This is a genomic window from Achromobacter sp. FW305-C-28, from assembly GCF_058783235.1.
Map to the genome: position 1 here is coordinate 1 of NZ_JBYSYL010000014.1, position 114,469 is coordinate 114,469.

Genomic DNA, 114,469 nt, shown 5'->3' on the forward strand with positions numbered 1-114,469 from the left:
AGCTTCGTAAGGCCGCCCGCGCGGCCGGCACGAAGCGGGCACCGTCCCACCCCGCCCACCCCACTCTGACCGTGGCTATCATGCCAAGCACACCGCCCGCCCCAGAATCCGTCACTAATCCGCAATGTGAGCGCTTGGCGGTGTCGGTGTGCGGTGGGCGGGGCGTTAGATGCGCCCGACGGAATCGGAAGGGAGCCGAAGGCGGACGACGATGAGGACGGGGGAGTCCGGAGCGAAGGCTCCGGACCGCAATCGTAGCCCCGCCCACCGCACACCGACACCGCCAAGCGCAACTTAAGAACCCAAACCGCCCGCAAAAAAAATCACCCCCGAGCCCGCAACCAATCCTCCAAATCTCCCGCCGGCAACGGCGGCGAAAACAAGAACCCTTGTCCTGCTGCACACCCTTGCTCGATCAAAAACCGCCGCTGCTCCTCGTTCTCGATCCCCTCGGCAACAACCGGCAAGCTCAGACTCTCCCCGATCCGAATCACAGCGCTCGTCAGCGCCCGAGCCGCATCATCGCTCTCCAGCCCCTGAACAAAACTGCGATCCAGCTTCAGCTCATCGACGATCAGGCGCCTCAAATGCCCCAGGCTTGAATAGCCGGTCCCGAAATCGTCCATCGACAGGCGCACGCCCAGGCGGTGGAGTTCGGCGATCGTGCGCAGCGTCCCGGCCGTGGCGTCCAGGACCACGCCTTCCGTGATTTCCAGCATCAGGTCCTGGGCGGCCAGGCCGAACTCGGCCAGGGTCGCCGCGATCATGCGGGGCAGGTTCAGGTTGTGGAAGTTGGTGGCCGACAGGTTCACCGATACCGAAGGGACGCGCAGGCCGTTGTGGCGCCAGATCGAGAGTTGCGAGCAGGCTTCGCGAACCGCCCAGTCGCCCAGGTCGCCGATCAGGCCGCATTCTTCGGCCAGGGGCACGAAACGCGCGGGGGAAATGTCGCCCAGGGTCGGGTGGCGCCAGCGGGCCAGCGCCTCGACCCCGTACAAGCTGCCGTTCTTCAGGCCGACCTGAGGCTGGTAGTGCAGGCGCAGCGCGCGGCCTTCCAGGGCGTCGCGCAGGGCGGCTTCCAGGGCCAGGCGCTCCTGGGCCTGGCGGTTCATTTCGGCGCTGAAAAAGGAAATGCGGTTGCGGCCCGCGGTCTTGGCCTGGTACATCGCCATGTCCGCGTGGCGCAGCAGCGTATCCATGTCGCGGCCGTTTTCCGGGAACACGCTGATGCCGATGCTCACCGACGGGTTCAGCGTGATGCCGCCCACCACGAAAGGTTGCGCCAGGGCCACCAGGATGTGTTCCGCGGCGGCGGTCAGGCGGCCGTGCTCGAAATCGGGCATCAGCATCACGAACTCGTCGCCCGACAGGCGGCCGACGATGTCGGTGGCGCGGGCCAGGCGGCGCAGGCGCTGGGCGATGTCGCGCAGCAGCGCGTCGCCGATGGGGTGGCCCAGCGTGTCGTTGACCTGCTTGAAGCGGTCCAGGTCCAGGAACAGCACCGCCACGCGCTTGCGCTCGGGTTCGGCGCGGGCGATGGCCTGTTCGGCCTGGGCCAGCAGCAGGTTACGGTTGGGCAGGCCCGTCAGCTCGTCGTAGAACGCCAGCTGGCGGATGCGGGCGCGGGCTTCTTCGCGTTCCAGCGCCAGCGCGCACAGGTAGACGCAGACGTCGACCAGGCGGTGGTGGAAATCGTCGGGCAGGCGGCGTTCGCGGAAATAGAAGCCGAACGTGCCGATCACGCGGCCGTCGCTGGACTTGATCGGCGAGGACCAGCAGGCCTTGATGTCTTCCGGCAGCGGCAGGTGGCGGTAGTCGTCCCACAGCGGATCGGTGGCGATGTCCGGCACGATCACCGGGCGGCCCAGGAAGGCGGCGGTGCCGCAGGCGCCGGACTGCGGGCCGATGGCCTCGCCGTCCAGCGCGTCGGCGTAGGCCGATGGCAGGCTGGGTGCGGCCAGGGGACGCAGCTTGCCGGCCTCGTCCACGCGCAGCACCGTGGCCGCCACTTCGGGCGCCAGGCGCTCGACCTCGCGGCACACCATGTTCATCACTTCCACCACCGAGGCCTCGTTCACCATGGCTTGCAGCACCCGGCGCTGCAGCACCTCGTGCACCTTGGTGGGGGTGATGTCGGTCAGCACATCGACGATGTTGACCAGCGAACCGCGTTCATCGAACACGGAATTGGCCATCACCGAGACCCACAGCGGCTTGCCACCGCGGTCGTAGACCAGTACGTCCTTGTGGTAACCCTCGCGGCAGGCGATGCGGCGGTCGAGTTCTTCGCGGGTGCCGCCGTCGGGGCGGCCGCCGGCCAGCAATTCGCCCAGTTCCTGGTTCAGCGCGTCGCCGCGGGCAAAGCCCAGCATGCGCTGGAAACCGTCGTTGACGTAGACGATGCGGCCGTCGCGGCCCGAGACGGCCACGGCGTTGCCGGTTTCGTTGATGCCCAGCAGCAGCAGGCGGATTTCTTCCTGGCGTTCGGCGTCGGCGATGGATTTGCGGGAAATGACCGAGATGCGGCGCACCTCGCCCGAGTCGTCGCGCATCGGCAGGTAGGTGGCTTCGATCCAGAGGGACCCGCCGTCCTGCCTGCGGTAGCGGCAGGTGCCGGAAAAGAAGTCGCCGCGGCGCAGCCGGGCCCAGATGTTTTCGGCGCTGGCGATGCCCTTGCCTTCGTCCATGCTGTCGCACAGCAGGTCGTGGCGCAGGCCGGTGATATCGCCGCGGGCGTAGCCCACGGTGGCCAGGAAGTTTTCGTTTGCGTTCAGGAGCGAACCGGCCGCGTCGAAATCGAACAGCAGCAGTGCCCGGTCCATCGACGCCAGGTAGTTGTCCACCTGCCACGCGGCGCCCTGCGGGGCCGCGCTTGAACCACCTGGATGAGAATCAAGCATAAGGGGCTCCATACCGGAAGACTGCGATTCCGGGGTCATTTCAGGGCCGGGGGAATCCAAGCGCGACGCGATCGCGTCCGTCCTGCTTGGCCAGGTACAGCGCCTGGTCCGCCCGGCTGAGCGTTTCTGAAAAAGTTTCTCCGAGCTGGTGATACGCCATGCCGATGCTGACGGTCAGGCGCAGCACGTCGGCGCCGACCTCGATCGCCAGTCCGCGCACCGCACCCACCAGGCGGTCCATCACGCCTTGCGCCGTTTCCGGCGGCGTCGCGGGCAACAGCACCAGGAATTCCTCGCCGCCCCAGCGGCCGCACAGGTCGTATTCACGCAGGCTGTCGCGCATGGCGCCGGCGAGTTCGACCAGGGCGCGGTCGCCGATTTCGTGGCCGTAGCGGTCGTTGACCGACTTGAAGTGGTCCACGTCGAGCATGGCGACGACGAAGGCCTGGCCGCCGCGGGCGGCGCGCTGGACTTCCTGCTTGATCATTTCCATCAGGGCGCGCCGGTTCAGCAGGCCCGTCAGAGGGTCGCGGCTGGAGGTCTCTTCCAGCGCCGCGTTCAGGTCGCGCATCATGCTCTGGTAGTGGTCGGAGATGCGGGCGATGCGGGCAAGGCGGCGCAACTGCCGGTCGAACTGTTCGCACAGGCCCATTTCGCGCTGGTGCGCCATGGTCTGGTAGGCGTCGGACAGGTGGGTGACGCGTTCGATCCGCGCCATCTGCTCGGCCGTGTGCCGCCACAAGTCCTGCAATGCCTCGCGCAGGGGATGCCCGGCGTAGGCCGGATCCGCCAGCAGGCGGCCGATGCGTTCGTCCAGCTCGGCGTTGCCGGGCTTCATTGGCGGCCGACGACCGAGAACGGGAAGGTGCAGTCTTCCTTGAATTCCTCGGCCAGTTCGCCCACGCGCTCGTTGCGCATGTCGTAGAACCAGGTGACGCTGACGCTGCGGCCCTTGCCGTGGGCGGCTTCGAGCAGGTCGAAGATGTCCATGACCGACTTGATGCTGCTGGTGTTCAGGTACAGCAGTTCAAGCTCCAGGTTCAGCGGCGCGGCGCCGCCCTGCAGGTAGGCTTCGACCCATTCGATCACGGGACCGAACAGCTCGAAGGAATTCTCGGGGTAGGAATCGCCGCGCATCGCCAGCACGCCGGCAGCAAAGTCGGCGGTGATGGCGGGCGTGGACTGGGTCCCGGGAATATTCAGGTCTTTCATCAATCACTCCGAAAAGGGTCTATGGCGCGCGGGTGGCGGTCAGATCACGACGCTCAGGCTGAAGAACGCCTTGCCCTCGCCCGCGGCGGGCGTCAGGCTGGCTTCCAGCGGTGCGCCTGCCCGGCGCGCGATGTCGATCAGCCCCAGGCCGGCGCCCGAGGCGACGCCAGGGGTGCGTGGCTTGTGCAACTGGGCCTTGTATTCGGCTTTCAGGGCCGCCTTGTCCAGCGCGGCCAGTCGCTGGATACGGTCCACCAGGTGGCGGCCGTCTTCGGCCTTGACCAGGTTGCCGGCCGACACCACGTAGCGGCTCTCGTCGCGGCGGCCGATCACCACGGTGGCAGCGGCGTCGGCGTCGCCGTTCTGCGCGGCGTACTGGCGGATGTTCTGGATCATCTCGATGTAGACCGAGAACACGTCCATGGCTTCCGCCGGCCGGGCATGCTCGGCGTTCAGGTAGTTCTTCAGCGCATTGCCGATTTCCTCGATCAGGCTACGGGAGATCGGCCCGTTGAAGCACAGCAGGGTGCGGTTCTGGTCGAACCGCTCGCCCAATGCGTAGAGATCGGAGGCATTCATGGGAGTTACCGCCCTGATAACGATTATTCGAAACGGAAAGACAGCAAGGTAATGTCGTCGCGCTGCGGCCGGCCGCCTTGATACCGGGCCAAGGCTTCGGTAAATGCGGCCGCCTGGTCGGTTAACGGCTGCTGCGCGTGTCTCTTGAGCATTTCGGCGAAACGCGTGTTGCCGAAACCGAAACCGTGCTCGCCGCCCGCCTGGTCCAGGAAGCCGTCGGTGGCCAGGTAATAGGTCCAGCCGGGCTCCATGCGCAGCTCGATATTCTGGTAAACCCCCGTGCGCTTGTCGCCCAGCGCGCGCTTGCCTCCGGGCACTTCACGCAGGGTCTGGCCGTCGCTGGCGTACAGGCTGATCTTGGCGCCGGCATACCGCAAGCTGCCGGATTCGCGGTCAATATATACCAGGCCTGCGTCGGTATTGGTGGCCAGGGCGCGCGGCAGTTGCGCATCAGCAAGCATCGCCCGGATGGCGCTGTCGGTACGCGCCAGGATGCCGGCCGGGTCGGCCGGACCGGCCTCGGTGATGGCCAGGTCGATGGCGGCGCGGGCCAGCATGGTCATCAGCGCGCCCGGCACGCCGTGGCCGGCGCAGTCCATGATGCCCAGCAGGCAATTGTTGCCATCGGAACGGAACACATAGAAATCGCCGCCGACCACGTCGCGCGGCTTCCACAGCACGAAGTGGTGCGCGCCCAGCGACTGGGTCAGCTGGCGGTCGGGCAGGATGGCGCGCTGGATCAGGCTGGCGTAGTCGATGGAATCGCCGATCTTCTTGTGGGCGGCGGCCATGGCGCGATTGGCGTCTTCCAGCTCGGAGGTGCGCTCGCGCACCTTGGTTTCGAGTTCGGCGGTGTGCTGGCGCACCTTGTCGGCCATCACGCCGAAGGCGCGGCTCAGGTCGCCGATCTCGTCCTGCCCGCCCGGCGGCAGGCGCACGTCGTAGCTGCCGTTGGCGATGGCGCGGGCGGACTGTTGCAGGCGGCGCAGCGGCCGCAGCATCAGGCGTTCGATGGCGTAACCGAAACATAGAAGCAGCGCGGCGAACAGCAGCACCAGACCGATGGCCGCGGGCCACAGCCAGTCGGTGTCCAGCACTCGGGCGGCGCCCAGGTCCACCACGGTCAGCACATGCCAGCGCAATTCGGGCATGTAGGCCACCGACACCAGCTGGCGCACCCCGTCGATGGCCACCCACGCCGACTGCACCGACTGCGGGTCGGCCTGGGCGGCGTGCAGCGCCGCGCGCAGCTCGTCGCGGCCGTGACCGGCGTCGACCAGGTTGAACACCATGCCATGGCCATCCTTGCCGCCGGCCCCGCCCGCGCCCGAGTTATAGGCGATCAGGCTGGGGTCCATGTGCGCCTGGATGGCGCCGTCTTCGTCGACGATGATGGGGGTCACGCCCGGCTGGCCGCTGTTGACGAAGTCGCGCAGGAAGCCGCCCACGTCCAGGCCGGCGCCGGTCAGGCCGATGACCTTGTCGCCGTCACGCACCTGCACGTTGATCCAGACCCGCGTGGTCTTGAGCTTCAGGTCGGGATTGACGTTGATGTTGTAACGGTTGGGCGACTTGAGCGTGCTGTAGAACCAGCCGTCGTCGGCAGCGTCGCGGCTGAGCGTGTAGCGCGGCGCCTCGGACAGGGGCTGGTCATCGTTGAAGTAATAGTGGCCGGTAGCGGCGCTGGCGATGAAATAGGCGCGGCCCAGGAGGTCGCGCCGGTAGCCGTCGGCCTCGCGAAAGAACAGCTCGCGTGCGGCCGGATCGCTTTCGTTGCGCAGCCAGCGGCGCGTGACTTCGCTGTCGGCCAGGCGCTGCGATAGCGCCAGTTCGCGGGACACCGGCGCCAGGATGCGCTGGCGGTTCAACTGCGTGAAATTGTCGGAGAACGCGCGGCCGAAGTGGTCGCGGACCCCGTCCAGCACTTGCCAGCCTATCAGCGCGGCGGGCGCCAAAGCGACCAGGCACGCCAGCAACAGCGCCATCAATGATTTTTTGCGCAAACCCCATTTCGCCATGCGAAGTCTTCCTGACAGTCCGGGCCTGTTGAGACGGTAGGCCCTGGTTGAGACGTGACGCATCCACGCGGGATCGCACGGCGCGCTAAGTGTAGAGAACAGCGGGATGAATTGAAACAGGCGTAAACGCGCGAATTTGCCAAAGGTCAGCCTGTTTTGCGCAGGTCGTGCCGATCGACGGGCTTATTGCGTTTTATATCGAAATAAAAGCCGCCGCCCGCACCGGGGCTGCGGCTTTCGCGCTACACGCCCAGGTAGCGTTCCCACAGGCCGCGGTCGGCGTCCAGTGCGGCGGAGTCGCCGTTCCAGACCACCTTGCCGCGTTCCAGGATGACGTGGCGGTCGGCCAGGCTGAGCAGGCGTTCGACGTATTTGTCGATCACCAGGATCGTCTGGCCGGCCTGCCGCAGGCGCGCCAGGCAGTGCCAGATTTCCTCGCGAATCTTGGGCGCCAGGCCTTCGGTGGCCTCGTCCAGGATCAACAGGCGCGGGTTGGTGACCAGCGCGCGGCCGATGGCCAGCATCTGCTGTTCGCCGCCCGACAGCTGGTTGCCCATGTTGCGGGCGCGCTCGCCCAGCCGCGGAAACAGTTCGAACACGCGTTCGGGCGTCCAGGGCTCGCCGATGGACGGGTTGCGCGCGGCCACGAAGGCCGTCAGGTGCTCGCGCACGGTCAGGTTGGGAAAGCACTGGCGCCCTTCCGGCACGATCGCCATGCCGGTGCGCGCGATGCGGTCGGGGCTCCAGCCGCTGATGTCCTGGCCGGCGAAGCTGATCTTGCCGCCGCGCAGCGGCAGCTGCCCGAACAGCGTGCGCAGCAGCGTGGTCTTGCCCATGCCGTTGCGGCCCAGCAAAGTCACCACCTGGCCGGCGCCGATCTGCAGGTCCACGCCGAACAGCACCTGGCTGGCGCCGTAGCCGCTCTGGGCCGATTCAATGCTGAGCATCAGACTGTCTCCTGGCGCGCGGGCGCCGTCTCGTCATCGCCCAGGTACGCCTGTCGCACGTCCGGATTGGCGCGGATTTCGTCGGGCGTGCCGGTGGCGATCACGCGGCCATAGACCAGCACCGAAATGCGGTCGGCCAGCCGGAACACGGCCTGCATGTCGTGTTCGACCAGCAGCATCGCGGCGCGGCCGCGCAGGGCTTCGATCAGTTCGGTCAGGCGCAGGGTCTCGTCGGGCCCCATGCCGGCCATCGGTTCGTCCAGCAGCAGCACGCTGGGCCGGGCGGCCAGGGCCAGCGCGAATTCCACCTTGCGCTGTTCGCCATGCGGCAGCGTGCCGGCGGCGCGGCCCAGCAGGGCCGGGTCGATGGCGCATTCGCGCGCCAGTTCGCGGGCCTGTTCGACCAGGGCGGCCTCGGCGGCGCGCGGCCGCCAGAAACGGAAGCTGCTGCCGGCGTGGGCCTGCACGGCCAGCACCAGGTTGTCCAGCACGCTGGACTGCTTGAAGATGTTGGTGATCTGGTACGAACGCGACAGGCCCGCCGCCACGCGCTGGTGCGCGTTCAGGGCGGTGACGTCGCGCCCGCCCACGGCCAGCGTGCCAGAGTCTGCCGCCAGGGTGCCCGACAGCAGGTGGATCAGCGTGGACTTGCCGGCGCCGTTGGGCCCGATCAGGGCATGGATTTCGCCGGGGTTCAGCGAGATCGAGACATTGTCGGTGGCCACCAGCGCGCCGAAGCGGCGCACCAGGTTGCTCGCCTGCAGCGCCGGGGTGTTGGGCTGAGATGGGGATAGGGGTTGGCTCATGATCCCGCCTTGCCGGTTGATGCCGCCTTGCCGCCGCCGAACAGCGGGCCGAACAGGCCCACCAGGCCGCGCGGCGCGCCGAACACCACGCACAGCAGCAGCACGCCCAGCGGCAGGTGCCAGTATTCGGTCCATTGGCGCAGCACTTCTTCGAGCACCAGCATCACCACCGCGCCGGCCACGCCGCCGTAGCGCAGGCCGATGCCGCCCACCAGCACCATGATCAGCAGGTTGGCCGACTGGGTCCAGTGCATCAGGCTGGGCGAGATGAACAGGTTGTGATTGGCCAGCAGCGCCCCCGCCAGCCCGGCCGCCGCGCCGCTCAGCGTAAACGCCGTGAGCTTGATGCGGTAGACGGGGTAACCCAGCGATTCCATGCGCGATTCGTTTTCACGGATGCCTTGCAGCGCCGTGCCGAAGCGCGAGGCCACCACCCGGCCGAACAGCCACATCGCCACCGCGAACAGCACCAGCACCAGGTAATAGAACGACACGTCGTTGGCCAGGTCGATGCCGGGCAGCGTGGAATAGCCCGGCAGGTTCAGGCCGTCTTCACCGCCATACTGGCGCAGCGAGATGAAGATGTAGAACAGCATCTGGGCGAACGCCAGCGTGATCATGATGAAGTACACACCGCGGGTGCGCAGCGAGATCGCGCCCGTGATGCAGGCCAGCAGACCCGCCAGCCCCATCGCCACCGGCCAGGACACCAGCGCCGACGTGACGCCCGACATCGCCAGGATGCCCACCGCGTAGGCGCCCGCGCCGAAGAAGGCCGCGTGGCCCAGCGCCACCATGCCACCATAGCCCAGGATCAGGTTCAGGCTGGTCGCGGCCAGCGCGTAGATCAGCACGCGGCGCACGAAGGAAATATAGAAGTCCAGGCCCAGCGCCGGCGCCACCAGCGGAAACGCCGCCAGCAGGGCCAGCAGGGCCAGGGTCCAGAGAGTCGAAGAAATCCGCATGCTCAGCCTCGCGCCGGAAACAGGCCGGAAGGCCGGAACACCAGCACCGCCGCCATCAGCACGTAGATGGCGATCGCGGCCAGCGTGGGGCCGACGCTGGAAGCCACGGCAGGCGAAAACACCTGGCGCAGCAGCATCGGCAGGAAGGCCCGCCCGGCGGTATCCACCATGCCCACCAGCAGCGCGCCGACAAAGGCGCCGCGGATCGAGCCGATGCCGCCGATGACGATGCACACCAGCACCAGGATCAGGATTTCCTCACCCATGCCGACCTGCACCGAGGTGATCGGGCCCAGCAGCGCGCCGGCCACGGCCGCCAGCATGGCACCCAGCACGAACACGCCCAGGAACAACAGCGGCACGCGCACGCCCATCAGCGTGGCCATCTGGCGGTTCGAGGCGCCGGCCCGCACCAGCACGCCGGCGCGGGTGCGCGTGACGAACCAGTACAAGCCCACGGCCGAGGCCACGCCGAAGACGATGATCATCAGGCGGTAGGCGGGATAGAGCAGGTCGGGCAGGAGCCGCACCGGGCCGGACAGCACGGCCGGCATGTTGAGCATGACGGGGGCCGGGCCCCAGATCATCTTGACCAGGTCGTTGGCAATGAGAATGATGGCGTAGGTGCCCAGCACCTGGGCCAGGTGGTCGCGCAGCGCCAGGCGGCGGATCAGCGTGAGTTCCAGCGCCACCCCGACCAGGCCGGTGGCCACTGCTGCAACCAGCACCGCGGCCGTGAACGACCCCGTGCGTTGCATGGTTTCGGCGGCGACATAGGCGCCTGCCATATAGAGCGAGCCGTGCGCCAGATTCATGATGTCCATGATGCCGAACACCAGGGTCAGCCCGGCCGCAATCAGAAACAACATCAACCCAAACTGCAGACCGTTCAGCAATTGCTCGACGATGAGCGTGAACGTCATGAAAAAATCCCCTGCTGTGTGCCCACCCCGAAGTGCTGCTCCCCCTGACAGGGACATCGCTACGGACCAGCAAAGCCGGATGCGTGCGACCCAGCTGGGTCAGGCATCGGACCGGCAATGCCGGCCCCCTGCGACGCAACGGGGCCGGGCTTTATCGTGTGGCCGTACGCTTCAGAGCTTGCAGTCGCCGACGTAGACGTCTTGATACTTGTCGAAGACCTTGCCCACCAGCTTGTTGGTGATGCGGCCGCTGGCGTCCTTGTCGACGACGCGCAGGTAGTAGGCCTGGATCGGGTAGTGGTTCTTGCCGTAGGTGTAGCTGCCGCGCACCGAGGGGTAGTCGGCCTTTTCCAGCGCCTTGACGATGGCATCGCGGTCGGCGGCCTTGCCGCCGGCCTGCTTGACGGCGGCGTCCATGGCCATGATGACGTCATAGGCCTGGGCGGCGTACACCGACGGGTAGCGGCCGTTGTATTCCTTGCGGAAGGCCTCGACGAAGGCCTTGTTCTGCGGCACGTCCAGGTCATGCGCCCACTGCGCGGTGTTGTACATGCCCAGCATGGGTTCGCCCACGGCCTGGATCACGTCTTCGTCGGCCGAGAAGCCCGGGCCAATCAGCTTGACGCTCTGCGACAGGCCGGCCGAGACGAACTGCTTGACGAAGTTGATGCCCATGCCGCCCGGCAGGAAGATATAGACGGCGTCCGGCTTGGCGGCGCGGATCTGGGCGATTTCGGCGGCGTAGTCGATCTGGCCCAGCTTGGTGTAGACCTCGTCGCCCGGGGCGGTCTTGTAGCCGCGCTTGAAGCCGGTCAGCGCATCCTTGCCCGCCGGATAGTCCGGGGCCATGATGAACATCTTCTTGAAGCCGCGGTCGGCGGCTACCTTGCCGGCGGCTTCATGGAAGGCGTCGTTCTGGTACGACGAGCCGAACCAGTAGTTGTTGCACTGGGCGCCGGCGAACTGGCTGGGGCCCGGGTTGTTCGACAGATACGGCACCTTGGCGGCAAACAGCGCGGGGCCGACGGCCAGCGCCACGTTCGAGCCGATCGGGCCGGTGAAGAAATCGACCTTGTCGCGCTGGATGTAGCGCGTGACCAGCTGGCGGGCCTGGTCGGGGTTGCCGCCCATGTCGGTCTGCAGGAATTCGGCGGGCTGGCCGCCCAGCTTGCTGCCAAGCTGCTTGATGGCCAGGTTGAAGCCGTCGCGGGCTTCGGCGCCCAGCGCCGAGAACGGGCCGGAAATATCATTTGCGATGCCGACCTTGACCGGGTCGGCGCAAGCCAGTGCCGGAACCAGCGCGGCGGCGGCAACGAGGGAAGTGATCAAACGCATGGTGGTGTGCTCCGTGCGCGAGCCGCGCAGAGGGTGTTGTTTTTGGAATTGCGATTCGAAGGACTTCTATGCCCGGCCCGCCGGCCTGGTTAGGCGGCCGTCAGACCGGCGCCCGCAGCAGCCGATCCCGTGATGCGGCATGGGGAGAACTGGCGTGGTTCATAGTTTAGGTTTAAAGTATTCGCCAAAACAAGTCTAGGGTTTTCACCAGCCCCGCGCGGACATTACCCGACATCCGGCGGATACTCAAGAAATCCGCCCGTCGAAAACCGCCCTTCACCCTGTATTCCCGGTAACCTTCCCGACCATGACAGACGCTCCCGACCTGGAATCCCGCGCCGCGCCCGACGACCACCATGCGCTGCGCCTGTGGCTGCGCATGCTGACCTGCGCCAATCTCATCGAAGGCGAGATCCGCAGCCGGCTGCGCAACGAGTTCGACACCACCCTGCCCCGCTTCGACCTGATGGCGCAATTGCAGCGCGCGCCCAAGGGCATGAAGATGGGCGAGCTGTCGCGCCACATGATGGTGACCAACGGCAATATCACCGGCATCACCGACCAGCTCGAAAAAGAAGGCCTGGTGGTGCGCACCAAGGTCGAATCCGACCGCCGCAGCTCGCTCATCAAACTGACGCCGCAGGGCAAGAAGAGCTTCGCCAAGATGGCGCGGGCGCACGAGTCCTGGGTGAAATCCATGTTCGGCGAACTGCCCGAGGCCAGCCGCAATGCGCTGTTCCAGGCGCTGGGCGAACTGAAGCTGCAGGTGGTGGCCACGCGTTCGGCCGCGGCCAAGGACTAGGCAACGGCCACGGGCGGCAGGCGCCATCCGGACAGCCGTTTTCGCCGGCTCGAAATCCCCACGCCTGCGCCGGAAAACGGCATCGGTTTGGCGCATAATTGCCGCCATGATTCCGGTATCTCTTCCTGGCGGTAATTTCTACGTGTTGATGGTGGTCTCGCTGGCCTGCCTGTCCACGCTGCTCACCTGGCTGGCCGTGCTGGCCACCAGCCGCGGCGCCAGGCTGTGGCTGGGCGAACACCGGCGCGGCGGCGCGATCCTGATGGCGCTATTGGCCGTCATCGGCGGCATCTTCCCCTGCCAGCAACTGAGCCAATGGCTGGCCGCCCAGCGCGAAGCCCGCCAGGACGCCAGCCTGAACATGACGCTGCCCCAGTCCACCCGGCTGGCCGGCGTGGACATGCCCGCCGGCACGGTGCTGCGCGTCACCGCCCCCGGCGACCCGGCGTCGTTCGACCGCGCCACCTTTCCCGAGGGCCACCTGGCCTCGGTGCAAGGGGTCAGCGCGACCCGCCTGTTCCATTACGCAGCCACGGCCCGCCAGCCCGAAACCCTGTCGGTCGAGATCGCCCGCGACCAGGCCCAGGATGGCTGGCTCTGTGCCCACGGCCACCGCCTGGAATTCGTCATGCTGGGCGGCCAGCCCAGGTTTGCCAGCTGCCACCTGGCCATCGGCAACACCCTGAACCAGCAGCCGGTGCCCGCGGGCGCCTGGATCAAGGTCGACGAGGCTGCCCGCGGCAATGCCCCGGATCCGGCCAGCCCGGCCCCCCGCTGGCGGCTAAGCGCCGAAGGCAGCGACCCCCTGACCGTGGCCGGCATGCCGCTCTTGAAGGTGGACATGACGCTGGACGCCCAGCGCCGCCTGCTGGCATTCGAAGGCCTGCTGGCGCGCGAAAGCGCGCTGGGCGGCATCACCTACCCCACCGGCACCCGCATGCTGACCGCCGGCCCGCGCGTGCCCGGCGTGCAGGCCGGCGACCTGCTGTTTTCGCCGTCGCGCGGCCGCTCGGCGCGGCAGGCCGACGGCCGTGAAATCGCCGCCGGCATGTCGGTGCTGCAGGCGCCGGACGGCACGGTGCGCAGCATCCTGTCCAACCGCGATGCCGGCGTGCTGGACGTGGCGGCCATGCGGACCGCTCCCTGACAGCCGGCTTTCAGCCGCCCGCCTTGGCCTGTCGCAAAGCAGTGGGATAATACGAAGCTTTCCCCCGCGCGCCGCCTGGCCCAGGCGGCGATTCCGTCCTTCTCATTCATGAGACGAAGTCATGGCCGTTAACCTGCAGATCCCCTCCGAGTCCGAAATTTTCCCTGTTGCCGGCGTTGAAATCGGCGTCACCGAGGCCGGCATCCGCAAAGCCAACCGACGCGACCTGACGGTCTTCCGCCTGGCCGAAGGCACCAGCGTCGCCGGCGTGTTCACCCGCAACCGCTTCTGCGCCGCGCCCGTGCAGGTCTGCCAGGCCCACCTGGCCGCCGGCGGCCCGATCAGCGCGCTGGTCATCAACACCGGCAATGCCAACGCCGGCACCGGCGCCGAAGGCCTGAAGAAGGCCCAGGACACCTGCGTCGAACTCGGCCGCCTGCTGGGCGTGCCCGCCGCGCAGGTGCTGCCCTTCTCGACCGGCGTGATTCTCGAGCCGCTGCCCCTGGATCGCCTGTTCGCCGGCCTGCCCGGCGCCATCGCCGACCTGGGCGCCGACCACTGGTCCAGCGCCGCGCACGGCATCATGACCACCGACACCCTGCCCAAGATCTCGTCGCGCCGCGTTCAGATCGGCGGCAAGACCGTCACCTTCACCGGCATCAGCAAGGGCGCCGGCATGATCCGCCCCAACATGGCGACCATGCTCAGCTTCCTGGCCACCGACGCCGGCATCGCCCAGCCACTCTTGCGCAAGCTGGCCGTCGAAATCGCCGACGCCTCGTTCAACCGCATCACGGTTGACGGCGACACCTCCACCAACGACTCGTTCATCATTGCCGCCACCGGCAAGTCGGGCGTGGAAATCAACGCCGAAACCGACGCCGACTACGTTGCTGTGCGCGAGGCCCTGTCGGCCGCCGCCCTGGAACTGGCGCAGAAGATCGTGCGCGACGCCGAAGGCGCCACCAAGTTCATGACGGTACGCGTCGAAGAAGCCGGCAGCACCGAAGAAGCCCTGAAGGTCGCCTATGCCGTGGCGCACTCGCCGCTGGTCAAGACCGCCTTCTTCGCGTCGGACCCCAACCTGGGCCGCATCCTGGCCGCCGTGGGCTACGCCGGCATCGACGACATGGACGTGTCGCGCATCCGCTTGTGGCTGGACGACGTGCTGGTGGCCACGGGTGGCGGCCGCAACCCCGACTACCAGGAAGCCGATGGCCAACGCGTCATGAAGCAGGCCGAGATCACGGTCCGCATCGCGCTGGGCCGCGGCCAGGTCAGCGACACCGTCTACACCTGCGACTTCTCGCACGAGTACGTGACGATCAACGCCGACTACCGTTCCTGATCGCTTTACCCTCGCCCGCCGCCCGGCTGACCCCGGTGCGGCAGGCGACAGCAGTGAACTCCAGTGGCTGTGCCTTACCCATCGCCTGTCACTGCCCCCCGGCGGCCCGCGGCATCACTGCGGCCCCGGCCGGTGACAACCGTTGAGCGGCGCGTGTTCCAGGACGCCTTGCGGCGGAACGCGCCCCCTCATCCGACGATGCCCGCGAATGCGCTGCGGGCCCGACGCCAGGGCCCGCCCGTTCGCTCTCCCAGGACTACACCGTGACCGCAAACGAATTCACCACCCTCATCCAGCGCGCCGAACGCGTGCTGGCCCAGCTTGAAGCCTGGCTGCCCCCGGCCCCGCCCGAAATCAACTGGAGCGCGCATGCGTTCCGCTGGCGCAAGCGCGGCTCGCGCGGCTGGCTGGACGCCGTGCGCCACGTGGCCACCATCGACCTGCAGGACCTGCAGCACATCGAGCGCCAGAAGGGCATCATTGACCGCAACACCCAGCAGTTCATCGACAAGAAGCCGGCCAACAACGTGCTGATGACCGGCGCGCGCGGTACCGGCAAGAGCTCGCTGGTCAAGGCCATGCTGGCCGCCTACGGCGACCGCGGCCTGCGGCTGATCGAGGTCGACAAGTCCGACCTGGGCGACCTGGCCGACATCGTCGAACTGGTGGCCTCGCGCCCCGAACGCTTCATCGTGTTCTGCGACGACCTGTCGTTCGAGGAAGGCGAAGCGGGCTACAAGGCGCTGAAGTCGGTGTTGGACGGATCGGTGTCCGCCTCGGGCGACAACGTGCTGATCTACGCCACGTCCAACCGGCGCCACCTGATGCCGGAATACATGAGCGAGAACCTGCAGGCCAAGCACCAGCCCGACGGCGAGATCCACCCCGGCGAAACCGTGGAAGAAAAGATTTCGCTGTCCGAGCGCTTCGGCCTGTGGCTGTCGTTCTACCCCTTCAAGCAGGACGACTACCTGGACATCGTCTACCACTGGCTGCGCGAGCTGGGCTGCCCCGAGGCGCAGATCGAGCCGTCGCGCACCGAGGCGCTGCAATGGACGATCGAACGAGGATCGCGTTCGGGCCGCGTCGCCTACCAATTCGCGCGCGACTGGGCTGCCCGCCATGTCTGACAAGATCATCGACGTCGCCGCCGGCCTCATCCTGCGTCCGGACGGCATGCTGCTGTTGGGGCAGCGCCCCGAAGGCAAACCCTGGTCGGGCTGGTGGGAACTGCCGGGCGGCAAGCTGGAACCCGGCGAAACCGTGCTGCAGGCCCTCGCGCGCGAACTCCAGGAAGAAATCGGCATCCGCGTGACGCAATCGCGTCCGTGGGTGACTTACGTGCACGTCTACCCCCACACCACGGTGCGCCTGGCGTTCTGCCACGTCACGGCGTGGGAAGGCGAACCGCGCAGCCTGGAAAACCAGCGCCTGGAATGGGTCGACCCGGCCAACGCCGCGTCGGTGGGCGATCTTTTGCCCGCCACGCTGCCGCCCCTGCGCTGGCTGCAACTGCCCACGGCTTACGGCATCAGTTCCATCGGCTCGCGGGCGGGGCTGACGGGCTTTCTGGGTCGGCTGGATGCGGCGCTGGCGCGCGGCGTCAAGCTGGTGCAGCTGCGTGAGCCGCAATGGCCGGACGGCGCGGCATCAGCCTCGCTGCACGACGCATTGCAGCAAATCGTCAAGCGTTGCCGCGCCGCGGGCGCGCGGGTGCTGGTCAACAGCGCCCACCCGGCCGCGTGGTGGCGCGAGGCCGACGGCGTGCACCTGCGCAGCGCGGATGCCGCCCGCCTGACGGCCCGCCCCGAGCTGCCGGCCGGCGCGCTGGTCGGCGTGTCCGCCCACGACAACGCGCAGGTGGTGCTTGCGCGTGAACTGGGCGCCGACTTTGCCGTGCTGGGTCCGGTGCTGGACACCCCCAGCCACCCCGGCGCACCGACGCTGGGCTGGGAAGGCTTTGTCGAAGGCAACCGCGACGCCGGCATTCCGGTGTTCGCGCTGGGCGGGCAATCCACCCAGACCGTGTCGCAAGCCTTGCGCCATGGCGCGCATGGCATCGCCGGGATTCGCGGGCTGATCTGACGGCCCCAGGCCGGCGCCGCGGCGCGCCGGCCGATTCCTGCCAGGCAGCGCGCCCGCCCGCAAAGCCCCCATGGCATGGCCCGCCCGGGTATGAATCCAGGCGGCGGCGCATCCCGTTAGGGAAACTCCCCCCTTGCTGCCCCGGATGCGAAAGCAATATCTTCACCTCTGATGTGACCATGCAGTCACATCTCTTTTGCCTCACCGCTTTTGCTGCACCGTTTCTTTGTCGTCGTTCCCACAACAAGGAAGTCCAGCATGCCCCTGCCCCCCTTTCCTGATGGCCGCCCCTACCCGGGCCTGGCGTCGTCCGGCCGCGCCGGCCTGGACCGCCGCGACTTCCTCCTGCGCGGCGCCGCGGGCCTGGCCGGCGCGGCCGGGCTGGCGGCCGGCGGCTGGCCCCTGCGGGCGCTGGCGCAGCAGGCTGCGCCGCTGACCTTCGCCTTCTGGCCCTGGGGCAGCGAAATCGTGCAGCAAGGCGCGGCGCGCTTCACCCAGGAAAGCGGCGTGCCGGTGAACCTGTCGCCCATTCCCGGCGACTACGCCGCGGTGCTGGAAACCCAGCTGGCCGCCAAGGCGCCGCTGGACATGTTCTACGCGCAGCGTGGCCAGGCGTCGCGCTGGTATGCGGCCGGGTGGATCCGCCCCATCGACGACATGCCGGGCCTGGCCGATATCCAGAAGCAGATGTTTCCCGGCATCGTCGACGATGCCCGCGCCACCGACGGCCGCTATCTGGGCCTGACCTATTACAACGGCGGCCCTTACGCCCTGTTCCGCAATGAAAAGATGCTGGGCGAGGCAGGCTTTGGCGGCACCGCCAATGCTGCCGACTACCCGCAGGACTGGGCCACCGTCGAAAAGCAGGCGCGCGAGATCAAGAAAAAGGGCCTGGCCCAGCACCCCATGCTGATGCCCTGGTACAACGCCTGGACCGGCCTGCCGTGGGCGCTGATCGCCCAGTGCTTTGCCGAAGGCGAACGTTTTGTCGACGGCGAACTGCACGCCACCTTCGGCCCCGACACGCCGCTGGTGAAGGTGCTGTCCGACTGGAAGCGCTGGTGGGACGACGAGCTGGTGCAACGCGCCGTGCTGACCTGGTCAGGCACCGAGACGTCCAGCTCGTGGATGAAAGGCCAGCACGCCTTCCACCTCAACATCGACTACTACAGCTTCAACTACAACGATCCGGCCAAGAGCCAGATCGCCGAGTATTCCAGCTACAACCCGGTGGTGCCCGGCGCCACCCACGACACGGTGCTGGTGGGCCACGCCTTGCTGTGCATGTCGACCCGCAAGCGCAGCGACGCCGAGCAGGCCGCGCTGTGGGAACTGGTGAAGTACTTCGGCTACCGCGACCGCGCGGGCCAGCTGACCACGCACAAGAACTGGATCGCCAAGGCCAACCTGGAAGTGCCGTTTCCCGAGCTGTACCGCGATGCAGACAGCCGCGCCGCCATCATGAAATGGATGTACCCGGCCTACAAGGAACAGGTCTACCAGTGGCTGTTCGAAGGCCGCGAGAAGGCCGTGGCCGCCAACATCCTGAAGGCGCCCTGGTACCAGGAATGGGACACCGGCATGCACGAGATGATCGCGCAGGACATGTTGATCAAAGGCACCCGCACGCCCGTGCAGGTCGCCACCGAGCTGCGGGCCCGCTGGGACGGCCTGTACAAGAAGTACGCCAAGATCTTGAAGCGGAGCTGACATGGCCAGCGTTTCCCTGCAAGGCATACAGAAGTCGTACACGCGCTTCACGGCGGTGCGCTCGCTGGACCTGGACATCCGCGATGGTGAATTCGTGGTGCTGCTGGGGCCGTCGGGCTGCGGCAAGACCACCACGCTGAACATGATCGCCGGGCTGGACACGCCCACCGGCGGCCAGATCCGCATCGACGACCGGCGGGTGGACCAGGTGCCGCCGCATCGGCGCAACGTGGCCATGGTGTTCCAGAGCATTGCGCTGTATCCGCACATGACCGTGCGCGAGAACATCGGCTTTCCGCTGCGCATGCAGAAGATGCCGGCGGCCGAGGTGCGCAGCCGGGTCGACCGCGCGGCCGCGCTGCTGCGGGTCGAATCGATGCTGGACCGCAAGCCCTACCAATTGTCGGGCGGCCAGCGCCAGCGCGTGGCGATCGGCCGCGCCGTGGTGCGCGACCCCGACCTGTTCCTGTTCGACGAGCCGCTGTCCAGCCTGGACGCCAAGCTGCGCACCGACATGCGGGTCGAACTCAAGCGCCTGCACCGCAGCCTGAACGCGACCTTCATCTACGTCACCCACGACCAGGTCGAGGCCATGACGCTGGCCGACCGCATCGCGGTGATGTCGGGCGGCAACCTGTTGCAGTTCGCCGACCCCGACACCATCTACCGCCGCCCGGCCAGCATGGAAGTGGCGGACTTCATCGGCAACCCCGGCATGAACTTCCTGCGCGGCACGCTGCAGGCGCAGGACGGTGTGCCGGCCCTGCGCACCGCCGGCGGCGTCTATGCGCTGCCGCCCGCGCTGGCCGCCGCCGCACGCGCATTGCCCGCCGGCAGCCAGGCGGCCCTGGGCATCCGCCCCGAAGCCATGGCGCCCGCGCCGCTGGCCGGCAACGGCCTGCTGCTGCAAGGCCAGGTCTGGGCGGTGGAACCGGTGGGCCCGGATCAGTTCGTGGACGTGGCCACGGCCGGCGAAGACGGCCCGCGGCTGCGCGCCCGCCTGCCGCCGGAGCGCCGTTACGAGGTCGGCGCCCCCATTGCGCTGGCCCTGCCCGAAGCCCGCCTGTACCTGTTCGACGCCGCCGGCCTGCGCGTGCACGGCGGCGAGGAGCCGCGCACATGAGCGCCGCCAGCCTGCCACAGACGTCCGCGCCGCGCACCGCCCCCGGCGGCAAAGAGATGTCGGACCTGAGCTTTGCGCTGACGGTCATCATCGCCGTGTATGCGCTGAACACGCTCATCATCGGCGTGCCGCTGGGCTATTCGTTCTGGCTCAGCCTGCACGACACCAATGCCATCCTGCGCACAGAGGAATTCGTCGGCGCCGATCTCTACGGCGAAGTGCTGACCGACCCCGCCGTCACCGACGCCATCTGGCGCAGCCTGGGCTTCGTGGCGATGTGCGTGGTGGGGTCGTTCGTGGCGGCGCTGGGCATCGCGCTGGTACTGAACGAAGAAATGCCGTTGCGCGGCCTGGTACGCGGACTGGCATTGCTGCCCTGGGCCATGTCGCAGGTGGTGACGGCCACGGTGTTTTCCTTCCTGCTCAATCCCAGCTTCGGCGCGCTGACGGGCCTGTTGACGCCGCTGGGGCTGGCCGGCCCGGGCACGGTCTGGCTGGGCAGCGACTGGGCGCTGTTCTGGGTGGCGCTGGCCTTCGTGTGGCACATCGCGCCGCTGGGCAGCTTCTTCTACCTGGCCGCCTTGCAGACCATTCCGCGCGACCTGTACCGCGCCGCGCGGGTGGACGGCGCCGGCCCCCTGGCGCGCTTTCGCCACATCACGCTGCCGCACCTGAAGCACACCACGCTGATCGTGCTGGTGGTGATGACGGTGGAAGCCGTCCGGCAGTTCGACCTGCTGTTCTCGCTGACGCGCGGCGGGCCGGGCACGTCCACGCAGATCCTGCCGCTCTTGATCTTCCGCTACAACTTCGAATTCTCGAAGTACGGCCTGGCGTCGGCCGCCGCCTTCCTGCTGACGGTGCTGTCGCTGCTGCTGGCCACGGCGTACTTCATGTTGATCCGCAAGAAGCGTCCGCAAGGAGCCAGCCATGCGTAGTGAAACCGCAAGAGCGGCCGGCGAAGGCTGGCGCCCCTGGCTGGTCGGGGCCGGCGTGGCGGCCGTGGCGTTCTGGTGCCTGTTCCCGTTGTACTGGACGCTGAAGGCCTCGTTCATGGACGAGGCCGCCATCATCATGGGCGTGGCGCACAACAGCGGCGGCTACACCATCGAGAACTACCTGCGGGTGCTGGGCCTGTCCAGTTCGGACTCGATCTTCGGCGGCCAGACCCGCGCCATCATGGCCGGCTTCATCAACAGCGCGCTGGTGGCGCTGCCCGCCGCGGCGGCCGGCACGGCCATCGCCACACTGGCGGGCTATGTGCTCGGACGCTTCGAATTTCCGTTCAAGGGCCCCCTGCTATACGTGCTGCTGGCCTCGCGCACGCTGCCGCCCATCGCGCTGCTGATTCCGTACTACGTGTTCTTCGCCGCCATCGGCCTGGCCGGCAGCCTGTTCGGGCTGTGGATCGTCTACCTGACCGCCGTCATACCGCTGCTGTCGTGGGTGCTGATGGGCTACTTCGCGTCGCTGCCGGTGGAAATCGAACGCGCCGCGCGGATGGACGGCTGCACCCGCTGGCAGATGCTGCGCCACGTGACCCTGCCGATGGCGCTGCCCGGCATTGCCGCGGCCTTCATCATCGCCTTCCTGGTGGGCTGGAACGACCTGCTGTTCGCCATCGTGCTGACGGGCGGCACGGCGGCGCAGACGCTGTCGGCGGCGCTGCTGGGGCTGTCGCCGCTGATGCCGGGCTTTCGGGCCGACCTGGGCCTGTTCGCCGCGGCCAGCATGCTGGCCGCCCTGCCGCCGCTGGCGCTGGCCATGCTGTTCCAGCGCTTCATCACCAACCTGAACATCGTCGACCCGGTGACGAGCAACACGGACTGACGCCATGCCCGCGACCAGGAGCCCCGCATGACCATCGGCGTTGCCGCCTGCGGCCCCCATGCCGGCGCGGCCGTGCGCGCCGCCGCCCTGGCCGCCGAACTGCTGGGCCACGGCGCCATCGGCGGCTTCGCGGTGTTCGCCGTGCTGGACGACGACGGCCGGGTGCAGCACGCCACCGTCCAGCGCGGCGGCGTGACGGCGCTGGACCTGCCGCCGGCCTGGCTGCGCGCGCGCCACGCGGCCCTGATCGAAAGCGGCCCCGACCGCCCGGAGCCGCTGGTGCAATTCCTGCCGGGCGCCGACGGCGTGGGGCTGGTGACAGGGCACCGCCTGCCCAACCGGCCCGGCGCGGACGGCGCGCCGCTGAACCAGGCGGTGCTGCGGCGCCTGGCCGCCGGGCAGGCGCCGGACACCGCCGTGGCCGAGGTGTTGCGGGCGCACCCTGAAATCGACGCCGGCCTGATCGCCCTGTCCGCCGATGGCCGCCTGGCCTGGGGCAACACCGACCGGGTGGCACGCCGCCCCGACCAGGGTCAGGCCGCCCGCGACAACGGCGCCTGCCGGCTGGCGCTGCTGCACAACTCGATCTTTCCCTGCCCGCCGCTGGCCCAGGCCATGGCCGACCTGGCCTGGCACGCGCTGACGGGCGAGGCCTGCGCCTGGCGGGCCCTGAGCCTGCGGGCGCCGGTGGCGATCCTGCCGGGGCCGCGCGACCGGGTGCACGTCGACGCCCGCCTGCGCGTCACCGCCATCGAGCAGGCCGACCCGTCGTTTCCCACCGCCCGCAGACGTGCCAATGCCGTCTACCTGGGCAGCGAAGTCTGGCAAGATGGCAGGCATATCGGCCATACCGTCAGCGAGCTCGTCGTCGACATGGCCGACGGCCGGGTGTTCGGTCTGCCGGACCCCGCCCGCTCCCTCATCCTCATGAAGGAATCGGCCCATGTCCCGACGTGAAAACACCGAGCGCCAGATCCTGCAAGCCCTGGAAGACCAGATCAAGGAAACCGGCATGCAGGGCGTGGGCATCAACGCCATCGCCAAGCGCGCCGGGGTCAGCAAGGAACTCATCTACCGCTATTTCGACGGCATGCCCGGCCTGATGCTGGCCTGGATGCAGGAACAGGACTTCTGGACCCGCAACCCCGACCTGCTGGCCGCCGACGAATCCAGCCAGCGCAGCCCTGGCGACCTGGTGCTGTCCATGCTGCGCGCCCAGATCGACGCGCTGGCCGGCAACGAGTCGCTGCGTGAAGTGCGCCGCTGGGAACTGATCGAACGCAACGACGTGTCCGCCCCGCTGGCCGAGCGCCGTGAGCGCGCCGCGCGCGGCTTCATCGACCGCGTCGACGGCCTGACCGCCGATATGGACGCCCCCGCCGTCGTCAGCGTGATGCTGGCCGGCGTGCTGTACCTGATGCTGCGCGCCAAGACCGAAAGCCACTTCCTGGGCGTGCCGCTGCGCACCCCGGAAGGCTGGGACCGCATCAACGGCGCCCTGGAACACCTGGTCAAGCACGGCTTTCCCGAACCGCTCAATACCGAATCCCTCGCCACCCTGGAGGCGCGCCGCAAGAAAGCCCGGCCGCCCGCCGATACCGACACCTGACCCCCCTTTATGCCAGCGCATCCCCACCCGCAGGACTACGACCTCATCATCAGCGGCGGCCTGATCGCCGACGGCCTGGGCGGCCCGGCCCGCCGCGCCGACCTGGCCATCTCGGGCCAGCGCATCGCCGCCATCGGCGACGGCGCCGGCTGGACCGCCCCGCGCCGCCTGGACGCCACCGGCAAGGTGGTGGCGCCGGGCTTCATCGACTGCCACACCCACGATGACCGCGCCCTGCTCGGGTCACCGCTGATGCGCCCCAAGGTCAGCCAGGGCGTCACCACCGTGGTGACGGGAAACTGCGGCATCAGCCTGGCGCCGGTGCGCGCACCGGGCGACATCGTGCCCCCGCCGCTGAACCTGCTGGCCCAGCACACCGGCGAGCTGTATGCCCGCATGCAGGACTACGCCGCCGCGCTGGACGCCAACCCCGCCGCCGTCAACAGCCTGGCGCTGGTAGGCCATTCCAGCCTGCGCGTGTCGGCCATGGACCGGCTGGACCGGCCCGCCGACAAAAAGGAAATCGCCGCCATGCGCCATGCGCTGGACCAGGCCATGGCCGCGGGCGCGGCGGGCCTGTCCACCGGCCTGTACTACCCCACCGCCATGCACGCCAGCACCGAAGAGGTAATCGGCGTGGCCGCGCCGCTGGCCGCCTGGCAGGGCCTGTACACCACCCACCTGCGCGACGAGGCCGACCACGTCTGCGAGTCCATGGAAGAGGCCTTTCTGATCGGCCGCGCGGCCGACGTGCCGGCCATCCTGTCGCACCACAAAGTCACCGGCAAGCACAACCACGGCCGCACCGCCGAGACGCTGGCGCTGTACGACCGCGTGCGCGCCGACCAGCCGGTGGGCATGGATGTGTATCCCTATGCGGCCTCGTCCACCATCCTGGAGCCGCGCCGGGTGCCGGCCGGCGAAAAGATCATCGTCACCTGGTCGCAGGCGCGGCCCGAGATCCAGGGCGTGGACCTGCGCGAGCTGGCCGCCCGCGAAGGCAAGGACCCGCAGCGCCTGGCCGAAGAACTGTCGCCGGGCGGCGCCATCTATTTCTCGATGGACGAAGACGACGTCAAGCGCGTCATTGGCCACGACAACGTGATGATCGGGTCCGACGGCCTGCCGCATGACCAGCGGCCACACCCGCGGCTGTGGGGCGCGTTTTCGCGGGTGCTGGGCCGCTATGTGCGCGAAATGCGGGTGCTGGGCATGGAACAGGCCATACGCCGCATGACTAGCCTGACCGCCGCGCAGTTCGGCCTGCGCGATCGCGGCGTGCTGCGCGCCGGCTGCTACGCCGACGTGGTGGTGTTCGACCCGGCCGCCGTGGTCGACCTGGCCACCTTCGCCGACCCCTTGCAGCCGTCCGCCGGCATCCGGGCGGTGCTGGTCAACGGCCAGCTGGTCGAAGAACACGGCGCCCCCACCGACGCCCGGCCGGGCCGCCTGTTGCGCGGCGACGATCGCGCGGCGCCGGGCTTCGACACACCCGCCTGGGCCGGCCCCGGCACGCCTGCCTCTTCGGACCAGCCTGCGGCCTGATCCCTTTTGAATCGCGCGGCCTCGCCGCGCGGCATCCCTGCCATCCGGCGCCGTCCCGCGGGCGGCGCCCTTTCCTCGGAGCATCATGCACACTATCGTCATCGGCGCGGGCGTGGTCGGCATGGCCACCGCCTACACCCTGCATCGCGAAGGCCACCAGGTCAGCGTGGTGGACGCCGGCCCCGGCCCGGGCCTGGGCACCAGCCGGGCCAACGGCGCCCAGCTCAGCTACAGCTTCGTGGCGCCGCTGGCCGACCCCGCCGTGTTGCCCAAGTTGCCCGCCTGGCTGCTGGGCCGCGACACGCCGCTGCGCTGGCGTCCGCGGCTGGACCCGGCACAATGGCGCTGGTGCCTGGACTTCCTGCGCGCCTGCACCCGCGCCCAAAGCCGCGCCACCACGCGCGAGCTGCTGGCGCTGGGCCTGTACAGCCGCTTGTGCGTGCATGAGCTGGTCGGCCAGGAACGGCCGGCGTTCGATTTCAGTTCGGCCGGCAAGCTGCTGGTCTACCAGGACGCCGCCAGCTACGGCCGCGCGCTGGCGCAGATGGACTACCAGGCGTCGCTGGGCTGCGAGCAGCGTGCGCTGGACCGCCAGGCCTGCCTGGACCTGGAACCCGCGCTGGCCGACATCGGCGCCAGCATCGCCGGCGCCATCTATACGCCCACCGAAGATGCCGGCGACTGCCTGCGGCTGTGCGATGAACTGGCCCGCATCCTGCGCGCCGCGCCCGGCCCGGCGCGCTTTCACTTCAATACCCCGGTGTCGGCCCTGCGCACCGAGAACGGCCGTATCGTCGCGCTGTCCACGCCCGACGGCGACCTGCAGGCCGATCACTACGTGCTGGCCGGCGGCACCGGCGCGCAGGCGCTGGCGCGGCGCATCGGGCTGGACCTGCGCATCTACCCGCTCAAGGGCTACAGCCTGACCTACGACCTGACGCCCGACAGCGTTGCGCCCGTCTCCAGCATCAGCGATATCGGGCGCAAGGTGGTGTATGCGCGGCTGGGCCAGCGCCTGCGCGTGGCCGGCATGGTCGACATCGGCGCGCAAGACGCGCATATCGACCCGCGGCGCGTGCAGAGCCTGCGCGACGACGTGGCACGGTTCTTCCCGCGCCTGAATCCCGCGGGTGCGCCCCAGGCCTGGGCGGGCCTGCGCCCCGCGCGGCCCGACGGCAAGCCGCTCGTCGGCGCGACCCCGTGGCGCAATCTATGGCTGAACGCAGGCCATGGCGGCCTGGGCTTCACGCTGGCCGCGGGCAGTGCGCGCATGCTGGCGGACTTGATGCGGGGCCGCCGTCCGGCGGTCGATCCGGCGGCGTTCGCGTTGGCGGCATGACGCCGCGGGGCCGATTGCCGGCCCCGCCCGACCTCAATCGGCCTTGATCCCCCGGCTCTGGATCAGCTTGCCCCACTTGTCGCGTTCCTTCACTTCGAAGGCCGCGAGATCCGCGCCGAACAGGTTGCCAGGCGTGGCGCCGCCTTGCGCCAGCGACTGTTTCAAGGCGGGCGATTGCAGCGCCTCTTTCATCGCCGCGATCAGCTTGTCCACCACCGGCGCAGGCGTGCCGCGCGGCGCATACAAGCCGGACCACGCGGTAACCTCGAAGCCCGGCAGCCCGGCCTCGGCCATGGTGGGCAGATCAGGCGCGGCGGGGCTGCGTTCGGCCGACGTGACCGCAATGCCGCGCAGCCGGTCGCCCGCCTTCAGCGCGGCCATCGAACTGGGCAGGTTGTCCATCAGGATATCGACCTGGCCGCCGATCACCGCAGGGATCGCGGCCGACGAGCCCTTGAACGGCACGTGCAGCATCTGCAGGCCCGCCATCGACTCGAAATACGCGCCGGTCAGGTGCACCGACGAGCCGATGCCCGGCGACGCATACGAATACTTGCCCGGGTCCTTCTTCACCGCCTTCATCACGTCGTCCAGCGTGCGCCAGGGCGAGCCCGCCGCCACCGCCATCACATTGGGCGTGGATGCGATCATGCCCAGCGGCACCAGGTCGGTGGCGGGGTTGAAACCGATGTTGCTGTACAGGAATTGATTGACGCTCTGGGTGCCCACCGACCCCAGCACGATGGTGTAGCCGTCCGGCTGCGCGCGCGTTGCCGCGGCCACGCCCAGGTTGCCGGCGGCACCCGGCTTGTTCTCGACCACGATGGACTGCCCCAGCGCCGGCCGCATGTGCTCGGCGATGGTGCGGGCGAAGATGTCGGTGGTGCCGCCCGGCGGGAAAGGCACGATCAGGGTGATGGGCCGCTCGGGCCAAGCCGCGGCCGCGGGTGCGCAGACTGCCATGGCGACGGCCGCCACCGCCATGCCAGCGAAGGCCAGGCGAGCGGACGCGCCACCCGCACTCGCACGAAAAAACCTGCCCATCCTCTTCCCCTTCACAAGAAGTGTTCGATTGATCAAACGGAATCCGGCGTCACGGTACTTCGCGATGCGGACGGGCCGGCCAGGCGTGGCACGAAGCGCGTCTCGGGCGGCAAGCCCAGCGTGACCATCTGGTCACTTTTGACGCATTAGGAACCCGCGGCCCGGCCTTGTCAATCGGGGGAAGGAGAGGTTACGCGTTATCCCTAAGGCTGGGCTGCGGGGGGAGTTGCGGACGCAGGCGCCGGGCTGGCCGCCGCAGCGGGCGCCGCGGCGTCAGCGGCCGTCGCGCCCGACGACGCGGGTGTTGTGGCGGTGCCGGACACCGCCCCCAGCCCGTCCCACCCGCCGCCCAGCGCCACGATCAGGTTCACGCTGGCCACCAGGCGATTGCCGTACAGGCTCAGCGCGCTGCGTTCGTTGCTGAGCGCGGTGGCATCCACCACCGCTACGCTCAGGTAGTCGACCAGGCCGGCCTTGTACTGGTTCTGGATCAGGCGCAGCGATTCGCGCGCCGATTCCAGCGCACGGCGCTGCACGGTCTGCTCGCTTTCCATCACGCGCAGCTGGATCAGGTAGTCCTCGACCTCGCGCAGCCCGACCAACGCGGCCTGACGGTAGGCCGCCGCCTGCGCGTCATACGAGGCCCGCGCCTGTTCGACCTGGGCTTCGCGCGCGCCGCCGTCGAAAATGGTCAGCGCCAGCGCCGGACCCAACGACCAGAAACGCGCCGGCGCCGTCAGCAGTTCGGCGAACTCGCCGTTGCGGAAGCCGCCATTGGCCGACAGCGTCAGGCTGGGAAACCAGGCCGCCTGCGCCACGCCAATCTGCGCATTGGCCGCGGCCGCACGGCGCTCGGCGGCGGCCACGTCGGGCCGGCGTTCGAGCAGTTCGGACGGCAGGCCCACCGGGATCTGCGGCAGCTGCACGTTGAAGGTCGCGGGCGGCAGCGTGAAATGCGACGGCGCCTGGCCCATCAGCACGGCAATGGCGTGCTCGTATTGGCCACGCTGCCAGTCCAGGTCAATGGACTGCGCGCGGGTGCTTTCCACCTGCGTGCGGGCCACGGCCACGTCCGACTGCCCCACCACGCCGACGTTGTAGCGGTTCTGCGTCAGCTGCAGCGATTTCTCGTAGGCCGCCACCGTGGCATCGAGCAGGCGCTTTTGTTCATCCAGCACGCGCAGTTGCAGGTAGGCCTGCACCAGCGCGGCCTGCGCGCTCAGGCGCGTGGCGGCCAGATCCGCCAGGCTGGCCGCGGCGCTGGCCTCGGACGACTCGACGCTGCGGCGCACACGGCCCCACACGTCCAGCTCCCAGCTGACATTGCCGGTCAGCGAATACTGGTTCGACACATTGCTGCCGCCGTTGCCCCCCGACGACGACGAAGACGAACCGCTGCCCCCGCCGCTGCCCGAGCGCGTCAGGCCCGCGCCCGCGCCCACCGTCGGGAAGAAGCCCGCGCGCGCACCGCGCACCAGGCCCAGCGCCTGCCGGTAATTGGCCTCGGCCTGCGCGATGGTCTGGTTCGACGCGTTCAGGCGCGTCACCAGGTCGTTCAGCGTGGCATCGTCGTACACCTGCCACCACTGGCCGCGATCGGCATCGTCGCGCGGCTGGGCACGCTTCCAGCCCGGCACCTCGACCTGCCCTTCCTTGTAGGCCACGCCCACGTCCAGCGCCGGGCGCTGGTAATCAGGACCGACGGCGCAGGCGCTCAGCAGGGCGCACAGCGCCAGTACGGCGCCCGCGCGCGGCAGGGTTGCGTAGGAAGAAGGCTTGGCGTTGCGGATCATATTTGTTCTATGGAGGCGTCGCCGCCCGTTCGCCGGGTGCGCCCGCGCGCGGCCCAGAGACGGAAACGGTCTAGGTAAAGATAAACCACGGGGGTGGTGTACAGCGTCAGGATCTGGCTCAGCACCAGCCCGCCCACGATGGTAATGCCCAGCGGCTGGCGCATCTCGACGCCGGCGCCGGTGGCCACCACCAGCGGCAGCGCGCCGAAGATCGCCGCCATGGTGGTCATCATGATCGGGCGGAAACGCGTCAGGCAGGCCTGGAAGATGGCTTCACGCGGCGCCATGCCCTGGTTGCGCTCGGCATCCAGCGCAAAGTCCACCATCATGATGGCGTTCTTCTTGACGATGCCGATCAACAGAAACACCCCGATCAGCGCAATCAAGGTGAAGTCGGTGCGCACCAGCAGCAGCGCCAGCAGCGCGCCCAGGCCCGCCGACGGCAGCGTCGACAGAATCGTCAGCGGATGCACGAAGCTTTCGTACAGAATGCCCAGCACGATGTACATGGTGACCAGCGCGGCCAGGATCAGCCACGGCTGCTGTGCCAGCGTCTGCTGCAACGCCGCCGCCGTCCCCTGGAAGCCGGCCTGGATCTGATCCGACGGCAGGCCGATGCGCGCCACGGCCGCATCGATGGCCGCCGTGGCCTGCCCCAGCGACACGCCGGGCGCCAGGCTGAACGACACCGTGTCGGCCACGAACAGCCCCTGGTGCTGCACGCTCAGCGGCGCATTGGCGTTCTCGAAGCGGGCAAACGCCGCCATCGGCACGCGCGCGCCTGTAGACGTGATCACTTCCACCTGCTTGAGCGATTCGATGTCCTGCGCAAATTTCGCGTCCACCCCCAGCACCACGTGGTACTGGTTCAGCGGCCCGTACATCACCGACACCTGGCGCTGGCTGAACGAATTGTTCAGCACCGTCGAAATCGTCGACATGCTCACGCCCAGCCGCGTGGCGGCCTCGCGGTCGATCACCAGGTTGATCTCGCGGCCCTTGTCCTCGACGTCGGTATCCACGTCGGTGATCTCGGGAATCTTCGACATCGCCAGCTGTACCTTGGGCATCCAGGTGCGCAGCAGTTGCAGGTCGCCCGACATCAGCGTGTAGTCGTACGAGCCCTGGCTCTGCCGCCCGCCGATGCGGATGTCCTGCTGCGACACCAGGAACATGCGCGCCCCGGGCATGTTCTGCAGCCGGGCGCGCAGGCGGTTGATGACCTGGTCGGCCGATACCTGGCGTTCGCCCAGCGGCTTGAGCTGGATCTGCATGAAGCTGCTGTTGCTACCGCCGCGGCCGCCGGCATAGCCGGTCATGCTTTGCACGGCCGGGTCCGCCAGCACGATCTTGCGCAGCGCATCCAGCTTCGGGATCGTGGCCTGGAACGACGTGCCCTGGTCCACCCGGAAAAAGCCCAGCAGCTGGCCGGTGTCCTGCTGCGGGAAAAATCCCTTGGGCACGACGGTGTACAGGTAGACATTCAGGCCCACCGCCGCGGCCAGTATCACCATCATCAAGCGGCTGTGCGCCAGCGCCCAGGCCAGGCTGCGGCGGTAGCCGTCCTGCATCCAGGCAAAGCCGCCTTCGGCCCAGCGCGCCAGCCGGCCGGGCGGTTCGGGTTCCTTGGGTTCGGGTTTGAGCAGGCGGGCGCACATCATGGGCGTCAAGGTCAGCGACACCACCAGCGACACCATGATGGACGCCGACAGCGTCACGGCGAACTCGCGGAACAACCGCCCCACCACCCCGCCCATCAGCAGGATGGGAATGAACACCGCCACCAGCGACAGGCTCATCGACAGCACGGTAAAGCCGACCTCGCGCGAACCGCGCAGCGCCGCCCGCATGGGCGACATGCCGTTCTCGACGTGCCGCATGATGTTTTCGAGCACCACGATGGCATCGTCCACCACGAAGCCGGTGGCGACAATCAGCGCCATCAGCGAAATGGTGTTCAGTGTGAAGCCGCACAGATACATGATGCAGAAGGTGCCGATCAGCGACACCGGCACCGCGATGCTGGGAATGATGGCCGCCCGCCAGCGCCGCAGGAACAGCAGCACCACCAGCACCACCAGGCCCACCGCGATGACCAGCGTCAGTTCGGCCTCGTGCAGCGACGCACGGATGCTGGGCGTGCGGTCCTGCGCCACGGTCAGCTGCACGTCGGCCGGCATCAGCGCCAGCAGCACCGGCAATTGCGCGCGCACCGCGTCCACGGTCTCGATGATGTTGGCGTCGGCCTGGCGCCGCACGATCATCAGGATGGCGTTGCGCTGGTTGTAGAAACCGGTCTGGTACAGGTCTTCGACCGAATCCTCGACCTTGGCCACGTCCGACACGCGCACCGGCGCGCCGTCGCGCCAGGCCACGATCAGCGGCCGGTATTGCTCGGCGCGGCTGAGCTGGTCGTTGACCATGATCTGCCAGTGATAGCGGTCGTTTTCCAGCACGCCCTTGGGCCGGTTGGCGTTGGCATTGGCCAGCGCCGTGCGCACCTCGTCCAGCGACACGCCGCGGTTGGCCAGCGCCCCCGGCAGCACCGTTACGCGCACCGCCGGCAGCGAACTGCCGCCCACCGTCACTTCGCCCACGCCGTCCACCTGTGACAGCTTCTGCGCCACGATGGTGGATGCCAGGTCGTACATCTTGCCCTGGCTGAGCGTGTCGGACGTCAGCGCCAGGGTCATGATGGGTGCGTCCGACGGGTTGGACTTGTGATACGTGGGGTTGCTGCGCAGGCTGGTCGGCAGCAGCGAACGGGCCGCGTTGATGGCCGCCTGCACGTCGCGCGCCGCACCGTTGATGTCGCGCGACAGATCGAACTGCAGCGTCACGCGGGTCGACCCCTGCGAACTGCTGGACGTCATTTCGGTCACGCCGGCGATGCTACCCAGCGAACGTTCCAGCGGCGTGGCCACGCTGGACGCCATGGTCTCGGGGCTGGCGCCCGGCAGGCTGGCCGACACCGAGATGGTGGGAATATCCACCTGCGGCAGCGGCGCCACCGGCAACAAGAAAAACGACAGCATGCCCGCCAGCACGACCGCCAGCGACAGCAGCGTGGTCGCTACCGGCCGGACGATGAAGGGGGCCGACAGGATCATCGCGCGTCCCCGGGGCGGGCCTCGCGCATGCCGCGCCAGCGCCGCGACATGCGGTCGAACATCAGGTAGATCACCGGCGTGGTGAACAGCGTCAGCACCTGGCTGAGCAGCAGGCCGCCCACCATCACCAGGCCCAGCGGCTGGCGCAGCTCGGCGCCGGTGCCCGACGACAGCATCAGCGGCAGCGCACCGAACAGCGCGGCCAGCGTGGTCATCAGAATGGGCCGGAACCGCAGCAGCGCCGCCTCATGGATCGCCGCGCGCGCCGACAGGCCGCGCTTGCGCTCGGCGTCCAGCGCGAAGTCGATCATCATGATCGCGTTCTTTTTGACGATGCCGATCAGCAGAATGATGCCGATGATGCCGATCATGTCCAGCTCGGTGCCGCTGATCAGCAGCGCCAGCAACGCCCCCACGCCGGCCGACGGCAGCGTCGACAGGATGGTGATGGGGTGGATGTAGCTTTCGTACAGCACGCCCAGCACGATGTACATGGTGACGATCGCCGCCAGGATCAGCCACAGCGTGCTGGTCAGCGAATTCTGGAACGCCAGCGCGGCGCCCTGGAAGCGCGTCTCGACGCTGGCCGGCATGCCGATCTCGGCCTCGGCCGCCGTGATGGCCTCGACCGCCGCCGACAGCGATGCCCCGCGCGCCAGGTTGAACGACACCGTCACCATCGGAAACTGATCCAGCCGGTTCACGGCCAGCACCGTCTTGCCCTCGGTGATGCGCGCAATCGACGACAGCGGCACCTGCGCCCCGGTCGATGTCGGCACGTGGATCTGCCCCAGCGAGGCCGGGTTCATCTGGAATTGCGGCTGCACTTCCAGCACCACGCGGTACTGGTTGGACTGGGTGAAGATAGTGGAGATCAGGCGCTGGCCAAATGCGTCGTACAGCGCCTCGTCCACCACCGCCGCCGTGATGCCCAGGCGCGAGGCCGCATCGCGGTCGATCTCGACCCAGGTCTGCAGGCCGTCGTCCTGAAGGTCGTCGGTAACGTCCTTCAAACCCGGCACCTGGCGCAGGCGGTCGATCAGCTTGGGGGTCCATTCGCTCAGCACCGCCAGGTCGGGGTTGGACACCGTCATCTGGTACTGCGTGCGGCTGACCCGGTCTTCGATCGTCAGGTCCTGCACCGGCTGCATGTACACCGTCAGGCCGTCCTGCTTGGCAAACGACTGCTGCAACCGCGCCATCACGGTGGCCAGGTCGCCATTGCGCTCGGCCTGCGGCTTGAGCGCGATCTGCATGCGGCCCGCGCTGAGCGTGGCGTTGCTGCCGTCCACCCCGATGAACGAGGACACCGCCTGCACGTCCGGATCCTCCAGCGCCAGACGGGCGGCGGCCTGCTGGCGGTCGGCCATGGCGGTGAACGAAATGGATTGCGGCGCCTGGGTGATGGCCTGGATCAGGCCGGTGTCCTGCTGCGGGAAAAAGCCCTTGGGCACCAGGATATACAGCAGCACCGTCAGCGCGAAGGTCGCCAGGGCCACCAGCAGGGTCAGCGGCTGGTGGCGCAGCACCTTCTGCAGCATGCGGTCGTAGGCGGCGATGATGCGGTCGATGAACGCGCCGGTGGCCTGGTGGAAACGGCCGTGCTTCTGCTCGGACTCGGCGCGCAGCAGGCGTGCGCACATCATCGGCGTCAACGTCAGCGAGACCACCAGCGAAATCAGGATCGACACTGCCAGCGTGATGGCGAACTCGCGGAACAGCCGTCCCACCACTTCGGTCATGAACAGCAGCGGGATCAGCACCGCGATCAGCGAGAACGTCAGCGAGATCAGCGTGAAACCGATCTGCGAGGCGCCCTTGAGCGCGGCCTGCAGCGGCGTTTCGCCCTCTTCGATGTGGCGCGCGATGTTCTCGATCATGACGATGGCGTCGTCCACCACGAAGCCGGTGGCAATCGTCAGCGCCATCAGCGTCAGGTTGTTGATCGAGAACCCGGCCAGGTACATGATGCCGAAAGTGCCCACCAACGACAGCGGCACCACCACGCTGGGAATCAACGTGGCCGTCAGGCTGCGCAGGAAAACGAAGGTCACCATCACCACCAGCGCCACGGCCAGCAGCATTTCGAACTGCACGTCGGCCACGGAATCGCGAATGGTCTGGGTGCGGTCGGACACCACCGTCACATCCAGCGTGGCCGGCAGCGCGGCGCGCAATTGCGGCAGCAGCGTCTGGATGCGATTGACCACGTCGATGACGTTGGCGCCCGGCTGGCGCTGGATGTTCAGCAAGATGGCCGGCTTGTCGCCCGCCCAGGCCGCCTGGCGCGTGTCTTCGGCGCCTTCCACGGCGCGCGCCACGTCCGACAGGCGCAGGGGCGCATTATTCTTGTAGGCAATGATCAGGTCGTTGTAGTCGGTGGGCGACTTGAGCTGGTCATTGGCGTTGATGGTGGTCGAGCGCAGCGGCCCGTCCAGGTTGCCCTTGGGCTGGTTGACGTTGGCGCCCACCACCGCGGTGCGCAGGTCCGTCAGCCCCAGGCCGTTGGCCGCCAGCGCCTGCGGATTGACCTGCACCCGCACGGCCGGGCGCTGACCGCCCGCCACGCTGACCAGGCCCACGCCGGGAATCTGCGACAGCTTCTGCGCCACCCGCGTATCGACCAGGTCGCGCACCTGCGGCAGCGGCATGGTCGGCGAGGTGATCGCCAGGGTCAGCACCGCGGCATCGGCCGGGTTGACCTTGTTGTAGGTCGGCGGCACCGGCAGGTCGCTGGGCAGCAGGTTCGACGCGGCATTGATGGCCGCCTGCACCTGCTGCTCGGCCACGTCCAGCGGCAGCGTCAGGTTGAACTGCATGGTGATGACCGACGCGCCGCCCGAACTGGTAGACGACATCTGGTTCAGCCCCGGCATCTGGCCGAACTGCCGTTCCAGCGGCGAGGTCACCAGCGAGGTCATCACGTCCGGGCTGGCGCCCGGGTACAGCGTGGTCACCTGGATGGTGGGGTAATCGACCTCGGGCAGGGCCGAGACCGGCAACAGGCGGTAGGCGATGAAGCCGGCGATCAGGATGGCCACCATCGACAGCGTGGTGGCCACGGGCCGCAGGATGAACAGGCGCGACGGGCTCACGGCGATATCCCTGGCTTACCGGGTGGCCGGCGTGGTGCCCGCCGGGGCGCCGCCGCCCAGCGACTTGTCCTTGGGGATCACCTCGGCGCCGCCCACGACCTCGACCTTGGCGCCGGCGCGCAGCCGGTCGGTGCCCTCGGTCACGACGCGGTCGCCGGGCTGCAGCCCTTCGTTCACGGCCACCATGCCATTGTTGATGGCGCCCAGCTTGACTTGCTTGACCTGCACGGTGTTGTCGGCCTGCACCTGGAACACGAAGGCGCCGGCCGATCCCTGCTGGATCGCCGCCGTGGGAATCGCGGTGACGTCCTTGCGCGTCAGCACGTGCAGGCGCACGTTGACGAACTGGTTGGGAAACAGCGCGTCATCCTGGTTGTCGAACTTGGCCTTCAGCTTGAGCGTGCCGGTCGTGACGTCGATCTGGTTGTCCAGCGTTTCCAGCTTGCCGGAGGCGATGCGCCGGGTATCGGCGCGGTCATAGGCCTCGACCGCCAGTGTCTTGCCCTGGGCCAGTTCGGCGCGCACTTCGGGCAACTGGGTTTCGGGCAGCGTGAACACCACCGAAATCGGCTGGGTCTGGGTAATCACCACCAGGCCGTTGGTGTCCGAGCTGGACACCAGGTTGCCGCGATCGACCTGGCGCAGGCCCAAGCGGCCGCTGATGGGCGCGGTGATGCGGGCGTAGTCCAGCTGCAGGCGCGCATTGTCGACATTGGCCTGATCGCTCTTGATGGTGCCTTCGTATTGGCGCACCAGCGCGGCCTGGGTGTCGACCTGCTGCTTGGCGATGGAATCCTGCTTGAACAGGGCCTGGTAGCGTTGCAGGTCGCGGCGCGCGTTCTCGAGCAGCGCCAGGTTCTGCATCTGGGTGCCGCGGGCCTGATCCAGGGCCACCTGGAAGGCGCGCGGGTCCACCTGCGCCAGCAGGTCGCCGGCCTTGACCATCTGGCCTTCCTGGAACGGCACGTCCACCAGTTCGCCGCTGACGCGGCTGCGTACGGTGACGGTGTTGTACGCGGTCACGGTGCCCAGCGACTTCAGGAAGATGTCGATGTCCTGCGTCACGGCGGTGGCTACCCGCACCGGCACGGCCAGGTTGGCCATGGCCGCCGCCATGTTGGGCCGCCCGCCGCCAGGGCGTCCGCCGCCCGCGCCGCCCGGCTTGGCCGCCGGCCGCAGCGCCACCCAGGCAATGCCGGCCACCACCAGCAAAAGCACCACTAATCCGATGATTCTGCGGCGGGTCCAGCGGGAGGTCGGGGAAACGGGACGGCTATCGGACATGGGAAACGGTTCCGGCACTGACGGAGAAAGCCGTATTGTGTACTAGACAGGCGTCTTTTCAGCGATTGGCCGTTACGACTGAAATAGGGCGCAACAGGAATCGGGGCACGATGGATGGGGCGAGGGTCCGGCCATCCGGGGTCCGGCCATCCGGGGCACGGCCATCCGGGGTATGGCCATCCGGGGGCCAGCCGTCCGCCACCGGCCCTCCGCAACCGGCCCTCCAGCTCAGGAATTGCAGAGCGTCATCTGGAAGGGGACGTCGCGGGCAACCTGCTGCGGCTTGAATTCGCCGTCCTGCGTCGAAAAGCGGATCCAGATCATGTACTTATTGGCGCTGATCTCGGGAAACGCGCCCTGGGTCGGGTCGACCCACACGCGCAGCAACTGGAACTGCTTGCCGGCCAGCATCTGCTGGTAGGCGCCCTGTTCGGCCACGATGTCGGTCTTGCGGCCGGACTCGCGCAATAGCCGCAGCGCCAGCGTCAGGCCGTCGTAGAGCGGCCCGAAAGGCGCCAACCAGGCTTGCAGGTCGGCGCAACGCGCGGCTTCGGACTTATGTTGCCAGGCGTAGTAAGACGGCATGTCGACCTGCGTGGCGCCGCCAGGCACCGACAGGCGGCCGCGCAGGCTGGTCAGCCATTCGTTTTCGCGCAGCGATTGGCCGGTCTTGCCGGGCGCGGCCAGGGCCGCAGAGACTTTTTCAAGTTCGCGCAGCATGCCTTCCAGCGCATCCTGCGCCACGCCGGGGTGGTCGCGCAGGCCCATCAGGGCCACGCGTTGGCGTTCCAGGTCTTGCAGCACGGCGCCCTTGACGTCGGTGCGTTCGCACGCGTCGAGCAGATCGAACAGGGACGTGACGGCGACCTGGTGCTGGCGTGAGTCTCCCTCGCGGGCAAAGAAGAACAGCCTGTCGAACAGGTATTCAAGCCGCAGGTAAGCGCGGATGCGCTCATTGAAGGGATATTCGTAAACAATCACGCTTGTAAACAGGCCCATCAGAGGTCGGCCTGAAGGCCGAGATTATTCAGGGGTGCCGGCCAAGCCCTGGGCTTGCCGGCCCGTCGTGGCCGCCAGCGCCAGCCAGCGATCATGCAGGGTCTTCGCCTGCGCGCGCAATTGTTCCGGTGATGTCGCACCGTCGTTATTGATGACGTCGTCGGCGACGGCCAACCGGCTTGCCCGCGCAGCCTGTGCCGCCATGATACGCCTGATGGCAGAGTCCGTCAGCCCGCTGCGCGAACGCACCCGTGCCACTTGGGTTTCCGGGTCGCAATCGACCACGCAGATGCGGTCGACGCGGCTGCGCCAACGGTCGATCGACTCGACCAGCAAGGGCACCACGAACACCAGGTAAGGCCCTTGCGCGGCCGCGGCCTGGCGTTCGGTTTCCTGGCCGATGACCGGATGCAGCAAGGCTTCCAGGCGCAGGCGAACCTGCGGATCGGCAAAGGCGCGCTCGCGCATCCAGTCGCGGTTCAAGGCGCCGTCGGCCGTCAACGCGCCGGGGCCGAATTCGCGTTCGATGGCGGGCATCGCGGCGCCGCCTGCCGCCGTCAATGCGCGTGCGATCTCGTCGGTGTCGACCACCGATGCGCCCCAATCCCCCAGCATGTCGGCCACGCGCGACTTGCCGGAACCGATGCCGCCTGTCAGGCCGATATTGAACATGTGCGTCATTCCTTGCTTACTTGAACGGTAGAGCCTGCAACGGCCGCGGATGGCATCGACGAGCCGACATCGACCGGGTGACCAGCGTGCGCCTTGCGGCGGGCCTCAGCGCAGCAACCATCCCATGCCCTGCTCGCCGCCCAGCAACAACACCACCACGCCAGCCAGCGCCAGGTAAGGCCCGAACGGCAGGGCCTGGCCGCGGCTGGCGCGACCGCTGAGCGTTTGCGCGCCGCCGATCACCACGCCGACCACGGACGCGCCCAGCAGCAGCATCGGCAAGGCGCCCACGCCAAACCAGGCGCCCAGCGCGGCCAGCAGCTTGAAATCGCCAAAGCCCATGCCCTCGCGCCCGGTCAGCAGGCGGAATGCATGAAAGATAACCCACAGGAACAAATAGCCGGCCACCGCGCCCACCACCGCCAGCCGCAACGTCGTGAAGGCGTCGAACAGGTTCACCAGCAAGCCGGCCCAGGCCAGCGGCAGCGTGATCGAATCGGGCAGCAGGGTGGATTCCAGGTCGATCCAGGCCAACGCCACCAGCGCGGCCGACAGGCCCATGGCGCACAGCGCGATGGGCGTGGCGCCGAAGCGCCAGGCGCATGCGGCAAACAGCACGCAGGTGGTCAGTTCAATGACGGGGTAGCGCCAGCCGATCGCGCCATGACAGACGCTGCAGCGGCCCCGCAGCGCCAGCCAGCCCGCCAGCGGCAGCCTCCGCCAGCCGACCACGGGGGCCTCGCAATGCGGGCAGTGCGAAGGCGGCGCCAGCAGGCCGTAATCGGCCGGCGGCCGGGCCTTGCCCACGGCGTCCAGGCACTGCGCCTGCCACTCGCGTTCCATCATGCGCGGCAGCCGGTAGGTCAGCCGGGTCAGCCAGCCCCCCACGAACAGTCCGGCCACCGCCGCCAGGCCGATGAAGCCTGCCAGGGGGATCGGAAAGACATGCCACAAGGAGGTCATGCGGGGCCCCGCGACGCGGCCTGCCCTGCCGAACATCCGGCATTTTCGGCAAAACGGCAGGCTTGCCGCCAGGGACCGTGTCGTAATTTGTGCATAAAGGGCGAACAGTGTCTTTCGGGGTGTGGGGGAACGTATCGAATCTTCGCATAAGTGCGTAAAATCGGAGACAGACTCAACTTACGGATCAGCTGCCATGGCCGCGCGCGTCGATATCCTCTCCCGCCCCCGCAAACTCAGCATCGTGGGGCTGCTGTTAGCGGGCACGGTACTGGGCGCTGCGGGCTGCGCCCAGCAACGCACCGAAGGCTACTACGACCCACCGGTCGAAAGCACGGTTACCGACGCCCAATACCAAGGTTCGGGCGCCGGCTACCGCACCGTGCTGCGCGCGCCTTCGCAAGTGCAGATCGCGCTCAAGCCCGACCAAAAGAAAACCCAGGCCCAATCCGGCCAGCCCGCCCAGGGTGGCAACGTCACTGAAGACGGCCAGGCCGTGCCGGAAGGCACGGAAAGCGCTTCGGCATCGTCGGGCGGTTCGGCACCCACGCCGGTCACCGCCCCCGCGGGCGGCGCGACCCAAAGCGCCACGGCCAACAGCCTGGTGCCGCAACCGCAAACCTATATGGGCACGCTGCCGTGTTTCTCGCCCGCCATGCAATGCACGGCGCAGCGCGTTACGCTGACCCTGGCGCCCAACGGTCGCTGGCGCGGCCGCACGGCCTACCTGGAAGACGCCGCCAAGAAGGCCGCCCCGGTGGTGGAACAAGGCTGCTGGGACGCCACCGACGAACGCCCGCCGCGCGTCATTCTGCTGGACGGCCAGGGCAATGTGCGGGTGGAATTCCTGGTGGCCGCCAACAACGTGCTGCGCGTGCGTTCCATTGGCGGCCAAACGCCCAACCTGAACTACAACCTGACCCGCCAGCCGGATCTGGACCCGATCGACGAACTGGCCAAGGCCAACGCGCCCCAGTGCCCGTGAGCCTGGCGGGCCGGTCAACCGGCCTGACCTGACCCAGCCGCCCCCCTGCCAGGGCCTGCCGAACCTCGGGTTTGCCAGGCCCTGAATTTTGGGCGCCCGCAATGCGTATGTAAGCACACACTTACCTATAGTTGCCTGATTTAATTGGGTTCATTTCAATCATCCGGCATCATTTCGCCGTCAGCAGCGGGCCCAGCACGCTCTTTGGTCGCTGGCTCGGGCGCAGCCCGTGTCGCGTAGCCCGACCGCGCATCATCAGGCTCGTGCAGACGATGCACCGGTGGTTCCGGGGGATGGCCGGCCCAGCCCGACCCGGTTGGCGAAAGCGGCAATAGCGGCGACAGCGGATCGTCGCGGGTGATCCCTTGCACCGGCGAGGCGCCCGAGCGGCCATGGGCGCACAGCCGGCAGGCCAGTTGCATGGCATTGCGCGCCCGCAGCTTGGTGAAGATGCGGGCGCGGTGGGATTCCACGGTGCGCAGGGAAATGCCCAGGTCGATCGCGATGACCTTGTTGGGACGGCCCGCCGCGACGTAGGCGACGATTTGCCGCTCGCGCGGGGTCAGGGCGGACAGGACGGCATCGAGGTCGGGACGGGGTGTCTGCATGGGAAGACTCAACTCTGCAATGAAGGATTGCAGTGAGTCTGCCCCGCGCCCGACGGCACCGTAAGCTGGCAATTCTGATAGGGGCCGCGGCGGCGCGGCCCCAGCGCGCCCTACACGGTGTAGGACAGTTCCAGGTTGTCGATCAGGCGGGTCGCGCCGAGCTTGGCGGCAGCCAGCACCACGACGGGTTCGCCGGCCTGCAGGTCGGCGGCTTCCGGGCGCTTGAGGTCGCGCTGGCGGCGCAGGGCGATGTAGTCCACGCGCCAGCCGCGGTCGGTCAGGGCCTGGGCGGCATCGCGTTCCAGGGCCGCTGCGTCGCGCTCACCGGCGGCCAGGCGCTGGCCAATGTTCTGCAACTGCGCATACAGGATCGGGGCTTCGGCGCGTTCGGCATCGCTCAGGTAGCGGTTGCGCGAAGACAGGGCCAGGCCGTCGTCGGCGCGCACCGTTTCGTGTGCCAGCACCTCGACGGGCAGCTGGAACTGGCGGCACATGTTGCGCACCACCATCAGCTGTTGATAGTCCTTCTTGCCGAACACGGCCACGCGCGGCTGTACGCAGGAAAACAGCTTGAGCACCACGGTACTGACGCCGGCGAAAAAGCCCGGGCGGAATTCGCCTTCCAGGATGTCGCCCAGATCGTCGGGCGGCTGCACGCGGTAGTTCTGCGGCTCGGGGTACATCTCGCGCTCGTTGGGCGCGAACAGCACATAGACGTCGCGCTCGCGTTCCAGCTTTTCGATGTCGGCGGCCAGGGTGCGCGGATACTGGTCGAAGTCTTCGTTGGGCCCGAATTGCAGGCGGTTAACGAAGATGCTGGCCACCACCGGGTCGCCATGCTGGCGCGCCAGTTTCATCAGCGCCAGATGGCCTTCGTGCAGGTTGCCCATGGTGGGCACGAACGACACGCGGTTCTGGCCGCGCAGTTGATCGCGCAATTCCTGGATGGTGTGTACGACTTTCAAGGGAATTCTCCGGGGATGGGGGCAGCCCGGTCAGGTTTAGGGCCTGTTGACGAAAGGCTGGGGCCTAGGCCGCAACCGCCGCGACGCTGGTGTAGGCCAGGCGCACGTAGATGGGAGCATAGGGTTCGGCCTGCGTGATTTCCAGCAGGGATTCACGGGCCAGTTCCAGCATGGCGATGAAGTGCACCACGACGACCGCGGCGGGCGCGCCTTCGCGCACGCGTTCCATGAACAGGTCGCCGAATTCCATGAAGCGCACGTCGTTCAGGCGCCGCAGGATGTGCGTCATGTGGTCGCGCACCGACAGCTGCTCGCGCGTGATGTGGTGGTGCTGGTTGAGCTTGGCCCGCTTCATGATGTCGGCCCAGGCTTCGCGCAGGTCATCGACGCTGACTTCGGGCAGCATGCGCTCGACGCTCAGGTCGGCCACGGCGTGGCTGCTGACGAAGTCGCGGCCCAGCTGGGGCATGGCGTCCAGCTTCTGGGCGGCCAGCTTCATCTGCTCGTATTCGAGCAGGCGGCGCACCAGTTCGGCGCGCGGGTCTTCGGGTTCTTCGCCGGTGTCGGTCTTTTTCACCGGCAGCAGCATGCGCGACTTGATCTCGATCAGCATCGCCGCCATGAGCAGGTATTCAGCCGCCAGCTCAAGGTTGTGGATGCGGATCTGGTCCACATAGGACAGGTACTGCCGCGTGACATCCGCCATGGGGATGTCCAGCACATTGAAGTTCTGTTTGCGGATCAGGTAGAGCAAGAGGTCCAGCGGCCCCTCGAACGCCTCGAGGAAGATCTCCAGCGCGTCCGGCGGAATGTACAGGTCCGTCGGCATCTGGAACAGCGGCTCGCCGTACAGACGCGCGAAAGCGACGCTGTCTATCGTGTCGGGGGTGCTGTCGACGGGCGGTTCCACTAGCGCGGCCAGGGCATCGCCCGGGACGGAGGGGGGGTGGGCCATGTTTGCCGCAACGAGATCAGTCGGCCTGATACACGTACGGCTTTTGCGGCACACGGGCCGCGCGGAAGCCTTCCAGCAGCTCCGCGTCTTGCGGCTTGTCCCAAAGACGGGCTCGGCCTTCGCGCTGGCGTTCTTCGGTGCCAGGATGCGACTGCTTGAAGTCTTTCAGGAAAAGGGTGATCTCGGATTCGTAGTTGGTCGCCATGGCACCAATTTCATTGGGTTTCGGATACCCGGAGTTTACTTCACGCGGGACCGGGCCCCGGCGTTACAATCTTTTGGCTCCCAACGCCCCCTCCCGCCATGTCCGCAGAATCCGCAGCCGCAGCCAATCCCGCTCCCCCTTCAACCCCGGACGCGGTACGCGCGGCGCGAATGATCCCCTTCATCGTGGGCTGCGCGCTGTTCATGCAGATGCTGGACGCCACCGTGGTGGCCACCGCCCTGCCGGCCATGGCCCGGGCCCTGGGGTCGACCCCGGTGCGGCTGAACGTGGCCATTACCTCCTACCTGCTGTCGGTGGCCGTGTTCGTGCCGGTCAGCGGCTGGGCAGCCGACCGCTACGGCGCGCGCCGGGTGTTCGTGGCCGCCATCGGCCTGTTCACGCTCAGCTCGGTGGCCTGCGCCCTGTCGCAGGACCTGCCCCAGCTGGTCATCGCCCGGGTCATCCAGGGCATGGCCGGGGCCATGATGGTGCCGGTGGGGCGCATCATCCTCCTGCGCACCGTGCCCAAGCAGGATCTGCTCAAAGCCATGTCGTTCCTGTCGATCCCGGCGCTGCTGGGACCGGTGATCGGGCCGCCGCTGGGCGGCTTCATGGTCACGTACATGTCGTGGCACTGGATCTTCCTGATCAACATCCCCATCGGCGTGCTCGGCATCGCCCTGGTGCTGCGCTTCGTGGCCGAAATCAAGGAAGAGACCGCGCCGCGGCTGGACTGGCTGGGCTTTCTGCTCAGCGCCGTGTGCCTGGCCGCGCTGGTCAGCGGCTTCGAGGCCATCGGCCGCGACGTGATGCCGCTGCCCGCCCTGCTCGGCCTGATCGCGCTGGGCGCGGCCTGCGGACTGGCCTATGGCTGGCATGCGCGGCGCATCGACTACGCCATCATCGACCTGTCGCTGATGCGCATTCCCACCTTCGCCATCTCGACCCTCGGCGGCAACCTGTGCCGCTTCGCCGTGGGCGCCACCCCTTTCCTGCTGGCGATGCTGCTGCAGGTGGGCTTCGGCCTGTCGCCGTTCTCGGCCGGCCTGATCACCTTTGCCAGCGCGGCCGGCGCCCTGCTGATGAAATTCGTCGCCACGCCCATCGTGCGCCACTTCGGTTTTCGGCGCGTGCTGACCGTGAACGCGGTACTGACCGGCATCTTCATCATGGTCTGCGCCACGTTCACGCCCGCCACGCCGGTGTGGCTGCTGATCGCCATCCTGCTGGTCGGCGGCTTCTTCCGTTCGCTGCAGTTCACCGGGGTAAATACGCTAACCTATGCCGACATCCCCCCTGCCAAGATGAGCCGCGCCAGCAGCTTCGCCGCCATGGCGCAGCAACTGGGCATCAGCCTTGGCGTGGGTGTGGCCGCCGTCACGCTGAACATCAGCATGACGCTGCGCGGCGCCGAAACACTGGCGGTCGGCGACGTCATCGCCGGCTTCATCGTCATCGGCCTGCTGTGCGCGGCCTCGGTCTTTTCCTTTAGACGCCTCGATCCTCTGGCCGGGGCACACCTGAACGGCGCCAAACAAAGTGACGACGAATGAATTTGTCCTAGCCCTGGACCAGGGCACCACCAGCTCCCGCGCCATCGTGTTCGATCGCGACGGCGTGGTGCGCGGCATCGGCCAACGCGAATTCCGCCAGCACTACCCGCGGCCGGGCTGGGTCGAGCACGACCCCGGCGAAATCTGGCACAGCCAGCTGGACGTGGCCCGCGAAGCCTTGCGCAACGCCGCCGCCAGCGCCGCCGACGTGGCGGCCATCGGCATCACCAACCAGCGTGAAACCACCCTGATCTGGGAACGCGCCACCGGCCGCCCGCTGGCCCGCGCCATCGTCTGGCAGGACCGCCGCACGGCGCCGCTGTGCGACCAACTGCGTGCGGACGGCCACGCCGACTTCCTGCAGGCGCGCACGGGCCTGGTGCTGGACGCCTATTTCTCGGGCACCAAGCTGGCCTGGCTGCTGGATCACGTGCCCGGCGCGCGCCAGAAGGCCGAGCGCGGCGAACTGGCCTTCGGCACGGTCGACACCTGGCTGGTGTGGCAACTGACGGGCGGCGCGGTGCACAGCACCGACCCCAGCAACGCGTCGCGCACGATGCTGTTCGACCTGCATACGCAAGACTGGAACGACGAGATCCTGGCGCTGCTCAACATTCCGCGCAGCGTGCTGCCGGCCATCGCGCCCAGCAGCGCGGTGGTGGGCGAGGCCCTGCCCGAATGGCTGGGCGGGTCCATTCCCATCGCCGGCGTGGCGGGCGACCAGCAGGCCGCCACCTTCGGCCAGGCCTGCTTCAAGCCGGGCATGGCCAAGAACACCTACGGCACCGGCTGCTTCATGCTGATGAACGTCGGCGACCAGCCGGTGCAGTCGCGCAACCACCTCCTGTCCACCGTCGGCTGGGGCCTGCCGGCCCAGGGCCAGGACGCCTGGCGCCCCACCTACATGCTGGAAGGCGGCGTGTTCGTGGCGGGCGCCGCGGTGCAGTGGCTGCGCGACGGGCTGGGCATCATCCAGCGGTCCGAGGAAATCGAATCGCTGGCCGCCAGCGTGGCCGACACCGACGACGTCTTCATGGTGCCGGCGTTTGCCGGCCTGGGCGCGCCGCACTGGGACCCTTACGCCCGCGGCACGCTGGTCGGCCTGACGCGCGGTACCACCCGCGCCCACATCGCCCGCGCCACGCTCGAATCCATCGCGCTGCAAAGCGCCGAACTGCTCACCTGCATGAACGGCGACAGCGGCATCGCGCTGACCGAACTGCGCGTGGACGGCGGCGCCGCCCGCAACGACCTGCTGATGCAGATGCAGGCCGACCTGCTGGGCGTGCCCGTGGTGCGCCCGCGGGTACCGGAATCCACCGCGCTGGGCGCGGCCGGCCTGGCCGGACTGGCGGTCGGTTTCTGGTCGGGCCAGGATGAATTCGCTTCCAAGTGGCAGGCCGAACGCACGTTCGAACCGTCCTGGCCGCAATCGGTGCGCGACGCCCGCATGAAGCGCTGGCGCCAGGCGGTGGAACTGTCCAAGGGCTGGTCCAACAGCGCCAACTAGGCCAACCGGCAGCGGGCCACGCTGCTGCCGTATTCCCCTTGCACGATCCGGCTGGATCGGCCAGGCAAGTCCAGCCGGGCAGCGGCTCAACGCCGCCGCGCCTGCGTCTGCATCACGCGCCGCGCCATCTGGTAGCCGGCGAACACATAGAACGCATTGCTGTTCATCAGCAGCCAAGCGCCCGCGCCGCCCAGCAACGCAACCACCGGGCCCACGGCCCGCATATCCCCCTGCGACCAGGCGATCAGCCCCAGGGCGCCGCTGGCCGCCAGGGTCAGTGCGGTGCGCTTGAGCAGCACCAGGCCGAACGCGTGGCCGCCCATGAAGGCCACCACGCCGATGGCCAGCGCCAGCGCGGTGACCGCGCAGGCCAGCACCAGCGCAAAGGCCGCCAACGCCGGCCCCGCGGGGCGCAGCAGCAGGCTCAACAGGCCGATGCCCACGCCGATGCCGCCCACCATCGTCAACACCGCCAGCACCAGCGGCGACCACAGGCCGGGCGGCGTCTGGCGCGCGTCCACGTCGGCAATGAAGCGATGCATGGCGGTGGACGTGGCGGCAGCGCGGCGATCCCGCTCTGGCGCAGCGCCATCCTCGCGCCCGGCCTCGTCCCGCAGCGCCGCTTCCAGCTTGCGGCACTGCGCGATCAGCGCGTTCAGGCCCGGGCTGGATGCCATCACAGCCTCGTCACGCCCGGGGCGTGTTCGGCCACCGTCTTGCGCAGCGCCGCCATGGCTTCCTGCACGGCGGCCGGGCGGAAGGCGTCTTCGCGCCAGTACATCGCCACCGAGCCAAAGCCCGACAGCCGCACCGGGATGATGCGCATCGCCTTCATCTGCGCAAAGCGCAGCGCGGCGCGGTGCGAAGCCACGCCGATCATGTCACTGTTGTTGATCAGCGTGAGGTTGATGGTCACCGAATTGGATTCCACGTGATCCGCGGGCGGCGCCTGCCCGGCCGCGGCCAGCGCGGCATCGACTGCGTTGCGGATGGGCGTGCCCTTGGGCCAGAGTATCCAGCGGTACGACAGCAGGTCCGGCCAGCCCGGCTGTTCCAGCGCGAACAGCGGATGGCGCGGCCGCGCCACCAGGTGGATCGGTTCAAGGTACAGGGCTTCGAAGCGAATGGCGGGGTCGTGGTGCTCGGGCGCCGAACGGCCCACCACGATGTCCAGGTCGCCCTGGGCCAGTTGCGCCAGCAGGCGGTCGGTGGTGCCTTCCACCAGCTTCACGCGGGCCTGCGGCATGCGCTCCAACAGTTTCAGCACCGCCAGCGGCACGGTGTCGGACGCCGAGGCGCCCGATGCGCCGATCACCACCCGGCCGCCGCCGCCTTCGCGCAGCGCGGCCATGTCGGCGCTGGCGCGGTCCAGCTGCGCCTCGACCCGCTGCGCATGCGCGATCAGCACGTCGCCATGCGGCGTGGGCCGCAGGCCGCGCGCGTGGCGCTCGAACAGCGGCAGGCCGATATCGTCTTCCAGGTCCTTCAGCCATTTCGACAGGCCCGGCTGGGTCGTGTTGAGCATGGCGGCCGAGTGGCTGATGTTGCGGGTCTGGGCCAGGCTGAGCAACATTTTCAGGTTGCGCAGGCGCAGGCGGTGGGTCCAGTCCATGGCGCCCTCTTGTCTCGGGTGAGGTGTCGTACGTGGGCCGGGCGGCACCGTACGTATATGGTTATTGGTATGGATAATAAGATAATTTCATTTCAAAACACATAGCTCGTTCCGCATAATCGTCTCCACATCAGGACCCGCCGCGCCCCTTGCGACGGCGGGCCATGCCTACAAGAAGGCCGGCCCCGACGCCGGCCCAGGAGACAAGACCATGCCCGACGGCCATCCCCCCGGCGCGGACCGCGCTGCCTATTACGCGCGCATCGCGCAGAAACACATGGCGCCCCTGTGGGAATCGCTGCACAACCTGGTGCCGCGCCACCCCGCGCCGCGCTGCGTGCCCGCCATCTGGAAATACGACGACGTGCGCGATGACGTACTGGCCTCGGGCTCGCTCATCACCGCCGAAGAGGCCGTGCGCCGCGTGCTGATCCTGGAGAACCCCGGCCTGCCCGGCCAGGCCAGCATCACGCAAAGCCTGTACGCCGGCCTGCAGCTGATCCTGCCCGGCGAAATCGCGCCCAGCCATCGCCACACCCAGTCGGCCCTGCGTTTCATCGTCGAAGGCCGCGGTGCCTACACCGCCGTCAACGGCGAACGCACCACCATGCACCCGGGCGACTTCATCATCACCCCATCCTGGACCTGGCACGACCACGGCAACGCCGAGACGGTCGACGGCGGCGAGCCCGTGGTGTGGCTGGACGGCCTGGACATTCCGCTGCTGCGCTTTCTGGACGCGGGCTTTGCCGAGAACTACCCGTCGGCCACGCAGCCCGTCACGCGCCCCGAAGGCGACAGCATGGCGCGCTTTGGCCACAACATGGCGCCCGTGCGGCATCGCGCGGCCGGCGGCACCTCGCCGATCTTCAACTACCCCTACGAGCGCAGCCGCGAAGCCCTGGATTCGCTCTACCGCCACGGCGAACTCGACCCCTGGGACGGCGTGAAGCTGCGCTACCTGAACCCGGCCACCGGCGGCTACCCCATGCCCACCATGGCCACCTTCATGCAGCTGCTGCCCGCGGGCTTTCAGGGCAAGCCGTTTCGCGGCACCGACTCCACCGTCTACAGCGTGGTGGAAGGCCGCGGCACGGCGCGCATCGGCGACGCCGAATTCCACTTCGGCCCGCGCGACGTGTTCGTGGCGCCGTCGTGGCTGCCGGTGCAGCTGGCGGCGCTGGACGACGCCACGCTGTTCAGCTATTCCGACCGCCCGGTGCAGGACGCCCTGGGCCTGTGGCGCGAAGAGCGCATCGCCTGAACGCCCGGCGTTCCCCGCTTCATTTCGGCCGGCGCCCGCGTGGGTGTCGGCCCCGCATTCCTACAAGGTGACCCATGTCTTTTGTCTTTGATCCCGCCGCTGCCGTGGCCGTGCCCGTCGCCGGCAGCGCCGACCGCTTCCCCGTGCGCCGTGTCTATTGCGTGGGCCGCAACTACGCCGCCCATGCCCGCGAGATGGGCTTCGACCCCGACCGCGAACCGCCCTTCTTCTTTTGCAAGCCGGCCGACGCCGTGGTGCCGGTGGCCCCGGACACCACGCTGCCGCTGCCCTACCCGCCCGAAACCGCCAACCTGCACTACGAGATCGAACTGGTCGCGGCCATCGGCCAAGGCGGCGCGAACATTGACGTCGAAGCAGCACTGCAACACGTCTGGGGCTATGCCGTCGGCCTGGACATGACCCGCCGCGACCTGCAGATGAAGATGCGCGAAGCCGGCCGCCCGTGGGAACTGGGCAAGGCCTTCGACCAAAGCGCCCCGATCGGCCCGCTGCACCGCGCGGCCGACGTCGCCGGCATACACCAGGCGGCCATCTGGCTGCAGGTCAACGGCAAGGACAAGCAACGCAGCGACATCGGCAAGCTGATCTGGTCGGTCGCCGAAACCATCGCCTACCTGTCCAGGTACTTCCGCCTGGAAGCCGGCGACCTGATCTACACCGGCACCCCCGAAGGCGTGGGCCCGGTGGTGCGCGGCGACACGATGGTCGGCGGCGTGGATGGCCTGGGCACGCTCAGCGTGCGCATCGACTGAGCCGGGGGCCCCATGCAACTGCACAGCTTCTTCAACAGCTCCACCTCGTACCGCGTGCGCATCGCGCTGGCCCTGAAGGGCGTGGCGTTCGAGGTGCTGCCCATCAACCTGCGCAAGCAGGAACAGCGCGCTGCCGACTACGTCGCCATCAACCCGTCGGCCGGCGTGCCGCTCTTGACCGACGGCGATTTCTCGCTGTCGCAGTCGCTGGCCATCATCGACTACCTGGACGCCACGCACCCCACCCCGCGCCTGATTCCGCAGGATGCGCGCGAACGCGCCCGCGTGCTGGAACTGTCCGACGCCATTGCCTGCGATATCCATCCGGTCAACAACATGCGCATCCTGCGCTACCTGCAGGAAGAGCTGGGCGCCACCGAGGCCCAGAAGAACGCCTGGTATCACCACTGGATCCGCGAAGGCCTGACGGCGGTCGAGACCCTGCTGGCCCGCCATGGCCATGGCGCCTATTGCTTTGGCGATGCACCGACGCTGGCCGACTGCTGCCTGGTGCCCCAAGTGGCCAACGCCCAGCGCATGGGTTGCGACCTGGCGGCCTACCCGAACGCGCTGCGCGTCCATGCGCATTGCACTGCCCAGCCCGCCTTCCAGCAGGCCGCGCCCGCCAACCAGCCGGACTACGTCAAATGAGCCGCCAAGCCACTCCGGGCCAGGAGCCCGACCCCCAGGGCGCGCCGCTGCGCGAATACACCGACCCCGCCTATCGGCCCCTGTGCGCGACCCTGTCCGAGGTACGCGCCCACATCGATCGGCTCGATGACGAGATCGTGCGGCTGATGGCCGAACGCGCCATGTACGTGAAAGACGCCGCACGCTTCAAGCGCGACGCCTTCCAGGTCAGCGCCCCGGCCCGCCAGGCCGAGGTGTTCGACAAGGTGCGGCGCCTGGCCGAACGCCACGACCGCGGCTTCGAGAACCTGGACCAGGTGGTGGACGCCGCCTACCGCGCGATGGTCGCGGCCTTCATCGCCAATGAACAAACCTATTTCAACACCATGAGAATCGTGGGAGACAAGCATGCGTGATTTCACCCCCCTGACCCGAGCGCGCGGTGCCGCGGCACGCGCCCTGGCCCTGGGCCTGATCGCGCTGGCGCCGCTGGGCGCGGCGCAGGCCGCCGACGCCTGGCCGACGCAGCCGCTCAAGGCCATCGTGCCTTTCGGCCCGGGCTCCAGCCCCGACCAGGTGGCGCGCATCGTCGGCGAGAAGGCCGGCGCCATCCTGGGCCAGACCGTGGTGGTGGAAAACAAGCCCGGCGCCAGCGGCAACATCGGCACCTTCGCCATCGCCAACGCCAAGCCCGACGGCTACACCTTCGGCGTGTCCATCACCGGCCCCCTGGTGAACAACACGCTGCTGTTCGACAAGCTGCCCTATGCGCCGGCCACCGACCTGGCGCCCCTGACGCTGGCGGTGCACCAGCCCAACGTGCTGGTGGTGCCGGCCAACGCCGGCATTGCCAACGTCGGCCAACTGCTGGAGGCACTGAAGAAGAACCCGGACAAGTACAACTTCCCCTCGCCGGGCGCTGGCACCGTGTCGCACCTGGCCGTTGAACTGCTGCTGCAGCAGATCGGCGCGCGCGCCACGCACGTGCCCTATCCGTCGTCGCCCGCCGCGCTGACCTCGCTGCTGTCGGGCGATACCCAGTTCGCTGCGCTGCCGCCCATTGCCGTGATGTCGATGGTCAAGGATGGCCGCCTGAAGGCGCTGGCCGTCACCTCCTCCAAGCGCTCGAGCCTGCTGCCCGAGATTCCCACGCTGGCCGAAGCCGGCGTGCCGGGTATCGAAGGCTCGGCCTGGATCGGTTTCGTGATTTCGTCCAAGGTGCCGGCCGACATCCAGAAAAAGCTGTCCGACGCGCTGATCCAGGCGATCCGTGACCCGGAAGTCGTCAAGCGCCTGCAAGCGCAATTCATGGACCCCGTGGGCAGCAGCCCGGCTGAATTCCGCGCCTACATGGACGACGAACTCAAGCGCTGGGAACCCCTGATCAAGAAGCTCGGCATCAAGGGCCAATAGCGTTGCGCAAGGAGACAAGCATGAGCATTACCGAACCTGCCCGCCAGATCCCGCTGTACGGCGAATACGACGTCGTGGTGCTGGGCGGCGGCCCCGCCGGCATTCTCGCGGCCGCCAGCGCCGCCCGCAACGGCGCCCGCGTGCTGCTGGTGGAACGCTACGGCTTTCTGGGCGGCATGGGCACGGCCGCGGGGGTGTCCAACTTCTGCGGCCTGCATGCCAACATCCACGGCGACATCCGCCAGGTGGTGCACGGCATGACCGACGAGCTGCTGGACCGCATGCGCGCGCTGGACGGCCTGAACGACCCGCACCTGATCCTGGGCAAGATCCACGCCCAGGCGTACGACATCTCGGCCTTCAAGTGCGCGGCCGACGGCATGGTGCAGGACAGCGGCGCGCAGATCCTGTTCCACGCCCTGGCTACCGGCCTGGCGCGCGACGCGGCGGGCAATGTCGATGCGTTGTTCCTGGAAACCAAGTCGGGCCGCTGCGCGGTGCGCGGCAAGGTCTTCATCGACTGCTCGGGCGATGCCGACATCGCCCAGTGGGGCGGATTGCCGTTCGAGAAAGGCGACGCCCAGGGCCATATGCTCTACCCCACGCTGATGTTCAAGGTCGGCAATGTCGACGGCGTGCGCGCTCAGGAAGCCTGGAAGACCATCCCCGTCCTGATGGACCAGGCCGCCGCCAGCGGTGAATTCACCTTTCCGCGGCGCGGCGCCATCGTGCGGCCGCAAAAGCACGACTATGAGTGGCGCGTCAACGTGACGCAGCTGGCCAACGCCGACGGCAGCGCGGCCGACGGCACCGACGCCGCGTCGCTGTCGGCCGGCGAACTGGAAGGCCGCCGCCAGATCACGCAGTACCTGGCCTTCCTGCGCGCCAAGGTGCCGGGCTTTGAGCAGGCCTATGTGCTGGACATCGCGCCGCAGCTGGGCATCCGCGAAACCCGCCGCATCGTCGGCGAAGCCGTGCTGACCAAGGAAGACGTCCTGGGCTGCGCCGATTTCGACGACAGCATCGGCGTGAACGGCTGGCCGCTGGAAATGCACACGGCGGGCGACGTGCAATGGATGTGGCCGCCCATTCCCGAATCGCGCGGCTACAACCAGCTGCCGTTTCGCATGATGGTGCCGCGCCGCGGCGCGGGCGTGGCCGGCAACGTGCTGGTGGCCGGGCGCTGCGCCTCGATGACGCACGAAGGCCAGTCGGCCGCGCGTGTCAGCGGCAGCTGCTTCGTCATGGGCGAAGCCGCCGGCACGGCGTCGGCGATGGCGCTGCGCGCCGGCATCGCGCCGGCCGACGTGCCCGTGGCGGCGCTGCAGGCGCAGCTGGAAAGCCAGGGCGCCTTCCTGGGCCGCCAGGAATGAACCTGCAAGGAACTTGGCAATGAACGCAACACCGGCAGTTTCTTCTTCCCCGCAATCCGTGATCGTCGTGGGCGGCGGCATCGGCGGCCTGGCCGCCGCGCTGGCGCTGACCCGCCAGGGCATCGCGGTGCAGTTGCTGGAACAGGCCGCGCACATCGGCGAAATCGGCGCCGGCATCCAGCTGGGGCCCAACGCCTTTGCCGCGCTGGACGCGCTGGGCGTGGGCGCCACCGCGCGCCAGCGGGCGGTATTCACCGACCACATCATCATGATGGACGCGGTCGATGCCCGCGAAGTGGTGCGCATCGACACCGGCGCGGCGTTTCGCGAACGCTTCAACGGCCCTTATGCCGTGATTCACCGCGCGGACATCCACCTGTCCATCCTGGAAGCCGTGCAGCAGAACCCGCTGATCCGCTTTCGCACCTCGACCCAGATCGCCAGCGTGTCCCAGGACGGCCGGCGGGTCGAAGTGGTCGACACCGACGGCAACCGCTACCAGGCCGATGCCGTGGTGGGCGCCGACGGCGTCAAGTCCGTGATCCGCGAACGCCTGATCGGCGACCCGGCGCGCGTCACCGGCCACGTGGTCTACCGCGCCGTGGTGGAACGCGAGAACATGCCCGAGGAACTGCGCATCAACGCGCCCGTACTGTGGGCCGGCCCGCACTGTCACCTGGTGCACTACCCCTTGCGCGGCGGCCAGCAATACAACCTGGTGGTGACCTTCCACAGCCGCGAACAGGAGCAATGGGGCGTGCGCGAAGGCAGCAAGGAGGAAGTGCTGTCGTACTTCCAGGGCATTCACCCGCGCCCGCACCAGATGCTGGACCGCCCCACGTCATGGAAACGCTGGGCTACCGCCGACCGCGAACCGGTCGAACACTGGGGCCAGGGCCGCGTCACGATCCTGGGCGACGCCGCCCATCCCATGACGCAATACATGGCCCAGGGCGCCTGCATGGCGCTGGAAGATGCGGTGACGCTGGGCGAAGCCGTCAAACGCTGCGATCACGACCTGCAAGCCGCTTTCCGCCTGTACGAATCGGTGCGCATTCCGCGCAGCGCGCGCGTGGTGTGGTCGACCCGCGAAATGGGCCGCCTGTATCACGCGCGGGGCGTCGAACGCACCGTGCGCAACATGCTGTGGACCGGCCGCAGCCAGTCCCAGTTCTACGACGCGTTGCAGTGGCTCTATGGCTGGAAAGTGGAGAACTGTCTCGCGGGACCCATCGAGCCGTAGAAAAACGGCAGGCAAGGAGGAGACAACCATGACACACCCCACCATCCGCGGCGCCGCCGCGATGCTGCTGGCAACGGCGGCCCTGGCCGCCCAGGCCCAGCAAAAGCCCGTGGACATCGGCTTCATCGGCACGCTGTCCACGCCCGCCGGCTATATCGGCGAGGACGAGCGCGACGCCTTCATGCTGGCCGTCAAGGAAGGCGGCGGCAAGCTGGGCGGCGTGCCGGTCAACGTGCGAGTCGAAGACGACGCGCTCAAACCGGCCAATGCCAAGCAGATCGCCGACAAGATGGTGCAGGGCGGCGTGCGCCTGTTCACGGGCGTCAATTTCTCCAACGTGCTGGCCGCGGTGGCGCCCACCGTGCTCAACGCCGGCGGCTTCTATGTCAGCCTGAACGCCGGGCCGTCCAACTACGCCGGCAAGGCCTGCAACCCGAACTACTTCTCGGTGTCGTTCCAGAACGATTCGTACGCCGACACCGCCGGCATGGCCGCCAACGAATTGGGCGCCAAGCGCGTGGTCGTCATGGCGCCCAACTACCAGGCCGGGCGCGACGCCGTGGCGGGCTTCAAGCGCACCTACAAGGGCGAGATCGCCGAAGAGATCTACACCAAGCTGGACCAGGCCGACTTCTCGGTCGAACTGGCGCGCGTGCGATCGCTGGCGCCCGACGCCATCTTCCAGTTCCATCCGGGCGGCGCGGGCATCAACCTGACCAAGCAGTTCGCCAATTCCGGTCTGGAGGGCAAGATCAAGATGATCACGCCGATCTATTCGATGGACGAGCGCATGCTGGCCGCCACCGGCACCGCGGGCAAGGGCTTTTACCTGAGTTCGCTGTGGAGCGCAGACCTGGACAACCCACAGAACAAGCATTTCGTCCAGGCCTTCACCCAGGCCTACAACCGCGCGCCCACCGCCTATGCCGCGCAGGCCTACGACACCGCCCACCTGATCGGCACGGCCCTGAAGGCCGCGGGCGGCGACATCGCCGGCAAGCCCGACGCCTTCCGCGACGCCCTGCGCCGCGCCGACTTCCCCAGCGTGCGCGGCAAGTTCAGGTTCGGCCCCAACCAGCATCCCGTGCAGGACTGGTATCTGCTGCACATCGAGGCCGGCCCCGACGGCAAGCTGGTCTACAAGAACCTCAAGGTGATTGCGCGCGACCACACCGACGTGCACGCGGCCGACTGCAAGATGTGATCCGGACGGGTCCGCGGTTCCGACCAGGGAGCGCGGACCCCGAGGCACGGGACAAATGCCGGGTCTGGCCTTAGTATGCTGGGGGTCGCGCGCCGCTCGCCGGTGCGCCCCGCAAACCACACGCGCCAGTCCAAGCATCATCACACCGATTCCCATGCCCGACGCCCAAGCCGCTTCCTGGAAACACCTGCCCGCGCCGAAAAAGCGCACTGCCCTGCCCTTTGACGCCGTCTATACGGCCGAACAGTACGCCCGCCTGCGCCAAGGCCGCGTGCCGCAGGAAATGGAAGACAAGTGGTTCATCTACCTGGAAGACGGCGTGCTGCGTTTTCACCGCAGCTGGACCGGCATCTGGATCTACGCCGTGACCTTGCAGCCGGAAGGCGAGCAATGGCGCGCGGGCAATGCCTGGGTCAATCGCGAGGCCGACCAGTACGGCTGCACCGACCTGGAAACCGACCGCAAACTGCTGCTGCGGCTCGTCGACAACCTGCTGGCCTCGCCCGTGGCGTAACGTCATCGGCCGGCCACGTATGCAATCTGGCCGGCCCAGGAAAAAGCCGCGCCCTGGGGCGCGGCTTGCATCAGGCTCACGTAGCCGACGGCCTATCGCCGGCACGCACGCGTCAAACGCCTGCGTTCAATTCAGGCTGGCGCCGGAGATCTTCACGATCTCCTGGTACTTGGCCTTTTCGTTCTTGACGAATTCGGCGAAGGCTTCGGGCGTCATCGGGCCGACTTCCGACCCCATCAGCAGCGAACGCTGCTTCACATCCGGCAGCTCCATCGCGTCGGCAAAGGCCTTGTGCAGCTTGGCCACCACCGGCGCGGGCGTGCCGCCCGTGGCGAACACGCCGAACCAGGTGCCCAGGTCAAAACCCTTGATGCCGGACTCTTCCACGGTGGGCACATCGGCCAGCAGCGACGAGCGCTTGGCCGTGGTGACGGCCAGCGCCTTGACCTTGCCGTCCTTGATCAGCGGGGCCGAGGCCGCCAGGTTGTCGAACATGAAGTCCGACTGGCCCGACAGCAGCGCCAACTGCGCGGGTGCGGCGCCCTGGTAGGGGATGTGCTCGACGTTGATGCCGGCACGCGCCTTCAGGAGCTCGCCCGACAGATGGCCCGCACTGCCGTTGCCGCCCGAACCGTAGTTCAGCTTGCCCGGGTTCTTCTTGGCGTACTCGATCAGGTCGGCCAGCGTCTGGATCTTGTTCTTGCTGGCGAATTCGACGTTCATGACCAGCACGTTCGGCACCGACGTGACGATGGTGATGGGCGCGAAGTCCTTCACCGGGTCATAAGGCAGGTTGGCGAACAGCCAGGGATTGATGGCGTGGGTAGCCACGGCGCCCATCACCAGCGTGTAGCCGTCGGCCGGGGCCTTGGCCACCAGGTCGGCGCCGATGTTGCCGCCGGCGCCCGAGCGGTTTTCCACGATCACGGGCTGGCCAAGCGAGCCGCGTACCTTTTCGGCCAGCATGCGGGCCATGGTGTCCAGCGGGCCGCCGGGCGGGTAAGGCACCACGAAGCGCAGCGGCTTGGTGGGGAAATCGGTGGCCTGGGCCAGCGCGGGCGCGGAAAAGGCCAGCGTGGCGGCCAAGGCCACGGCGCCGCCCAGCAAGGCGCGGCGCAGGGCACTACGGGGGGTCTGCTTCATCTCGTGTTCTCCTCTCGATGCATCATTGGCGGTCGGTAGCATACCGCAGCGAGAAGAACAGCGTAACAAAGGGCTACCGCCGAAAGCGGCTCGAATTCGACCAAAAGAAAAGCCGCCTTCGCGGGAAGGCGGCCTGGGATCGACGGTGCAGCGCCCGCGATTCGGATCAATGCAGGATCTGGCTCAGGAACAGCTTGGTGCGTTCGTTCTGCGGGTTGTCGAAGAACTCGTCCGGGCTGTTCTGCTCGATGATCTCGCCGCGGTCCATGAAGATGACGCGGTTGGCGACCTTGCGCGCAAAGCCCATTTCGTGGGTCACGCACAGCATCGTCATGCCGCTTTCCTGGGCCAGGTTGACCATCACGTCCAGCACTTCCTTGACCATTTCCGGGTCCAGGGCCGAGGTCGGCTCATCGAACAGCATGATCTTGGGGCTCATGCACAGCGACCGGGCAATCGCCACGCGCTGCTGCTGGCCGCCGGACAGCTGGCCGGGGAATTTCTTGGCCTGGTCCGGAATGCGCACGCGCTCCAGGTACTTCATGGCCGTGGCTTCCGCTTCGGCGCGCGGCTTTTTCAGCACCCACATGGGGCCCAGCGTCAGGTTTTCCAGCACCGTCAGGTGCGGGAACAGGTTGAAGTGCTGGAACACCATGCCGACGTCCTTGCGGATGGTCTCGATGTGCTTCAAGTCGTTGGTGAGCTCCGTGCCGTCCACGATGATGTGGCCTTTCTGGTGCTCTTCGAGCCGGTTGATGCAGCGGATCATGGTGGACTTGCCCGAGCCGGACGGCCCGCACACCACGATGCGCTCACCCGGCGCCACGTCCAGGTTGATGTTGCGCAGCACGTGGAACTGGCCGTACCACTTGTTCACGTCCTGCAGTCGAATGATGGCATCAGACATGCCTGTACTCCCTAAGTATCGCGGTGCGCGCCCGCTTTGGGCGGACGCGCGGCAAAAGTGTGGGGCCGTTGACCCTAGCGTTCATGACCCGTGGCCAGGCGTTTTTCCAGTGCCTGGCTGTATTTGGACATGGAGAAGCAGAAGACGAAGTAGATCAGCGAGATGAACAGGTACGCCTCTACCCCGAATCCGCGCCAAGCCGCGTCGGACAGGGCCGCCTTGGCTGCCAGCGTCAGGTCGAAGATGCCGATGATGACCACCAGCGAGGTGTCCTTGAACAGCGCGATGAAGATGCTGACCAGCGGCGGGATGACGATCTTCAGGGCCTGCGGCAGGATGATCTTGCGCATCTGCTGCCAGTAGTTCAGGCCCAGCGAATCGGCGCCTTCGTACTGCCCCTTGGGAATCGCCTGCAGGCCGCCGCGCACCGTTTCGGCGATATACGCGGCCGCGAACATGATGATCGCGATCTGCGCGCGCAACAGCTTGTCGATGGAAAAGCCTTCAGGCAGGAACAGCGGCAGCATCACCGACGACATGAACAGCAGGCTGATCAGCGGCACGCCGCGGATCAGCTCGATGTACACGACGCACAGCGCCTTGATCGCGGGCATCTTCGAGCGCCGGCCCAGGGCCAGCAGCACGCCGATCGGGAAGGCGAAGGCGATGCCGAACGTGGACAGGATCAGCGTGAGCGGCAGGCCGCCCCAGCGTGCGTTTTCCACGTAGGTCAGGCCGAACACGCCGCCCCACATCAACAGGGCCACGGCGGTCAGGCCGACGGTCCAGATGACAGCGAGCTTCCAGTTCCAGAAACGGCGGATGCCGCTGCAGACGATGACCGCGATCAGGATCAGGGTCGCGATCAGCGGACGCCATTGCTCGTCGTACGGATACGTGCCGAACAGGATCAGGCGATGCTTCTCGATGATGAAGGCCCAGCAGGCGCCGCCGACGGATGCCCGGCATTCCTGCGCGTTGGCGGCGGTGTAGTTGGCCTTGATGAAAGCCCACTCCACCAACGCCGGCACCGACATCAACAGGAACCACGCCACCAGTACGGTGATCAGGATGTTCAGGGGCGAGGAAAACAGGCGCTCGCGCACCCAGGCCCACGCACCGACGTGGGTCTTGGGCGGCGGCAGCCCTTCGGTGGGGATATGCGTAGTGCTGCTCATATCAACGCTCCACCAGCGCGATGCGCTTGTTGTACCAGTTCATGAATATCGAGATCGACAGGCTGACCGTCAGGTAGGCACCCATGATGATGAGAATGCCCTCGATGGCCTGGCCGGTCTGGTTCAGCGTGGTGTTCACCACGGACACGATGTCCGGATAGCCGATGGCCACCGCCAGCGAGCTGTTCTTGGTGAGGTTGAGGAACTGGCTGGTCATCGGCGGGATGATCACGCGCAGCGCCTGCGGCAGCACCACCAGGCGCAGCATCTGTTTGCGGCGCAGGCCCAGGGCTTCAGCCGCTTCCCACTGGCCTTTGTTGACGGCCTGGATGCCCGAGCGCACCACTTCGGCGATGAAGGCCGAGGTGTAGATCACCAGGCCCGCCAGCAGCGCGGCGAATTCCGGCGACAGCGTCAAGCCGCCCGAGAAGTTAAAGCCCTTCAGTTCCGGCATGTCCAGCGTCAGCGAGGCGCCGCTGACCAGCCAGCCCACGACCGGCAAGCCGATCAACAGGCCGATGGCGGCGCGGCCCAGCGGGAACACGTGGCCGGTGGCTTCCTGGCGCTTCTTGCCCCAGTGGCCCAGGAACAGGATGGCCACGATGGCCAGGCCCAGTCCGGCCAGCATCCAGTCGAGCGAATGGCCTTCCAGCGCCGGCACCTTCAGGCCGCGGTTGGAAATGAACACGCCCGGCAAGGGGTTGTGCGCCTGGCGCGGGCCGGGCATGTTCTCGGTGATGAGCGCGTACCAGAAGAACAGCTGCAACAGCAGCGGCACGTTGCGCATCACTTCGACGTAGATCGAGGTGATCTTGGCGACGAGCCAGTTCTTGGACAGGCGGCCCACGCCGATCAGCGTGCCCAGGATGGTAGCCAGCACGATACCCAGCACGGCGACGCGCAGCGTATTGAGCAGGCCCACCACGATGGCGCGGCCATAGGTGTCTGCAGGGGTGTAGGCGACGGGCGTTTCGCCGATGGCGAAGCCGGCCTCGCGGTGAAGGAAACCGAAGCCCGTGGCGATGTTGCGCACGGACAGGTTGTGAAGCGTGTTTGAAACCAGGAACCACACCGCCAAAGCCACGGCGGCCAGTGCTATCACTTGATAGACCACGGCGCGCACGCCAGGGTCGTTCCAGTTCAGACGCCGGGGGGGTGCCGAAATCGGGGCGTTTTTATTGGGGTTTGTCATCGAATGAATCTACAGAAGTCGGACACCGGGCGGCTGGGGCCTGGATAGGCCGCGCGCCGCCCACTCCTGCCGCCCGCTCGGAGGCGGGCCAGGCATGGCGCAAGGGGTTGCGCCATGCCGGGCAGAGCCGTGTGTTAGCGCACCGGCCAGCCGTACATCAAGCCACCTTGCTTATAGCTGGCGTTCAAGCCGCGGTCCAGCTTCATGGCGCTGCTCTTGCCGAGCGTGGCTTCGAAGCTTTCGCCGTAGTTGCCGATCTGCTTGATGATGTTGTAGGCCCACTTGTCATCAACGCCCAGGTTCTTGCCCATGCCCGGGGTCACGCCCAGGATGCGCTGGATGTTGGGGTTGGTGCTCTTGGTCATTTCATCGACGTTGGCCTTGGTGATGCCGTATTCCTCGGCTTCCAGCATCGCGTTCAGCGACCAGCGCACGATGTTGAACCATTGCTCGTCGCCCTGGCGGACCATGGGGCCCAGCGGCTCCTTGGAGAAGTCTTCCGGCAGGATGATGTACTTGTCCGGATTCTCGAGCGTGGTGCGGGTCGAGGCCAGCTGCGACTTGTCGGTCGTGAAGGCATCGCAACGGCCGGCCGAGAAGGCGCGGATGATTTCGTCGTACTTGTCGATCACGACGGGCTTGAACTCGATCTTCTGGCCTCGGAACCAGTCAGCCAGGTTCAGCTCGGTGGTGGTGCCGGGCTGCACGCAGATGGTGGCGCCGTTCAGTTCCTTGGCGCTCTTGACGTTCAGGTCCTTGGAGACCATGACGCCCTGGCTGTCGTAGTAGTTCACGCCCACGCCGATCAGGCCCAGGGTGGTATCGCGGGTCAGCGTGACGGTGGTGTTGCGGGTCAGCACGTCCACTTCGCCCGATTGCAGCGCGGTGAAGCGTTGCTGGGTGTTCAGCGGGGTGACCTTGATCTTGGTGGCATCGCCGAACATGGTGGCGGCGACGGCGCGGCACAGGTCCACGTCCAGGCCCTTGTACTCACCCTTGCTGTCCGCGATGGAGAACCCCGGGATGCCCGTTGAAACGCCGCACTGGACAAACCCTTTTTTCTTGACGTTATCGAAGGTCGCACCAGCATGGGCAGCCGCGGACGCAGCGAACAGGGCGGTGCCAATGGCAGCGAGTTTCAGTACTTTCATCGTGATCTCCGTAGGGGTGATGCGAAGCCGAACGCAAGGCCGGGTCGGGCTTTACGCATGGGGCGGATGGTAGCGTCCGTAAAGCAGCCTCCGCATCCGGGAATTCCCTTGAAATATAGGGACACTGGATGAAATCAAACACAGTTCGGCGGCAAAAACGGGGACACGGTTTTGCCGTGCAAAACGTGTCCACTCGGTCACATGCCGTGCCGGTTTCCGGTGACATCAGGACACTTTTTCCGCAGGACCGGGCCTGCGGATTTGGTCCGGCTTACTGTCCCCGAGTTACTATTGCGGCTTCATCCGACAGCCGCCATGATCGAATTCCAGCACGTATTCAAATCGTATGGTCGCGGCCGCAATATTCTGGCCGACATCAACTTCCGCGTGAGCGCGGGGGAGTTCGTCTTCGTGTCGGGGCCGTCCGGCGCCGGCAAGTCGACCCTGCTCAAGCTGATCGGCGGGCTTGAGCCCGCCAGCCGCGGCTCGATCCAGGTCAACGGCCAGCGGCTGGACAAGCTGCCTGCCCGCGCCCGGCCCTACCTGCGCCGCGCCGTCGGCGTGATCCTGCAGGACACCCACCTGCTGTTCGACCGCAGCGCCTTCGAAAACGTGATGCTGCCCCTGGCCGTCACGGGCCACCCCTGGGATTCCGCCGCCGCCCGCGCCCGCGCCGCGCTGGACAAGGTCGGCCTGTCGGGCAAAGAAGACCTGAACCCCATCGAATTGTCGGGCGGCGAACAGCAACGCCTGGCGATCGCGCGCGCCATCGTCAACCGGCCCGCCATCCTGATCGCCGACGAACCCACCGCCAACCTCGACCACGACAACGCGCAGCGCATCATGAACGTGTTCCGCGACTTCAACCGCGTCGGCGTCACCACGCTGATCGCCTCGCACGACCAGGAACTCATGGCGCGCTACGCCACCCGCACCCTGCGCATCGATCCGGGCAAGTTCGCCGATTCGCAGGGCGACGCCACGCCCGCCCCGACGGCCCCCGCGGCCGGTCGCGGTGTTGCCGGAGAATCGGCATGAACGCCTGGCTGCGACAGCATCGCTATGCGCTCATGGTCACCCTGCGCCGGCTGGTGAAACAGCCGTTCTCGTCGCTGGCCAACCTGCTGGTCATGGCGCTGGCGCTGGCGTTGCCCCTGTTGGGCAGCGCCATCCTGGTGTCGGTGCAGCCGGTGGCGCGCGAAATGTCCGTCACCCCCGAGGTCACCGTGTTCCTGCGCGTGGATGCGCCCGCCGGCGCCGCGGCCGACATCGCCAAGCGCATTCAGGCCGACTACGCCGCCGACATCCGCGCGGTGCGCGTGGTAGGCCGCGAAGACGCCCTGGCCGACCTGCGCGCCAACCCCGCCTGGGCGCAGGCGCTGGCCGTGCTGCCGGGCAACCCGCTGCCCGACGCCGTGGTGGTCACGCTTGCCGACGGCGAAGACCTGGCCGGCCGCGCCGGCAAGCTGGCCAAAGACTGGAAACAATGGGACCAGGTCGACCTGGTGCAGCTGGACAGCGCCTGGGTGCAGCGCCTGGAAGCCATCCTGCGCTTTGCCCGCATCGGGCTGGCCTTCCTGGCCGCCTGCGTGGCGGTGGTGGTGCTGGCCACGGTGTTCAACACCGTGCGCATGCAGGCCCTGTCGCAGCGCGAGGAAATCGCGGTGGCGCGGCTGGTGGGCGCCACCGAGTCGTTCGTGCGCCGGCCGTTCCTGTACTTGGGCGCGCTGTCGGGCGCCCTGGCCTCGCTGCTCGCCATCGGCGTGGCGGCGTTGGCGCTGTCGCCCCTGAACAACGCCCTGCTCGGCCTGGCCCGCAGCTACGGGGCCGAGTTCGCGCTGCACCTGCCCGGCGCTCCTGTGCTGCTGGTGGCCATCGCCGCCTCGGCGGCCCTGGGTGCGCTGTCAGCGCGCTGGTCCGTGACCCGCAGCACGCGGTTCTAAACCGCCGTATAGCCCCCGATCGTCCCCGTGATCCGGGGAAAGACCCCGCCCGGCCCTGTGTAGGATGGATGCACCATCCTCGCAGCGGCCCTGCGCGGCCTGTCGGAGTGAATACCAAGGAATCGCAAACGCTTATAAATCAGGGACATAACAAATTCGCGGTTACACAGGATTTCACCCTATTGTTGGCGAGATGTGTAAGAATAAAGCGAAATTTTTGTACATATTTTGAAACGTTTATTGTTCCACCGAGCGCTGCCCTTCGTGTCCCAATCGCTGTTCTTGCCCTTTATTCCGCTCCATGGTCGCCCGTCTTGAAGCCCGTGCGACGCGCCATTACTTCGATAGCGCGTTCCAGTGTCAGGCGGTGAAGGTACTCCCCAACGAGTACTACGTCACCGACGAAGACCTGATGATCTCGACCGTGCTCGGGTCGTGCGTGGCCGCCTGTATCCACGACCCCGTCACCGGTGTGGGCGGCATGAACCACTTCATGCTGCCCGAGGGCGACATGCAGTCGCCCGCCTCGGCCACCATGCGCTACGGCGCGTTCGCCATGGAAGTGCTGATCAACGAGCTGCTCAAGGCCGGCGCGGTGCGCGACCGCCTGGAAGCCAAGGTGTTCGGCGGCGGCGCCGTGCTGTCGGCCATGCAGCAGATGAACATCGGCGAGCGTAACGGCCAGTTCGTCCTGAATTACCTGAAGACGGAAGGCATTCCGGTCAAGGCGCAGGACCTGGGCGACGTGCACGCGCGCCGCATCAACTATTTCCCGCGCGACGGCCGCGTGATGGTGCGCAAGATGGCGCCCCACCACCAGCGCGCCGAGGAAATCATTGCCAAGCGCGAACAGGCCGCCGCCCAGAGCGTGCAGGCCAAGACCCAGAGCCCGCCGCGGGTCGAACGCTTTGCGCCGCCTGGCGTCGAGCGCTTTGACCGGCCGGCCGCGCGTCCCGGCGTGGAACGCGTCGACCGCCCGGGCGTCGAGCGTTTCGACCGGCCCGCGACCCGCCCTGGCGTGGAACGCTTCGACACCGGCGTGGTCCGGCGCCGCAAGCCCGAGACCGCCGGCAGCTGAGCCCTGCCCGGCCGGCACCTGTGCCGGCCGCGACGCCCGCCCCACGGTCCGTGTCAGCGCCCGAAGCGGGCGCGGTACTGGCTGGGCGACACGCCCAACCGCCGCTGGAACACCTCGCGCAGATGGCGCGCATCCCGAAACCCGCAACGGAAGGCCACGGTCTTGAGCGGCGCGGACTCGCGTTCGAGCCGGACGCGGGCCGCATCCACGCGCGCACTTTCGACGAAATCCGCTGGCGTCACCCCCGCATCGCGCACGAACACACGCGAGAAATTGCGGCGGCTCATGTTGGCCTGCGCCGCCAGCGCATCCAGGCCCAGGTCGTCGGCCAGATGGCCCAGCACGTACTGCTGCACCTGGGCGACGGCTGACGTTTCCTCGACGAACGGCGTCAGGAACGGGCTGAACTGCGATTGACCGCCCGCGCGCTGCATGAAGACGACCAGCCGCTTGGCCACGTTCAGCGCCACATCCGGCCCGTGGTCCTGCGCCACCAGGTAGAGCGCCAGGTCGATGCCGGCCGTGACGCCGGCCGAGGTGTGCAGCCGGCCATCCTGCGCGTACAGGCGGTCGGCCTGCACCTGCAGGTTCGGATAACGCGCGGCCAGCGTCTGCGCGTCGTTCCAGTGCGTGGTCACGACGGCGCCGGGCGGCAGGCCCGCACGGGCCAGCAGGAACACGCCATTGCAGATCGAGCCGTAGCGCGGCGCCTTGGCACAGGCGCCCCGCAGCCACGCCAGCGCCTCGTCCGGCTCGTGGGTGTCCGGCAGCCCCGGGCCACCGGCAGCCAGCAGCAGGTCGGGCACATCGACGGCATCGGTGTAGTGCCGCTGCGGCGCCAGCAGCATGCCGTTGGAACAGGGCACGGCGCCGCGCGTCAGGCCGATCAGTTCCAGCCGGTAATGCTGGGTGGGCAGCAGGAAGCGGTTGGCTTCGGCGAACACGTCCAGCGGCCCGCTGACGTCCAGGGACTGCACTCCGGGGAACACGACGATGGCGACGGATTTCATAACGGCGGGCAATGGCGCAGGATAGGAAGGCCGGCGGGCGGCATGCCGCTACCTTAGCCCAGCGGGGCCGTCCCGCGCGCCCCGCAGCACACACCCTGGCCGCAATCCGTACCAGGGCGGCCCCGATCCGCCGCCGGCCAGGGCCTTGGCCGCAGGACGCGCCACGCTGGCCGGAATCCGTGCCGCGTGGCGTTCGTGCACGCAGGCGCCACCGCCCACAATGCCTGCATCGGCCTACGGGCCGCCCACCAGGAAGCGCCCTTCATGCAGAACCCAACCCAGACCCAGCATCCCGCCCCCAGCGAACGCGTCGGCCCCGCCTTTTCCGTGGACGGCATGCTGCGGGCCCGCAACAAGACCCGCCATGCCATCGAAGCCATCGCCGCGCGCATCCAGCCCGGGATGGTCGAGGAAGACGCGGTGGCGCTGGCCAAGCAGACGCTGATCGACGCCGGCATGGCGCTCAGCTGGCACCCCACCCGCGTGCGCTTCGGCGCCAACACCATGAAAGCCATGCGCCAGGCCTCGACCCCGGGCGCGGTGCTGGGCGACAACGACATCTTCTTCCTGGACATCGCCCCCCGGCTGGATGCCTGGGAAGGCGACGGCGGCAAGAGCTACGTGGTGGGCAACGACCCCGGGCAGGCGCGCTGCGCCCGCGATGCCGAAGCCCTGTTCCACGACGTGCGCGGCGTGTGGCTGCGCGAGCGCCTGAGCGGACAGGCCTTGTATGCCTACGCCGACCGCCAGGCCCGCGCCATGGGTTGGGAATTGAACTTCGACCTGCCGGGCCACCGCGTGTCGGACTTTCCGCATGCGGCGATCCATACCGGGTCATTGGCCGACCTGGCCATCAGCCCGTCGGAAATGCGCTGGATCCTGGAGATCCACCTGCGCGATCCGCAGGGCCGCTACGGCGCGTTCTTTGAAGACATGCTGCTGGACGACGCGCACTATCCGGCGCAGGCCTTTGGCGGAACGCATCACAGAAGAGCATGACGACAGGCGCGCACGACACCCGCGCCCGTCGCCACCCGCATCACGTCACGCACATCACGTCACTTACATCACGCCGCGCGCGCCCCGCCGATCGACACCACGCTGGCCGTGAAGTCCTTCAGCAAGGCCTCGCGCCGCGCCGCGGCCTTTTCCATCGCCGCTTCCTTCACATGGCCATAGCCGCGGATGTCTTCGGGCACGGTGGCCAGCGCCACCGCGCGGTCCAGGTTGCCGCGGTTCAGCTTGCACAGGATGGCCCCGATGGTCTCGCCATACTCGCGCGCCAGTTCACGCTCGGCACGGCGCTCGCGCGTGTAGCCGAACGGGTCCAGCCGCGTGCCGCGCAGGCGCTTCATGCGCGCCAGCAGGCGGAACACGCGCAGCATGCCCGGCCCGTAAGCCTTCTTGACCAGATGGCCGTCGGGACCGCGGCGCGCGAACAGCGGCGGCGCCAGATGAAAGCGCAGTTTCCAGTCGCCTTCGAACTGCTCGCCCACACGCTTGAGGAAGTCGCCATCGGTGTACAGCCGCGCCACTTCGTATTCGTCCTTGTAGGCCAGCAGCTTGAAGTAGTAGCGCGCCACCGCCAGCGCCAGCCGCTGGGTGCCGGTGGCCTCGTGCTCGGCGTGCGCCACCTTGTCCACCAGGTCCGTGTACTGCCTGGCGTAGGCCGCATCCTGGTATTGCGTGAGAAACGCGCGCCGCACCTCGACCAGCCGGGCCAGCTCGCCCGGCGGCTTCTTGAGTTCCAGCACCGGCGTTGCGCGCGGCCGGCGAATCTCGATGATGCCGTCCGGATGCGCGGGCGCCGCGCCGCCCGCGGCCAACAACCGCATCACGCCGGCCAGATCGTGGGCCGCGCGGCGCCCCCAGGCGAACGCCGCCAGGTTGTTGGGCACCTGCTGGCCGTTCAATTCAATCGCGCGCAGCAGCGCTTCGCGCGACAGCGGCAGCCAGCCCTTCTGGTAGGCGTAGCCCATCATCAGCGGATTGGAATAGATGGCGTCGCCCAGCAGGCCCACCGCCAGCGCTGACGCGTCCACCGCGTGCAGGTTGTCTTTGCCGCAGGCGGCCTGCAGGTCGGCGGTCAGGTTGGCCCCGGGCAGCGTCCAGTCCGGGTTGGACACGAACGCAGCGGTGGGCGCGGTGTCGCTGTTGAGCAGCGCATGGGTACGCCCCGGGCGCAGCCGCGCCATGGCGTCGGCGCTGGTGGCCACCACCAGGTCGCCGGCCAGCAGCAGGTCGGCCTCGCCCATTGCCACGCGCGTGTTCATCAGGTGGTCCGGCGTTTGCGCCAGCACCACGTGCGAATACACCGCGCCCCCCTTCTGCGCCAGGCCGGCCATATCCAGCACCGAACAGCCCTTGCCTTCCAGGTGCGCGGCCATGCCCAGCAGCTGGCCGATGGTGACGACGCCCGTGCCGCCCACGCCGGCAATGAACACGCCGTACGCCTGGTCCAGGCTGCGCGCGGCCGGCTGCGGCACCTCGTCGTCGACCGCGCCGTCGGGCGCCAGGGCGCGCGGCTTTTTCAGCTTGCCGCCTTCCACCGTGACGAAGCTGGGGCAAAAGCCCTTCAGACAGGAAAAGTCTTTGTTGCAGCTGGACTGGTTGATCGTGCGCTTGCGGCCAAACTCGGTTTCCAGCGGCTCAACCGACAGGCAATGCGACTTCTGCGAACAGTCGCCGCAGCCCTCGCACACGCGCTCGTTGATGACCACCCGGCGCGCCGGGTCGGGATACGCATTGCGCTTGCGGCGGCGGCGCTTCTCGGTCGCACAGGTCTGGTCGTAGATCAGCACCGACACGCCGGGATATTCGCGCAGCTCGCGCATCACCGCGTCCAGCTCGTCGCGATGCTTGACCGGCACGCCCGGCGCCAGGCCGGCCATGTCCTTGTATTTGTCCGGTTCGTCCGTCACGACCACGATCTTGTCGATGCCCTCGGCCGCCACCTGGCGGCTGATCATCGGCACGCTGATGGGGCCATCCACCGGCTGCCCGCCGGTCATCGCCACCGCGTCATTGAACAGGATCTTGTAGGTGATGGGCGCCTTGGCCGCCACCGCGGCGCGGATCGCCAGCAGGCCCGAATGGAAATAGGTGCCGTCGCCCAGGTTGGCGAACACGTGCTTTTCCTCGGTGAACGGCGCCTGGCCCAGCCACGGCACGCCCTCGCCGCCCATCTGCGTGTACACCTGCGTATTGCGGCCCATCCAGGTCACCATATAGTGGCAACCGATGCCCGCCATGCCGCGCGAACCTTCCGGCACCCGCGTAGACGTATTGTGCGGACAGCCCGAACAGAACCAGGGCTTGCGGTCTTCGACCACGCGCGGCCGCGTCAGCGCCTGCTCGCGGCCGGCAATGAAAGCCAGCCGCGCCTCGATGCCCGCGCGCACCTCCGGCGGCAACTCGAACCGCAACAGCCGCGCCGCGATGGCCTTGGCCACCATGGCGGGCGAAAACTCGTAATGCGCCGGCAACAGCCAGTTGCCTTGCGGCACCGACCATTCGCCGCCGTCCTTGTCGTCGAACTTGCCCACCACGCGCGGAATCTTCTTGCCGCTGCCGATCCAGCTGAACAACTCTTCTTTCAGCTGGTATTCCAGCACCTGGCGCTTTTCCTCGACCACCAGAATCTCGTCCAGCCCTTCGGCGAAATGCGCCATGCCGGTCGATTCCAACGGCCACACCATGCCCACCTTGAAGAGGCGCAGGCCGATGCGCTGGCACACCGCCTCGGTCAGGCCCAGGTCGGACAGCGCCTGGCGCGTGTCCAGATAGGCCTTGCCCGACGTCATGATGCCAAAGCGCGCATCGCGCTGCGGCACCTGCCAGAGTTCACGATTGAGCTTGTTGGCGCGCGCATAGGCCAGCGCCGCATACAGCTTGTAGTCCAGCAGCCGCGCCTCTTGCAGCAGCGGCGTATCCGGCACGCGGATATTCAGCCCGTCGGGCGGCAACTGGAAATCTTCCGGCAGCACGATCTGCACCCGGTACGGGTCCACCTCCACCGACGCCGACACCTCGACGATATCGGTGATGCACTTCATGCCCACCCACACCCCGGCGTAGCGGCTCATCGCCCAGCCATGCAGGCCGAAGTCCAGCACCTCTTGCACGCTGGACGGAAACAGCGCGGGGATCATGCAGGCCTTCAGGATGTGGTCGCTCTGGTGCGGCAGCGTCGACGACTTGGCCGGATGATCGTCGCCCGCCACCACCAGCACCCCGCCGTGCGGCGCCGTGCCCGCGGCATTGGCGTGCTTGAACACGTCGCCGCAGCGGTCCACTCCCGGCCCCTTGCCGTACCACATGCCGAACACCCCGTCGTACTTCGCCCCGGGGAACAGATTCACCTGCTGCGAGCCCCACACCGCCGTCGCCGCCAGGTCTTCGTTGATGCCCGGCTGGAATTCCACGTGGTGCGCCTTCAGGTACTTGGCCGCCTTCCACATGTTCTGGTCCACCCCGCCCAGCGGCGACCCCCGATACCCCGACACGAACCCCGCCGTGTTCAGCCCCGCGCGCAGGTCGCGCAGCCGCTGCATCATCGGCAGGCGCACCAGGGCATGGATACCGCTCATCCAGGCGCGGCCGGTTTCAAGGGTGTATTTGTCGTCCAGCTGGACGGATTCGAGCGCCGCGCGGACCGCGGGCGTGAGAGGGGCATTCATGTCTACTCCGAGGGTCGTGGAACGCCCGCAGCAGCATCGCGCCGAGTTCTTCTGGAGCCCGGGCGGGCCTGCGGCGGAGGTGAATTCCGGGCGCTTGGCGCGCCTCTTCCTGACGGTTGTAACCGCTCGCCCCACCCCCGGCAATAGGGCGATGCGATAATTGCCGACATGGACTTCGCCCCTCGCATCGTCGCCTGGCAACGCCAGCATGGCCGCCACGATCTCCCCTGGCAGAACACCCGGGACCCCTACCGCATCTGGCTATCCGAGATCATGCTGCAGCAGACGCAGGTGGCCACCGTCATCCCCTACTACGAACGCTTCTTGCAGCGCTTCCCCGACGTCGCCGCGCTCGCCGCCGCCGCCCAGGAAGACGTCATGCCCTACTGGGCCGGCCTGGGCTACTACGCCCGCGCCCGCAACCTGCACCGCTGCGCCCAGGAAATCGCACGCGACTGGAACGGCCGCTTCCCGCCCACCGCCGAAGCCATCGCCACCCTGCCCGGCATCGGCAGATCCACCGCCGCCGCCATCGCCGCCTTCGCCTATGGCGAACGCTCGCCCATCCTGGACGGCAACGTCAAACGCGTCTTCACCCGCCATTTCGGCATCGCCGGCGACCCCGCCAAACGCGAAACAGAACAACGCCTCTGGGCCCTTGCCGACGCCCAGGTCGACGCCGCCCCCGGCCTGGACATGGCCGCCTACACCCAAGGCCTGATGGACCTGGGCGCCACCCTCTGCACCCGCGGCAAACCCGCGTGCGACCGCTGCCCCGTCAACACCACCTGTATCGCGCGGCAGGAAGGCCGCCAAGCCGAACTGCCCACCCCCAAGGCCCGCAAAGCCATCCCCGAACGCGAGACCGGCATGCTCGTCCTGCAACACCAGGGCGCCTTCCTCCTGCAACAGCGCCCCGAACCCGGCATCTGGGGCGGCCTCTGGAGCCTGCCCGAGTTCGACGCCGCCGGCGACCCCCTGGCCGCCTCCCGCGCCCTGGGCCTCATCCCCGAACACCGCTTCGAACTCGCCGCCTTCGCCCACACCTTCACCCACTACCGCCTGCACATCCGCCCCTGGTACATCCCGGTACGCAGCGCCACGCTGCGCGAACCCACTCGGACCGAACGCTGGATCCCCCAAGAAGACCTGCCAAAAACAGCCCTGCCCGCCCCCGTAAAAAAGCTGCTGCTAGGCCTGGTAGAAGCCGGCCTCCCCGGCGACCTGCTGACGAACACCAAATAGCCCCCGCGCAAGCGCGCAGCGTCATCGCAGGACGCAAGACACCACGTAAGCCGAGCAAGGCCGCCCGCGCGGCCGGCACGAGGCGGGCCCCGCAAACTCATCCCCCCCCAAACCGACCTTGGCCAACACGCCAAGCACACCACTCGCCCCAGCGCCCGCCAGTAAGGCACATCAAGAGCGCGTGACGGGGCAGGCGGGTGAGGGCGGGGCGTGTAGATTGCGCCCGGCGGAATCCGAAGGAACCGCCAAAGGCGGTGACGAGGATGAGCACGGGGGGGGCCGGAGCGAAGGCTCCGGACCGCAATCGTAGCCCCGCCCTCACCCGCCTGCCCCGTCACGCGCGGCTCAAGAACCCAAGCTCTCACCCAAAAGCATCACCAACTTCAAATCCAGATGCGTCGCCAACCGAAACGTGATCTGCTGAAACCCCATTCGCCCCCGCCGCGGATGCGCAAACTCCCGCAACCCCCCTTCCCGCTCGACGACGGCATGCCGATTCCACCAATGCGCAAACACCGCACTCTGCCGATTCAACGCATCAATTAACGCCAACACCGCCGGCTCATCAAGATGCGCCCCCGCATCCGCCCGAAACTCTGCTACCACCCGGCGCGCCCGCTGCTCCCAGTCCACCACCAGCTCCCGCGCCGCCGGATCCAGAAAGATATAGCGCAGCAAATTAGGCTCGGGATCCCGATCCGGCCAGTCATCGAACAGATCCCGCAGCGGCGCATTACAGGCCAGCACATTCCACGCCCGGTCCAGTACATAGGCCGGCGCCGTGATCGCATCCACGCACTCGCGCAATGACCCCGGCGCCCCCATCGCATCATCCCGCGCATGCTGCGGATCCGCGCAGTCCGCCAGATCGAACAGATACGCCCGCTCGGCTCGCGCCAACTGCAGCACCCCCGCAATCCGCGACCACACCGATGGTGACACCGACACCTCGCGCCCCTGCTCGATCCACGTGTACCAGGTGACGCTGATCCCGCACAGCTGCGCCACCTCTTCGCGGCGCAGCCCCGGCGTGCGCCGCCGCATGCCTTCAGGCAGCCCGGCCATCTGCGGCGTGATGCGCGAGCGGGCGCTGCGCACGAATTCGCCTAGCGCCTGGCGGCGCAGGCGGGAGCCTTCGTGGCCGGCCGCGCCGGCTTGGGGGGAAGTGTTCATACCAGGATAAGGTGCAGGCTTGTACGTGTATAAGTGCCGTCTATCTTAGCGCCTCGACGCCCCGCGCTCGACAGCATCGCCGTCGACCCTGTATAGATCGGCATTGCGCCGACAAAAGCCGAATCAACAACCAGGAGACAACCCGCCATGCCCGCCCCCCAGACGACCTCCCCCTGCCCCACCGTCACCGACGCCGCTGCACGGTTTCGCGACGGCGCGGTCACCAGCGAGGCGTTGACCCAAGCCTGCCTGGACCGCATCGCCGCCCGCCAGGATCTCAATGCCTTCATCACCGTCGATGCCGACGGCGCTTTGGCCCAAGCCCGCGCCGCCGACGCCGCGCGCGCCGCGGGCCGCGCCGCCCGTCCCCTGGAAGGCGTGCCCCTGGCCATCAAGGACAACATCCACGTCGCCGGCTTGCCCAATACCGCCGGCACCCCGGCCTTGCGCGACTTCCGCCCCGCCCAGGACGCGCCCGTCGTGCAGCGCCTGCGCGATGCCGGCGCCATCATCGTCGGCAAGGCCCACATGCATGAACTGGCTTTCGGCGTCTCGGGCTACAACGCTGCCTATCCTGGCTCGCGGGGCGCCGGCACCCGCAACGCCTATGATCCCGAACGCATCGCGGGCGGCTCGTCCTCGGGCAGCGGCGCCGCCGTGGGCGCGCGCCTGGTACCGGCCGCGCTGGGCACCGACACGGGCGCCTCAGTGCGCCTGCCGGCTGCGCTCAATGGCGCCGTGGGCTTGCGCCCGTCGGTGGGCCGCTACGACGGCGCCGGCATCACCCCGATTTCCCATACCCGCGACACCCCCGGCCCCATCGCCAACAGCATGGCCGACATCGCGCTGCTGGATGCCGTGCTGACCGGCGACGACACGCCCCTGCCCGCCCTGCGCCCCACGGACCTGCGCCTGGGCCTGCCCGCCTACTTCTGGCACGACCTGGACCCACAGGTGCAGGCCATCATGCAGACGGCCCTGGACACACTGCGCGCGGCTGGCGTCACCCTGATTGCGATGGACATGCCCGGCCTGGAGGCCAGCAACGCCGCCAGCGGCATGCCTATCTGCCTGCATGAACAAAAAAAGGATCTCATTGCGTACCTGCAACGCTACGAGGTCGGCGTGAGTTTCGAGGATGTCGTGGCGCAGATTGCCAGCCCCGACGTCAAGGGCATCTTCGACAATCTGGTCGTGCCGGGCGTGCTGCCCACGCCGACCGGCGAATTGCTGGCGCTGCAGCCGCTGTACGACAGCGCGATGGCGGTGCATCGCAATGCGCTCATCGATGTCTATCGGCGCGCGTTCCAGGCGCATGACCTGCATGGCCTGCTGTTTCCCACCGTGCCGGTCCTGCCGCCGGTCGCCGCGCCAGAAGCCAGCAGCCTGGAGACATTCCTGCGGCTGGCGCGCAACGTCGACCCCGGCAGCAATGCGGGCCTGCCCGGCTTGAGCCTTCCCGCTGGTCTGTCTGAAGGCGGATTGCCGATCGGGCTGGAGGTGGACGGATTGCCGGGTGCCGACCGCCAGGTCATCGCGATCGGCCTGGCGCTGGAGGGTGTGCTGGGAAGACTGGCGCCGCCGACGTCGGCATGACCGCCAGCGTGGCTTCCAGCGCCCCCGCCACGCCCAGCGTGCGCAGCGACTGCGCGGCCTGCGCCACCGCCCGCACGAAGCGCGCGTCCTGGCCCAGGTCGCCAAATACCGCAGACAGGCCCGTCATCTGCACCGTCCAGGCCGACGCCGCTGCCGGCCCCGGCCCGGCAGCCCGCGCCGCCTGTTCCGCCAGATCCAGCCGCGCTGCCAACACGTCTGCCAGCGGATCGTCGATGGCGTAGCGGCGCCCCGCCTGATCCACCCCGCGCAGAAAGTGCAGCCAGCCCGCCACCGCCAGCGCCAGCCCCGCAATCGGCTGACCCGCCGCCAGCCGGTCGCGCAACGTGCCCAAAAGCCGCTGCGGCATTTTCTGCGAGCCGTCCATGGCAATCTGCCGCGTCTGGTGTTTGAGCGCCGGGTTGGCATAGCGCTGCAACAGCCGCTGCTGGTACTGCGCCAGGTCCAGCCCCGGCAAGGCCGGCAGCGTCGGCGCGATCTCCGTGCGCATCAAGCTGGCCAGGTAACGCCGCAGCGCCGGTTGCGTCACGGCCTGGTCCACCGTGGCCCAACCGGCCATCACCGACAGATAGGCCAGCGCTGAATGCGCGCCGTTCACCATGCGCAGTTTCAACATCTCGAACGGCGCCGCCTCGGCCACGAAGCGCGCCCCGCCCACCGCCCAATCCGGGCGGCCCGCGGCGAAAGTGTCTTCCACCACCCATTCCAGATACGGCTCGGCCAGCACCGGCCAGGCATCCGCCAGGCCCAGCGCCTGCGTCACCGCGTGGCGGTCCTCGTCCGTCGTGCGCGGCACGATGCGGTCCACCATCGAGCACGGGAAGGTGCAGGCCTGTCCGACCCAGCCGGCCAGCCCCGCGTCCACCTGCGCGGCAAACGCCAGCACCAGGCCGCGCAGCAGGCGGCCGTTGGATGGCAGATTGTCCAGCGACAGCAGCGTCAGCGGGCCCAGGCCCGCCGCGCGCCGGCGTTGCAGCCCCCACACCAGGAAGCCGACCGCGCTGCGCGGCGCCGCCGGTTGCCCCAGGTCGTGCACGATGTCCGGATGGTCCAGATTCAGCGCACCGCTGGCCGGATCGTGGCAATAGCCTTTCTCGGTCACCGTCAGGCTGACGATGCGCGTGTCGGCGGCCGCGATGCGCGCCAGCACGGCTTGCGGATCCTCGGGCGCCACCAGCGTTTCCAGCAGGCAGCCGATCACGGCCAGCTGCTGGCGCGGCTGCCCCTGGGCATCGGCGCTGCGCAGCGCCAGCGTGTACAGACCGCCCTGCGGCGCCAACGCGTCGCGGGTGTCGGCCTGGCGCAGCGACACGCCGCAAAGGCCCCACGCCAGCTCGCCGCCGGCATGCAGCGCGGCTTCGTTCACCGCCGCCAGGTGGCCGCGCGCAAACGCACCCAGCCCCAGGTGCACGATGCCGGTACGCAGCGCCGCGCGGTCATAGGCCGGCTGTGCCACGCCGGGCGCCAGCCCCGCCAACCGTGACGGATGCAGGCGGACGCCGGGTTGCGCCGAGTCAGGCTGCCGCGCTACCAATTCCATAGCGTGCCGTCCTGCTGCAGCCGGTTCACCGGCAGGTAGGCGCGCTTGTACGGGTACTTGGCGGCCAGCTTCTCGTCGATATCCACGCCGTGGCCCGGCACGTCGCCGGGATACAGCATGCCCTGGTTGAACGTGTAGGCGTGCGGAAACACGGCGTCCGTCTCATCGGTGTGGCGCATGTATTCCTGGATGCCGAAATTGGGCACCCACAGGTCGAAGTGCAGCGCCGCGCCCATGCACACCGGCGACAGGTCGGTGGCCCCGTGGCAGCCGGTGCGCACCTGGTACAGCGACGCCAGGTCGGCGATGCGCCGCAGGTGGGTGATGCCGCCCGCGTGCACCACGGTCGTGCGGATGAAGTCGATCAGCTGGTTCTGCACCAGGTCCTTGCAGTCCCAGATCGAATTGAAGATCTCGCCCACCGCCAGCGGCGTGGTGGTGTGCTGGCGAATCAGGCGGAAGGCCTCCTGGTTCTCGGCTGGCGTGGCATCTTCCATCCAGAACAGGTTGTAGGGTTCCAGCGACTTGCCCAGCCGGCCCGCTTCGATCGGCGTCAGGCGGTGATGCACGTCGTGCAGCAGGTGGTGGTCGAAACCCAGCTTTTCGCGGATGCGCTCGAACAGCTTGGGCGTGTGCTGCAGGTATTTTTCGGTGGACCAGTCGTGCTCGCTGGGCAGGTCGCTGTCGGCGGGTTCGTAGAACAAGTTGCCGCGGCCCACGCCGTAGACCTTGTCCAGGCCCGGCACGCCGCTTTGCGCGCGGATGGCGCGGTAGCCCATGTCGGCATAGCGCAGCACTTCGTCGACGGTGTGCTCGATGTCGCTGCCGTTGGCGTGGCCGTAGACCATCACGCCGGTGCGGCTCTTGCCGCCCAGCAGCTGGTACAGCGGCAGGCCGGCGGCCTTGGCCTTCAGGTCCCACAGGGCCGTATCCACCGCGGCGATGGCGGTCATGGTGACCGGGCCGCGGCGCCAGTAGGCGCCTTTGTACAGGTACTGCCAGATGTCTTCGATCTGGTGCGCGTCGCGGCCGATCAGGCAAGGCACCACGTGTTCGGTCAGGTAGGCCGCCACGGCCAGCTCGCGTCCGTTCAGGGTGGCATCGCCGATGCCGGTCAGGCCCTGGTCGGTTTCGATTTTCAGGGTCACGAAATTGCGGCCCGGCGAACAAACAATGACGCGTGCGTTCGTAATTTTCATCATGGGTTCCGTAAGGACGGGAGAGTGTTCAGCCTTCCCAGCCCAGGTGGCTGAGGAAGTCGCGGGTACGGGCGACCTGCGGGTTGTCGAAAATCTGCGTGGGCGGGCCTTGTTCCAGGATGGCGCCGTTCTCGAACACCACTACCCAGTTGGCCACGCGCTTGGCGAAGCTCATTTCGTGGGTCACGACGATCATGGTCATGCCCTCCTGCGCCAGTTTCTTCATGACGTTGAGCACTTCGCCCACCGTCTCGGGGTCCAGCGCCGAGGTCGGCTCGTCGAACAGCATCACCTCCGGCTCCATCGCCAGGGCGCGCGCGATCGCCACGCGCTGCTGCTGGCCGCCGGACAGGTTGGCCGGAAAGTTGCCGGCCTTGGCAGCCAGGCCCACCTTTTCCAGAAGCGCCATAGCGCGGGCGCGAGCCTGTTCGGGCGCCATCCCCAGCACCGTGATGGGGCCCATGGCCACGTTGTCCAGCGCCGACTTGTGCGGAAACAGCTCGAAGCTCTGGAACACCATGCCCATGCGCTGGCGCACTTTGCGCACTTCGGATTCGGCCTCGGGCAGCGCCACGCCGTCCAGCAGCACGCGGCCGCCATCCAGTTTTTCCAGCGCGTTGGTGCAGCGAAGCAGCGTGGACTTGCCCGAGCCGGACGGCCCGATCAGGCACATGACCTCGCCCTTGTTGACCTGCAGCGACACGTCGCCCAGCGCCACGAAGTCGCCGTAGACCTTGCGCACGTTCTCGTAGAGCAGCACCGGCGGTTGATCCGCACCCTTGCGTGCGGCGGCCGATGCCGCGGCGGCCGGTGCCGCGGCGGCCGACGCCGTGGCGGTTGGTGCCGCGGCCGCGCCCACCGCTTGTTGTTCCAGGATCATCTCGTTCATTCCTTGACTCCGTATTTGCGATGGATCCAGTCGACCAGCTTGGCCTGCGGATACCCCATCAGCCAATAGATCACCGCCATCGCGGTCAGCATCTCCAGCACGCGGAAACTCTGCGCGCGCACCTGCATCGAGGCGTAGGCCAGCTCGCTGACCGCTATCACCGACACCAGCGACGTATCCTTGAAAAGTGAGATCCACGTGCTGGCCAGCACCGGCAGGATGCGCCGCGCCGCTTGCGGGATCAGCACCTTGAACATGGCCTGGCGGCGCGACATGCCCATCGCCAGCGCGGCTTCCATCTGCCCCTTGCGGATGGAATTGATGCCGGCGCGAAAGGTCTCGGAGTTGTAGGCCGATACGTTCAGCACCAGCGCCACCAGCGCGGTCGTCACCGCCGAGAACTGCACGTCCAGCGCCATCGGCATGACATAGAACGCCCAATAGATCACCAGGATCAGCGGCAGGTTGCGAAAGAACTCGACGATGGCCACGGCGACGCCGTTGGCCAGGCGGTTGGACGACAGCCGCATCAGCGCCAGCACGATGCCGCCGGGCACGGCCAGCGCCATGGTCACCACTGTCAGCATCACGGTCATGGCCGCGCCCTGCAGCAGCACCTGGCGCGAGTCCCAGATAATTCCCCAGTCCAAGTTCATGAGCGCCCCAGATGTGCGTAGCGTTGGTACAGTCGGTCGACGCCGCGGGTCACCGGGAACAGGATCACGAAGTACGCCACGATCACGGCGGTGAACACCTCGATGGGCCGGTAGCTCTGCCCGGCGATGGTCTCGGCCTTGTGCATCAGTTCCGGCACGGCGATCACCGTGGCGATCGCCGTGTCCTTGATGGCCACCGTCAGCACCGAGCCGAAGGCCGGCAGCATGCGGATGGTGGCCTGCGGCAGGATGATCTTGCGCAGCGCCTGCGCCCGCGACATGCCCAGCGCCAGGCCGGCACGCATCTGCCCCGGGCGCACCGATTCGATGCCCGCGCGGATCACCTCGGCCGAATAGGCCGCGATGTGCAGGGTCAGCGCCACCAGCGCGGCCCAGAACGGCGCGAAGTTCACGCCGGCCAGGAGCGGAAAGGCGAAATAGATCCACACCAGCACGACCAGCACCGGGATGGCGCGCATGCTGTCGATGTAGAACACCAGCAGCACGCGCAGCCAGCGCGGCCCGTACAGGCGCGAGAGCGCGATCACCAGCCCCAGCAGGATGCTGGACACCGCGGTGACCGCGCTGAGCGCGACCGTGATGCCCAAGCCGCCGGCAAAGAAGCGCCAGTTCTCGACGATGGGTGAAAAATCAAAGTCCATGGAATCTCCGTACGGACAGGAACGCGGACCGGCTCAGAACGTCACCATCACTTTCATGGCCTGGCGCCGGTCGGCCGCCAGCGCAAAGGCCTCGTGCGCCTGGCGCGCCGGAATCGCCGCCGTCAAGAGCGGCGCCACGTCGACCAGGCCGCGGCTCAGGTAATCCACCGCCCAGGCGTATTCGTCGACAAAGCGGAAGCTGCCGATGACGTTCAGGCTCTTGACCATGATCTGGTTGAAGGGGCACTGCTCGCTGCTGCCGCCCAGCGTGCCCACCGTGACGATGGTGCCGCGCGGCCGCGTCACGCGGATGCAGTTGGCCAGGCCGGCGTAGTTGCCCGAGGCCTCGAAGCACACGTCGACCGTGCCCTTGCCCGCCGCCAGCGCGTCCAGCGCCGCCGGGTCGGTCGCCGCATTGATGGTGCGCGTGGCGCCCACCTTGGCGCAGGTGTCCAGCGTCTGGTCGACGATGTCGACCACGATCAGCTGGCTGGCCCCGGCCAGCTTCGCCGCCATCATGACCAGCGCGCCGATGGGTCCCGCGCCCACCACCATCACGGTCTTGCCCAGCAACGAGCCGGCGCTGCGCACCGCGTGCAGCGCCACGGCCAGCGGTTCGCCAAAGGCGGCCAGCTCGAACGACAGGCTGTCGGGCACCGGCAGGCACTGCTTTTCCTCTACCACCACCTGCTCGCGCATCGCGCCCTGCATGTGCGGATAGCGGCTGGCGCTGCCGAAGAAGAACACCGCCTCGCAATGGTTGGAATCGCCCTGACGGCAGTAGCGGCACACTCCGCAGGTGCGGGCCGGGTCCAGCGCCACGCGGTCGCCCGGCTTGACGGCGGTGACCGCCGAGCCGATCTCCAGCACCTGGCCCGAGGCCTCGTGGCCCGGCGTCAAAGGTTCGCGGATGACGAAGTCGCCCACCCGGCCGTGACGGTAGTAATGCAGGTCAGACCCGCAGATACCCACCGCCTTGACGCCGACCCGCACCTGGGTCGGGCCCAGGGGTTCGGGCGCCTGTTCGACCAGCCGCAGGTCTTCGGCCCCATGGATTGCGCAATTGAGCATGGCGTCCGCCTTATTTCAGCTGCTGGGTCATGCGGCGCTCTTCGGCGACCAGCTCGGGATGCATGCGCGCTTCGACCTTGCGCAGCCATTCCAGGTACACGGGCTGGCCCTTGGCCACGCCCATGCCGGCGTCGATCGCGAAGATCTTGCTGTCCTGGCAGTCGTTTTCCTTGGGGAACACGGCCAGGCCCTTGACCTTCTTGCTGATGTTGGGCCACAGCATGCGGTTCAGCGGCGCCACGTCGGAACGGCCGGCCAGCACTTCCTCGATGGGCGCAACCGAGCCCGAGTTGGTCACGCCGCGCAGCTTGGCCTTGGGAAAGTTTTCCAGCACCAGCGGCTCTTCGCCCGCGCCCGAGAAGTACGCCATGGTGATGCCGGGCTGGTTGAAGTCCTCGACCTTGGTGGCGTTGGTGAACTTGGGGTTGGACGCCAGCCCGAACATGCACACGCTGGTGTTCGAGAAGGTCACGAAGTCGATGATCTTGGCGCGTTCGGCGTTCTGGTTCAGCGGCCCGATCATGACGTCCATCTGGTTGGCGATCAGCGCCGGCACCTTGGTTTCGTGGCTGACCTGCACCGGCACGATCTTCACGTCCAGAAGGCGCGCGAATTCCTTGCCCAGCAGCCACGACGACCCCATCCACGGCTCGCCCGAGCCGCTGGTGTTCTGCACCAGCCAGGGCGGGTTGTTCACCACGCCCACGCGCAGCACGCCGGCCTTGCGGATGGCGTCGATGCGCGGGCTTTCGCCGGGCGCGGGCGGCGTCTGCGCCTGGGCCACGGATGCCGAGGCCAGCAGCAGGGCCGCGGCGGCAAGACGAAGGAAGTAAAGCTGTTGCATTGCTGTCTCCTTGGAGGGAAGCGCGGCGGTTTGCGCCGGATACGGCCGCACGAAGCCGCGGGCAGTCGCCCGGGCCGCGCGCGCCTTGCGCGGGGTCGGAAAATCGGTGTGTGTGGTCGGCCTGTGTTGCCGGAAACAGCGGCCCGGCCGCTTACGGACTCTGTTCGATGATGCGCATTTCGTCGGCATCCAGGCGCGGCTTCATCTCTGCCGCCACCTGTCGCAGCCAGGCCAGGAATTCAGGCTGGTTCTTGTCGATCGCCAAGCCCACCGGCGAGGCCTTTTCGGTGCTTTGCTGGCAATTGGCTTCGGCGGGCAGCACGGCCAGGCCGCGCACCTTGCGGTTCAGGCCCACCCAGGGCACCCGGTTGATGGGCGCCGCGTCAGCGCGCTTGGCCATGATTTCCTCGATGGGCGCGGTGGCGCCCGAATTGGCCACGGCGCGCAGCCGGGCCTGCGGAAAGCGCTGCTTGACCCAGGCCTCTTCGGCCCCGCCGGTGAAGTAGGCGATGGTGACCTCGGGCCGGTTCAGGTCGTCCACCGACTTGGCCGCGGCCAGCTTGGGGTTGGCCGCCAGGCCGAACATGCAGACGCTGGTCGACGAATACAGCACGAAGTCCACGACCTTCAGGCGCTCGGGCGTTTCGGCCAGCGGGCTGATGGTCATGTCGACCTGCCTGGCCGCCAGCACCGGCACCTTGGTTTCGTGCGATACCGGCACGGCGGTCAGCGTCACGCCCAGTTGGCGGGCATATTCCTTGGCCAGCAACCAGGCCGGGCCGCTCCAGCCTTCGCCGCCGCGGCCGGACACATCCTGGATCAGCCAGGGCGCGTTCTGCAACACGCCCACGCGCAGTTCACCGGCCTTGCGGATGGCGTCGATGCGCGGGCTCTGGCCCGCGGCGGGCGCCTGCTGCGCCGACACGGGCGCGGCCAGCGCGCAGGCGGTCAGCACGCATGCGGACAGCGCCTTGGCCGCCCCGCGGATGGCCGCCCCACCTGTAGCGGTGCGGCTCCCCTTGTTCGTTTGCTGCATTGCTTGTCTCCTGATTCGAATAAGCCCGATTCCGGGGCGCGGTATCTTCCGCGCTCAACCGGGGGCCGCCTGCCGTTGCCGCGTTAGCGCCACCCTTGCGCGAATTCGCCGATGACGCGTTCCAGATGGCCGCGCATGGCCAGGCGCGCGCCGTCCGCATCGCGTGCCACCAGGGCGCTGAAGATGCGCTGATGGTCTTCCTGCGAGGCCTGACGCAATTCCTGGGTGTGGAAATGCTGTTCGATCTTTTCCCAGATGGGCCCCTGGGCCTGGTCCCACATCGCCGACACCGTGCCCAGCAGCACGCTGTTGCCGGTGGACTGGGCGATGTACAGGTGAAAGGCCCGGTCGGCGGCCTCGTTGGCCGCCTTGTTCATCATCTGCTCGCGCATGGTCGTCAGCGCTTCGAAGATGCGGTCCAGGTCGGCGTCGTTGCGGGTGGTAGCGGCCAGCGCGGCGATTTCGGATTCGATCAGGCAGCGGGCGCGCAGCAGCTCGAACGGCCCGGCGCCCGGCTCTTGCGTGGCCGGCAGGCGGGCCACGCCCGCGGGCGGTTCGCAGACATAGATGCCCGAGCCGCCGCGCACTTCCACCACGCCCTGCAATTCCAGGGCGATGATGGCCTCGCGCAGCGAGGTGCGGCTGACGTCGAAGCGCTCGGCCAGCGCGCGCTCGGCCGGCAGGCGCTTGCCCACCGCGAATTCACCCTGGGCGACCAGCGCCTGGATTTGCGCGGCCAGCCGCAGGTAGGCGCGATCGGCCACGGGCTTGGCGGCGGGTTCCTCGGGCTTGGGGATCAGTTGTAGTGTCATGGCGGTTAAAAGTGGTTGGACCAAATATTATGTGGTTTACCAATTTGGCACATCATGGTTTACCACTATCAGCGTGGTAAACCATTGGGGACAAAACAAAGCGCCGCGCCGGACGGGCCGGGGCGGCGCTTGGGGGTCGATGACCGCGAGCGGGATCAGCCCAGGTTCGGCGCCAGGGTGCGCTTCAGGTCTTCCAGGCTGCGGCCGCTGCGCGCGGCGTAATCCTGCAACTGGTCTTCGCCGATGATGCCGACGTTGAAGTACTGCGACTGCGGGTGGCTGAAGTAAAAGCCCGACACGCTGGACGCCGGGAACATGGCGTAGCTGTCGGTCAGCATCATGCCGATGTCGGCGCCGTCCAGCACGCGGAACATGTCGGTCTTGATGACGTGTTCCGGGCAGGCCGGGTAGCCGGGCGCCGGGCGGATGCCCACGTACTTCTCGGCGATCATGTCTTCGTTGGACAGGGCCTCGTCGGCCGCATAGCCCCACAAGTCCTGGCGCACGCGGGCGTGCAGGCATTCGGCGAAGGCTTCGGCCAGGCGGTCGGCCAGCGACTTGAGCATGATGCTGGAATAGTCGTCCAGCGCCTTCTCGAACTCGGCTTCCTTCTTCTCAATGCCCAGGCCGGCCGTGACCGCGAACATGCCGATGTAGTCCAGCTTGCCGCTGGATTTGGGCGCAATGAAGTCCGACAGCGACTTGTTGCTGACGCCTTCGCGCTTGGCGCCCTGCTGGCGCAGGTTGCGGTAGGTGAACAGCACTTCGCTGCGGGTCTCGTCCTTGTAGACCTCGATGTCTTCATCGTTGACGCTGTTGGCCGGGTAGAAGCCGACCACGCCGTTGGCGGTCAGCCAGCGGCCTTCGACGATGCGCTTCATCATGGCCAGGCCGTCGGCGTAGACCTTGCGGGCCTGCTCGCCCACCACCTTGTCGTCCAGAATCGCCGGGAACGGCCCGAACAGGCTCCAGGTCTGGAAGAACGGGCCCCAGTCCACGTACTTGGCTATTTCGGCCAGGTCGTAGCTCTTGAAGGTACGGCGGCCGATGAACTTGGGCCGCGGCGGGGTGTAGGCGTCCCAGTCGATCTGCGGCCGCGAGGCGCGCGCCTCGGCCAGCGGCAGGATCGGCGTGGCGCGGCGGTTGGCGTGGCGGCGGCGCACGTCCTCGTATTCCTCGGCCAGCTCGGCCAGGTAGGCGTCCGCCTGGTCCGACATCAGGTTGGTGGCCACGCCCACCGAACGGCTGGCGTCCGGCACGTAGATGACCGGGCCTTCGTAGTTCGGCGCGATCTTCACGGCGGTGTGCACGCGGCTGGTGGTAGCGCCGCCGATCATCAGCGGCACCTTGCGGCTGCGGAAGTACTCGTCGCGCTGCATTTCCGAGGCAACGTAGGCCATTTCCTCGAGGCTGGGCGTGATCAGGCCGGACAGGCCGACGATGTCGGCGTTCTCTTCCTTGGCCTTTTCCAGGATCTGGGCGCAGGGCACCATCACGCCCATGTTCACGACTTCAAAGTTATTGCACTGCAAGACGACCGACACGATGTTCTTGCCGATGTCGTGCACGTCGCCCTTGACGGTCGCGATGACGATCTTGCCCTTGGCGCGCACGTCGCCGCCGGCCGCCGCGATCTGGCGCTTTTCCTCTTCGATGAACGGAATCAGGTGGGCCACGGCCTGCTTCATGACGCGCGCCGATTTCACCACCTGCGGCAGGAACATCTTGCCTTCGCCGAACAGGTCGCCCACCACGTTCATGCCGTCCATCAGCGGGCCTTCGATCACTTCGATCGGACGGCCGCCCCGCGCGGCGATCTTCTGGCGCACTTCTTCGGTGTCTTCGACGATGAAGGCGGTGATGCCGTGCACCAGCGCGTGCGACAGGCGCGCCTCGACCTCGGCATTGCGCCAGACCAGGTCTTCTTCCTTCTTGGCGCCCGAACCCTTCACCGTGTCGGCGAACTGCACCAGGCGTTCGGTGGGGGTGCGTTCGTCGGCCGGGTCGGTCTTGCCGACCGGCACCGGGCGATCCAGCACCACGTCTTCGACCAGATCGCGCAGCGCCGGGTCCAGGTCGGCGTACACGCCCAGCTGGCCAGCGTTGACGATGCCCATCGTCATGCCTTCCTTGACCGCGTAGTACAGGAACACGGTGTGGATGGCCTCGCGCATCGGCTCATTGCCGCGGAACGAGAAGCTGACGTTGGACACCCCGCCTGAAATGCGGGCGTGGGGCAGGTTCTCGCGGATCCAGCGCGTGCCTTCGATGAAGTCCACCGCGTAGTGGTTGTGCTCGTCGATGCCGGTGGCGACCGCGAACACGTTGGGATCGAAAATGATGTCTTCGGGCGGGAAGCCTTCTTCTTCGACCAGGATCTTGTAGGCGCGGCCGCAGATTTCCTTGCGACGCTCCAGGGTGTCGGCCTGGCCGAGTTCGTCGAACGCCATCACCACCACCGCGGCGCCGTAGCGGCGGCACAGGCGGGCATGGTGGCGGAAGGGCTCCAGCCCTTCCTTCATCGAAATCGAGTTCACCACCGGCTTGCCCTGCACGCACTTCAGGCCGGTCTCGATGACTTCCCATTTCGAGCTGTCGATCATCACCGGCACCCGCGCGATGTCGGGTTCGGACGCGATCAGGTTCAGGAAACGGTGCATGCAGGCCACCGAATCCAGCATGGCCTCGTCCATGTTGATGTCGATGATCTGCGCGCCGTTCTCGACCTGCTGGCGGGCCACGGCCAGCGCCTCGTCGTATTTCTCTTCGCGGATCAGGCGGGCGAACATCTTGCTGCCCGTCACGTTGGTGCGCTCGCCGACGTTCACGTACAGCGTGTCTTCGTCGATGTTGAGCGGCTCCAGGCCCGACAGGCGGGTCTTGACCGGAATATCGGGCACCACGCGCGGCGTCAGCACCGTGACCTTCTCGGCGATGGCGCGAATGTGGTCGGGAGTCGTGCCGCAGCAGCCGCCCGACATGTTCACCAGCCCGGCGCGGGCGAATTCCTCGAGCAGCGCAGATGTGTCGGCCGGTGTTTCGTCAAAGCCGGTCTCGGCCATCGGGTTGGGCAGGCCGGCGTTGGGATACACGCAGACGTAGGTGTCGCAGAGCTTGGACAGTTCGGCCACGTACGGGCGCATCAGGGCGGCGCCCAGCGCACAGTTCAGGCCGATGGTCACCGGGCGGGCATGGCGCACCGAGTTCCAGAAGGCCTCGACGGTCTGGCCCGACAGGATCCGGCCGGACGCATCGGTGACCGTGCCCGAGATCATGACCGGCAGGCGGATGCCGCGTTCCTCGAACACTTCTTCGGTGGCGAAGATGGCGGCCTTGGCGTTGAGCGTGTCGAAAATGGTTTCGATCAGGACGATGTCGATGCCGCCGTCCAGCAAGCCGTTCAACTGCTCTATATAGGCGACCCGCAATTCGTCGAACGTGACGTTGCGGGCGCCCGGGTCGTTCACGTCGGGCGAGATCGAGGCGGTCTTGGGCTGCGGGCCCAGCGCGCCGGCCACGAAACGCGGCTTGTCGGGCGTGCTGTATTGGTCACAGGCCTCGCGCGCCAGTTGAGCGGACACCCGATTCAGTTCGTAGGCCAGTTCCGGCAGGTCGTAGTCGCCCTGCGCGATCGACGTGGCGCCGAAGGTATTGGTTTCGATGACGTCGGCGCCGGCCTCCAGGTACTGGCGGTGGATCTCCGAGATCACGTCCGGGCGCACCAGCGTCAGCAGCTCGTTGTCGCCCTTCAGGTCCTTGCCGTGGTCGGCGAAGCGCTCGCCGCGAAAATCGGCCTCGCCCAGCTTGTAGCGCTGGATCATGGTGCCCATGGCGCCATCCAGGATCAGGATGCGCTGGCCAAGCAGGCGGGCGAAATCGCCGCCGCGGGTATAGCTTTCGGGCGGATAAGGCAGGCGGGGATACGACACGTTCAGGTCCGAATGGGGTTGGGCGGCGGCGCCAGAGGCTGCGCAATTGTCGCTAAAAAGCGATAAACACCGAAAAAACAAGCCCTGATCGTAACAAAATGGGCTCGATTTCGCCCCGCGGTGATACAGTTTCGGCCCCGAACCGGTGCTTTCGGCGCATCAGGACGGGCAAGAACGCAACACTTGCCCAGCGCGCGCGAAAGGTAAACGGGAAACAGGAAGACGCTTGCGCCCCGCCGCCCACAAGGCAGGCCCGGCCAGCATCCAGCCTGTGCTGCCCCCGCAACGGTCCCCATGCGCGCGATGCGCCCATGGCAGCCCGATACCGGCCAGTTCGATCGCCAGGATGTCCGCCCGGCGCCCTTCACGGGGCCGCTGCAGGCTTGGGCATCCTCCCCATCGTGATTGACCTGCGGGGTCGCGGGTCGCATCGAGGTTACGTAGATGAAATCCCGCTCCATCCGGCGCTACGCCGGCGCCCTGCTCTGTTCCGCTCCCGCCCTGTCGGCAGCCCAGCAAGCCGCTACCCCCGCTACCCCGTCCGAACTCGACGCCATCACCGTCACCGCGCAACGCGTGCCGACCGACGGCCGCACCCTGCCCGTGTCCATTTCGGTCATCACGGCCGACGACATCGCCGCCAGCAGCGCGCGCACCATGCAGGACCTGCTGTCGACCCAGGCTGGCATCCACCTGATCAACACCAGCAGCGCCAGCGACAACGCCATCGTCGACCTGCGCGGCTTCGGCATCACCGGCGCCAGCAACACGCTGATTATGATCGACGGCGTCAAGCAGAACACCAACGACCTGTCGGCGCCCAGCCTGGGCGTGGTGCCGCTGGACCAGGTCGAACGCGTCGAAATCGTGCGCGGCAGCGGTTCGGTGCAATACGGCGGCGGCACGACCGGCGGCGTGATCAACATCATCACGCGCAAGGATTTCTCGAAAGAACCAGTGACCGCCCGCGCCACCGCCACCTTCGGCAGCTACGGCCTGCGTCAATATGACGCCGCCGTGGCCATGAACAACCAGAAGGTCGGCGTGGACGCCTACATGCAGTCGCTGCGCAGCGACGGTTATCGCGACCACAGCGGCGAACGCCGCGACGGCGGCGGCGGCGGCGTGACCTTCCGCCACGACAACGGCTCGATCCGCCTGTACGGCAACACCACCACGCAGAAGCTGGACCTGCCGGGCCCGCGCCTGATCAACCCGACCACCGGCGAGAACCAGTTCGAAAGCGACCCGCGCGGGTCCAAGAACAAGGTCGACTACGTCAAGACGACGACCACCACGTTCGGCCTGCAGGTCGAGCAGCAGCTTGGCGTGGGCACCCTGTACGCCGACGCCTCGACCCGCGAGAAAAAGCTGAACGGCCTGTCGTACGACGGTTTCGGCGACACGCTGCGCGACCAGAAGCTGGAAGAAAACCTGGCCAGCCTGCGCTACCGCCTGCCGATCAATGGCGGCCACAGCGTGGTGTTCGGCGCCGACGCGCAAGAAGCCAAAACCACCGCCGACCAGAACGCCTACTACGACTTCGCGCCGTCCAAGTGGCAGTCGCGCCAGCACCAGTACGGCCTGTTCGCCGAAGGCCAGATCCGCGCCACCGACAGCACCTACGTCACCATGGGCGTGCGCCGCCAATACGCCTCGGACAAGCTGGAAGTGATTTCCGGTTCGGGCGAGGAATCGGACAAGGGCCGCCACCTGACCGCCTGGCAGCTGGGCGTGCGCCAGGACCTGGCCGCCGGCTTCGGCCTGTACGGCAAGGTCGGCCGCAGCTTCCGCCTGCCCAACGCCGACGAAGCGCTGTCGGTGCAGTCGCCGCTGGCCCCGCAGACGTCCACCGACAAGGAACTGGGCGTGACCTGGGCCTCGGACAAGAGCAGCGCCCGCCTGTCGTGGTTCCGCTATGACCTGACCAACGAAATCCAGTACAACCCGCTGGCCGACGGCATGTGGGGCCCGGGCACCGGCGCCAACACCAACCTGGACCCGACCCGCCGCCAAGGCATCGAACTGGAAGGCCACCACGCCCTGACCAGCAGCATCACGCTGGACGCCAACGTGACCTGGATGGAAGCGCAATTCCGTTCGGGCACCTATGCCGGCGTGGACTTGTCGGGCAAGACCGTGCCGCTGGCGCCCAAGTGGCTGGCCAACGCCGGCGTGACCTGGCGCCCCACCGACGCCTTCCTGTGGAACGTGTCGGCGCAATACGTGGGCAAGTCGCGCATGGACAACGACCAGGCCAACCAGTTCGACACCGAACTGGATGCCTACGTGCTCTTCAATACCAAGGTGGCCTACAAGTTCACCCGCAACATCGAAGGCGCGCTGGGCGTGAACAACCTGCTGGACCGCAAGTACGCCACCTACGGCATCCGCGGCGGCAATGCGTCGTTCGAAATGCTGGGCCCGGTTGCCAACTACAACCTGTACCCCGCACCTGGCCGCAACTTCTACGCCTCGCTGACGGTGCGTTACTAAGCCGCGCGGCCGCGAACCCGGTTACGCGACAGCGTGGCGCCATGCCTGCCTGCCGCCTGACCGAGGTTCTTGCCAGCCATCCGATATAGTCGGCGCTTCGCGCCGACTTTTTTTTGCCCCCATGAAACTTCTCCGCGCGCTTTGCCCCGCCCTCCTGGGCCTGCTGCCGGTCTTCGGACCGGCCATTTCGAACGCGGCGGATGCCACCGCGATCCACGCGCAGGACGACCGCGGCCGCACCGTCGACCTGGCCGCCCCGGCCCGCCGCGCGGTGACCCTGGCGCCGCATGCCACCGAGCTGGTCTACGCCGCGGGCGCCGGCGGCTACCTGATCGCCACCATCCGCGGCAGCGACTATCCGCCCGCCGCCCGCCAGCTGCCCGTCATCGGCGACGGCACCCAGCCCGACCCCGAACGCGTAGCCTCCGTTCGGCCCGACCTGGTCATCGCCTGGCAGCCATCGGCCGCCGCGCCGCTGGTGCGCGTCATGGACAAGCTGGGCGTGCCCGTCTATTACAGCGATCCGCAGACGCTGGCCGCCATTCCCGAGGCCATCGAGCGGTTCGGCGTCCTGTTCGGCACCGAAGCCACCGCCGGCCCCGCCGCCCGCGCCCTGCGCGGCCGGCTCGACGCCCTGGCCGCGCGCTACGCGTCGCGCAAGCCCGTACGCGTGTTCGTGCAAGCGGGCCTGGACCCGATCTACACCCTGAACCACGCCAGCATCGTCAGCGACGCCCTGCGTCTGTGCGGCGGCGTCAACGTGTTCGCCCAGGCACCCGTGGTGGCGCCGCAGGTGGGCCTGGAAAACGTGCTGGCCGCGCGCCCCGACGCCGTGCTGGCCGGCGTATCCACGCCCGCCGACACCGCCCGCAACCTGGCTGCCTGGCGCGGCATGGGCCTGCCCGCGGCCGCGGCCGGCCATGTGTACGGCATCGACGCCGACGCGCTGTACCGCCCCGGTCCACGGCTGGTCGACGCCGCCGAACAACTGTGCGTGGACCTGGACCGCGTGCGCGCGCCGTAGGCAGGCGCATCCTGCCCGCGGCGGCCGACGCGAGTCCGGTACGGGACAACCGGCCCCCAGCCGCGCAGGCCATGCAGGAAGCGCGGTTTCTGGAACGGCGCCCGCCCCCGGTGCTTTATGATTCGCGTAACCGTGATCAACCCGCCGAGATCGACCCGTTGATCCGCCTCTGATCATCAGCCAGCCCCCGCGGGTCCCGCAGCGCGCGCCCGCTCTTTGAAACACCGCCATGACCACTCAAGACACTCTCAGCATCGCCGGCCGCGCCTACTCGTCGCGCCTGCTCGTCGGCACCGGCAAGTACAAGGACTTCGAACAGACCCGCGCGGCGCTGGACGCCAGCGGCACCGAAATCGTCACGGTCGCCATCCGCCGCACCAACATCGGCCAGAACCCCGGCGAACCGAACCTGCTCGACTACGTGCCGCCGTCCAAGTTCACGTTGCTGCCCAACACCGCCGGCTGCTATTCGGCCTACGACGCCGTGCGCACGCTGCGCCTGGCGCGCGAACTGCTCGACGGCCATGACCTGGTCAAACTGGAAGTGCTGGGCGACTCGCACACCCTGTTCCCCAACATGCCCGAGACCCTCAAGGCCACCAAGACGCTGGTCGACGAAGGCTTCAAGGTCATGGTCTATTGCACCGACGATCCCATCCAGTGCCGCATGCTGGAAGACCTGGGCGCCGTGGCCGTCATGCCGCTGGCCTCGCTGATCGGCTCGGGCATGGGCATCCTGAATCCCTGGAACCTGCGTCTGATCATCGACCAGGCCCGCGTGCCGGTGGTGGTGGATGCCGGCGTGGGCACCGCGTCCGACGCCGCCATCGCCATGGAACTGGGCTGCGACGCCGTGCTGATGAACACCGCCATCGCCGCCGCGCGCGACCCGGTGCTGATGGCCAGCGCCATGAAAAAGGGCGTGGAATCCGGCCGCGAGGCCTTCCTGGCCGGCCGCATGCCCAAAAAGCTGTACAGCGGCGCGCCCAGCTCGCCCACTGAAGGCTTGATCACCGCCGCCCCGGGCGCTGCAAAATGAGCAGCCGCCAATCGGCCGCCAGCGAGCGCCGCATTCCCAACGCGCTGACCATCGCGGGCGTCGACCCCTCGGGCGGCGCCGGCATTCTGGCCGACGTCAAGGCCATGAGCGCCCTGGGCGCCTATGGCTGCGCCGTCATCGCCGCCCTGACCGCCCAGAACACCCAGGGCGTCACCGGCATTTCGCCCGTGCCGCCCGACTTCGTCGGTCTGCAGATCGACACCCTGTTCACCGATGTGCGCATCGATGCCGTCAAGATCGGCATGCTGGGCCAGAAGCCGGTCATTCAGGTGGTGGCCGAAAAGCTGGCCAAGTGGGTTCCCGCCCACGTGGTGCTGGACCCCGTGATGGTCGCCAAGAGCGGCGACCTGCTGCTCGAACGCGAGGCCGTCGGCGCCATGCGCGAAGCCATGCTGCCGCAGGCCACCCTGCTCACGCCCAACCTGCCCGAAGCTGGCGTGCTGCTCGAAGAGCGGCCCGTCGAAACGGTCAAGGAAATGCGCCGTGTGGCCGAGCGCCTGCGCAACAAGATGGCCCATTCCGGCCAGCGCTGGGTGATGGTCAAGGGCGGCCACCTGCCCGGCAACGAGACCATCGACTTGCTGCACGACGGCGACCGCATGATCGAGCTGCCCGGCCACCGCATCGAAACCGCCAATACCCACGGCACCGGCTGCACCCTGTCGGCCGCCCTGGCCGCCCTGCTGCCCCAGGTCGAGGACGTACCCGAGGCCGCCCGTCGCGCCAAGGCCTACCTGACCGAAGCCATCCGCCACGCCGAGCGCCTGTCGGTCGGCTCCGGCCACGGCCCGGTGCACCACTTCCACGGCTGGTGGTAAGCCCCGGCAGGCGGGTGCGGCCACTGGCCGTATCCGCCTGCGGGCGGTTACATCCACCAGGCCCCGTGCGGACCTGGCCGGTGTACAGGCCGGTAAGGCTGAACGGTCAGTCCGGCCTGTAACTTCTCTGTCGCCCCCGGCGCGTCACAGGACGCTACGAATCGGTACAATGGTCAGTTGATTCCTCTGTTTTTTCTGACCGTCATGAACGCTTCGACCCTGCCCGACGTAGAACAAGCCCGCTTCAACATGGTGGAACAGCAGATCCGCCCTTGGGACGTCCTGGACGCCAACGTGCTGCAAGCGCTGTTCGACGTGCGCCGCGAACAATTCGTGCCGCCCGCCCTGCGCGCCCTGGCATTTTCCGACCTGGAACTGCCGCTGGAAATCAACGCGGTCAACACCCGCCAGACCATGCTCGCCCCCAAGGTCGAAGCCCGCCTGGCGCAGGAACTGCAACTGAGCAAGTCCGACTGCGTGCTCGAAATCGGCACCGGCTCGGGCTACCAGGCCGCCCTCCTGGGCTACCTGGCGCAACAGGTCACCTCGGTCGAAATCGACAGCCGCCTGGTCACGTTCGCGCAGCAGAACCTGCAGATGAACAACGTCACCAACGTCAAGGTCGAAACCGGCGACGGCCGCAACGGCTGGGGCTCCACCGAATACGACGCCATCCTGGTCACCGGCTCGGTGCCGGTCGTGCCCGACGCGCTGAAGTACCAGCTGCGCGTGGGCGGCCGCCTGGTGGTCGTCGTGGGCCAGGCCCCCGTCATGACCGCCTGTCGCATCACCCGCACCACCGCCGCCAGCTTCGAGACCGTGAATCTGTTCGAAACGGTCATCAAGCCCCTGCGCGGCGCGACGGTGTCGCAGTTCAAGTTCTGAGTCCCCTTGGGGTGGGGCCCTGCCGGCCCCTCCCTTCCGCCCCGCGTCCGCCGGCCGGCAACGGGACCCCGGGTTTCCTGGAGCAACACCCCTCCTCCTGACAGATCATGCGCGTCCGACTGCTTACGGCTTTACTGGTTTTTACCTCCGCCGCAAGCGTCGGCCCGTCGCCCGCGTCCGCGCAGAACCTGCTGCAGGTCTGGCAGGCCGCGCTGGGCAATGATCCGCTCTACGCCTCGGCGCGCGCCAACTACCGCGCCGGCCTGGAAAAAGAACCCCAGGCCCGCGCCCTGCTGCTGCCCGAAGTGTCGGCCGGCGCCGGCGGCGCTTACCAGCAAACCCGCAGCACCCGCGGCGGCGTCGCCTACAGCGGCGGCCGCGGCATCTGGGACCTGGCGCTGACCCAACCCCTGTTCGACTGGGGCCGCTGGCAGAATTTCGAGCAGTCCAAGCTGATCGTCGCCGACGTCGAAGTCCAGCTGCAACAGGCTTACCAGGACCTGCTGCTGCGCGTGGCCGACGCCTACTTCAACGTGCTGTACGCCCAGGACACCCTGTCGGCCACCGAAGCCGAAAAGGCCGCCGTGGCCGGCCAGCTGGAATCGGCCAAGCGCAACTTCGAGCTGGGCAACGCCACCATCACCGACACCTACGAGGCGCAGGCGCGCTACGACCTGGTGGTGGCCCAGGAACTGCGGCTGCAGAACGACCTGGACGTGCGCCGCGACGAACTCGCCAAGATCATCGGTACTCCGCCCGGCGCCCTGGCCGAACTGCCGCAAGGCGTGCAGTTGCCCGCGCCGCAGCCGGCCCGTGTGGCCGACTGGAGCACCCAGGCCGAGGCCTCCAGCCTGGACGTGCTGCGCGCCCAACTGCTGACCCGTATCGCCGGGCGCGAAATCCAGATCGCCAAGAGCGGCCACTACCCCACCCTGAATCTGCGCGCCACCAGCGGCAGCGCCAGCGACGCCGTGATGCGCAACGGCGCGCCAGGCAAGCCCATCGACAGCAGCATCGGCGTGGTGCTGTCGATTCCGCTGTATTCGGGCGGCGGCGTGTCGTCGCAGGTCACTGAAAAAGTGCAGCTCGAACAAAAGGCCCGCTATGACTTCGAGGCCGCACGCCGCCAGGCCGTGCAGGCGGCCCGCCAGTACTACACCGGCGTGACCAGCGGGCTGGCCCGCATCCAGGCCCTGGAAGCCGGCGAAAAATCCAGCCGCGCCGCCGTCGAGGCCAACCGCACCGGCTACGAAGTCGGCGTGCGCATCAACCTGGACGTGCTCAACGCCCAGCAGCAGCTCTACGCCACCCAGCGCGACCTGGCGCTGGCGCGCTACAGCACGGTGCTGGCCGGGCTGCGCCTGAAGGCCACCAGCGGCATCCTGGCCGAAACCGACCTGGACGCCATCAACCGGCTGCTGCGCGAACCGCGCTGATTTGTCCCTCAATGAAAAAAGGCGGCCCGCAGGCCGCCTTTTTCGTGGACGCTCGCCGGCTTGGTGGCTACGCGCCCTGGATCTTCTTGACCAGCGCCGTGGTGGACCTTTCGAACTCAAACGGAATGGCCACCGCGCGGCCGCCCCAGGATTTCACCAGGGCGGTTTCAGGCAGTTTTTCCATGTCGTAGTCGCCGCCCTTGACGATCAGGTCGGGCTTGAGCTGGCCGATCAGGGCTTCGGGGGTGTCTTCGTGAAACGACGTGACCACGGTCACGAAGCCCAACGCCGCCAGCAGCGCGGCGCGGTCTTCCATGCGGTTCAAGGGGCGTTCTTCGCCCTTGCCCAGGCGGCGCACCGATTCGTCGGTGTTGACCGCCACGACCAGCGTGGCGCCCAGCTGGGCGGCCTGGTCCAGGTAGGTGGCATGGCCGCGGTGCAGGATGTCGAAAACACCGTTGGTGAACACCAGCGGACGCGGCAGGCGGCCGGCAGCGACCGCGGCGACGCAGTCGTCGCGGGACAGGACTTTGGATTCGAAACGGGCGGCAGGCATGGCGCGATTGTACTCAGGCGCCGGCCAGGATGATTTCCTTTTCCTTGGGCATCACCAGCGCGGTCATTTCCTTGCGGTACCGGTTCAGGTCCTTGACGGACTCGAAGCTGCGGTCCATCAGCTTGGACAGGATGTGCAGGATGCGCGTGGCGACCTTCTGTTCCCAGACGCCGTCAAAGCGGATCTGCGTGTCCAGCCAGTGTTCGAGCCAGCCCGGTTCGGGCAGGCGCGACTGCACCGTGTCGTTGGGGAACAGATCTTTGTTGACGTGCAGGTTGGTCGGGTGCAACGCCTGCTGCGTGCGGCCGGCCGAGGCCATCAGCACGCCGATCTTGGAAAACGCCAGGCGGGCCTGGGCGCTGGTGTCCTGGCCGCGGTCGTGCAGCGCGCGGCGCATGTATTGCAGGTAGGCGCCGGCATGGCGGGCTTCGTCCTGGGCCACGGTCTTGTAGATGGCCTTGATGACCGGTTCGGTGTGCCATTCGGCGGCGCGGCGGTACCAGTGGTTCAGGCGCACTTCGCCGCAGAAGTGCAGCATCAGCGTTTCGAGTTCAGGCGCCACGTCGAATTCGAAGCGCACGTTGTGCAGTTCTTCTTCGGTGGGCACCAGGTCGGGGCAGAAGCGGCGCAGGTATTCGATCAGCACCAGGGAATGCTTCTGCTCTTCGAAGAACCACACCGACATGAACGCGCAGAAATCGCTGTCGCCGCGATTGTCACGCAGGAACATTTCGGTGGCCGGCAGCGCCGCCCACTCGGTGATGGCGTTCATCTTGATCGTCTGGGCCTGCTCGTCCGAGAGCTTGCTGCGATCAAAATCGCCCCAGGGAATATCGTGCGCCATGTTCCAGCGCACCGCTTCCATGGTCTTGAAGAGTTCAGGATAAAGCATGTTCTGCCCTTGTTTTCGTCCCGCTAGTGGGGCTATAGAAATTAATGAATGGCGCACGCGCTTGCTGGCGTGACGCTGCATTGGCCGCCGCAGCGCTATTTTTCGCCGTCTCCCGCGAAGCTATGATGACTGTTTCATGAATGAAACATGACAGGGGATCGCACTACACCATCGCGCCGCCTATCGCGTCAATGCCCATAAGGCGACCCCGATCGCCAAGGCAAGCACTCCAACCAGCGCCGCGACGAGCCGGTTGCTCTGTTCCTGGGCCCGCCGCAACTGGATCATCTCGGCCAACAGGGCCGGCGATACATTCGGGCGGTTCAGGTGGTCATGGACCAGCCTGGGTAGCGCCGGCAGCATCTGCGACCACTGCACGGCTTCTTTTTCCAGGCTCTGCCGCAGGCCCTTGATGCCGACGCGCTGGCGCATCCAGCGTTCGAGATAGGGCTTGGCTGTCTTCCAGAGATCCAGGTTGGGGTCCAGCTGGCGCCCCAGGCCTTCGACATTCAGCAGGGTCTTTTGCAACAGCACCAATTGGGGCTGGATCTCGACGTTGAAACGACGCGAGGTCTGGAACAGGCGCAGCAGCACCTGCCCCAGTGAAATCTCGGACAAAGGCCGATCGAAATAGGGTTCGCAAACGGCGCGCACCGCCCCTTCGAGTTCTTCTTCGCGCGTGTCCGGCGGCACCCAGCCGGATTCGATGTGCAACTGCGCCACGCGGCGGTAATCGCGATGGAAGAACGCCAGGAAGTTCTGCGCCAGGTAATTCTTGTCAAACTCGGACAGCGAACCGACGATGCCGAAGTCCAGCGCGATATAGCTGCCCAGCGTTTCAGGGCGGTCGGACACGTAGATGTTGCCCGGGTGCATGTCGGCGTGGAAGAAGCCGTCGGTGAACACCTGGGTGAAGAAGATCTCGACGCCGGTGCGGGCCAGCGTGGGAATGTCGATGCCCAGCTCGCGCATGCGCTCGACCTGGCCCACCGGCACGCCGTACATGCGCTGCATGGTGAACACGGTGGACGCGGTGTATTCCCAGATGACCTCGGGCACCATCAGCATGTCGCCGCGGCCGGATTCGGGGCCGAAATTGCGGCGCAGCTGGCTGCAATTGGAGGCCTCGCGCACCAGGTCCAGCTCGTCGTGCAGGTATTTGTCGAACTCGGCCACGACCTCGCGCGGCTTGAGCCGGCGGCCATCGGCGCCCAGGCGCTCGATGATGCGCGCCACGATCTTGAGCAGCGACAGGTCTTTCTCGATGATGTTGAGCATGCCCGGGCGCAGCACCTTGACCGCGACTTCGCGGCCGTCGTGCAGCACCGCGAAGTGCACCTGCGCGATCGAGGCCGACGCCACCGGATCGACCTGGAACTGCGCGAACAGCTTTTCGGGCGGCGCGCCCAGCGCAGCCTCGATGCAGGCCGCCGCCTGGGCCGACGGGAACGGCGGCACGCGGTCTTGCAGCAGCGCCAATTCGTTGGCGATGTCGGCGGGAATCAGGTCACGGCGGGTGGACAGCACCTGGCCGAACTTGACGAAGATCGGGCCCAGCGATTCCAGCGCCAGGCGCAGGCGCTGGCCGCGCGGCTGGCGCGGACGGGTGCCCAGGCGGATGACGCGCAGCAGGCAGGTGGCCAGCGGATGGTTCAGGCTGGACAGCACCAGCTCGTCCAGGCCGTAGCGCAGCGAAACCAGGATGATGCGTAACAGGCGCAGCAACGGGAACATGGATCAGGCGCCCCGCTTCGCGCCGGCCGTGGCCAGACGGGTTTGCAGGGCGGCGGCCGAACGGGCCACGGCATCGGCGCGGGCGTTCAGGTCGGCCAGGTCCAGGCGCCACTGCTCCAGCGCCGGGCGGCCCAGCAGCATGCCGCTTTCTTCGGCCAGGTATTCGGACACATTCTCGGCCAGACGTTGGCTGGCCTTGCGGGCGCCACCGGCGGCCGCGCGCAGCCCGCCGGCAATGCGCAGCGCGGGAATGTCACCCACCACGCGGGCCAGGCTGTCTTCGGGGTCCCAGCGCAACTGCTTGGACAGGTCCGCCACCACCTGGGCCAGCGCGGCGTCGCCCGAGATATGCGTGGCCTCGGCGAAATCAGGGGCGTCACCGGTCGCGCCCAGGCGCGGCAGCGGCAGCTTCTCGGGTGCGACGGTCAGGGTCACGTCGGGCACCACGGCCGGGTCGGCCTGGGCCGCCAGGCCCTCGCTGTCGATGGTCAGGCCCAGGGTGAATCCGCCCAGCGCGAAGCGCACGGTCTTGCCGGCATGGCGGGCCAGACGTTCGCGCGCCCAGTCTTCGCGCTTCAACAGGGCGTTGAGCGCGTTTACAGCCAGCCGCGAGGGAGTGGGCAGAAACGAGAAAGGCAACATGACGGTCCGCAGCCCCGCGGGCGGGGTGACGAAGTTGATGGGTAAATCGGGAGTGTAACGGGTTAGTTGAGGGTCTGTTCCCGGGAGACTGGGCACCGTTTGCGCGGACGCAGGGGGAACGCGTGCGGGGCACATGGAAAAACCGGCCCTGGCGGGCCGGTTGCAACGGGCGGCCCGCCAGGGGCCCCCGCGATGTCTGGCGAAAACCGCCAGCCTGCTTAGCTGGCGAATTCCACCGGAATCTGCTGGATACCGGCCAGCAGCCAGCCGCCGTTGGCGGGCTTGAACAGGTTCCAGACTTCTTCGAAGCGGAAGGCTTCGGCGCCGGCAGCCTCGCGCAGCATGCCCGAGAAGCGGACGCTGGCCAGGTGGCCGTCGGACACCGTTTCAATGCCCAGCAGTTCGGCGTTGAGCAGCACGACTTCGGTCTTGTTGGGGGTGGCGCCGCGCTCGGCCAGTTGCGGCTTGAGCTCGGTGATCAGGTCGTCGGTCAGGTAGTCGCGCAGGCGGTCGGTGCTGCCGCTGTCCCAGACGGCCTGGATGCGCACGAACTGTTCCTTGGCTTGCTTCAGGAAAGCGGGCGTATCGAAGTCGCCAGGCACGAACCAGTTGCCATCCTCACCCGGCTTGGGCAGGTCGGCCACCGGGGCTGCCACGGCGGCGGCGGCGGGTGCCGCGGCCGGCGCAGCCGGCTTCAGCGTTTCGCGCCACATGGGTTGCTGCGGCTGCTGGCCAGGCGCGTTGTTGGCGCCGCCAAAGGCGCCTTGCGTCGCCGGCCGGGGACCCGCGCCACGCAGGCGGCGGATGATGAACATGACGGCGAACACGGCCACGGCGATCAGGAGGGCCGACGACAGGAATTCGGCGAAGGCGCCGGACAGGCCCATGCTGGACAGCAGGGCGGCAATGCCCAGGCCGGCGGCGATGCCCGCGATGGGGCCGAGCCAGCGCGACGCGCCGCTCTTGGCTGCAGCGCCCGCGGCGCCAGCCGTGGCCGCACCGGCGGCTGCCGGGGCGGCGGTGGCGCCAGCCGTGTTGCTGGCCGCCGACGGCGGCGTGGTGGCCTGGCGCTGCTGGGTCACGTTGGAGGATTGGCGGCCGGCGCTGGAGCCGCCGCCCGCGCGGCGGGCTTCGGCGTCAAATGACGCCGTCACCAGCGCAGCGCCGGAGATGGCGATGAGCGCCGCGGCGACAAACCGCGAGAAACGGAATTTGGTCATGGATTTTTGCTCCCTCGTACTCACGCCCCTGCTGCCCCGAGCAGCAGGAAGCTGCACGGATATCGTGCAGCCCTCAGCGCGACTTTCTTACATTAATCTGAATGACGTAAGAATAACGGACAAGACGCCGCCCCACAAGTTCCCCGTGGGGCAAAGAAATGCCGTCTGAACCTGGGGCGCTCAGCCCAGCCGCACACCCTCGTGCAGGGCGGCGATGCCCGCCGTCAGGTTGAAGTACTGCACCCGCTCGAGACCGGCGGTGCGCAGCATGTCCGCCAGGGTGTCCTGGTCGGGATGCATGCGGATGGATTCGGCCAGATAACGGTAGCTGGCTTCGTCCTTGGCGACCTTCTTGCCCAGCCAGGGCAGCACATTGAAGGAATACCAGTCGTAGGCGGGCGCCAAGGGCTTGGCCACCCGCGAGAATTCCAGCACCAGCAGCTTGCCGCCCGGCTTGAGCACGCGGGTCATTTCGGCCAGGGCGCGGTCTTTGTGGGTCATGTTGCGCAGGCCGAAGGCCACGCTGACGCGGTCGAAGTAGCCCGACGGGAACGGCAGGCGCTCGGCGTCGCAGACGGCGGTGGGTACCAGCTGGCCGGCGTCGGCCAGGCGGTCGCGGCCCACGCGCAGCATGGAATCATTGATGTCGGTCAGCCAGACCTCGCCGGTGGGGCCGGCGCGCTTGGCGAACGCCTTGGCCAGGTCACCCGTGCCGCCGGCGATGTCCAGCACCTTCATGCCCGGGCGCACGGCGGCGCGGCCGATGGTGAAGGCTTTCCAGACGCGGTGCAGACCGGCCGACATGAAGTCGTTCATGATGTCGTAGCGCTGGGCCACGGAATGGAAGACTTCGGCGACCTTGCGGGCTTTTTCGGTTTCCGGCACCGACTGGAAGCCAAAATGGGTCGATTGCGAGGCGGAATCCGCGGAATGTTGCGATTCGGAGGGGTTTTGCATGGTGAATTCCCGATATATCGTCCAATGGTAGCCTATCGGGGCCTGCCACAGGCCGCCCGCCGGCCCCCTGGCGCAACCCGCGGTCACATACCTGAAATATTGCGGCCATACTATCGCAATGTTCGCGCCGCGCCGGCGCTCAGAAGCGTGCCCTATCCGCCATGTCCAGCACTATCCTCGTCGTCGAAGACGAACCCGCAATCCAGGAACTGATCGCCGTCAACCTGTCCTTCGCGGGGCACAAGGTGCTGCGCGCCTTCGACGCCGACCAGGCCCAGACCCTCATCCGCGCCGAACTGCCCGACCTGATCCTGCTGGACTGGATGCTGCCCGGCACGTCCGGCCTGGCCATGGCGCGCAAGCTGCGCAACGACGAACGCACCCGCGCCGTCCCCGTCATCATGCTGACTGCCAAGGGGTCCGAGCAGGACAAGGTGGATGGCCTGGAAGCCGGCGCCGACGACTACATCACCAAGCCCTTCTCGCCCAAAGAGCTGATGGCCCGCATCAAGGCCGTGCTGCGCCGCCGCGCGCCGCAGCTGACCGACGACGTGATCGACGTCGGCGGCCTCAAGCTCGACCCGGTGACGCACCGCCTGTCGGGCAACAGCCAGTCGCTGCAGATCGGCCCCACCGAATTCCGCCTGCTGCACTTCTTCATGACCCACCCGGAACGCGTGTTTTCCCGCTCGCAGTTGCTGGACCAGGTTTGGGGCGACCACGTCTTCGTGGAAGAACGTACGGTGGACGTGCACATCCGCCGCCTGCGCAAGGCGCTGGAACCCAGCGGCCACGACGCCCATGTGGAAACGGTGCGCGGCAGCGGCTACCGGTTTACGGCACAGGTCCCGGCGCGGTAAAACTCCCGCACGATGATCTGGCTGCGTACCCTCTTCCTGGTCGCCCTGTGGGCGGCGTTGGCACTATTGGCGCAATGGCTCATTGGAGACCCGGCGGGCTGGATCGTGTTTTCCGCCGCGCTGGCCGCCATGCTGCTCTGGCGCAGCTGGCGCCTGCACCTGGTTTCCCACTGGGCCAATCACCCGGACACCTCTCCCCCCGCCTCGGTGGGCCCCTGGGACGACATCCTCGCCCCGCTCTACCGCTATACCCGGGCCCGCGCCCGCGAGCTGACCGAAACCCGCGACACCATGCAAGGCATGCTGGCGGCCGCCCAGGCCCTGCCGGACGGCGCGGTGACGCTGAATGAAGACTTCCAGATCGACTGGTGCAACCGCATGGCACGCCAGCACCTGGGGCTGCGCCTGCCGGCCGACCGCGGCCACAACCTGCTGAACCTGCTGCGCGCGCCGGAATTCGTCGAATACGCGCATCGCGCGTCCTGGCCCGATCCGATCCTGGTGCGCCTGGGCCAGAACGGCCAGGAGCGGCTGATGATGATGCAGCTGACCGCCTACGCAAGCAACCAGCGCCTGCTCATCACCCGCGACGTGACCCAGATCGAACGCCTGGAAACCACGCGGCGCGACTTCGTGGCCAACGTCTCGCACGAGCTGCGCACCCCGCTGACCGTGCTGGCGGGCTTTCTGGAAACGCTACGCGACATGCCGGCCGACGCCCTGCCGCCCGAACAGCGCGCGCAGTACATCGACATGATGCACGAGCAGGCCCAGCGCATGCAGGCCATCGTCGAAGACCTGCTGACGCTGTCGACCCTGGAATCGTCGCCGGGCAGCGACCCGCGCGCCGTCAACATGGGCGCGCTGCTGCAGAAGGCGCGCCAGCAGATCGAGGCCCTGTCGGGCGGACGCCATGTGCTGCAATGGCACATCGACGACACCCTGGACGTGCTGGGCGCCGAAACCGAATTGACCTCGGCCCTGTCGAACCTGCTGACCAACGCCGTGCGCTACACGCCCGACGGCGGCACCATCACCGTGCGCTGGGAACGCGAGGCCGACGGCGGCGGCCGCTACAGCGTGCAGGACACCGGCATCGGCATTCCCGCCCGCCACATCCCGCGCCTGACCGAACGCTTCTATCGGGTCGACCGCGGCCGCTCGCGCGCCGTCGGCGGCACCGGCCTGGGCCTGGCCATCACCAAGCACATCGCCATGCGCCACGACGCCGAGCTGCTCATCAGCAGCGAACCGGGCAAGGGCAGCCTGTTCACGCTGCGCTTTCCGCCCGACCGCATCGCCGTCGCCCTGCCGAGCTGACCGTCGCGCACGCGTCATCCGCACCGCCCCGGCGGCGCGGGTGGTAAATTTCCGGCCATGCGCATCCTGGTCATCGAAGACGAACCCAAACTCGCCGACTACCTGAAAAAAGGCCTGTCGGAGCAAAGCCACGTGGTCGACCTGGCGCGCGACGGCGTCAACGGCCTGCACCTGGCGCTGGAAGGCAACCACGACCTGATCGTGCTGGACGTGATGCTGCCGGGCGTGGACGGCTTCGGCATCCTGGCCTCGGTTCGGGCCCGCAAGGACACCCCCATCCTGATGCTGACGGCGCGCGATGCCGTCGAAGACCGCGTGCGCGGCCTGGAAGGCGGCGCCGACGACTACCTGGTCAAGCCCTTCGCGTTTTCCGAGTTGCTGGCGCGCGTGCAGGCGCTGCTGCGCCGCGGCCGCTCGCAGGAACCCACCGTGTTCCGCCTGGCTGATCTGGAACTGGACCTGGCGCGGCGCAAGGCCGTGCGCGGCGGCCAGCGGCTGGACCTGACCGCCAAGGAATTCAACCTGCTGGCCCTGCTGCTGCGGCGCCAGGGCCAGGTGCTGTCGCGCACCACCCTGGCCGAACAGGTGTGGGACATGAACTTCGACAGCGACACCAACGTCATCGACGTGGCCGTGCGGCGCCTGCGCAGCAAGCTGGACGATCCGTTCGAGGCCAAGCTGCTGCACACCGTGCGCGGCATGGGCTACGTGCTCGAATCGCGCCCGGCGTCCGCGCGCCCATGAAACCGCCGCGCATGCGCTCGATGCAGGCGCGCCTGACCCTGCTGCTGGGCGCCATCGCCCTGCTCGTGTCCAGCCTGGCCGGCGCCACGCTGTTCTGGGCGCTCAAGCGCGAAGTCGAGCGCCAGGAAATCACCGAGGTCAGCGGCAAGCTGGAGTTGATCAACCACCTGATCGACATGCAGAACAGCGCGCGCGGCCTGCACGACCTGGCCGCGACGTTTGACGACATGCGTACCGGCCAGAGCCAGCTGGGCATCTGGATCGTCGACGCCCAGGGCCGCCCCGTCTATGGCGGCGACGCCCCCGAAACGCTGGACACGCTGCCCGACCAGCAGGTGCTGCTGCAGCTGGCCGACGGCAACCGCATGCGCGGCCTGCGCGTGGCCGTCGATGACCGCATCCTGCCCGGCGCGCACCTGACCGTGGCGGTCAGCACCCGCACCAGCTCGCAGTTCCTGTACGCCTACGGCACCGCGCTGGCGCTGATCTGCGCGCTGTGGGTGGGCGCCACCGTGGTGCTGGCCGCCTGGGCGGTGCGCCGCAGCATGGCGCCCACGCGCCGCCTGTCGGAACAGGCCGCGCGCATCCAGCCCGACAATCTGGCGCTGCGCCTGCCGCTGCGCGACACCGACCGCGAACTGCACGAACTGGTGCTGTCCTTCAACCGCACGCTGGAACGGCTGCAGGCCGCCTACCAGCAGATGGAAGGCTTTAACGCCGACGTCGCCCACGAACTGCGCACGCCGCTGGCCACGCTGATCAACGGCACCCAGGTCACGCTGTCCAGCGGCCGCGACGCCGACGAACTGCGCGAAGCGCTGGAATCCAACCTGGAAACGCTGGAAGACCTGAAGACGCTGGTCAACGACATGCTGTTCCTGGCCCGTGCCGACCGCGGCGAACGGGCGGCTGACCCGGTGCCAGTCTCGCTGGCCGCCGAAGCGCGGCGGGTGGCCGATTTCTACGAGGCCGCGCTGGAAGAGCGCGGCGTGGCGCTGCGCTGCGAGGGCGACGCCATCGTGGCCGCCAACCCCGGCCTGGTGCGCCGCGCGCTGGCCAACCTGATCTCGAACGCCATCAAGGCCACGCCCCGCGGCGGCGAAATCGTGCTGGCCTGCCAAGCGCAGCCGCAAGGCGCGCGGGTCGAAGTGCGCAACCCGGGCGAGCCCATTCCCGCGGCCGACCTGCCCCGCATCTTCGACCGCTTCTTTCGCGCGGGCCAGGCCCGCGCGCCGCGTAGCGAAGGCCACGGGCTGGGGCTGGCCATCGTGCGCGCCATCGCCCGCATGCATGGCGGCGAGGTCGACGCGGCCTCCGGCCCCGACGGCACGGTGGTCGGCATTACCCTGCGCGGGCCGGCCCCCACCGGACCCAACATTACAAAGAAGTAATCTGCGCGACAGAACCGGGTCACCCCGGTTTTCCTAAAGTGCCTGCATGGTCAACCCCTTTGAAGGGAACAGCATGAAAGGCACTTTGCACCGCATCACCCTGGCCGCGGCCCTGACCGCCCTGCTTGGCGCCGGCTCCGCTCTTGCGGCGGGCGCCCACGACGAGCATGCCGGCCACGCCATGCCGATGGCATCCACCCCCATCGGCGTACCGGGCGACGCCGCCCGCGTCACGCGCACCATCGACATCGACATGACCGACGCCATGCGCTTCACGCCCGCCCAGGTGCAGGTGAAGGCCGGCGAGACCGTGCGCTTCAATGTGCGCAACTCGGGCAAGATCCGCCACGAAATGGTGCTGGGCAGCGATGCCGACCTGCAGGCCCACTACGCCATGATGATGCAGGACCCCGGCATGCGCCACGAAGAGGCCAACGCCGTATCGCTGGACGCGGGCAAGAGCGGCCAGATCGTCTGGAAGTTCGACCGCGCCGGCAGCGTGTCCTTCGGCTGCCTGGAACCCGGCCACTACGCCGCCGGCATGAAGGGCGCGGTGTCGGTGCAGTAGCGCCCGCCCGGATCCGCCATGAGCTCCCGTCTGCTTTCCACCCGCCGCCGCTTCGTGCAGGGCCTGGCCGCCGGCGGTGCGCTGGCCGCACTGGGCGGCTGGCGCGCGGCTCAGGCCGCCACGCCTGCCACGCCCGCCGGCCCCGCCGAACTGCGCGGCACCGAATTTCACCTGGAAATCGGCGAAACCCCGGTCAACTACACCGGCGCTGCTCGCATCGCCACCACCGTCAACGGCCAGGTGCCCGCGCCGCTCTTGCGCTGGCGCGAGGGCGACACGGTGACCCTGCACGTCACTAACCGCCTGCGCGAGCAAACGTCGATCCACTGGCACGGCATCCTGTTGCCGACCGACATGGACGGCGTGCCGGGCCTGAGCTTTGCCGGCATCGATCCGGGCCAGACCTTCACCTACCGCTTCGACGTGCGCCAGAGCGGCACCTACTGGTATCACAGCCATTCGGGCTTCCAGGAACAGACCGGCCTGTACGGCGCCATCGTCATCGAGCCCAAGCGACGCGACCCGATCGCCTCGGACCGCGACTACACCGTGCTGCTGTCCGACTGGACCGACGAAGACCCCATGCGCGTCTTCGACAAGCTGCGCGCCATGCCCGACTACTACAACCGCAACCAACCCAGCGTCGAAAGCCTGGCCCGCGAGGCAAAGGACAAGGGCTGGCGTGCCGCGCTGTCCGAACGGTTGATGTGGGAACAGATGCGCATGAACCCGTCGGACCTCGCCGACGTCTCGGGCGCCACCTATACCTACCTGACCAATGGCGCTACGCCGGCCGGCAACTGGACCGGCCTGTTCACGCCCGGCGAGCGAGTGCGGCTGCGCCTGATCAATGGTTCGGCCATGACCTATTTCGACGTCCGCATTCCCGGGCTGAAGATGACGGTGGTGGCCGCCGACGGCCAGGACGTGCGGCCGGTGGAAGTCGAGGAACTGCGCATCGCGGTGGCCGAGACCTACGACGTGATCGTCGAGCCTGCCGACGACCGCGCGTACACGATCTTCTCGCAAGCCATGGACCGGTCCGGCTATGCCCGCGCCACCCTCGCGCCGCGCCCCGGCATGCAGGCCGCCGTGCCGGATGTGGACCGGGTGCAGTTGCTGGGCATGATGGACATGGGCATGAAGCACGACATGCCGGCCGGGCAGGACATGGCCGGCATGGATCACGCCGCGATGGGCCATGGCGCAACGCCCGCGCCCACCGGCGCCATGGCAGGCATGAACCACGGCGCCATGCCCGGCATGGAGCATGGCAGCCGCCACGGGGCCGGCGCCGATCAGGGCGGCATGGTCGAGGTCAAGCACCCCTACCCCGCCGAACACGGCCCCGGCAATTCCATGCTGCCCGACGTGGTGTCCACCCGCCTGGACGACCCCGGCATCGGCCTGCGAGACAACGGCCGCCGGGTGCTGACCTACGCCGACCTGCGCTCGGTGCGCGAACCCGCCGACAACCGCCCGCCCACCCGCGAAATCGAACTGCACCTGACCGGCAACATGGAACGCTATATGTGGTCGTTCAACGGCGTGAAATTCTCGGACGCCAAACCCATCCTGCTGCGCTACGGCGAGCGCGTGCGCTTCGTGCTGGTCAACGACACCATGATGACGCACCCGATCCACCTGCACGGCCTGTGGAGCGACCTGGAATCGCCCGACGGCGCCTTCCAGGTGCGCAAGCACACCCTGTCGCTCAACCCCGCGCAGCGCCTGTCCTACCGCGTCAGCGCCGATGCCCGCGGCCACTGGGCCTACCACTGCCACCTGCTGTACCACATGGAAGCCGGCATGTTCAGGGCCGTGGTGGTGGAGTAGGCGATGAGACATCCGACCATGCCCGACCGCCTTCCCTTCATCCGCCACGCCGCGTTCGCCGCTGCCCTGCTCGCCGGCCTGGCGGCCCACCCGGCGCGCGCCCAATCCATGCAGGATCATGCCGGCATGGATCATGCATCGATGCCCGGCATGAACGCGGCCGCCCCCATCAACTCGCCGCCCGTCGGCAGCCTGCCGTCCAGCGACGGTGCGGCCCCGCGCGGCTACGACAGCTATGGCATCCATCCGCACATGATGGACAACGCGGCCACCTGGCACCTGCTGTTCGACAAATTCGGCGGGTCGCGCAATCGCGACGGCCAGAACGCACTGGAGTGGGACGGCCGCTTCTGGTACGGCACCGCCACCAATCGCCTGGTGATCAAGAGCGAAGGCGAACGCGAGAGCGGTGGCGGTTCCGACGCCAAGGTCGAGGCCTTCTGGAGCCACGCCATCTCGCCCTTCTGGGACCTGCAGCTGGGCGCCCGGCGCGACGTCGGCACCGGCCCCAAGCGCAACTGGGCCGCCGTCGGCATCGAAGGCGTGCTGCCTTACAACATCGAGCTGGAAACCACCGCCTACGCCGGCCCGTCCGGCCGCACCGCGCTGGCCATGAAGGCCGAATACGACCTGCTGCTGACCCAGCGTCTGATCTTCACGCCCGAACTCGAAGCCAGCGCCTACGGCCGCAACGATCCTGACCGCGGCGTCGGCTCGGGCCTGTCCAAGGGTTCGCTGTCATTGCGCCTGCGCTACGAGGTCACGCGCGAATTCGCCCCCTACGTTGGCGTATCCTTTGAACGTAAATTCGGCCGCACCGCGGACTATGCATCCGACGCCGGCCAAAGCCGCTCGCAGGCCGCCGTGCTGGCCGGCGTGCGCTTCTGGTTCTGACCCCCTTGCCCGCCAACGGAGCCCCATGAAAAAAACGCTCGCCCCTGCCCGCCGCCTGATCCTGGCCGCCGCCCTGTCCCTGCCGCTGTACGCCCCGGCCTTCGCCCTGGCACAGACCGCCCCCAAGGTCCAGGTCTGGAAGACCCCCACCTGCGGCTGCTGCGAAGACTGGGTCAAGCACATGCGCGACAACGGCTTTGACGTCACCACCCACGACGTCCAGGACACCGGCCCCGTGCGCCGCAATGCCGGCATGGCCGACTACGGTTCCTGCCACACCGCCGTGGTCGACGGCTACGCCATTGAAGGCCACGTGCCCGCCAGCGACGTGCGCCGCCTGCTGCTCGAAAAACCGGACGCCGCCGGCCTGGCCGCCCCCGGCATGCCCCTGGGCTCGCCCGGAATGGACGGCCCCGAATACGGCGGCCGCAAGACCCCGCACGACGTCCTGCTGGTGGACAAACGCGGTGGCGCCAAGGTCTTCCAGGCGTATCGTTGATGTCAACACGCCCGCCGGCCCCCCCCGGACCGGCGCGATACAAGCCGCCCCCCCTTGCGCGGCCCTTGAAACAATTCATCCACACCGCGCCAATGGCTACTCCTTGCACTGCAGCAAAAATGCGCCACAATAAATAGAACGCATTTCCCCACCCGACCCCTGGCAGTCATGGCAAAAATCGTCCTGTTCGAGAACATCCATCCGAGCGCCCGCGCCGTCTTCGAAACCGCCGGCTACACCGACATCGTCTCGCACGCCGCGGCCCTGCCGCCCGCGCAGATGCACGACGCCCTGCGCGGCGCCCACGTCGCCGGCATTCGTTCTCGCACCCACCTGGACGCCGCCCTGCTGTCCGGCAACCCCGACCTGCGCGTCGTCGGCTGCTTCTGCATCGGCACCAACCAGGTCGACCTCGACACCGCCATGCAACGCGGCATCCCGGTGTTCAACGCCCCCTTCTCCAACACCCGCTCGGTCGCCGAACTGGTGCTGGGCGAAGCCATCCTGCTGCTGCGCCGCATTCCCGAAAAGAACGCCCGCGTGCACCTGGGCCACTGGGACAAGAGCGCCTCCGGCGCTTTCGAGACCCGCGGCAAGACCCTGGGCATCGTCGGCTACGGCAACATCGGCTCGCAGATCAGCACCCTGGCCGAAAGCCTGGGCATGCGCGTCATCTACCACGACGTCGAAGCCAAACTGCCCCTGGGCAACGCCCGTCCGGCCGGTTCGCTCAACGACCTGCTCGAACAAGCCGACGTCGTCACCCTGCACGTGCCCGGCGGCAAGTCCACCGAAAACATCATCGACGCCGACGCCCTGGCCCGCATGCGCCGCGGTGCCATCCTCATCAACGCCTCGCGCGGCACCGTCGTCGACATCAACGCCCTGCACGCCGCCCTGAAATCCGGCCACCTGGCCGGCGCCGCGCTCGACGTCTTCCCCACCGAACCCAAGAGCGCCGACGAACCCCTGGCCAGCCCGCTGATCGGCCTGCCCAACGTCATCCTTACCCCGCACATCGGCGGCAGCACGCAGGAATCCCAAGAGAACATCGGCCGCGAAGTCGCCGAAAAGCTCGTGCGCTTCCTGCAGGCCGGCACCACCAAGGGCGCCGTCAACTTCCCCGAGCTGCCCTTCCTGGAACAGGCCGGCGCCACCCGCATCCTGCACGTACACCGCAACGCCCCCGGCGCCCTGGGCACGCTCGACAACCTGATGGCCCAGCACGGCCTGAACATCGTCAGCCAGACCCTGCAGACCAAGGGCCAGATCGGCTACGTCATCACCGACGTCGAAGGCCACGTCGACGACCTCGTCATGACCACGCTGCGCGACCACCCCATCACGGTCCGCTGCGACCGGCTGTAAAGCCCGCCAAGACAAAAAAGGGACCCTCGGGTCCCTTTTTTTTCGCCCCGCTGCCGCAGCGCGGTCCCACCACTTCACTCCCCGCAACCCAACCCAGCAATCACTACTCCGACTTACCCGCAAAATGTCCCGCCACCCAGCGCTCGCACACCGCCCACAACGCGGGCGCACCGCGTTGAATCACCGGCCCATACCGCGCCAGCACCTGCTCCATCGACACCCCGTTCTCCGTCCACGTGCCCCCGCCGGTAAACACATTGATCAGCAGCGGCTGAAACCGATCCAACGCCTTCGCGAACTTCGCATCTTCCGACTCGGCCTGCTCGAACTCCCGCCATAACGCCAGGAACTCCTGCCCCTGCGCCCCCGGCAACAACCCGAACAGCCGCACGGCCGCCGCGTCCTCCTGCTCCGCCTGCGCCTGCGCCGACGAGCCGCCGTGGATCGGAAAATCTCCCACGTCGATCTCCACCACGTCGTGCAGCAACAGCATCCGCATCACCCGCCCCGTATCCACCGGGCCACAGGCGTACTCGCTCAGCACCAGCGCATACATCGCCAGGTGCCACGAATGTTCCGCCGAATTTTCCTTGCGGCTCGTGTCCAGCAGCGGCGACTGCCGCACCACCGATTTCAGCCGGTCAATTTCCCGCAGGAAGCCCAGTTGCTTCTCCAACGCCGACAATTCCATCCACTTGTCCTCATTCAAGGCGCGGCCGCGGCCCGCCCCAGGCATTCCGCCATTTTGCCCCCGACGCTGCCCGCATCGAACGGCAAGCGTCCGATGATGCCGATTTCCCGGTAGAACGCCGCCTCGCCCAGCGACAGCAGCCGCAACCCGTCCAGGTTCAAGCCTCGCAGCCGCGGCAACAACCCCACCCCCAGCCCGTGCCGCACCATATTGGCGATCGCTTCGATTTCATCGAGCTCCACCGCCTCGTGCACCGTGATGCGCTGCTTCTTCAGGAACAGATCCACCACCCGCCCGCCGAACGACGCCCGGTCGTAGCGAATGAACGGCTGCGTGGCCAGCAGCTCGCGCCACGGCGCCAGCGGCATCGATTCCGGCATGGCCAGCACCACCTCTTCGCGCAGCAGCGGCTGCCAGCCCAATTCAGGCGGCAACGCGAATGGCGGCCGGATCAGCAGCGCCATGTCGACCTCGCCCGCGTCCACCTGCCCCAAAAGCGACAGCGACACCCCCGGCACGATGCGTACCCGCACGTCGGGGTAGCCCGCGCGGAACTCCCCCAGCGCCCGCACCAGCAGGTCCTGCTGCACCGACGCGATGGCGCCGATGCGCAGCGACCCGCTGACGTGGCCCTCGCCCGCCGTGGCCATGCGCTCGGCCATGGCCACCAGTTCCTCGGCCTGCGGCAGCATCTCGCGCCCGTGCGCGTTCAGCGTCGCCGCGCGGGCGCCGCGGTCGAACAGCGACACGCCCAGGTATTCCTCCAGGCGCTTGATCTGCGCGCTGACGGCCGACTGGGTCAGGCCCAGCTGGGCGCCCGCCCCTGTGAAGGTGCCGTCCCGCGCCACGGCGATGAAGGTCTTGAATTCTTTGATCACGATCAATATTTTTGATGCCAAGACACAAAAAATATCGTTTTTCAATCAAAAAAACAATTCATAAACTAGCAATCAGGACACGACCCGATGGTGACGGTCCGCATTCTGATTTACCTTTTCCGCCTTATCCGGAGCTTTTCATGACCGCTCAAACCAACTTGCCGCCGTTCCACCTGGCCTTCCCGGTCCGCGACCTGGCCGAAGCCCGCGCCTTCTACGGCGAAAAGCTGGGCTGTCCCGAGGGCCGCAGCTCGCCCGAATGGATCGACTTCAACTTCTACGGCCACCAGATCGTCGCCCACCTGGCCCCCAGCGAGTGCGGCCACAAGGCCACCAGCGCCGTCGATTCGCACAATGTGCCCGTGCGCCATTTCGGCGCCGTGCTTTCCATGGAACAATGGGAAGCCATGGCCAAGCGCCTGACCGATGCCGGCACCGAGTTCGTCATCGAGCCCTACATCCGCTTCAAGGGCGAAGTCGGCGAACAGGCCACCATGTTCTTCCTGGATCCGTCGGGCAACGCGCTGGAATTCAAGGCGTTCAAGAACATGGATTCGTTGTTCGCCAAGTAATCCGTCTCTACAGGTTTCGTGCCGTTGAACGCAATATCAGACCCACCTTCTTCGGCCGAAATCCCCTGGCGCATCCAGCCCCAGGGTGACCGCTGCCTGATCGTCTCGTTCGGCGCCCAGATCGACGCCGCTGTCGGACGCACCTGTCTGGCCGCCGCGCGCAAGCTGCGCGATGCCGGCCTGCCGGGCGTGACCGATGTCGTGCCCTCGTTCGTGGCGGTGGCGGTCCACTACCGGCCCGACGGCCTGGGCAACGGCCCCACCTACGCCAGCCTGGCCGACCGCATCGAAACCCTGCTGGCCGAAGGCATTGCCGCGGACGCCGCCGCCGGCCGCGACGTCGACGTGCCCGTCTGCTACGGCGGCGAACACGGCCCCGACCTGCTCGAGGTGGCCACCGCCGCGGGCCTGACGCCCGACGAGGTCATCGCGCTGCACAGCGGGCCGCGCAGCATGGTGTTCATGCTGGGCTTTGCGCCCGGCCATGCCTACCTGGGCGTACACGACGAAAAACTGAACCTGCCGCGGCGCGCCTCGCCGCGCACCGCCGTGCCCCCTGGCGCCGTGGCCATCGCCAACCGCCAGACCGTCATCTACCCCAACCGCCTGCCCGGCGGCTGGCACATCATCGGCACCACGCCGCTGACCATGTTCGACCCCGCGCGCGAACCGGCTGCGCTGCTGCAACCCGGCGACTCGGTCCGCTTCGTGCCCATCACCCCCGAAGAATTCGACCGTCTGCGCGAGGCCCGGCCGTGAGCATCACCGTCATCAAGCCGGGCATGCTGTCCAGTTTCCAGAACCGCGGCCGCGACGGCTACCAGCACCAGGGCATTCCCGCTGCCGGCGCCATGGACGAACGCGCTCATCGCCTGGCCAATGCACTGGCTGGCAACACCGGCGACCCGGCTACGCTCGAAATGACCCTGACCGGCCCCACGCTGCGCTTTGATGTGCCAGCCTGCTTCGCGCTCGCGGGCGCCGACCTGGGCGCCACGCTCAACGGCCAGGACATCCCCTTGCATCGCCCGCTGGTGGCACGCGCCGGCGACACGCTGGCGTTCGGCGCCCGGCCCGCCAACGGCGTGCGCGGCTACCTGGCGGTGCATGGCGGTTTTGCGCTGCCGTCCGTGATGGGCAGCGAAACCACCTACCTGCGCAGCGGCTTCGGCGGTTTCGAAGGCCGTGCGCTGGCCAAGGCCGACCAGGTCGGCCTTGGCCAGGCGCTGGGCCATGCCGATCTGGACGCCCTGCAGAAAGCGCTGTGGGATATACGCATCTACCTGCCCGGCACGCTGGGCCACAAGCAACGCGACGCCATCCGTTTCCTGCCCGGCCTGCAATGGGAAGAATTCTCGGAAGCCACCCGCCATGCCTTCGGCGGCTCGGAATTTCGCATCAGTCCGCAATCGGACCGCATGGGGTATCGGTTGCTGGGGCCTGCGCTGTCCATGAGCCAGCCGCGCCAGATGCTGTCGGAAGCCGCCTGCTTCGGTACCGTGCAGGTGCCGTCCGGCGGCGAAGCCATCATCCTCATGGCCGACCGCCAGACCACCGGCGGCTACCCCAAGATCGCGCAGATCGCCACCGTCGACCTGCCGCTGCTGGCCCAATACGCCCCGGGACGCACGCTGCGCTTTGCGCGTATCGAACTGGACGAGGCCCAGCGCCTGGACGGCGAACGCGAACGCGCCTTTACCCAATTGCTGGACACGCTGGCGCCGCTGCGCGCATTGCTGACACAAGGACACTGACATGAGCCAAAGCATCGACCTGAACTGCGATATGGGCGAAAGCTACGGCGCCTGGACCATGGGCAACGATGCCGCGGTGCTGGCGTTCGTCAGCTCGGCCAACATTGCCTGCGGCTTCCATGGCGGCGACCCCGCCACCTTGCGCAAGACCGTGGCCGCCGCGCTGGCCCAGGGCGTGGCGCTGGGCGCGCACCCCAGTCTGCAGGACCTGGCCGGCTTCGGCCGCCGCGCCATTCCCACCACGCCCGAAGAAGCCTACGACATCGTCGTCTATCAGATCGGCGCGCTGGCCGGCGTGGCCGCCTCGCAGGGCGCGCGGCTGCACCATGTCAAGGCACACGGCGCGCTGTACAACATGGCCGCCAAAGACGCGGGCCTGGCGCGCGCCATCTGCCAGGCGGTGAAAGACGTGGATGCCTCGCTGGTGCTGTACGGC

At 67.8% G+C, this 114,469-nt stretch carries 100 protein-coding genes (1 of these 100 cut by a window edge); 50 read left to right on the forward strand and 50 right to left on the reverse strand.

All coding sequences use genetic code 11. The annotated features are described in order from the left end of the window. Positions 1-323: 323 nt before the first annotated feature. From AC3WMR_RS26295 to AC3WMR_RS26340, 10 genes are all read right to left on the reverse strand, one after another. Positions 324-2,900: a sensor domain-containing protein gene (locus AC3WMR_RS26295; protein WP_492266854.1), complete on the reverse strand. Its 2,577-nt coding sequence runs from the start codon at positions 2,898-2,900 to the stop codon at positions 324-326. A gap of 40 nt (positions 2,901-2,940) precedes the next feature. Next, the gene (siaD, locus tag AC3WMR_RS26300) at positions 2,941-3,738 is read right to left on the reverse strand and encodes a biofilm regulation diguanylate cyclase SiaD (protein WP_492266853.1); all 798 of its coding nucleotides are present in this window, start codon (positions 3,736-3,738) and stop codon (positions 2,941-2,943) included. Continuing rightward, complete coding sequence (gene siaC / locus AC3WMR_RS26305; protein ID WP_492266852.1) at positions 3,735-4,112, reverse strand: biofilm regulation phosphoprotein SiaC; 378 nt, start codon at positions 4,110-4,112, stop codon at positions 3,735-3,737. The genes siaD and siaC overlap by 4 nt, the downstream gene beginning before the upstream one ends. Positions 4,113-4,151: 39 nt before the next feature. Next, positions 4,152-4,691, reverse strand: a complete 540-nt coding sequence (siaB, locus tag AC3WMR_RS26310; protein WP_199168715.1) for a biofilm regulation protein kinase SiaB — start codon at positions 4,689-4,691, stop codon at positions 4,152-4,154. Positions 4,692-4,714: 23 nt separating this feature from the next. Then, a complete protein-coding gene (gene siaA / locus AC3WMR_RS26315) occupies positions 4,715-6,709 on the reverse strand; it encodes a biofilm regulation protein phosphatase SiaA (protein WP_492266851.1) in 1,995 nt (664 codons plus the stop codon). 242 nt (positions 6,710-6,951) lie between these two features. Next, complete coding sequence (locus tag AC3WMR_RS26320; protein ID WP_025137247.1) at positions 6,952-7,656, reverse strand: ABC transporter ATP-binding protein; 705 nt, start codon at positions 7,654-7,656, stop codon at positions 6,952-6,954. Beyond that, positions 7,656-8,462, reverse strand: coding sequence for an ABC transporter ATP-binding protein (locus AC3WMR_RS26325; protein WP_492266850.1), 807 nt, complete (start codon positions 8,460-8,462; stop codon positions 7,656-7,658). The genes AC3WMR_RS26320 and AC3WMR_RS26325 overlap by 1 nt, the downstream gene beginning before the upstream one ends. After that, positions 8,459-9,427 carry a branched-chain amino acid ABC transporter permease gene (locus AC3WMR_RS26330; protein ID WP_492266849.1) on the reverse strand — a complete coding sequence of 323 codons (969 nt, stop codon included), beginning with the start codon at positions 9,425-9,427 and terminating at the stop codon, positions 8,459-8,461. The genes AC3WMR_RS26325 and AC3WMR_RS26330 overlap by 4 nt, the downstream gene beginning before the upstream one ends. A gap of 2 nt (positions 9,428-9,429) precedes the next feature. Further along, the gene (locus tag AC3WMR_RS26335; protein ID WP_025137244.1) at positions 9,430-10,350 is read right to left on the reverse strand and encodes a branched-chain amino acid ABC transporter permease; all 921 of its coding nucleotides are present in this window, start codon (positions 10,348-10,350) and stop codon (positions 9,430-9,432) included. A gap of 171 nt (positions 10,351-10,521) precedes the next feature. Continuing rightward, complete coding sequence (locus AC3WMR_RS26340; protein WP_025137243.1) at positions 10,522-11,685, reverse strand: ABC transporter substrate-binding protein; 1,164 nt, start codon at positions 11,683-11,685, stop codon at positions 10,522-10,524. Between the two features lie 307 nt (positions 11,686-11,992). On the opposite strand from AC3WMR_RS26340, the gene AC3WMR_RS26345 reads away from it, so the two are divergent. From AC3WMR_RS26345 to AC3WMR_RS26405, 13 genes are all read left to right on the forward strand, one after another. Further along, positions 11,993-12,487, forward strand: coding sequence for a MarR family winged helix-turn-helix transcriptional regulator (locus AC3WMR_RS26345; protein ID WP_025137242.1), 495 nt, complete (start codon positions 11,993-11,995; stop codon positions 12,485-12,487). 106 nt (positions 12,488-12,593) lie between these two features. Next, positions 12,594-13,634: a hypothetical protein gene (locus AC3WMR_RS26350; RefSeq protein ID WP_492266848.1), complete on the forward strand. Its 1,041-nt coding sequence runs from the start codon at positions 12,594-12,596 to the stop codon at positions 13,632-13,634. A 121-nt stretch (positions 13,635-13,755) separates the two neighbouring features. Further along, positions 13,756-14,982, forward strand: coding sequence for a bifunctional glutamate N-acetyltransferase/amino-acid acetyltransferase ArgJ (argJ, locus tag AC3WMR_RS26355; protein WP_492266847.1), 1,227 nt, complete (start codon positions 13,756-13,758; stop codon positions 14,980-14,982). 263 nt (positions 14,983-15,245) lie between these two features. After that, positions 15,246-16,112 carry an ATP-binding protein gene (locus AC3WMR_RS26360; RefSeq protein ID WP_025137239.1) on the forward strand — a complete coding sequence of 289 codons (867 nt, stop codon included), beginning with the start codon at positions 15,246-15,248 and terminating at the stop codon, positions 16,110-16,112. Then, the gene (locus AC3WMR_RS26365) at positions 16,105-17,067 is read left to right on the forward strand and encodes a Nudix family hydrolase (RefSeq protein ID WP_492266846.1); all 963 of its coding nucleotides are present in this window, start codon (positions 16,105-16,107) and stop codon (positions 17,065-17,067) included. Before AC3WMR_RS26360 ends, AC3WMR_RS26365 begins: the two co-directional genes overlap by 8 nt. 258 nt (positions 17,068-17,325) lie before the next feature. Continuing rightward, positions 17,326-18,777: an ABC transporter substrate-binding protein gene (locus AC3WMR_RS26370; protein WP_492266845.1), complete on the forward strand. Its 1,452-nt coding sequence runs from the start codon at positions 17,326-17,328 to the stop codon at positions 18,775-18,777. A gap of 1 nt (position 18,778) precedes the next feature. Next, the gene (locus AC3WMR_RS26375; protein WP_492266844.1) at positions 18,779-19,900 is read left to right on the forward strand and encodes an ABC transporter ATP-binding protein; all 1,122 of its coding nucleotides are present in this window, start codon (positions 18,779-18,781) and stop codon (positions 19,898-19,900) included. Next, positions 19,897-20,838, forward strand: coding sequence for a carbohydrate ABC transporter permease (locus AC3WMR_RS26380; protein ID WP_492266843.1), 942 nt, complete (start codon positions 19,897-19,899; stop codon positions 20,836-20,838). The genes AC3WMR_RS26375 and AC3WMR_RS26380 overlap by 4 nt, the downstream gene beginning before the upstream one ends. After that, positions 20,831-21,730 (forward strand): carbohydrate ABC transporter permease, encoded by a 900-nt coding sequence (locus AC3WMR_RS26385; protein ID WP_492266842.1) that lies wholly within the window; start codon positions 20,831-20,833, stop codon positions 21,728-21,730. The genes AC3WMR_RS26380 and AC3WMR_RS26385 overlap by 8 nt, the downstream gene beginning before the upstream one ends. A gap of 27 nt (positions 21,731-21,757) precedes the next feature. Beyond that, positions 21,758-22,687 carry a DUF6963 family protein gene (locus tag AC3WMR_RS26390; RefSeq protein WP_492266841.1) on the forward strand — a complete coding sequence of 310 codons (930 nt, stop codon included), beginning with the start codon at positions 21,758-21,760 and terminating at the stop codon, positions 22,685-22,687. Beyond that, complete coding sequence (locus tag AC3WMR_RS26395) at positions 22,674-23,339, forward strand: TetR/AcrR family transcriptional regulator (RefSeq protein WP_492266840.1); 666 nt, start codon at positions 22,674-22,676, stop codon at positions 23,337-23,339. The genes AC3WMR_RS26390 and AC3WMR_RS26395 overlap by 14 nt, the downstream gene beginning before the upstream one ends. 9 nt (positions 23,340-23,348) lie before the next feature. Then, positions 23,349-24,884: an N-acyl-D-amino-acid deacylase family protein gene (locus AC3WMR_RS26400; RefSeq protein ID WP_492266839.1), complete on the forward strand. Its 1,536-nt coding sequence runs from the start codon at positions 23,349-23,351 to the stop codon at positions 24,882-24,884. A gap of 85 nt (positions 24,885-24,969) precedes the next feature. Beyond that, positions 24,970-26,223: a D-amino acid dehydrogenase gene (locus tag AC3WMR_RS26405; protein WP_492266838.1), complete on the forward strand. Its 1,254-nt coding sequence runs from the start codon at positions 24,970-24,972 to the stop codon at positions 26,221-26,223. 33 nt (positions 26,224-26,256) lie between these two features. Here the strand turns inward: AC3WMR_RS26405 and AC3WMR_RS26410 are convergent, their stop codons facing one another. The 8 genes from AC3WMR_RS26410 to AC3WMR_RS26445 all read right to left on the reverse strand — a co-directional run bounded on the left by AC3WMR_RS26410 (position 26,257) and on the right by AC3WMR_RS26445 (position 39,183). Beyond that, complete coding sequence (locus AC3WMR_RS26410) at positions 26,257-27,267, reverse strand: Bug family tripartite tricarboxylate transporter substrate binding protein (RefSeq protein ID WP_492266837.1); 1,011 nt, start codon at positions 27,265-27,267, stop codon at positions 26,257-26,259. A 203-nt stretch (positions 27,268-27,470) separates the two neighbouring features. Further along, the gene (locus AC3WMR_RS26415) at positions 27,471-29,060 is read right to left on the reverse strand and encodes an efflux transporter outer membrane subunit (protein ID WP_492266836.1); all 1,590 of its coding nucleotides are present in this window, start codon (positions 29,058-29,060) and stop codon (positions 27,471-27,473) included. After that, the gene (locus AC3WMR_RS26420) at positions 29,057-32,170 is read right to left on the reverse strand and encodes a multidrug efflux RND transporter permease subunit (RefSeq protein WP_492266835.1); all 3,114 of its coding nucleotides are present in this window, start codon (positions 32,168-32,170) and stop codon (positions 29,057-29,059) included. The genes AC3WMR_RS26415 and AC3WMR_RS26420 overlap by 4 nt, the downstream gene beginning before the upstream one ends. Continuing rightward, positions 32,167-35,265 carry an MdtB/MuxB family multidrug efflux RND transporter permease subunit gene (locus AC3WMR_RS26425; RefSeq protein WP_492266834.1) on the reverse strand — a complete coding sequence of 1,033 codons (3,099 nt, stop codon included), beginning with the start codon at positions 35,263-35,265 and terminating at the stop codon, positions 32,167-32,169. Before AC3WMR_RS26425 ends, AC3WMR_RS26420 begins: the two co-directional genes overlap by 4 nt. Before the next feature lie 15 nt (positions 35,266-35,280). Then, the gene (locus AC3WMR_RS26430) at positions 35,281-36,549 is read right to left on the reverse strand and encodes an MdtA/MuxA family multidrug efflux RND transporter periplasmic adaptor subunit (protein WP_492266833.1); all 1,269 of its coding nucleotides are present in this window, start codon (positions 36,547-36,549) and stop codon (positions 35,281-35,283) included. Between the two features lie 228 nt (positions 36,550-36,777). Continuing rightward, entirely contained in the window at positions 36,778-37,530 is a 753-nt protein-coding gene (zapD, locus tag AC3WMR_RS26435; RefSeq protein ID WP_025137224.1) for a cell division protein ZapD, read from the reverse strand. A 42-nt stretch (positions 37,531-37,572) separates the two neighbouring features. Beyond that, positions 37,573-38,220, reverse strand: coding sequence for a dephospho-CoA kinase (gene coaE, locus AC3WMR_RS26440; RefSeq protein ID WP_492266832.1), 648 nt, complete (start codon positions 38,218-38,220; stop codon positions 37,573-37,575). Between the two features lie 105 nt (positions 38,221-38,325). Beyond that, the gene (locus tag AC3WMR_RS26445; protein WP_492266831.1) at positions 38,326-39,183 is read right to left on the reverse strand and encodes a prepilin peptidase; all 858 of its coding nucleotides are present in this window, start codon (positions 39,181-39,183) and stop codon (positions 38,326-38,328) included. A gap of 193 nt (positions 39,184-39,376) precedes the next feature. Between AC3WMR_RS26445 and AC3WMR_RS26450 the strand changes: the two genes are divergently transcribed. Beyond that, entirely contained in the window at positions 39,377-40,165 is a 789-nt protein-coding gene (locus AC3WMR_RS26450; protein WP_492266830.1) for a copper resistance protein NlpE N-terminal domain-containing protein, read from the forward strand. Positions 40,166-40,320: 155 nt separating this feature from the next. Here the strand turns inward: AC3WMR_RS26450 and AC3WMR_RS26455 are convergent, their stop codons facing one another. From AC3WMR_RS26455 to AC3WMR_RS26470, 4 genes are all read right to left on the reverse strand, one after another. Then, positions 40,321-40,773: a response regulator transcription factor gene (locus AC3WMR_RS26455; RefSeq protein ID WP_492266829.1), complete on the reverse strand. Its 453-nt coding sequence runs from the start codon at positions 40,771-40,773 to the stop codon at positions 40,321-40,323. A 110-nt stretch (positions 40,774-40,883) separates the two neighbouring features. Next, entirely contained in the window at positions 40,884-41,738 is an 855-nt protein-coding gene (gene panC, locus AC3WMR_RS26460; protein WP_492266828.1) for a pantoate--beta-alanine ligase, read from the reverse strand. Between the two features lie 64 nt (positions 41,739-41,802). Next, positions 41,803-42,693 carry a segregation and condensation protein A gene (locus AC3WMR_RS26465; protein WP_025137218.1) on the reverse strand — a complete coding sequence of 297 codons (891 nt, stop codon included), beginning with the start codon at positions 42,691-42,693 and terminating at the stop codon, positions 41,803-41,805. A 16-nt stretch (positions 42,694-42,709) separates the two neighbouring features. Then, a complete protein-coding gene (locus tag AC3WMR_RS26470) occupies positions 42,710-42,898 on the reverse strand; it encodes a DUF3460 family protein (RefSeq protein WP_025137217.1) in 189 nt (62 codons plus the stop codon). A 98-nt stretch (positions 42,899-42,996) separates the two neighbouring features. Here AC3WMR_RS26470 and AC3WMR_RS26475 point away from each other — a divergent pair, with 98 nt between their 5' ends. Both AC3WMR_RS26475 and glpK read left to right on the forward strand, forming a co-directional pair. Then, entirely contained in the window at positions 42,997-44,451 is a 1,455-nt protein-coding gene (locus AC3WMR_RS26475) for a DHA2 family efflux MFS transporter permease subunit (protein ID WP_492266827.1), read from the forward strand. Then, the gene (gene glpK, locus AC3WMR_RS26480; RefSeq protein ID WP_492266826.1) at positions 44,438-45,961 is read left to right on the forward strand and encodes a glycerol kinase GlpK; all 1,524 of its coding nucleotides are present in this window, start codon (positions 44,438-44,440) and stop codon (positions 45,959-45,961) included. The genes AC3WMR_RS26475 and glpK overlap by 14 nt, the downstream gene beginning before the upstream one ends. Before the next feature lie 86 nt (positions 45,962-46,047). On the opposite strand, the gene AC3WMR_RS26485 is transcribed toward glpK, so the two are convergent. Beyond that, entirely contained in the window at positions 46,048-46,641 is a 594-nt protein-coding gene (locus tag AC3WMR_RS26485) for a hypothetical protein (protein WP_492266825.1), read from the reverse strand. Continuing rightward, positions 46,638-47,573, reverse strand: coding sequence for a LysR family transcriptional regulator (locus AC3WMR_RS26490; RefSeq protein ID WP_492266824.1), 936 nt, complete (start codon positions 47,571-47,573; stop codon positions 46,638-46,640). Before AC3WMR_RS26490 ends, AC3WMR_RS26485 begins: the two co-directional genes overlap by 4 nt. A 211-nt stretch (positions 47,574-47,784) precedes the next feature. Here AC3WMR_RS26490 and gtdA point away from each other — a divergent pair, with 211 nt between their 5' ends. The 9 genes from gtdA (at position 47,785) to AC3WMR_RS26535 (ending at position 55,987) form a co-directional block, all read left to right on the forward strand. Next, complete coding sequence (gene gtdA / locus AC3WMR_RS26495; RefSeq protein ID WP_492266823.1) at positions 47,785-48,837, forward strand: gentisate 1,2-dioxygenase; 1,053 nt, start codon at positions 47,785-47,787, stop codon at positions 48,835-48,837. A gap of 74 nt (positions 48,838-48,911) precedes the next feature. After that, positions 48,912-49,610: a fumarylacetoacetate hydrolase family protein gene (locus AC3WMR_RS26500; protein ID WP_492266822.1), complete on the forward strand. Its 699-nt coding sequence runs from the start codon at positions 48,912-48,914 to the stop codon at positions 49,608-49,610. Between the two features lie 12 nt (positions 49,611-49,622). Continuing rightward, entirely contained in the window at positions 49,623-50,261 is a 639-nt protein-coding gene (maiA, locus tag AC3WMR_RS26505) for a maleylacetoacetate isomerase (protein WP_492266821.1), read from the forward strand. Next, entirely contained in the window at positions 50,258-50,656 is a 399-nt protein-coding gene (locus AC3WMR_RS26510; RefSeq protein ID WP_492266820.1) for a chorismate mutase, read from the forward strand. The genes maiA and AC3WMR_RS26510 overlap by 4 nt, the downstream gene beginning before the upstream one ends. Further along, positions 50,649-51,653, forward strand: coding sequence for a Bug family tripartite tricarboxylate transporter substrate binding protein (locus tag AC3WMR_RS26515; RefSeq protein WP_492266819.1), 1,005 nt, complete (start codon positions 50,649-50,651; stop codon positions 51,651-51,653). The genes AC3WMR_RS26510 and AC3WMR_RS26515 overlap by 8 nt, the downstream gene beginning before the upstream one ends. 20 nt (positions 51,654-51,673) lie before the next feature. After that, a complete protein-coding gene (locus AC3WMR_RS26520) occupies positions 51,674-53,026 on the forward strand; it encodes an FAD-dependent oxidoreductase (protein ID WP_492266818.1) in 1,353 nt (450 codons plus the stop codon). A gap of 19 nt (positions 53,027-53,045) precedes the next feature. Next, positions 53,046-54,269 (forward strand): 3-hydroxybenzoate 6-monooxygenase, encoded by a 1,224-nt coding sequence (locus AC3WMR_RS26525; protein ID WP_492266817.1) that lies wholly within the window; start codon positions 53,046-53,048, stop codon positions 54,267-54,269. Positions 54,270-54,297: 28 nt separating this feature from the next. After that, complete coding sequence (locus AC3WMR_RS26530; RefSeq protein ID WP_492266816.1) at positions 54,298-55,473, forward strand: ABC transporter substrate-binding protein; 1,176 nt, start codon at positions 54,298-54,300, stop codon at positions 55,471-55,473. 154 nt (positions 55,474-55,627) lie between these two features. Next, a complete protein-coding gene (locus tag AC3WMR_RS26535; protein ID WP_492266815.1) occupies positions 55,628-55,987 on the forward strand; it encodes a hypothetical protein in 360 nt (119 codons plus the stop codon). Positions 55,988-56,113: 126 nt separating this feature from the next. Here AC3WMR_RS26535 and AC3WMR_RS26540 read toward each other — a convergent pair whose 3' ends face one another. From AC3WMR_RS26540 to AC3WMR_RS26560, 5 genes are all read right to left on the reverse strand, one after another. Continuing rightward, positions 56,114-57,130, reverse strand: coding sequence for a Bug family tripartite tricarboxylate transporter substrate binding protein (locus AC3WMR_RS26540; RefSeq protein ID WP_492266814.1), 1,017 nt, complete (start codon positions 57,128-57,130; stop codon positions 56,114-56,116). A gap of 166 nt (positions 57,131-57,296) precedes the next feature. Continuing rightward, complete coding sequence (locus tag AC3WMR_RS26545) at positions 57,297-58,037, reverse strand: amino acid ABC transporter ATP-binding protein (RefSeq protein WP_006386910.1); 741 nt, start codon at positions 58,035-58,037, stop codon at positions 57,297-57,299. A 74-nt stretch (positions 58,038-58,111) separates the two neighbouring features. Further along, positions 58,112-59,215: an amino acid ABC transporter permease gene (locus AC3WMR_RS26550; protein ID WP_492266813.1), complete on the reverse strand. Its 1,104-nt coding sequence runs from the start codon at positions 59,213-59,215 to the stop codon at positions 58,112-58,114. A gap of 1 nt (position 59,216) precedes the next feature. Then, a complete protein-coding gene (locus AC3WMR_RS26555) occupies positions 59,217-60,407 on the reverse strand; it encodes an amino acid ABC transporter permease (RefSeq protein WP_492266812.1) in 1,191 nt (396 codons plus the stop codon). A gap of 134 nt (positions 60,408-60,541) precedes the next feature. Next, a complete protein-coding gene (locus AC3WMR_RS26560) occupies positions 60,542-61,558 on the reverse strand; it encodes an amino acid ABC transporter substrate-binding protein (protein WP_492266811.1) in 1,017 nt (338 codons plus the stop codon). Positions 61,559-61,873: 315 nt separating this feature from the next. Between AC3WMR_RS26560 and AC3WMR_RS26565 the strand changes: the two genes are divergently transcribed. From AC3WMR_RS26565 to cheD, 3 genes are all read left to right on the forward strand, one after another. Next, positions 61,874-62,596 carry a cell division ATP-binding protein FtsE gene (locus AC3WMR_RS26565; RefSeq protein ID WP_025135603.1) on the forward strand — a complete coding sequence of 241 codons (723 nt, stop codon included), beginning with the start codon at positions 61,874-61,876 and terminating at the stop codon, positions 62,594-62,596. After that, a complete protein-coding gene (locus AC3WMR_RS26570) occupies positions 62,593-63,501 on the forward strand; it encodes a cell division protein FtsX (protein ID WP_492266810.1) in 909 nt (302 codons plus the stop codon). The genes AC3WMR_RS26565 and AC3WMR_RS26570 overlap by 4 nt, the downstream gene beginning before the upstream one ends. Before the next feature lie 301 nt (positions 63,502-63,802). Then, positions 63,803-64,579 (forward strand): chemoreceptor glutamine deamidase CheD, encoded by a 777-nt coding sequence (cheD, locus tag AC3WMR_RS26575; RefSeq protein WP_492266809.1) that lies wholly within the window; start codon positions 63,803-63,805, stop codon positions 64,577-64,579. A 53-nt stretch (positions 64,580-64,632) separates the two neighbouring features. Here cheD and AC3WMR_RS26580 read toward each other — a convergent pair whose 3' ends face one another. Then, positions 64,633-65,589 (reverse strand): GlxA family transcriptional regulator, encoded by a 957-nt coding sequence (locus tag AC3WMR_RS26580; protein ID WP_492266808.1) that lies wholly within the window; start codon positions 65,587-65,589, stop codon positions 64,633-64,635. A gap of 264 nt (positions 65,590-65,853) precedes the next feature. Here AC3WMR_RS26580 and AC3WMR_RS26585 point away from each other — a divergent pair, with 264 nt between their 5' ends. Then, complete coding sequence (locus AC3WMR_RS26585) at positions 65,854-66,588, forward strand: M24 family metallopeptidase (RefSeq protein ID WP_492266807.1); 735 nt, start codon at positions 65,854-65,856, stop codon at positions 66,586-66,588. 68 nt (positions 66,589-66,656) lie between these two features. Here AC3WMR_RS26585 and AC3WMR_RS26590 read toward each other — a convergent pair whose 3' ends face one another. Next, positions 66,657-70,268 (reverse strand): indolepyruvate ferredoxin oxidoreductase family protein, encoded by a 3,612-nt coding sequence (locus AC3WMR_RS26590; RefSeq protein ID WP_492266806.1) that lies wholly within the window; start codon positions 70,266-70,268, stop codon positions 66,657-66,659. A gap of 168 nt (positions 70,269-70,436) precedes the next feature. On the opposite strand from AC3WMR_RS26590, the gene mutY reads away from it, so the two are divergent. Beyond that, positions 70,437-71,513 carry an A/G-specific adenine glycosylase gene (gene mutY / locus AC3WMR_RS26595; protein ID WP_492266805.1) on the forward strand — a complete coding sequence of 359 codons (1,077 nt, stop codon included), beginning with the start codon at positions 70,437-70,439 and terminating at the stop codon, positions 71,511-71,513. Positions 71,514-71,858: 345 nt separating this feature from the next. On the opposite strand, the gene AC3WMR_RS26600 is transcribed toward mutY, so the two are convergent. Then, complete coding sequence (locus AC3WMR_RS26600; protein WP_492266744.1) at positions 71,859-72,686, reverse strand: helix-turn-helix transcriptional regulator; 828 nt, start codon at positions 72,684-72,686, stop codon at positions 71,859-71,861. A gap of 147 nt (positions 72,687-72,833) precedes the next feature. On the opposite strand from AC3WMR_RS26600, the gene iaaH reads away from it, so the two are divergent. Beyond that, a complete protein-coding gene (gene iaaH / locus AC3WMR_RS26605; RefSeq protein ID WP_492266745.1) occupies positions 72,834-74,282 on the forward strand; it encodes an indoleacetamide hydrolase in 1,449 nt (482 codons plus the stop codon). Here the strand turns inward: iaaH and AC3WMR_RS26610 are convergent. From AC3WMR_RS26610 to metH, 10 genes are all read right to left on the reverse strand, one after another. After that, complete coding sequence (locus AC3WMR_RS26610; protein ID WP_492266746.1) at positions 74,218-75,840, reverse strand: mannitol dehydrogenase family protein; 1,623 nt, start codon at positions 75,838-75,840, stop codon at positions 74,218-74,220. The genes iaaH and AC3WMR_RS26610 overlap by 65 nt on opposite strands. Next, a complete protein-coding gene (gene manD, locus AC3WMR_RS26615) occupies positions 75,828-77,039 on the reverse strand; it encodes a D-mannonate dehydratase ManD (RefSeq protein WP_175220171.1) in 1,212 nt (403 codons plus the stop codon). Before manD ends, AC3WMR_RS26610 begins: the two co-directional genes overlap by 13 nt. A gap of 28 nt (positions 77,040-77,067) precedes the next feature. Next, positions 77,068-77,799, reverse strand: coding sequence for an amino acid ABC transporter ATP-binding protein (locus tag AC3WMR_RS26620; RefSeq protein ID WP_492266803.1), 732 nt, complete (start codon positions 77,797-77,799; stop codon positions 77,068-77,070). Between the two features lie 125 nt (positions 77,800-77,924). Beyond that, a complete protein-coding gene (locus AC3WMR_RS26625; protein ID WP_175196144.1) occupies positions 77,925-78,584 on the reverse strand; it encodes an amino acid ABC transporter permease in 660 nt (219 codons plus the stop codon). After that, on the reverse strand, positions 78,581-79,246 hold the full coding sequence (locus AC3WMR_RS26630; protein WP_492266747.1) for an amino acid ABC transporter permease: 666 nt from the start codon (positions 79,244-79,246) through the stop codon (positions 78,581-78,583). The genes AC3WMR_RS26625 and AC3WMR_RS26630 overlap by 4 nt, the downstream gene beginning before the upstream one ends. 33 nt (positions 79,247-79,279) lie before the next feature. Beyond that, complete coding sequence (locus tag AC3WMR_RS26635; protein WP_492266748.1) at positions 79,280-80,317, reverse strand: L-idonate 5-dehydrogenase; 1,038 nt, start codon at positions 80,315-80,317, stop codon at positions 79,280-79,282. Between the two features lie 10 nt (positions 80,318-80,327). Beyond that, entirely contained in the window at positions 80,328-81,161 is an 834-nt protein-coding gene (locus tag AC3WMR_RS26640; protein ID WP_492266749.1) for a substrate-binding periplasmic protein, read from the reverse strand. Positions 81,162-81,312: 151 nt separating this feature from the next. Beyond that, positions 81,313-82,197, reverse strand: a complete 885-nt coding sequence (locus AC3WMR_RS26645; protein ID WP_492266750.1) for a substrate-binding periplasmic protein — start codon at positions 82,195-82,197, stop codon at positions 81,313-81,315. An 83-nt stretch (positions 82,198-82,280) separates the two neighbouring features. Beyond that, positions 82,281-83,009, reverse strand: coding sequence for a FadR/GntR family transcriptional regulator (locus tag AC3WMR_RS26650; protein ID WP_492266751.1), 729 nt, complete (start codon positions 83,007-83,009; stop codon positions 82,281-82,283). 155 nt (positions 83,010-83,164) lie between these two features. Next, the gene (gene metH, locus AC3WMR_RS26655; RefSeq protein ID WP_492266752.1) at positions 83,165-86,938 is read right to left on the reverse strand and encodes a methionine synthase; all 3,774 of its coding nucleotides are present in this window, start codon (positions 86,936-86,938) and stop codon (positions 83,165-83,167) included. Between the two features lie 444 nt (positions 86,939-87,382). Here metH and AC3WMR_RS26660 point away from each other — a divergent pair, with 444 nt between their 5' ends. The 6 genes from AC3WMR_RS26660 to AC3WMR_RS26685 all read left to right on the forward strand — a co-directional run bounded on the left by AC3WMR_RS26660 (position 87,383) and on the right by AC3WMR_RS26685 (position 94,657). Continuing rightward, the gene (locus tag AC3WMR_RS26660) at positions 87,383-89,434 is read left to right on the forward strand and encodes a TonB-dependent receptor (RefSeq protein WP_492266753.1); all 2,052 of its coding nucleotides are present in this window, start codon (positions 87,383-87,385) and stop codon (positions 89,432-89,434) included. Positions 89,435-89,555: 121 nt separating this feature from the next. Then, entirely contained in the window at positions 89,556-90,458 is a 903-nt protein-coding gene (locus AC3WMR_RS26665; RefSeq protein WP_492266754.1) for a cobalamin-binding protein, read from the forward strand. 229 nt (positions 90,459-90,687) lie between these two features. Then, positions 90,688-91,497 (forward strand): thiazole synthase, encoded by an 810-nt coding sequence (locus tag AC3WMR_RS26670; protein WP_492266755.1) that lies wholly within the window; start codon positions 90,688-90,690, stop codon positions 91,495-91,497. Further along, the gene (gene thiD / locus AC3WMR_RS26675; RefSeq protein ID WP_492266756.1) at positions 91,494-92,336 is read left to right on the forward strand and encodes a bifunctional hydroxymethylpyrimidine kinase/phosphomethylpyrimidine kinase; all 843 of its coding nucleotides are present in this window, start codon (positions 91,494-91,496) and stop codon (positions 92,334-92,336) included. The genes AC3WMR_RS26670 and thiD overlap by 4 nt, the downstream gene beginning before the upstream one ends. 204 nt (positions 92,337-92,540) lie before the next feature. Next, positions 92,541-93,221, forward strand: coding sequence for a protein-L-isoaspartate O-methyltransferase family protein (locus AC3WMR_RS26680; protein WP_006386870.1), 681 nt, complete (start codon positions 92,541-92,543; stop codon positions 93,219-93,221). A gap of 107 nt (positions 93,222-93,328) precedes the next feature. Then, entirely contained in the window at positions 93,329-94,657 is a 1,329-nt protein-coding gene (locus AC3WMR_RS26685) for a TolC family outer membrane protein (protein ID WP_492266757.1), read from the forward strand. A 67-nt stretch (positions 94,658-94,724) separates the two neighbouring features. Here AC3WMR_RS26685 and rfaE2 read toward each other — a convergent pair whose 3' ends face one another. The 6 genes from rfaE2 to ubiE form a co-directional block, all read right to left on the reverse strand. Further along, positions 94,725-95,213 carry a D-glycero-beta-D-manno-heptose 1-phosphate adenylyltransferase gene (rfaE2, locus tag AC3WMR_RS26690; protein ID WP_025135571.1) on the reverse strand — a complete coding sequence of 163 codons (489 nt, stop codon included), beginning with the start codon at positions 95,211-95,213 and terminating at the stop codon, positions 94,725-94,727. 13 nt (positions 95,214-95,226) lie between these two features. Continuing rightward, entirely contained in the window at positions 95,227-96,105 is an 879-nt protein-coding gene (locus AC3WMR_RS26695) for a ferritin (protein ID WP_025135570.1), read from the reverse strand. Between the two features lie 180 nt (positions 96,106-96,285). Then, complete coding sequence (gene ubiB / locus AC3WMR_RS26700) at positions 96,286-97,839, reverse strand: ubiquinone biosynthesis regulatory protein kinase UbiB (protein ID WP_492266758.1); 1,554 nt, start codon at positions 97,837-97,839, stop codon at positions 96,286-96,288. 3 nt (positions 97,840-97,842) lie between these two features. Then, positions 97,843-98,481 carry a ubiquinone biosynthesis accessory factor UbiJ gene (locus tag AC3WMR_RS26705; RefSeq protein ID WP_492266759.1) on the reverse strand — a complete coding sequence of 213 codons (639 nt, stop codon included), beginning with the start codon at positions 98,479-98,481 and terminating at the stop codon, positions 97,843-97,845. Between the two features lie 218 nt (positions 98,482-98,699). Then, a complete protein-coding gene (locus AC3WMR_RS26710; RefSeq protein ID WP_492266760.1) occupies positions 98,700-99,701 on the reverse strand; it encodes a Tim44 domain-containing protein in 1,002 nt (333 codons plus the stop codon). Between the two features lie 180 nt (positions 99,702-99,881). Beyond that, a complete protein-coding gene (ubiE, locus tag AC3WMR_RS26715) occupies positions 99,882-100,658 on the reverse strand; it encodes a bifunctional demethylmenaquinone methyltransferase/2-methoxy-6-polyprenyl-1,4-benzoquinol methylase UbiE (protein ID WP_025135566.1) in 777 nt (258 codons plus the stop codon). A gap of 161 nt (positions 100,659-100,819) precedes the next feature. On the opposite strand from ubiE, the gene phoB reads away from it, so the two are divergent. The 9 genes from phoB to serA all read left to right on the forward strand — a co-directional run bounded on the left by phoB (position 100,820) and on the right by serA (position 110,138). Next, the gene (gene phoB, locus AC3WMR_RS26720; RefSeq protein ID WP_006386862.1) at positions 100,820-101,518 is read left to right on the forward strand and encodes a phosphate regulon transcriptional regulator PhoB; all 699 of its coding nucleotides are present in this window, start codon (positions 100,820-100,822) and stop codon (positions 101,516-101,518) included. 12 nt (positions 101,519-101,530) lie between these two features. After that, a complete protein-coding gene (gene phoR / locus AC3WMR_RS26725) occupies positions 101,531-102,838 on the forward strand; it encodes a phosphate regulon sensor histidine kinase PhoR (protein WP_492266761.1) in 1,308 nt (435 codons plus the stop codon). A 57-nt stretch (positions 102,839-102,895) separates the two neighbouring features. Further along, entirely contained in the window at positions 102,896-103,582 is a 687-nt protein-coding gene (locus AC3WMR_RS26730; RefSeq protein WP_492266762.1) for a heavy metal response regulator transcription factor, read from the forward strand. Continuing rightward, the gene (locus tag AC3WMR_RS26735; RefSeq protein WP_492266763.1) at positions 103,579-104,973 is read left to right on the forward strand and encodes a heavy metal sensor histidine kinase; all 1,395 of its coding nucleotides are present in this window, start codon (positions 103,579-103,581) and stop codon (positions 104,971-104,973) included. The genes AC3WMR_RS26730 and AC3WMR_RS26735 overlap by 4 nt, the downstream gene beginning before the upstream one ends. Before the next feature lie 73 nt (positions 104,974-105,046). Beyond that, a complete protein-coding gene (locus AC3WMR_RS26740; protein ID WP_492266764.1) occupies positions 105,047-105,541 on the forward strand; it encodes a cupredoxin domain-containing protein in 495 nt (164 codons plus the stop codon). Between the two features lie 18 nt (positions 105,542-105,559). Continuing rightward, the gene (locus AC3WMR_RS26745; protein ID WP_492266765.1) at positions 105,560-107,377 is read left to right on the forward strand and encodes a copper resistance system multicopper oxidase; all 1,818 of its coding nucleotides are present in this window, start codon (positions 105,560-105,562) and stop codon (positions 107,375-107,377) included. A gap of 18 nt (positions 107,378-107,395) precedes the next feature. Beyond that, positions 107,396-108,271: a copper resistance protein B gene (locus AC3WMR_RS26750; RefSeq protein WP_492266804.1), complete on the forward strand. Its 876-nt coding sequence runs from the start codon at positions 107,396-107,398 to the stop codon at positions 108,269-108,271. 25 nt (positions 108,272-108,296) lie between these two features. Beyond that, positions 108,297-108,770 carry a DUF411 domain-containing protein gene (locus AC3WMR_RS26755; RefSeq protein WP_492266766.1) on the forward strand — a complete coding sequence of 158 codons (474 nt, stop codon included), beginning with the start codon at positions 108,297-108,299 and terminating at the stop codon, positions 108,768-108,770. A 168-nt stretch (positions 108,771-108,938) separates the two neighbouring features. Further along, positions 108,939-110,138: a phosphoglycerate dehydrogenase gene (gene serA, locus AC3WMR_RS26760; protein WP_025135558.1), complete on the forward strand. Its 1,200-nt coding sequence runs from the start codon at positions 108,939-108,941 to the stop codon at positions 110,136-110,138. 103 nt (positions 110,139-110,241) lie between these two features. Here serA and AC3WMR_RS26765 read toward each other — a convergent pair whose 3' ends face one another. Together AC3WMR_RS26765 and AC3WMR_RS26770 are read right to left on the reverse strand one after the other, a co-directional pair. Then, complete coding sequence (locus AC3WMR_RS26765) at positions 110,242-110,829, reverse strand: HD domain-containing protein (RefSeq protein WP_492266767.1); 588 nt, start codon at positions 110,827-110,829, stop codon at positions 110,242-110,244. A gap of 14 nt (positions 110,830-110,843) precedes the next feature. Further along, positions 110,844-111,707: a LysR family transcriptional regulator gene (locus tag AC3WMR_RS26770; RefSeq protein ID WP_492266768.1), complete on the reverse strand. Its 864-nt coding sequence runs from the start codon at positions 111,705-111,707 to the stop codon at positions 110,844-110,846. Between the two features lie 140 nt (positions 111,708-111,847). On the opposite strand from AC3WMR_RS26770, the gene AC3WMR_RS26775 reads away from it, so the two are divergent. The 4 genes in view from AC3WMR_RS26775 to AC3WMR_RS26790 are tightly spaced (at most 24 nt apart) and all read left to right on the forward strand, a layout consistent with a single transcriptional unit that may run on beyond the window. Beyond that, on the forward strand, positions 111,848-112,279 hold the full coding sequence (locus AC3WMR_RS26775) for a VOC family protein (RefSeq protein WP_013391240.1): 432 nt from the start codon (positions 111,848-111,850) through the stop codon (positions 112,277-112,279). A gap of 24 nt (positions 112,280-112,303) precedes the next feature. After that, complete coding sequence (gene pxpB / locus AC3WMR_RS26780; RefSeq protein WP_492266769.1) at positions 112,304-113,038, forward strand: 5-oxoprolinase subunit PxpB; 735 nt, start codon at positions 112,304-112,306, stop codon at positions 113,036-113,038. After that, the gene (locus AC3WMR_RS26785; RefSeq protein ID WP_492266770.1) at positions 113,035-114,033 is read left to right on the forward strand and encodes a 5-oxoprolinase subunit C family protein; all 999 of its coding nucleotides are present in this window, start codon (positions 113,035-113,037) and stop codon (positions 114,031-114,033) included. Before pxpB ends, AC3WMR_RS26785 begins: the two co-directional genes overlap by 4 nt. A gap of 1 nt (position 114,034) precedes the next feature. Beyond that, positions 114,035-114,469, forward strand: the 5' portion of a protein-coding gene (locus AC3WMR_RS26790) for a LamB/YcsF family protein (protein WP_175193597.1). Its footprint extends 333 nt past the window's final position; 435 of the gene's 768 nt are visible here — the first part of the coding sequence; it begins with the start codon at positions 114,035-114,037; its stop codon lies beyond the right edge, outside the window.

Excerpts from the sequence above, each read along its gene's own strand:
- AC3WMR_RS26295 (WP_492266854.1), bottom strand. The coding sequence starts at position 2,900 with ATGCTTGATTCTCATCCAGGTGGTTCAAGCGCGGCCCCGCAGGGCGCC.
- siaD (WP_492266853.1), bottom strand. The coding sequence starts at position 3,738 with ATGAAGCCCGGCAACGCCGAGCTGGACGAACGCATCGGCCGCCTGCTG.
- siaC (WP_492266852.1), bottom strand. The coding sequence starts at position 4,112 with ATGAAAGACCTGAATATTCCCGGGACCCAGTCCACGCCCGCCATCACC.
- siaB (WP_199168715.1), bottom strand. The coding sequence starts at position 4,691 with ATGAATGCCTCCGATCTCTACGCATTGGGCGAGCGGTTCGACCAGAAC.
- siaA (WP_492266851.1), bottom strand. The coding sequence starts at position 6,709 with ATGGCGAAATGGGGTTTGCGCAAAAAATCATTGATGGCGCTGTTGCTG.
- AC3WMR_RS26320 (WP_025137247.1), bottom strand. The coding sequence starts at position 7,656 with ATGCTCAGCATTGAATCGGCCCAGAGCGGCTACGGCGCCAGCCAGGTG.
- AC3WMR_RS26325 (WP_492266850.1), bottom strand. The coding sequence starts at position 8,462 with ATGAGCCAACCCCTATCCCCATCTCAGCCCAACACCCCGGCGCTGCAG.
- AC3WMR_RS26330 (WP_492266849.1), bottom strand. The coding sequence starts at position 9,427 with ATGCGGATTTCTTCGACTCTCTGGACCCTGGCCCTGCTGGCCCTGCTG.
- AC3WMR_RS26335 (WP_025137244.1), bottom strand. The coding sequence starts at position 10,350 with ATGACGTTCACGCTCATCGTCGAGCAATTGCTGAACGGTCTGCAGTTT.
- AC3WMR_RS26340 (WP_025137243.1), bottom strand. The coding sequence starts at position 11,685 with ATGCGTTTGATCACTTCCCTCGTTGCCGCCGCCGCGCTGGTTCCGGCA.
- AC3WMR_RS26345 (WP_025137242.1), top strand. The coding sequence starts at position 11,993 with ATGACAGACGCTCCCGACCTGGAATCCCGCGCCGCGCCCGACGACCAC.
- AC3WMR_RS26350 (WP_492266848.1), top strand. The coding sequence starts at position 12,594 with ATGATTCCGGTATCTCTTCCTGGCGGTAATTTCTACGTGTTGATGGTG.
- argJ (WP_492266847.1), top strand. The coding sequence starts at position 13,756 with ATGGCCGTTAACCTGCAGATCCCCTCCGAGTCCGAAATTTTCCCTGTT.
- AC3WMR_RS26365 (WP_492266846.1), top strand. The coding sequence starts at position 16,105 with ATGTCTGACAAGATCATCGACGTCGCCGCCGGCCTCATCCTGCGTCCG.
- AC3WMR_RS26370 (WP_492266845.1), top strand. The coding sequence starts at position 17,326 with ATGCCCCTGCCCCCCTTTCCTGATGGCCGCCCCTACCCGGGCCTGGCG.
- AC3WMR_RS26375 (WP_492266844.1), top strand. The coding sequence starts at position 18,779 with ATGGCCAGCGTTTCCCTGCAAGGCATACAGAAGTCGTACACGCGCTTC.
- AC3WMR_RS26380 (WP_492266843.1), top strand. The coding sequence starts at position 19,897 with ATGAGCGCCGCCAGCCTGCCACAGACGTCCGCGCCGCGCACCGCCCCC.
- AC3WMR_RS26385 (WP_492266842.1), top strand. The coding sequence starts at position 20,831 with ATGCGTAGTGAAACCGCAAGAGCGGCCGGCGAAGGCTGGCGCCCCTGG.
- AC3WMR_RS26390 (WP_492266841.1), top strand. The coding sequence starts at position 21,758 with ATGACCATCGGCGTTGCCGCCTGCGGCCCCCATGCCGGCGCGGCCGTG.
- AC3WMR_RS26395 (WP_492266840.1), top strand. The coding sequence starts at position 22,674 with ATGTCCCGACGTGAAAACACCGAGCGCCAGATCCTGCAAGCCCTGGAA.
- AC3WMR_RS26400 (WP_492266839.1), top strand. The coding sequence starts at position 23,349 with ATGCCAGCGCATCCCCACCCGCAGGACTACGACCTCATCATCAGCGGC.
- AC3WMR_RS26405 (WP_492266838.1), top strand. The coding sequence starts at position 24,970 with ATGCACACTATCGTCATCGGCGCGGGCGTGGTCGGCATGGCCACCGCC.
- AC3WMR_RS26410 (WP_492266837.1), bottom strand. The coding sequence starts at position 27,267 with ATGGGCAGGTTTTTTCGTGCGAGTGCGGGTGGCGCGTCCGCTCGCCTG.
- AC3WMR_RS26415 (WP_492266836.1), bottom strand. The coding sequence starts at position 29,060 with ATGATCCGCAACGCCAAGCCTTCTTCCTACGCAACCCTGCCGCGCGCG.
- AC3WMR_RS26420 (WP_492266835.1), bottom strand. The coding sequence starts at position 32,170 with ATGATCCTGTCGGCCCCCTTCATCGTCCGGCCGGTAGCGACCACGCTG.
- AC3WMR_RS26430 (WP_492266833.1), bottom strand. The coding sequence starts at position 36,549 with ATGTCCGATAGCCGTCCCGTTTCCCCGACCTCCCGCTGGACCCGCCGC.
- coaE (WP_492266832.1), bottom strand. The coding sequence starts at position 38,220 with ATGTTCAATATCGGCCTGACAGGCGGCATCGGTTCCGGCAAGTCGCGC.
- AC3WMR_RS26445 (WP_492266831.1), bottom strand. The coding sequence starts at position 39,183 with ATGACCTCCTTGTGGCATGTCTTTCCGATCCCCCTGGCAGGCTTCATC.
- AC3WMR_RS26450 (WP_492266830.1), top strand. The coding sequence starts at position 39,377 with ATGGCCGCGCGCGTCGATATCCTCTCCCGCCCCCGCAAACTCAGCATC.
- AC3WMR_RS26455 (WP_492266829.1), bottom strand. The coding sequence starts at position 40,773 with ATGCAGACACCCCGTCCCGACCTCGATGCCGTCCTGTCCGCCCTGACC.
- AC3WMR_RS26465 (WP_025137218.1), bottom strand. The coding sequence starts at position 42,693 with ATGGCCCACCCCCCCTCCGTCCCGGGCGATGCCCTGGCCGCGCTAGTG.
- AC3WMR_RS26470 (WP_025137217.1), bottom strand. The coding sequence starts at position 42,898 with ATGGCGACCAACTACGAATCCGAGATCACCCTTTTCCTGAAAGACTTC.
- AC3WMR_RS26475 (WP_492266827.1), top strand. The coding sequence starts at position 42,997 with ATGTCCGCAGAATCCGCAGCCGCAGCCAATCCCGCTCCCCCTTCAACC.
- AC3WMR_RS26490 (WP_492266824.1), bottom strand. The coding sequence starts at position 47,573 with ATGGACTGGACCCACCGCCTGCGCCTGCGCAACCTGAAAATGTTGCTC.
- gtdA (WP_492266823.1), top strand. The coding sequence starts at position 47,785 with ATGCCCGACGGCCATCCCCCCGGCGCGGACCGCGCTGCCTATTACGCG.
- AC3WMR_RS26500 (WP_492266822.1), top strand. The coding sequence starts at position 48,912 with ATGTCTTTTGTCTTTGATCCCGCCGCTGCCGTGGCCGTGCCCGTCGCC.
- maiA (WP_492266821.1), top strand. The coding sequence starts at position 49,623 with ATGCAACTGCACAGCTTCTTCAACAGCTCCACCTCGTACCGCGTGCGC.
- AC3WMR_RS26510 (WP_492266820.1), top strand. The coding sequence starts at position 50,258 with ATGAGCCGCCAAGCCACTCCGGGCCAGGAGCCCGACCCCCAGGGCGCG.
- AC3WMR_RS26515 (WP_492266819.1), top strand. The coding sequence starts at position 50,649 with ATGCGTGATTTCACCCCCCTGACCCGAGCGCGCGGTGCCGCGGCACGC.
- AC3WMR_RS26520 (WP_492266818.1), top strand. The coding sequence starts at position 51,674 with ATGAGCATTACCGAACCTGCCCGCCAGATCCCGCTGTACGGCGAATAC.
- AC3WMR_RS26525 (WP_492266817.1), top strand. The coding sequence starts at position 53,046 with ATGAACGCAACACCGGCAGTTTCTTCTTCCCCGCAATCCGTGATCGTC.
- AC3WMR_RS26530 (WP_492266816.1), top strand. The coding sequence starts at position 54,298 with ATGACACACCCCACCATCCGCGGCGCCGCCGCGATGCTGCTGGCAACG.
- AC3WMR_RS26535 (WP_492266815.1), top strand. The coding sequence starts at position 55,628 with ATGCCCGACGCCCAAGCCGCTTCCTGGAAACACCTGCCCGCGCCGAAA.
- AC3WMR_RS26540 (WP_492266814.1), bottom strand. The coding sequence starts at position 57,130 with ATGAAGCAGACCCCCCGTAGTGCCCTGCGCCGCGCCTTGCTGGGCGGC.
- AC3WMR_RS26545 (WP_006386910.1), bottom strand. The coding sequence starts at position 58,037 with ATGTCTGATGCCATCATTCGACTGCAGGACGTGAACAAGTGGTACGGC.
- AC3WMR_RS26550 (WP_492266813.1), bottom strand. The coding sequence starts at position 59,215 with ATGAGCAGCACTACGCATATCCCCACCGAAGGGCTGCCGCCGCCCAAG.
- AC3WMR_RS26555 (WP_492266812.1), bottom strand. The coding sequence starts at position 60,407 with ATGACAAACCCCAATAAAAACGCCCCGATTTCGGCACCCCCCCGGCGT.
- AC3WMR_RS26560 (WP_492266811.1), bottom strand. The coding sequence starts at position 61,558 with ATGAAAGTACTGAAACTCGCTGCCATTGGCACCGCCCTGTTCGCTGCG.
- AC3WMR_RS26565 (WP_025135603.1), top strand. The coding sequence starts at position 61,874 with ATGATCGAATTCCAGCACGTATTCAAATCGTATGGTCGCGGCCGCAAT.
- AC3WMR_RS26570 (WP_492266810.1), top strand. The coding sequence starts at position 62,593 with ATGAACGCCTGGCTGCGACAGCATCGCTATGCGCTCATGGTCACCCTG.
- cheD (WP_492266809.1), top strand. The coding sequence starts at position 63,803 with ATGGTCGCCCGTCTTGAAGCCCGTGCGACGCGCCATTACTTCGATAGC.
- AC3WMR_RS26580 (WP_492266808.1), bottom strand. The coding sequence starts at position 65,589 with ATGAAATCCGTCGCCATCGTCGTGTTCCCCGGAGTGCAGTCCCTGGAC.
- AC3WMR_RS26585 (WP_492266807.1), top strand. The coding sequence starts at position 65,854 with ATGCAGAACCCAACCCAGACCCAGCATCCCGCCCCCAGCGAACGCGTC.
- AC3WMR_RS26590 (WP_492266806.1), bottom strand. The coding sequence starts at position 70,268 with ATGAATGCCCCTCTCACGCCCGCGGTCCGCGCGGCGCTCGAATCCGTC.
- mutY (WP_492266805.1), top strand. The coding sequence starts at position 70,437 with ATGGACTTCGCCCCTCGCATCGTCGCCTGGCAACGCCAGCATGGCCGC.
- AC3WMR_RS26600 (WP_492266744.1), bottom strand. The coding sequence starts at position 72,686 with ATGAACACTTCCCCCCAAGCCGGCGCGGCCGGCCACGAAGGCTCCCGC.
- iaaH (WP_492266745.1), top strand. The coding sequence starts at position 72,834 with ATGCCCGCCCCCCAGACGACCTCCCCCTGCCCCACCGTCACCGACGCC.
- AC3WMR_RS26610 (WP_492266746.1), bottom strand. The coding sequence starts at position 75,840 with ATGGAATTGGTAGCGCGGCAGCCTGACTCGGCGCAACCCGGCGTCCGC.
- manD (WP_175220171.1), bottom strand. The coding sequence starts at position 77,039 with ATGAAAATTACGAACGCACGCGTCATTGTTTGTTCGCCGGGCCGCAAT.
- AC3WMR_RS26625 (WP_175196144.1), bottom strand. The coding sequence starts at position 78,584 with ATGAACTTGGACTGGGGAATTATCTGGGACTCGCGCCAGGTGCTGCTG.
- AC3WMR_RS26630 (WP_492266747.1), bottom strand. The coding sequence starts at position 79,246 with ATGGACTTTGATTTTTCACCCATCGTCGAGAACTGGCGCTTCTTTGCC.
- AC3WMR_RS26635 (WP_492266748.1), bottom strand. The coding sequence starts at position 80,317 with ATGCTCAATTGCGCAATCCATGGGGCCGAAGACCTGCGGCTGGTCGAA.
- AC3WMR_RS26640 (WP_492266749.1), bottom strand. The coding sequence starts at position 81,161 with ATGCAACAGCTTTACTTCCTTCGTCTTGCCGCCGCGGCCCTGCTGCTG.
- AC3WMR_RS26645 (WP_492266750.1), bottom strand. The coding sequence starts at position 82,197 with ATGCAGCAAACGAACAAGGGGAGCCGCACCGCTACAGGTGGGGCGGCC.
- AC3WMR_RS26650 (WP_492266751.1), bottom strand. The coding sequence starts at position 83,009 with ATGACACTACAACTGATCCCCAAGCCCGAGGAACCCGCCGCCAAGCCC.
- AC3WMR_RS26660 (WP_492266753.1), top strand. The coding sequence starts at position 87,383 with ATGAAATCCCGCTCCATCCGGCGCTACGCCGGCGCCCTGCTCTGTTCC.
- AC3WMR_RS26665 (WP_492266754.1), top strand. The coding sequence starts at position 89,556 with ATGAAACTTCTCCGCGCGCTTTGCCCCGCCCTCCTGGGCCTGCTGCCG.
- AC3WMR_RS26670 (WP_492266755.1), top strand. The coding sequence starts at position 90,688 with ATGACCACTCAAGACACTCTCAGCATCGCCGGCCGCGCCTACTCGTCG.
- thiD (WP_492266756.1), top strand. The coding sequence starts at position 91,494 with ATGAGCAGCCGCCAATCGGCCGCCAGCGAGCGCCGCATTCCCAACGCG.
- AC3WMR_RS26680 (WP_006386870.1), top strand. The coding sequence starts at position 92,541 with ATGAACGCTTCGACCCTGCCCGACGTAGAACAAGCCCGCTTCAACATG.
- AC3WMR_RS26685 (WP_492266757.1), top strand. The coding sequence starts at position 93,329 with ATGCGCGTCCGACTGCTTACGGCTTTACTGGTTTTTACCTCCGCCGCA.
- rfaE2 (WP_025135571.1), bottom strand. The coding sequence starts at position 95,213 with ATGCCTGCCGCCCGTTTCGAATCCAAAGTCCTGTCCCGCGACGACTGC.
- AC3WMR_RS26695 (WP_025135570.1), bottom strand. The coding sequence starts at position 96,105 with ATGCTTTATCCTGAACTCTTCAAGACCATGGAAGCGGTGCGCTGGAAC.
- ubiB (WP_492266758.1), bottom strand. The coding sequence starts at position 97,839 with ATGTTCCCGTTGCTGCGCCTGTTACGCATCATCCTGGTTTCGCTGCGC.
- AC3WMR_RS26705 (WP_492266759.1), bottom strand. The coding sequence starts at position 98,481 with ATGTTGCCTTTCTCGTTTCTGCCCACTCCCTCGCGGCTGGCTGTAAAC.
- AC3WMR_RS26710 (WP_492266760.1), bottom strand. The coding sequence starts at position 99,701 with ATGACCAAATTCCGTTTCTCGCGGTTTGTCGCCGCGGCGCTCATCGCC.
- ubiE (WP_025135566.1), bottom strand. The coding sequence starts at position 100,658 with ATGCAAAACCCCTCCGAATCGCAACATTCCGCGGATTCCGCCTCGCAA.
- phoB (WP_006386862.1), top strand. The coding sequence starts at position 100,820 with ATGTCCAGCACTATCCTCGTCGTCGAAGACGAACCCGCAATCCAGGAA.
- phoR (WP_492266761.1), top strand. The coding sequence starts at position 101,531 with ATGATCTGGCTGCGTACCCTCTTCCTGGTCGCCCTGTGGGCGGCGTTG.
- AC3WMR_RS26730 (WP_492266762.1), top strand. The coding sequence starts at position 102,896 with ATGCGCATCCTGGTCATCGAAGACGAACCCAAACTCGCCGACTACCTG.
- AC3WMR_RS26735 (WP_492266763.1), top strand. The coding sequence starts at position 103,579 with ATGAAACCGCCGCGCATGCGCTCGATGCAGGCGCGCCTGACCCTGCTG.
- AC3WMR_RS26740 (WP_492266764.1), top strand. The coding sequence starts at position 105,047 with ATGAAAGGCACTTTGCACCGCATCACCCTGGCCGCGGCCCTGACCGCC.
- AC3WMR_RS26745 (WP_492266765.1), top strand. The coding sequence starts at position 105,560 with ATGAGCTCCCGTCTGCTTTCCACCCGCCGCCGCTTCGTGCAGGGCCTG.
- AC3WMR_RS26750 (WP_492266804.1), top strand. The coding sequence starts at position 107,396 with ATGCCCGACCGCCTTCCCTTCATCCGCCACGCCGCGTTCGCCGCTGCC.
- AC3WMR_RS26755 (WP_492266766.1), top strand. The coding sequence starts at position 108,297 with ATGAAAAAAACGCTCGCCCCTGCCCGCCGCCTGATCCTGGCCGCCGCC.
- serA (WP_025135558.1), top strand. The coding sequence starts at position 108,939 with ATGGCAAAAATCGTCCTGTTCGAGAACATCCATCCGAGCGCCCGCGCC.
- AC3WMR_RS26765 (WP_492266767.1), bottom strand. The coding sequence starts at position 110,829 with ATGGAATTGTCGGCGTTGGAGAAGCAACTGGGCTTCCTGCGGGAAATT.
- AC3WMR_RS26775 (WP_013391240.1), top strand. The coding sequence starts at position 111,848 with ATGACCGCTCAAACCAACTTGCCGCCGTTCCACCTGGCCTTCCCGGTC.